Source organism: Mycobacterium sp. 2YAF39 (genome assembly GCF_052114565.1).
GTDB lineage: Bacteria > Actinomycetota > Actinomycetes > Mycobacteriales > Mycobacteriaceae > Mycobacterium.
The window spans coordinates 228,060-336,622 of the sequence record NZ_JBFREZ010000001.1 but is presented as its reverse complement, the minus strand read 5'-3'; the positions used below and the strand labels follow the sequence as shown (position 1 = coordinate 336,622).

Sequence of the window (108,563 nt, the reverse complement as noted above, 5' to 3'; positions counted from 1 at the left end):
TGTGAGACGTCTGCGCCAGCACGCCGAGAACCGGGGTGAACTCGCCGGTGATCTTGACCAGCCGGTCGGCGTGGTTGTTCAACGCGGTGTCCGTGGTGCCCAGCGTGTGGACGCCGCCGGAGATGAGCGCGTCGAGCTGGGCACTCTGCTCGACGAGAGTCTGCATCGGTGCCACGGCCTGATGCAGCGAGTCGAGAAGCTCGGGTGCTGTCGCCTGCAAGCCACGCGTCGCGTCGATGAGCGCGGATACCGTCGTCGCATCGGGTTGGGTGGCCACTATCGAATTGAGCTGATCGATCAGGCGGTTCAATTGCCCACCCGCGTTGAGCAATTCGGCCCGCTTGCCCTCCGTCGCGGCGTTCACCGCCGCGAGGATGCCCACCGTTTTGTCCTCACGGCCACGCCCGGTCGCGGCGAGTACGTCGCGCAGCTTGCTGATGGTGGTCTGGAACAGCACCGTGGGCAACTGGTCATCCTCGGGGATGTGTGCGCCCGCGCGGATCGCCGCCCCAGGTCCGCGGTCGACGAGCTGAACCGAGGACACCGCGAACACATTGCTCGGCACCACCCGTGCGGTGACCCCGGCCGGAATCGATCGTGCGTACTCGGGTCTGAGATCGATGTGCACGAAGTTGGGATTGCCGTCGGCGGCCGGAGTGACGCTGTCCACCACGCCGACGAGTACGCCGTGATATTTGACGTCGGACCGTTGCGGCAGGCCGTCGCCGACGTTGACGAGGTCGGCTACCACACGGACGTACGGGTCGAGCCGGCCCGTCGACTTGACCAGCAGCGTCCCAGTGGCGATGGCCACGACAACGAGCACAGCCACGCCGCAGCCGAGTAACTGACGATTGGAGGGCCCGCGCCCGTCCGGCTCAAGGGAATTCGTCAATGTGCGCCCTATCCCCCGAACCTCGCGCCGGAGTCGACGGACCACAGCGCCATCGTCAGCAGCATGTTGACCATGATCACGACGGTGATGCTGGCCCTCATCGCATGTCCGGCAGCCACTCCCACGCCCTCGGGCCCGCCGCTGGCGTAGAAGCCGTAATAGCACTGCACGGTCGAGGAGATCCACACGAAGATGACGGTCTTGATCAGTGAGTAGACGATGTCCTGACCGGACAGCATCAACGAGAAGTAGTGCAGGTACGAGCCCGACGATCCGCCGCTGATGATGTAGACGACGACCTGCGTCGTCACGTAGCTGACGGCAAGGCATGCGACGTACAGCGGAATCACCGCGACCACCGAGGCCATCAATCTCGTCGTCACCAGATACGGGATGGGGCGAATCGCCAACGAATCCAGGGCGTCGATCTCTTCGGCGATGCGCATCGATCCCAGCTGCGCGGTGAACCGGCAGCCGGCCTGAGTGGCGAATGCCAGCGACGCGGCGATCGGTGCCAGCTCGCGGGTGTTCACCAACGACGAGATGATTCCCGTCGCGGGGCCCAGCCCCAGAAGGTCCAGAAAGTTGTACCCCTCGATGCCGACGAGGGCGCCGACTGTCATGCCGAGGACGACCGCGACGCCCGCGGTGCCACCGCCGACCACCAAAGAACCTTTTCCCCAAGCGATATCGGAGAGCAATCGGACGAACTCCGTGCGGTAGTGGCGCAGCGCGATCGGCACGCCCGTCACGGCCCGGACGAAGAACACCAGCATGTGACCGAGCCGGATCACCGGAGTGCTGAGTCTGCGGTAGAGCCTGATCACCGGTACGAGAACCGCCGGCCGGTACGGAGCCACACTCATGTCACAGACCCACCCGCGGGAACATCATGATGTAGAGCTGGCTGATGGCGACGTTGACGATCATCAACACGAGGATCGATTCGACGACCGCGGCGTTGACCGAGTTCGCCACTCCGGTCGGACCGCCGACCGTGGACAGCCCTTTCTGGCACGACACCACGGCCACGATGGCGCCGAAGATCACCGCCTTGACCAACGCGATGACCAAGTCTCCGGTCGTCGCAAACGACGCGAAGGTCGCGACGAAGCTGCCCGGTGCGCCGTTCTGGAAGTAGACGTTGAACAGGTAGCTCGCGAGGAACCCGACGAAACAGACGACACCGGTGAGCGCGACGCCGACCATGATGGCGGCAGCGAAGCGCGGCACCACCAGGCGCCGGATCACCGAGACGCCCATCACTTCCATCGCGTCGGTTTCTTCCCGCATCTTCCGCGATCCGAGATCCGCGGTGATGGCCGAACCGACGGCGGCCGCCATCAGGATCGCGGCCGTCAGCGACGCGGCCTGCCGGATGACCGCGAGCCCGCTGGCGGCCCCGGCCAGCGAGGTGGCGCCGACCTGGCCGGCCAGCAATGCGAACTGAATCGACAGGGTGACACCGATGGGCAACGCCACCAGCACCGTCGGCAGTACGGCCGTCCCGGCCATGAACGCGCCCTGACGGACGAATTCCCGCCACTGGAAGCGACCGGTGAAGAGATCGATGAAGAAGTACTGGAGTGTGCGGGTGCCCAGGACGAACTGCTCGCCGACCGTTGCCAGCGAGGCCAACGGGTGGCGTTGGACGTATCCGACGCTCCAGTCGGAAATGACTCCGAGGCCGTCGCCGGATTCGCCGGCTCGCGACCGGCCGGTAGGCGGCGCGGTCACCAGCCTCCCCCTTGCGGCAAGGCGATCAGCCGCCGAGTCGCATGTGCTTGCGCCCAGTCAACCTGAACCCCCCGGATTCGAATAACCGACCCGGCAATCCGGCGTCGGACGATTCGGTAGCACCCTCACTACCGCTCGACACGCTATGGCTGGCTACCCGCCAACGTCAAGATCTTGGCGAATAGTCGTTAACATAATGACACGCTCACTTAGCGTAATATGAGGTTTTGGTGCACGAATGACCGGCTTTGGGCACACCCAACGGTCCTCATAGATATTTACTTCGCTTACCCCGAGTGGAACTGGCGAAACGACGTCCGGGATTCACAGTCAGATGCTGACACGAGCAGACGCTCGCATTCAATTCGCGTTCTGTCAGGTCAGAAGCAGTCTTCCGGCGGAGTCGGCCAGGGCCGCAGATAACTCAGCGCCATAACGGTGATCTCGTCGATGAACTCGTCGCGACTGATCGGAGGCTGGTCGAGGATGTAGCGCACACACAGGTGCTCCACCATGCGGACCAGCATCCAAGCGGCAGTGTCATGCGAACCGACAGGGCGCAGCTGTCTCTGATTGATGGTCAGATAGGCCTTGGTGAGTTCGCCGATACGCTGCTCGAAAGCGATGAGCTTGCTACTCGCACCGAGTCGCGGCGTCTGCTCCATCACCGCTCGCAGAAACTCGGGGTGCACATCGAGGGCATCAAGCAGTGCGGCAATGGATTCGCGAACGTAGTCGGGTGCGGGCTGACTGAGCCGCTCGGACACCCGCGCTGCGACGCGCGCGGACAGTTCGTCGCTGTACCGGTCGATCACGGCAGCCGCGATCGCATCTTTGTTGGGAAAGTACTGGTACAGCGAGCCGGGACTGATTCCTGCGGCCGCCGCGATGCGATTGGTCGAGGCGCCGTCATAGCCGTGGGCGATCAGCATCTCCTGACCCGCGTCCAGGATGCGATCGACCATCAAACGGGATCGCTCCTGTCGCGGCGTCCTGCGCAGGGCGGGATCGACCTTGGCTGCCATCAGAAGACGAATTGAATGCGAGTGATTGCTCGTGTCATCATCCGACCATGGTTGCACAGACGACGCTGCCGTCGCACCCCCGTCGCTTCATGGAAGCGCCGCAGCGCAATCGCCGCCTGGGGCGTCCACTTGCGCTGCTCACCAGGACGGTCCGGCCCGACGACCACCTGATCGAGCTGATCGGCCGACGGTTGATGCAGCGTGACGAGCTCGGAGCAGCCCTGGTCGCGGCTATGCGGATCTCCGATCCAGACGATCCCGACCGGGTGACGATGGGCCAATTCAAGACTGCCCTCGAAAACGGTGCCGATGCAGTGCCCGACTGCCCGCACGCCCTACGTGAGTTCTTCACCGAGGTGGAGCGGGTCCCGCACTGGGTTGACATGGATCTGATCAACGAGGGTGCGGCGGCCTACCGACGCCTGGGCACCAATGCCGCCGATGTGATGCTGCAGTTGTCGTTGATCGGCGGCTACCGATTCGGTGGGCCGGCCGACCTTTTGGTGGAAACCGGCGGCCTGACCGGGCGCAAGACCGTACGACGGCTGGCCGAAACCCAGAAGTGGGCCGTAGCCGTATCGCAGCCCGACGCCATGCGTCGAGAGGGCGAAGGCTTCAGGCTCACCGTCCACGTCCGGTTGATGCATGCGCTCGTGAACCATCAGTTCGAAACCAACGGCCGCTGGGATATCGACCAGTGGGGTTTACCAATCAACCAGACCGACCAGGCCGCCACCTTGGGGCTGTTCAACGGCGCATTGCTGTTGGGTGTCCGCCTTCTCGGCGTTCGAGTCACGAAGTCCGAATCGCGGGCGATCATGCACATGTGGAAATACGTCGGCTGGTTGATGGGTGTCGACGAGGACTGGTTGTGCGACAACGAAGCTCAGCAACACCGGCTCAACTACCACTTCCTCATCACTCAATCCACCGTGAGCGCGGCGGGTCCCCCGCTGGCGCGATCGATCGTTGAGGCACAGAAGTTCCTGCACTATCCAAACAGGTCCCGGCTGCGCGGCACCTACAACCGCGCGCGTCTGCTGAGCATGCTGAGCTACTTCCTTCGAGCCGAGGGCATGCGCGATCTCGGACTGCCCCGGTCGATCCCTTGGGCGGTGATCCCGACGCTTGCCACGAACAGCGTTCGCTACCAGATACTTTCGCGCACCCGCAAGGGTCGATCGTATCTAGAGCGGTGGGGTGAGCGGTCGAGCGAAGAATTGCTGGCGAAGTACTTCGGGGAGCAGAACCATGACGTCGGTCAACTCACCGTCTGACGGGTCGCGGATCGAGCTGGGACCGGGGTCGCTGCTCTGGCGGTGGGCGGGTGACATGCGTATCGCCTTCGAAGGTGGCACCGCGGGGTTGTTGCAGACCATGCACCCTGCCATCGGACAGGGGCTCATCGACCATTCCGATTTCTTCGATGACCCTGTCGACCGCGTATTTCGCTCGCTGCCAGGGATACTCGGGACGGTCTATGCCGGGCAAGAGGCCGAAGCAACCGGACTTCGCGTTCGCGACTTCCACCGCGAGATCAAAGGCACGCTGTCAACGGGCGATCGCTACCACGCTCTACAACCTGAAACCTTCTGGTTCGCGCATGCCACTTTCCAGCGCATGGTCGACCGGCTCGCGTTGCATTGGGACCGTCATCGCTTGACCGACAGCGAATGGGAGCACCTGTATTCGGAAGGTTGCGAGTGGTACCGGCGCTACGGCATGTCAGGCAGCGTGGTGCCGCCGAACAGAGCAGCATTCGAACGGGAATTCAACCGCTACTGCCATGACGTTCTCGAACCGAACGAGGCATCGGATTATCTGATCGAGTTCATCAACCGCCGCTCGATTCCCGATATGAGCGCATCGCCGGACTATCCGTCGCATCCGCGGCTACGGCCCCTGACCAACGCGTTGCTACCCACCCTGCCGGTGCGGACGGCGCTGGCGCCGCCGATGCGACTGGTCATCTTCGGTGGGTTGCCAGCATTCGTCCGGGATCGCTTCGGCATTGCGTGGAGTCGTGGCGATGAACGGCGTTATCGAGCCATCCGCGCCAGCGTCCGTGCGGGTTGGGCCTACGTCCCTGCGTCTCTCAAGTGGTACCCGGCTGCACGCAAAGGCTGGCTTCGCGAACTCGGGGACGTGCCCCGGCGATTCTGACTGCACATCCGAAAAATTCGATGAAAAAAGTTCGTCAGCCGTGTCGATTTCAGTGGATGGCCGTTCGACGTGTCAGTGAGGGCACGATGGACGGGCCCCTTCCCCACTAGAAGGAGACAACAATGTCGCGCTACATGCTGATCATGCGGTCCAGCGAAGAGGCCGAGGCCGCGTTCGAGGAGTCGGGCATCAGTTTCGACCAGGTCATCGAGGAGATGGGCCGGTTCAACGAGGAACTCATCAAGGCCGGCGTGCTGCTCGCCGGTGAGGGCCTGACGGGACCCGAGGAGGGCTTCGTCGTCGATTTCAACTCCGACCCGCCTGTGGTCACCGACGGCCCGTACACCGAGGCCAAGGAGCTGTTCAACGGGTTCTGGATCCTCGACGTGTCGTCCAAGGAAGAGGCCAAGCAGTGGGCGCAGAAGGTGCCACTCGGCAAGGGCGTCAAGCTCGAGGTGCGGCGGGTGCACGACACCGAGGAGTTTCCTGCGGACAACCCCTGGGTGCAAAAGGAAATCCAGTGGAAGGCCGACCTGGCCGAGAAGATCGCCGCCCAGGCCCGGGCGGACGCCGACAAGGTCGCCAATCGCTGAGTTCGCCTATCTGGCGCGGATCCTGATGGGTCCGCGCCAGGTCGCGTCCGGGTCCAGGACCTTTCCCTTCTGAGTGATCTCGACGTCGCCGCGCCTCGCGAGTTCCCTCGCGATGTCGCGCGCGTCGCCCATGAGATCGCGCCAGTTGTCACCGCCGACGGCCCGCGCGGCGTCGGACGGGCAGATGGTCTTCGACGGGCCACGCTCACGGGCGAGTGCCAGCATCGTGTCCCGCAGCCTTCCGATGGAGCCCACTGAGTCCAGGTACCCGAATCGAACGGCGCTTGCCACCGAATCTGTAACACGTTCTAATCTGAAGCCATGACCGACGATCTGTTGCGCCATCCCCTCCATTCCGGCCACCTCACGGTGGGCGCGCTGAAGCGGAACAAAGACAAGCCGGTCTTGTTCCTCGGCGACACGACGCTGACCGGCGGCCAGTTGGCGGAGCGCATCAGCCAGTACATCCAGGCGTTCGAGGCCTTGGGCGCAGGCACGGGCGTGACGACCGGTCTGCTGGCGCTGAACCGGCCGGAGGTCCTGATGATCCTGGGCGCCGGGCAGACGCAGGGCTACCGCCGTCTGGCACTGCACCCTCTGGGCTCTCTCGACGACCACGCCTACGTCCTCAACGATGCCGGGGTCACGTCGTTGATCGTCGATCCAAACCCGATGTTCGTCGAGCGGGTGCAGGGGCTGTTGGAAAAGGTGCCCGGGCTCAAACAGGTCCTGACGATCGGCCCGGTGCACGACGCGCTGGCCGAAAGCGACATCACGGCTGTCGACCTGACCGCCGAGGCGGCCAAGTACACGCCCCAGCCTCTGGTCGCCGCGAGCCTCGCGCCCGACCACATCGGCGGCATGGCCTACACCGGCGGCACGACCGGCAAGCCCAAGGGTGTGATCGGCACGGCACAGTCCATCACCGCGATGACGACGATCCAGCTCGCCGAGTGGGAATGGCCGGAGAACCCCCGATTCCTGATGTGCACACCGCTGTCCCACGCCGGTGCGGCGTTCTTCGTACCGACGATCATCAAGGGCGGCCAGCTGATCGTGCTGACCAAGTTCGATCCCGCCGAGGTGCTGAAGACCATCGAGGAGCAGAAGATCACGGCGACCATGCTGGTGCCCTCGATGATCTATGCGCTGATGGACCATCCGGATTCGCACACCCGCGATCTCTCGTCACTCGAGACCGTCTACTACGGCGCTTCGGCGATGAACCCCGTGCGACTGGCCGAAGCGATCCGCCGGTTCGGCCCGATCTTCGCGCAGTACTACGGCCAGTCCGAGGCGCCGATGGTGATCACCTATCTGCCGAAGGGCGATCACGACGAGAAGCGGCTGACGTCATGCGGGCGCCCCACGGTGTTCGCGCGGACCGCGCTTCTGGACGGCGACGGCAATCAGGTGGCCCAGGGGGACGTCGGCGAGATCTGCGTGTCCGGTCCGCTGGTGTCGGGCGGCTACTGGAACAAGCCGGAGGCGACGGCCGAGACCTTCCGCGACGGGTGGATGCACACCGGCGACCTGGCCCGCGAGGACGAGGACGGCTTCTGGTACATCGTCGACCGCACCAAGGACATGATCGTCACCGGCGGCTTCAACGTGTTCCCGCGTGAAGTGGAAGACGTTGTCGCAGAGCATCCTTCGGTTGCCCAGGTCTGCGTCATCGGCACGCCCGACGAGAAGTGGGGTGAGGCGGTGACGGCGATCGTCGTGCTGCGCCCCGATGCCGCGTCCGACGAGGCGGCGATCGCGACGATGACCGCCGAGATCCAGGCCGCGGTCAAGGAGCGCAAGGGTTCGGTGCAGTCACCCAAGCAGGTGCTCATCGTCGACTCGGTACCGGTGACCGCGTTGGGCAAGCCGGACAAGAAGGCTGTGCGCGCACAGTTCTGGGAGGGCGCCGGCCGCGCCGTCGGCTGAGTTGCCTCACCGATGAACGATGAGGGTTGGGTGCGAGGTGACTACTTCGCCCTCGACATGCCCGCCGATGCCGACGCGCTGCGCAACGGCGGCGCGCAATTCCTCTCCGCGGCGTTCCGGGCCACCGGCGCGCTGCCGTCCGGCAGCGCTGTCACCGCCGTCACCGAACTGACGGAGTTCCGCGGCGGCAGCACCGGCCGCAAGGCACTGCTTTCGGTCGCCTATGACGGCGCCGACCTGCCGACCGACCTCTTCGCCAAGTTCTCCCGCGACTTCGACGACGCCGGCCGCGACCACGGTCGCGAGCAGATGGAGTTCGAAGTCCGCTTCGCGTTGATGTCGCGCACTCCGTCGTTCCCGATCGTGGTGCCCACGTGCCTGTTCGCCGACTACCACGCCCCGTCGGGCACCGGGCTGCTCATCACGGACCGAATTCCCTACGGAGAAAGCGGTATCGAGCCGCACTACGCCAAATGCATGGACTATGCGATGCATGATCCCGTCGGGCATTATGAGGCGCTTCTCGGCACCCTCGGCCGTCTCGCGGGCACGCACAAATCCGGTCATTTGCCCGCCGAGTTGATCAACCAGTTTCCGGTCGACATGAAGCGACTATCGGTGGGTGAACGCGTTCCCTACTCCGTCGCACAGCTACAGCGTCGGGTCGACCGGTTCGCCGAACTCGCGACCGCCCAACCCGGGCTCCTGCCTGCCAACCTCCGCTCCCCCGACTTCATCTCACGGCTGAGGCTGGAGGTGGTGCGATTCGGTGAAGACGAGAACGCCATCTGGGATTGGCTGTCGGCGGATCCCGACTATGTGGCGCTGTGTCACTGGAATGCCAACGTGGACAACGCATGGTTCTGGCGCCGGGACGGTGATCTCGAATGCGGGCTGATGGATTGGGGCTGCGCCGGCCAGATGAATGTGGCGATGGCGATCTGGGGTGCGATGTGCAGCGCCGAGACCGAGCTGTGGGACGACCACCTCGACGGGCTGCTCGACGTGTTCGTCAAGGAGTTCACGGCGGCGGGCGGGCCCGCACTGACGTCGGCGGTGGTGAAACAGCACCTGATGCTGTACGCGGCGATCATGGGACTGGCCTGGTTGCTCGACGTTCCGTCCTACCTGCTGCGGCTACTGCCCGACCGCGTCGAGGACCGCTTCGATCCGCAGATCGCCGACAACGAACAGGCCCGCAGTCGCCTTCTGATGATGACGAACTTCCTCAACCTCTGGGAGACATCGGATTTCGTCGGTGCTCTCGACGCGGTGACGCGCTAGACGACGAAATCCGCCGTGTGCCGGACGCGTTCGATCCGCTCGGCGTTGCGGTCGTCGACATCGCGCACCCAGGCCTGCGCCTGCTCGAGTGACTTACCGAATTCGATGTGGCGTGCGACGAGCCGTCGTCGCCGCTCCTCGGGCGCACAGTCGACGAACCACACCTCGTCCAGCGCGCGTCGCACCCGCGGCCACGGCTCGTCGTCCTCCAACAGATAGTTGCCCTCGGTGACGATGAGCCGCGCATCCGGCGCGACGGGAATGCTGCCCGCCACGGGCTGCTCGATATCGCGGTCGAACGCCGGTGCGTAGACGGTCTCGGTGTCCTGGCTCCTGATGCGTTGCAGCAGTGCGAGATACCCGTCGCCGTCGAATGTGTCGATCGCACCCTTCCGGTCGATCCGTCCGAGCCGCTGCAGCTCCACGTCCGCGAGGTGATACCCGTCCATGGGCAGGTGAACAGCGTCGTCGAATGATGTCGTGATCAGAGTGGCCATCGCCGTCTTGCCCGCGCCGGGCGGTCCGGTGATGCCGAGGATGACGCGGCGCTGCCGAGCGAGCAGACCCTCGAGACGGCTAGCCCAGGAGTTCATCGATCTCGGCGGCCAGCCGAGCGATGCGCTCTTCTTCGCTGGGGATGCCGCGGCTGTCGTCGGCGGCCCGCTGCCATCCCAGCCTCCACATCCGCGCCACCGCGCGATCGCCGATGCCCGCGTACGGGTTCACGACCGTCGCCGGGAAAGCCTTGCGGCCTTCCCGGTACGCCGTAACGAGTCGGTGCGTCATCACTGTCAAGGGTCTGTCCGAGCAGGCACAAAAGGCACCATTTCCGCGGCGTGTCGGGGACTTTTGCGAGCGCTCGGCACAATGGGCGGGTGACCGATATCCAGCAGACCGTCGACGCGGTGTGGCGGATGGAGGCCGCGAAGATCGTGGCGACGCTGACGCGGGCGGTCGGCGATGTCGGCTTCGCCGAGGATCTGGCGCAAGAGGCCCTTGTCGACGCGCTCACCCAGTGGCCCGATACCGGTGTGCCACGCAACGCCGGTGCGTGGTTGACCGCCGTGGCCAAGCGCAAAGCGATCGACCAGTGGCGTCGCCAGGACAACCTGGACTCCAAGTACGCCGTGCTCGCTCACGAACTGGAAACGCAGGTCGAGCACTCGTGGGATCCCGACCGCATCGACGACGACGTGCTGCGCCTGGTCTTCATCTCGGCACACCCGGTGCTGTCGCGCGAAGGCCAGATCGCGCTGACGCTGCGTGTCGTCGGCGGCCTGACGACCGACGAGATCGCCCGCGCGTTCCTGACGTCCAAGGCGACGATCGCCGCGCGGATCACCCGCGCGAAGAAGGCGCTCTCCGACGCGCGCATCCCGTTCGAAGTGCCGGACCGCTCGGAGTATCCGCAGCGGTTGTCCGCTGTCCTCTCGGTGATCTACCTGGTGTACAACGAAGGGTATTCCGCGTCATTCGGCCGGAACTGGATACGCGACGAACTATGCAGCGAGGCACTGCGATTGGGCCGCATACTCGCCGCACTGGTCCCCGATGAACCGGAAGTGCACGGTCTGGTGTCGCTCATGGAGTTCCAGTCGTCGCGATTCGCCGCCCGCACCGACAGTAACGGCAAGCCGATCCTGCTGGAAGCCCAGAACCGGATCAAGTGGGACCGGGCGCAGATCCAGCGCGGGGTGGCGGCTCTCGGGCGCTCAGCGGAAGCGTTGCAGCGCCGAGGTGTTGGGTGGGGACCGTATGCGCTGCAGGCCGCCATCGCCGAATGCCACGCCACCGCACCCACCGCTGCCGACACCGACTGGCAGCACATCGTGATGCTGTACGACGGGCTGGTGCAGGTGTCGCCGTCGCCGATCGTCGCGCTCAACCGGGCGGTCGCGGTCGCCATGTCCGGTGAGTCCGCAGAAGCCCTGGCCATTGTCGACGGGCTCGCCGGCCTCGACGACTCCTATCTGCTTCCCAGCGTGCGGGGCGAGTTGCTGGTGCGGCTGGGGCGCAACGCCGAGGCTGCCGACGAATTCGACCGCGCCGCGGCGATGACGGACAACGAACGCGAGCGAGAAGTGCTGGCCGACAAGGCCGTCCAGGCTCGCAGTTAGGCTCCCGGCACTCCCGTTCGCGCGGCGACAGACGTCGGCGACGAAGTATCGAAGACCTCGATGATCACGTCTGCATCGCGGTATCCACCCAGGTGGTGCAGTCCCGACGTCGCGGCGATGATGTCGGTCGCGTAGCCGCCGGTCATCGGGTACTCGGCGACCGGGTGCCGCCAGTGCGCGGCGACGACCGTCGTCCCCGGCTTCAGCAGCGGTATCTCGCGGTCCAGGGTGTCACGCAGGACTTCGGGGTGAAGGTAGTAGCAGAGCTCGGACAGCACGACCAGATCGAAACCCGCCTGCGGCCATGGGTCGTCGACCGACTTCTGAAGCAGCGTCACATTGCGTCGCCTGCCGGCCTCGACCAGGCGCCGATGCGTCGCATCCAGGGCCGCGCTCGCGATGTCGGTGCTGGTGACATGGTCACACCGCGTGGTCAGCTGTTCGGTGAGCACACCAATCGAACAACCGGGCTCGAATGCGTGACGGTAGCGCCGATAGGGCAACAGCGCCAACGTGATTGCGTACTTGCGCTGCTCGTACCATCGGTCCCCGAGCTGCCAAGGGTCGTCCGACTCGGAGTAGATCCTGTCGAAATAGCCGGTTGAGAGCCGAGTGGGCATCAGAACACCACCTCCCTGACGGCGAGTAGTCGCCGTACGACGAATGGCGGCAGCAACGGCGCCTGATCGCCGTCGGCCACCTGGATTTGCGAGCGGTAGCACTGCGCCGCCGCCACCTTCAGGTCGAGGGCATGCGGGGCGTTCGGCACAGTGCGCAGCCGTTCCCACGGAACGGCGCTGTCGCCGGGTGTCGCCCAGTGCCACATCCAGATCGGATACTCCAGCAGCTCCGCATCGCAGCGCTGCGCGGCGGCCGCAGCTGCACGACCGACCGCCTCGTGATCGGGATGCCCGTCGCCGCGCCAGGTCGCCGCGATCCACGGTGTGCCCGGTCGATCCGCGAGTATTTCGGTGAGGCGATCCGCAAGCCGTTCCTCGTGGGCGCACAAGTCCCCGTCCGGCATCTCCAGGCAGATGGGCGCGGGAACTCCGAGAGTCCGCATCGCATCGTGTAATTCCGCACGGCGGGCGCTTTCCAGATGGCGCCGGTCGAGACCGGGATGCGAGGCACCGCCATCACTGGCGGCCACCACCTGAACACGCACACCACGTTCGACCAGTGTCGCCAGGGCGGCACCGAAGCCGAACGTCTCGTCGTCGGGATGCGCTGCCACGACAACGATGTCGCTGCATTCCGCCATGTCCAGTTCGGGGGCGTATGCGAGCGCATCCAGCCAGTCCTGCGTCGCGGTTCCGGCGACGGTCAGAGGCCGGGCGGCGAATCGCGCACCGTTACCCACCTGTGCGAGCGTCATCGCGCCGCCCCCGCCAACACTCCGAGCCGCTCGAGATCTCGCTCGGCATGGCTCTGTCGCACGTACATCGTCAGATCGGCGACCCGCTTCGCATGCTGGGCGTCCTGACACAGCGGCGCCGGGCCCAGAGCGCGGCCGGTCCGGGTGATCGTTTCGTCGACGGCGGTTTCGACCACCGTGCGGGCGCGTCGCGCAATCAACTCAGCCGTGCCCTTGCGGTTCAACGGATCGTCGTCGACCGCACTCGCCGCCCACAAGAGCATCGCCTCGCCCGCGGCCAACGCGGCGTCGACGGCTCCCAGATGCGCCAGCGTGTGCGGATCCGCTGAAGCCTCGGCGGCGCGCGCATACAGCGGTTCGGCCACGGCCCGAGCTCCGCCGAGCCAGCACGCCGCGACGCCGATCGCCCCATGCCAGAAGCCGGGCCGCGACAGGTACTCGCCCGGTGCGCCGACGGGTATGGCAGGAGCGCCGCTGAATTGCACGGAACGAGTGTCTGATTCGGCCATCCCCGCATTGCGCCACCCGCTCGGTAGCGGTTGCACTCCGGCGTGTCCCAGGTCGACGGCGAACAGCGCGCGCTGCCCGGAGTCGAGCTGAGCCGTCACGAGCGCATGTGTGCAGATACCCGCGCCCGAGCACCACACCTTGGTACCGTCCAGCGTCGTCGTATCCCCGTCAACGTTCGCGTTGAGCACCGCATCGCGGGACTCGGCAGCCCAAACTCCCCACAGCCGACCAGGTTTCGATTCGGACGCATCGAGTTCGGCCATGATCGCGACCGCGTCGGTGTGCGCTTCGGCCAGACGCGCCGCGACGATGTCGACCTTGGCGAGGGCGGCCAGGAGGCGCCAACGTCGCGCCGTATCCCCACCGCCGGGAAGCGGAAGGTCGAATGCGCCGGCGTCAAGCCACCGGCCGATCAAGCCGGCAGTCATGTCTCCACGACCTTGCGGCTGCGGGGTGATCGAGCGAGTCCGCGCAGATGGTCGGCGAATCCACGGGGTGCGCGCCCCTCTTGGCGAGCCGAGGTTGCCACCGAAAGCTTGGCGTCACGGCAGATACTCATGTGCGCAGACTCGAATCGTGCGACGAGGTCGACGTCCTCACCGGTGGCCAGCGGGCGGAAGCCGCCGACAGCCCAGTAGGCGTCTGCCCGAAACCCCATGTTGGCGCCGTGGACGTGATCGTGTCCGGGTCCGGTCGATCGGTAGGCGGCCATATAGCGGCGGGAAACCTCCGCGGGTAACCGCCACAGCGGTATCCGCACCGTGCCGAGCACCATATCGGCGTCGGCCTTCACCATCCGCGACAACCACCGACTGCCGACGACAGTGTCGGCGTCCGTAGTGGCGAACCAGGTGCGCGCAGGGTCGATGCCGGTGCAGACAGACCGCGCGTACTCGAATCCGGCCGCGCGGGCGGCGCCGACATTGCCCGCATCGGTCGAGGTGAACTGCACATTCGGGCCGAACCGCTCGGCGAGACTCTCGCTGCCGTCGTCGCAGGCATCCAGCACCACGACGATCAGGACCCGCATCGACGTGTGCATGGCCGCGGCGACCAACGCGGACAGGGTGCGGGGCAAATGCTCGATCTCGTTGTGCGCAGGTACCACCACGACTGCCTGCTCGAGCTGATGCATGCCTGTTAACTAGCCCGTTTCGTCCTCCTTCACACCTGGCAGCATGGGGCGGGTGAACGTTCAAGCGGTCCTCTTCGACTACTCCGGCACACTTTTCCGTCTGGAAGAGGACGACAGCTGGTTCCACGGCATCGAGGTCGACGAACGCCAGATCGACGGCCACGTGCAGGCCGAGCTGATGCGCAGGATGACCGCGCCGACCGGGATTTTTGAGGAAATGACCACAAAAACCGATGTCGCCGCCGAAGCGGCTCAGGCGGCGCACCACGCCTGGGTCAATCGCGATCTTGAGCCGCACCTGCACCGGGAGGCCTACCTGCACGTCCTGCGCGAGTCGGGGGTGGCCGACCACCATGCTGAAACGCTGTACCGCCTCATGACCGACCCATTGAACTGGACGCCGTACCCCGACACCGCCGGCGTCCTGGAGGGCCTGCACCGGCAGGGCATCAAGACCGCGGTGGTGTCCAACATCGCGTTCGACGTGCGGCCCGCGTTCGCATCGATCGGCGCGGTCGGATTCGTCGACGAGTTCGTCTTGTCCTTCGAGGTGGGCGCCATCAAGCCCGACCCGGCGATCTTCGAGACCGCGTTGAGCCGGCTCGGGGCGGATCCCGCTCACGCGGTCATGGTCGGCGACAGCGACGAGGCCGACGGCGGTGCCCGAGCCCTCGGCTGCGGATTCGTCCTGGTCGATCCGCTGCCGACGACGCAACGTCGCGACGGTCTGCGCAATGGGCTTGCCGATTACGGTGTGCACCTATGACGGGCCCCGAACCCATCCGCCCGCCGCGGTGGCTCAAGCATGCGAACAAGGTTTTCGTGGTGCTGTTGCGGCTCGGCGTGCCGGTCTCGCGGCACGAGTCGCCGGTGGTGCTGACGGTGCCGGGCCGCAAGACGGGCAAGCTGCGCTCGACGCCCGTCACACCGATGCGTATCGATGGGAAACGCTATGTCGTCAACGGCTATCCGGGTGCCGAGTGGGTCCACAACGTCCGCGCCGCCGAGCGTGTGACGATCACGCAGGGCAGGCGCTCCGAACCGGTCCGGATGGTCGAACTGAGCGCCGAGGAGGCCCGACCCGTCCTGCGGGAGTTCCCCGTTCAGGTGTCCACCGGTGTCGACATCATGAAGCGCGCCGGTGTGCTGAAGACGGGTACGGCCGACGAGTTGGAGGGGCTGGCCGGGCGACTGCCGGTGTTTCGCATCGATCCTGTCGCGTAGCGTTCCAGCCATGTCCGACAGCGCGCGTATCCGGCCGCCGTGGTGGCTGAAGTACGTCAACAAAGTCATGATCGGTATGCAGAAACTCGGCGTTCCGATGGGCGAAAAGGGCCCGGCGATCCTGGTCGTGCCGGGCCGTAAGAGCGGCAAGCTGCGTTCGACACCGATCACCCCGATGGTCGTCGAGGGCAAGCGGTACGTGCTTGGCGGATTGCCAGGCAGCGACTGGGCGGCCAATCTGCGGTCGGCTGGCGCGGCCGAACTCAAGCGGGGCAAGAGCACCGTACGGGTCAGCGTCGTCGAGTTGCCGCCCGATGAGGCCAGGCCGCTGCTGCGACTGTTTCCTGTGGAGGTGCCGACGGGCGTGGGCTTCCTGAAGAAGGCAGGCCTCGTGACCGGTCCCAACCCCGACGAGTACGAGGCACTGGCCGGCCGTTGCCCCGTCTTCCGTTTCGATGCGGTAAACGCATGAGCCTCAACGATTCTCTTCGCGCAAGCGGCTCATCGGCCGACCCTTTTGACTCTTCGCTGTGGCAGCCGGTCGCCGGTTTCGACCTGACCGACATCACGTATCACCGTCATGTCGTCGACGGAAAGCCACAGCCGACGGTGCGGGTGGCGTTCGACCGGCCCGAGGTGCGCAACGCGTTTCGCCCGCACAGCGTCGACGAGCTCTACCGCGTGCTCGATCATGCCCGGATGTGGCCCGAGATCGGCGTCATCCTGCTCACCGGCAACGGACCCAGCCCCAAGGACGGCGGCTGGGCGTTCTGCTCGGGCGGCGATCAGCGCATCCGCGGCCGCAGCGGCTACCAGTACGCATCGGGCGACACCGCAGAGTCGGTCGACCCGGCGCGCGCCGGGCGGCTGCACATCCTCGAGGTGCAACGGCTGATCCGGTTCATGCCGAAGGTCGTCATCTGCCTGGTCAACGGCTGGGCGGCCGGCGGCGGCCACAGCCTGCACGTCACATGTGATCTGACGCTGGCCAGCCGGGAGCACGCCCGCTTCAAGCAGACCGACGCCGATGTCGGCAGCTTCGACGGCGGCTACGGCAGCGCATATCTGGCGAAGCAGGTGGGCCAGAAGTTCGCCCGCGAGATCTTCTTCCTCGGCAGGCCGTACACCGCCGAGCAGATGCACGCGATGGGCGCGGTCAACGAGGTGGTGGACCACGCCTCGCTGGAGACCGTGGGACTCGAATGGGCGGCGGCCATCAATGGCAAGTCACCGCAGGCGATCCGCATGCTCAAGTACGCGTTCAACCTGACCGACGACGGGTTGATGGGCCAACAGTTGTTCGCCGGTGAGGCAACGCGATTGGCGTACATGACCGATGAGGCCGTCGAGGGCCGCGACGCGTTCCTCGAGAAGCGTGACCCGGACTGGAGTCAATTCCCCCGCTACTTCTAGTGGTTGAGTGCCACCTAGACTCGCCGATTGTGAGTAAGAATCCGCTGCGCCGGCTCGCCGACCAGGTCGTGTTGGCGAGCATGCGACCGCCTCTGGTCCCGCAGTTGTTGGTACGACGCCCCGCCCGCGATGACACTGACCTCGACGGCAAGCGGATCCTGCTGACCGGGGCATCGTCGGGTATCGGCGAGGCGGCTGCGGAGAAGTTCGCACGGCTTGGCGCCACGGTGGTGGTCGCCGCGCGCAGGCAGGAACTGCTGGACGATCTGGTCGAGAGGATCACCGCGGCGGGCGGATCCGCTCGGGCCCACGCGTGCGACCTGTCCGATCTGGACGCCGTCGACGACCTGGTTGCCACGCTCGAGCGCGACCTCGGCGGCATCGACATCCTGATCAACAACGCGGGGCGCTCGATCCGCAGGCCGCTGGCCGAGTCCCTCGACCGCTGGCACGACGTCGAGCGCACCATGGCGCTGAACTACTACTCGCCGATGCGACTGATCCGCGGGCTCGCGCCGGGCATGCGTGAGCGCGGCGACGGCCACATCATCAACGTGTCGACATGGGGTGTGCTCACCGAATCGACTCCCCTGTTCGGCGTCTACAACGCGTCGAAGGCCGCGCTCACCTCCGTCAGCCGGATCATCGAGACCGAGTGGGGCTCTGGCGGAGTGCACTCGACGACACTCTTCTACCCGCTGGTCATCACCCCGATGATCGCGCCGACGCGAGCCTACGACGGCCTGCCAGGGTTGAGTGCCGACGAGGCCGCCGACTGGATGATCACCGCCGCCCGGGTGCGGCCGGTGCGTATCGCGCCGCGCATGGCCGTCACCGCCCAGGCCGTGAACACCATATTCCCCGAGGCCGTCAACGCGATGATGAAACGTCAACGGCTGCAGCCGAACAGCTGACGATGCCCATTCCCGAGATCGCTAGCATCGCCGACATCGTGCGCGTCCACGCACGGCGCAGGCCCGATGCCGACGCGCTCATCGTGGGTGATCGGACCATCAGCTTCGCCGAGCTCGACGCGCGGTCCAGCCAGGCCGCGCAGGCGTTCCGCGCAGCGGGCGTCGGCTTCGGCGACCGCGTCGCCTACGTCGAGAAGAACGGCGCGGAATTCTTCGAGGTCGTCTGCGGGCTCGCCAAGCTGGGTGCGATTGGCGTGCCGGTGAATTGGCGACTCGCGCCACCGGAGATGCTGCACGTCATCAACGATGCCCAGGCGTGCGTCGTGGTCGTCGGATCCGAGTTCTTCGGCCATGTCGAGGCCGTCGAGGACCGACTGACGACGGTGAGCACCATCGTGGGGATCGGAGCGCACGACCGTTGGCAGGGCTTCGAGGACTGGCTGGCCGCTCACCCCGACGAAGACCCCAGCGTCACAACGGGTCCCGACGACATCGCCTTCCTGATGTACACGTCGGGCACGACCGGACTGCCCAAGGGCGTCATGCTGACCAACGGCAACTACCTCTGCAAGGCGACCGGAATCGCCCACCAGTGGCGGTTCACCGCCGACAGCGTCAGCCTCGCCGTGATGCCGATGTTCCACATGGCCGGTTCGGGATGGGTGCTGGTCGGGCTATACGAAGGCGCCACCACCGTGGTGCTCCGCGACGTCGACCCCGCAGCGATTCTGAATTCCATCGTCCAACACCGGATCACAAACCTGCTACTTGTGCCCGCGGTGATTCAGATGATGCTGGGCGCACCGAGTGTCGAGGACGCGGACTTCTCCAGCGTGCGCGCCATCGTCTACGGCGCTTCACCCATCACCGACGACGTCCTGACCAGAGGCCTCGAACGCTTCAAGTGCGAGTTCCTCCAGGTGTACGGGTTGACCGAAACCACCGGCTCGGTAACGCAACTCGACGAACACGACCCGACCGGTCGCCCGGAACTGTTGCGGTCCTGCGGGAAACCCTATCCGTGGGTCGAAATGCGCATCGTCGACGACGAGGGCCGCGAAGTACCGTTCGGGACGGTCGGCGAGGTGTGGACGCGGTCGGCGCAGAACATGCTCGGCTACTGGAACAACCCCGGCGCCACGGCCGCAACGGTCACCGACGACGGCTGGCTGAGGACCGGCGACGCCGGCTACGTCGACAGCGACGGCTACTACTACCTCCACGACCGCAAGAAGGACATGATCGTCTCCGGCGGAGAGAACGTGTACCCCATCGAGATCGAGAATGTCCTCATGACGCATCCGACCGTCGACGACGTCGCCATCATCGGGGTGCCCGACGAAAAGTGGGGTGAGGCGGTGAAGGCGATCGTCGTACCTGCCGCAGGCACCGCACCGACCGAAGCCGAACTCATCGCGTATGCGCGCGAACGCCTCGCCGGTTTCAAGCTGCCCAAGTCCGTCGACTTCGCCGAGGTGCTGCCCCGAAACCCGAGCGGCAAGCTGCTGAAGCGAGTGCTTCGGGAGCCGCACTGGGAGGGCGTCGATCGCCGAATCGGCTAAAGGCCCGTGATAGACACATCGTATGGAGATCCTGGCCAGCCGCATGCTCATCCGGCCGGCGGACTATCAACGCTCGCTGACGTTCTACCGCGATGAGATCGGATTGGCGATCGCCCGGGACTACGGCGCGGGCACGGTGTTCTACGCCGGGCAGTCACTGATCGAACTCGCCGGCCACGGCACGCCCACGGCGGGCGGAACGATGTGGCTTCAGGTCCGCGATGTGTATGCCACCGAGAAGGAACTGACCGGCCGCGGCGTGCCCATCACCCGTGAGGCGCGCCAGGAGCCGTGGGGTCTGCACGAGTTGCACGTCACCGATCCCGACGGCGTGCTACTGATCTTCGTGCAGGTCCCCGAGACCCATCCGCTGCGGCGAGACAACCGCCAATAGCGTCAGCGGGCGTTCGCCAGCGGCCAGCCCACTGAGGCCAGCCGCGAGGCGACCTGATGGATCTCCTCGGGGTTGGGCTCCGCCTCGGTGATCGCGTGGATCGCCGCCCGGATCTCCTGCTCGCTCACCGTGTCGGAGTCGATGCCCTTGAGCACGGTCTGCGCGGCCCTGACGACCTCTTCCTCAGACAGCGACCGCTTCAACAGGGCGAGCAGTGCGAAATAATCCTTCGGCGGCACACCCTCCGGATAGCCCTGGTGCAGCCAAGCGAGCACGTTGTCCAAAACAGTCTGATTCTCGGCCATGTGATCTGCGCTCATTTCTTCGGCATGAAGGGGAAGAGGTCGATACCGGTGTGGTGGATGATCGTCGCCCGCGTGATCCAGAGAACCGCGGTGAGGATCACCCAGCCGACGAACAGGAACAGCGCGATACCCGCGTACTTCACCACCGGGTTGGGGGCAACGGTGGTGCCGTCGGCATGTGTACCCCCGGCCCCGTTGGAGTAGGCCACCAGGCCGGCCGCGAACACCGCGGGCAGGCCTGCGCCGAGGAGCAGTCCGATAACGAGCACCTTGAGGATGCTTTCGAGAAATGCCATCAACGTTTCCTTGTCTTTCGGGTGCGCTGTCGGCGCCGTGGCTAGACGGACGCCGTGGGCTTGGAATCCTTGACGGCATCACGCACGTCCGCAGGCACGACGGAGTTCGTGGAGCTGTCCCAATCAGCGTTGACGTTGCTGCTGTCCACCTTCTGCTGCTGGGCGCGCCACCACATGAAGAAGGACAGGCCCACGAGGATGAGGAAGATCAGGCCGTCACCGGCCAACGCCGAGTTGGTCAGCGACTTGACGGCATCGGACAGCCAATAGGACAGCGCCCCAACGAGACCGGCGGCGGGCAGGGTGATCAGCCACGCGACGGCCATCCGACCCGCCACTGCCCAGCGCACCTGAGCGCCGGGCTTGCCGACACCGCTGCCAAGGATCGATCCCGTGGCGACGTGGGTGGTGGACAGCGCCATGCCTGCGGCGCTCGAGCTCAAAATGATTGCGGCCGAGGATGCTTCGGCAGCGAAGCCCTGCGGCGACTCGATCTCGACGAGTCCCTTGCCCAGCGTGCGGATGACCCGCCAGCCGCCGAGGTAGGTGCCGAGGCCGATGGCGACCGCGCAGCTGAAGATGATCCAGAACGGCAGGCCCTGTTCCTTGACATCGCCCGTCAGGTGGCCGGTCGTGATGAGCGCGAGCGCGATGACGCCCATCGTCTTCTGCGCGTCGTTGGTTCCGTGCGACAACGCGACCAGCGAGGCGGTCGCGATCTGACCCCAGCGGAAGCCTTCGCGACGTCGGCTCTCGAGGACGTTGCGGGTGAGCCGGTGCACCAACCATGTGCCACATGCGGCGACCAGACACGCGATGACCGGTGCGGCCACCGCCGGGATGAGCACCTTGCCGGTGACGCCGGACCAGTTGACGCCCGCCAGGCCGAGCGCGGCGAGGCCCGCACCGATCAGACCGCCGAAGAGCGCGTGCGACGAGCTGGACGGGATGCCGAACAGCCAAGTAAGCAGGTTCCAGAGGATGCCGCCGATGAGGCCGGCGAAGATGATCGTGAGACCCGTAGACGCATCGATACCCGGTAGCAGGTCGCCGGACTTGCTGTCCTGGACCTTCAGCACCGACGTGGTGACGGTGACCGCGACCTCGACCGACAGGAAGGCGCCGACGAGGTTCAGGACACCGGCCAGCAGCACTGCGGTCTTGGGCTTCAGCGCGCCGGTGGCGATCGACGTCGCCATCGCGTTGCCGGTGTCGTGGAAGCCGTTGGTGAAGTCGAACGCCAGTGCCGTCACGATCAACAACACCAGGATGATCATCTCTGTGCTCACGGCGACAATTCTGAGGCTCGATGCCACCATTTGCCTAACTAAAGCCACCCACCAAAGGGCGTGTCGAGCAGGCACTTCATCTGACCAGGGAAGGTGTTCATCTTCTGTTCATCCTGCGGGCGGAAAACGTTTGCCTGCCACGTCGATCGCACGGTGTCCGGGGCGGGATTAGCATCGAACTCTCGTAAGCCATCGACCACACACGCGACGTTTCGGAGGGAAGGGGAGGCAACCGTGACCTTTCTGGCCAAGATCGTCGCGTGGATCACCTCGGGCTACCCCGAGGGCGTTCCCGGCCCCGACCGGGTGCCCCTCTTCGCACTTTTGAAGCCGCGGCTCACCGACGACGAGGTCAAGTCGGTCGTCATGGCGTTGAAGGACCTCGGCGAGTTCGACGACACCGACATCGGCGTGCTGATCACCCAGATGACCGACGAACTACCCGCTCCACTGGATGTCGAGCGGGTGCGACAACGGCTGGCCGCGAAAGGCTGGCCCCTCGACGATCCGCGTGATCCGGAGGAGAACGCATAGCCGTCCTTCGCCCCGCCGCCGTGCCTGCCGGAGCCTCGGCGCTGTCGGTGCTGCCCGTGGTGGAGGACGTCCTCGCCGGGCGTGCGACGGTATTGCCTGTACCGATGGGCGACGAACGCGAAACCTCGCTGATCGCAACATCATTGCGTGCCGGCTCCGAAATCGACGACGACGTGGCGGTCGTGTTGTCGACGTCCGGAACGACAGGCACGCCGAAGGGCGCACTACTGACGGTGTCGGCGTTGATTGCCAGCGCGTCGGCGACGCATGACCGCCTCGGTGGTGCAGGGCAGTGGCTGCTCGCGCTGCCCGCCCATCATGTGGCCGGCTTCCAGGTGCTGGTGCGTAGCGTGCTCGCGGGCACTACTCCGGTGGCGGTCTCTGCGAGTTTCTCAGAGGCGGAGCTGGTTTCAGCCGTCGACTCCCTGAGTTCCGGGCGGCGGTATATCTCGTTGGTGGCTGCGCAGCTCGACAAGTCATTGGGCGATCCAGCCGCCTCTGCCGCGTTGGCGTCGATGGATGCCGTGCTGATCGGCGGCGGGCCGATGCCGGCCGGAGTCGCCGACAGGGCTTTGACCGCAGGCATTCCCGTGGTCCGGACCTACGGGATGAGCGAGACGGCGGGCGGCTGCGTGTATGACGGGCGACCGCTGGACGGAGTGCTTGTGCGCATCGACGACGGGCGGGTGGTGCTCGGCGGAGCGACGCTGGCCAAGGGGTACCGCAATCGCGTCGACCCCGATCCTTTTGCCGAGCCCGGCTGGTTTCGCACCGATGATGTTGGCACCGTTGACGACTCAGGGGTGTTGTCGGTCCTCGGGCGGGTGGACGACGCGATCAGCACGGGCGGTCTGACCGTGTTGCCGCAACTCGTGGAGACAGCGGTGGCCTCGCACGATGCGGTGTCCGAGTGTGTGGTGTTCGGCGTCGACGACGCACGGCTGGGTCAGCGGGTCGTCGCAGTCGTCGTGGTGACAGCGGGACGTGCCGCTCCGACGCTGGCCGACCTACGCGCCCACGTCACAACGACTCTCGATGCCACCGCGGCACCAAGGGAGATCCACGTCGTCGACGAGATTCCACGCCGCGGCATCGGCAAGGTGGACCGGCGGGCGCTTGCGGCCCGGTTCGGTGCTTCGTAGCTCAGCTTTCCGCGAATTACGGTCCGCGTTCTGGGTTTTCGTCCGATTCATCTGGTGGGCGTAGGAGCCTTTCGGGGCGGTGGTGGTAGTTGATGCGGGTTTGGCCCGTGTCGAGGTCCGGTGGTGGGGCCCATTCGACGTCACCGTTCGCGTTGATGGTGGTGGTCCAGCCGCCGTTGTTGGTGACGAGGCGGTTGTCGGGGCCGCAGGCCAGCGCGAGTTCGTTCACGTTGGTCTCGCCGCCATCGGCCCAGTCACGTAGGGCGTGATGCACCTGGGCGCCGTAGGCGGGGACCGCGCAGCTGGGTTTGGTGCAACCGCCATCGCGCGCGATGAGCATGATCCGCTGGGCCGGGGAGGCGGTGCGTCGAGCCCTGAACAGGTCCAGTGCCTGCCCTGTGGATTTGTCGAACACCGCCAACCAATGATTGGCGTGGCCGGCCAGGCGGATCACGTCGCTGATGGGCATCATTGCGCCGCCGCCGGTGGTACCGACCCCGGCGCGGCTTTCGAGGTCTTGCAGCGTGGTGCGGATGATGATCGAGGTCGGCAAGCCATTGTGCTGACCCAACTGCCCGGATTCCAGGGCGTTGCGCCCGACCGCGAGCAGCGCATCATGCTGACGTTGCGCGAGGGTGCGATGGTCGTTGTCGATCTGGATTTGTGACGGCTTGCCACTGACGCAGGGAACCGCGTCGTCGGGGTTACACATGCCTGGTCCGGCCCACTTCGCGAGGATGGGTTCGAAGACCGCCCACGCTTCGGGGGTGAAATTGCCTTTGAAGGGGACGGTGCCGTCACGCTGTTGGGGGCCGACCTGCAGACCCCTCTTGCGGTTGCGTTCGGTGTCATCAGGTTCGGGGCCGTCCTGATCGAGCAGGAACAGCATCGTGTCGGCGGCCTTCTTCAGCTCGGTCGGCCCCACCCCGGCGGCGATGCGGACCAGATCGGTTTCGATCTCCTCGCGGGTCGCGGCATCGACGAACCCGGGGATGCGGTCCATGGCATCGCGGATCTTGTCGACATGCTCGCTGTTGATGTCTCCGGCGGCTTGAGCGGCGGCGGTGGCGGCAAGCACCGGTGCCAACGGTTCGCCGATCAACGTCTGCCGCGGCCCCAGGTCGGCCGCTTCAGCGAGGCGGCGGTTGGCGTCGGTGGCAGAGATGCGCCACCGGATGCGCAGGACGTCTTTCCAGGATTTGGCGCCCAACTTTTTGGGCGTGGTCTCAGCCTGCAGCCGGGCCAGGGCGCGGTGCCATTGCGCGGGCAGCTGACACGACAGCGACTCGAGTTCGTCGAGCAGGGTGAGTAGTTCGCGGTGAGTGAGCATGTCGAGTTCGCAGGCGGCCACCGACTCATGCGCAGCGCGCAGTGCGACCATCGCTACCTGAACCGGAGTCGCCAACATGCTTCGAACATATATTCGACCACCGACAAGCCGGCCGCGGATGTGACAACTGAAACCACAGTGGCACAACGGATTCAAGTGAAAGCCGGATATGCGGCGTCCGTACTGAGCGTGTCGACCTGCTGTTGGACAGCATCTGACGCTGATTCCGCGCTAGACCCGCACGCTCACCGGTCCGACATTCCAGATGTCGTCGCAGTACTCGGCGATGGAGCGGTCGGATGAGAACTTTCCACTGCGCGCGGTGTTCAGGATCGACATCCGCGTCCATGCGGGGACGTCGCGCCACGCAGCGCTCACGCGCCCCTGGGCTTCGACGTAGGACGCGTAGTCGGCGAGCACGAGGAACGGATCGTCGTAGCGCAGGTTGTCGACAAGCGGACGGAACACCTCGGCGTCGCCCCGCGAGAACCTGCCGCCCGCGATCAGGTCGAGCACCGCCGCCAACTCGGGGTTGGAGTCGATGTAGTCCGCAGGACGGTAGCCGTCGCGCTTGGTGCGCTCGACCTCTTCGACATCGAGGCCGAACAGGAAGAAGTTCTCGGCACCGGCCTCGTCGCGCATCTCGACGTTGGCGCCGTCGAGGGTGCCGATGGTCAGCGCACCGTTCATCATGAACTTCATGTTGCCGGTGCCCGACGCCTCTTTACCGGCCGTCGAGATCTGTTCGGACAGATCGGCCGCCGGGTAGATCAGTTCGGCGTTCTTCACGCTGAAGTTCGGGACGAACGCGACCCTGATGAACCGGTTGACGTCCGGATCGTTGTTCACCGTCTCCCCAACCGCGTTGATCAACTTGATGATTCGCTTGGCCATGAAGTAGCCGGGTGCCGCCTTACCGCCGAAGATGAAGGCCCGCGACGGGACCTCGAGCCCGGGATTCTGCTTCAGCCGGAGGTAGAGCGCGACGATGTGCAACACGTTGAGGTGCTGGCGCTTGTATTCGTGGATGCGCTTGACCTGGATGTCGAACAACCAGCTTGGATCGAGCTCGACACCCGTTGTCGATGACACAAGCTCGGCAAGGCGCGCCTTGTTCGCAAGTTTGACCTCGCGCCACTTGCGCTGGAAGCCGGCGTCGTCCGCGTACGCCTCCAGCCCGCGCAACCTGTCGAGGTCGTTCAGCCACCCCTGCCCTATCGTGTCGTCGAGAAGCGCCCGCAGTCCAGGGTTGGCGACCGCGAGGAAACGCCTCGGCGTTACGCCATTCGTCTTGTTGGAGAAGCGCTCCGGCCACAGCTCGTAAAAGTCTTTGAGCACACTCTCCTTGAGCAGTTCGGAGTGCAGTGCGGCGACGCCGTTGATCGCGTGGCTGCCGACGGTGGCCAGGTGCGCCATCCGCACGCTCTTGCCGCCGTCCTCACCGATCAGCGACACCCTCCGCAGCCGGTCGTCGTCGCCGGGGAACTTCGCACGCACCTCGTCGAGGAAGCGGCGGTTGATCTCGTAGATGATCTCGAGGTGACGCGGCAGCGACTCGGAGAAAATCGAAAGCGGCCACGTCTCCAGCGCTTCGGGCAGCAGCGTGTGGTTGGTGTAGCCGAACGTCGCGACGGTGATGTCCCAGGCCTCGTCCCAGCTCAGCCTGCGCTCGTCGACCAGCAACCGCATGAGCTCTGCGACGCCGATAGACGGGTGGGTGTCGTTGAGCTGCAGGGCGAATCGCTCCGGTAGGTCTTCTACGGATGCATCGGCCAGGTCGTCCATGATGTGTAGGACGTGTTGCAGGGAGCACGACACGAAGAAGTACTGCTGCAAAAGGCGCAGTCGCTTGCCGACGTCGGGCTCGTCGTTCGGGTACAGCACCTTGGTCACGGTTTCGGAGGTGACCTCGTCCTCGACTGCCTTGTAGTAGTCACCGGCGTTGAAGGCGTCCAGCGCAAACGTCTGCACCGCCCGCGCGCTCCACAGCGTCAACACATTGCAGGTGTGCACGCCATATCCCTGGATGGGTGTGTCGTAGGCGACGCCCTTGATGACACGACCCGGTATCCAGCGCACGCGGTCGTCGCCGGCATCGTCGGTGTAGTGCTCGACGTGGCCGCCCCAGTTCACCGGATAGTTCAGGTCGGGCTTCGGAATCTCCCACGGGTTCCCGTTGTCGAGCCAGTTGTCGGTCTTCTCGACCTGCCAGCCGTCGTGAATCTCCTGATCGAAGATGCCGAACTCGTAGCGGATGCCGAATCCGATGGCCGGACGCTCGAGAGTGGCCAGCGAATCGAGATAGCAGGCAGCCAGCCGGCCGAGACCGCCATTGCCCAGGCCCGGTTCCTCCTCACAGGCCAGGACTTCCTCGAAGCCGACACCCAGTCCTTCCAGAGCGGCGCGCGCCTCCTCCTCGATTCCGAGGTTCAGCAGGTTGCTGCCGAGCTGCGGGCCCATCAGGAATTCGGCCGAGAGGTAGCAGGTGACTTTCCGGCCGAGGTCTAGGGACGTCTGCACCGAAACCACGCCGTTGTCCTGCATGCGGTCACGCACCGCCAGCGCCGTCGCCCGGTAGAAGTGCTCGGGTGTCAGCGTGGCCGCCGGCCGGCCGATCGAGTAACGCAGATGCTCGATGATGCCCTCCCGCAACGCCTCGGCAGACATGCCCTTTCGGTTGCGTTCACGTGTTGCGGCAGGGGCTTCGACGTCGGTCACCGGCGCAGTGTCGCATTTAATGGCGTCGCAGAAATGAACTTCGGGCGAGCATGATGTAGCCATGCACCGGGAAGTCACCACCGTCGACGAGCTCCGCGCGATCGTCGGGGAGCCCCAGGAGGCCGTCGCGAAGAAGGTCAAGGACCGACTGTCGCCTGTCCAGCGGGACTGGCTGGCGCACTCACCGCTCGCCTTCGTCGCGACCACCGATGCGCAGGGCCGCGTCGACGTGTCGCCTAAGGGCGATCCGCCTGGCTTCGTCCACGTCATCGACGACACCACCATCGCGATCCCGGAGCGGCCGGGCAACAAGCGCGTCGACGGTTACCTCAACGTGTTGCAGCGCAAGCAGGTCGGCACGCTGTTTCTCATTCCCGGCCGTGGCGACACGCTCCGCATCAACGGATCGGCCCGGATCCTCTCCGACGCTGAGTATTTCGACCACATGGTCGTCAAGGGCAAGCGGCCCATCCTGGCGCTGGAGATCGATATCGAGGAAGTGTTCTTCCACTGCGCCAAGGCGTTCATGCGCTCGGACACCTGGGATCCGTCGACCTGGGATCCGACGGCCATCCCGAGCGTCGCGGAGCTCGCCAAGGCCATTCGTACCGACTGGACGGCGGCCCAGCTCGAGGAGTACTACAGCGAGGACAACTACCGAAAGATGCTCTACTAGCCTCCGCGAACTGGGCCATCCGGTCAGAACTGGTTGATGCCCCCGTCGACGGGGATGTCGGCGCCGGTGGTGAAACTGCTCAGGTCCGACGCCAGGAACAACACCGCGTTGGCCACCTCGTCGGAGGTGCCGTAGCGCGCCATCGGAACACTGCTGATCTGGTACTCCTCGAACTTCGCTGCCGCATCCGGCCCGGGGAAGAGCTTTTGGGCCAGGTTCTCGATCCCAGGTGTCTCGGTCGCACCCGGGCTGACGACGTTGACGCGAATCTTGCGGTCGCGCAACTCACTTGACCACGTACGGGCGAACGACCGCAGCGCGGCCTTGATCGCGGCGTACACGCCGATGCCGTCGGACGCCTTCGCGTTGGTGTTCGACGAGTTGAGGATGACCGAGCCACCGTCGTTCAACAACGGCAGCGCCTTCTGCACGGTGAACACGACGCCCTTGAAGTCGACGTCGAGTTGGTAGTCGAGGTGTTCTTCGGTGATCTCTCCCAGCGGGGCCACATCGATGACCGCGGCGTTGGCGAAAACGACGTCGATGCGCCGGCCGCTGTCGGCCACCGCACCGTAGAGCCGGTCGAGATCTGCTGCGTTGCTGACGTCACCCTGTACCCCGGCGGCGTTGTCGCCGAGTTCCTTGACGGCCAGCTCGAGCTCCGCCTGCCTGCGCCCGGTGATGAAGACGTAGGCGCCTTCCTCAACGAACCGCTTGGCGGTTGCGAACCCGATGCCGGTCGAACCGCCGGTGATGACCGCTGTCTTGCCCTCGAGTAGTGCCATTGTCACGCCTTCCGATAGTTATGGACCATTCAGTCAATAACTAGAGACGTACAACGCCGCGGAGTTATTCCGCGCTGCGTCAGGGGGTGGGAATGAGGTCGATCATCGACGCGGCCGCGGCCTTGAGCTGCGCCGGTTTCACACCGCCTTCGTGCAGCGCCTCCACCCCGCGCATGAATGACAGCAGGGTTCCGGCCAGCGCCTGCGGGTCGACTGCGGAAACGATGTCTCCGTCTCGCTGCGCTTCGGCGATGGTGTCGGCGAGTTCGGCACGCCATATCGACAAAGCGCGCTCGATCTTGTTCTCGACGTCGTCGTCGGTCGAACCGAGTTCGGCGGCCGTCCTGGCCATCATGCAGCCCCGCCTGGTCTCGTCGGTGGCGGCGGCGCTCGCCTGCCGGCGGATGTGGCGGACCAGCCGCTCGTAGGCGCGGTGCCCGGCGTCGTGCAACTGCGTATGGACGGTGTCGAGCGACAAGGTGATGTAGTCGTCGAGCGCTCTGATGAACAGCCCGTGCTTATCGCCGAACGCGCCGTACAGACTGCCCTTGCCAAGGCCGGTTGCCGCGGTTAGATCGTCGACGGAGGTCGCGCCGTAACCGCGTGTCCAGAACTCCTCGCGGGCTGCCGCAATCACGTCGGCTTCGTCGAATTTGCGAGGGCGGGGCACACTTCACAATACGCCCGTTATGGAACGATTATTCCGTAAAGGTTGCTCCGAAGTTGGTTAGGGCTTGATGGCCGCGCGCAGCTTGCCGTCCAGAGCGGGGGTGAGCGCCGACGCGATGGCGTCAAGACCGACGGGGTCGGCGACCATGGTCCGCCACGGATACGCCTCGAGCGTGCGCTCGAGGAACTTCACTGCGCGAGTGAGGTGGCGGGGTTCGTAGTTGTGGACGCCGGTGATGGTGAGCCATTGCCGAACCATCGTCTCCGGGCTGATCTCGATCCGCCTGCCCGGTATCACCGACCCCGCGAGCACCAGCACCCCTCCGGTGCCCAGGCGGGCGAACGCCGAATCGATCGCGTCCGAGGAGCCGGAGAAGTCGATCGCCGAGTCCACCGACCCGCCGCCGTCTGGCGTGCCACCGAACCGGCTGACCATCTCCAGCCGCTCCGGGTCGACGTCGGTGACCCGAACCCGCGCGCCCGCTTCGGCGAGTGCGGCCGCCGCTGTCAGCCCGAGCATGCCGGCCCCAATGACCAGAACTCGGCGCCCGGCGACATTACCCACGGCTTCCAGTGTTGCCATCACCGTCGCGGTCGCACACGCCGCAGGCGCGGCCACCTCGTCGGGCATCGCGTCGGGCACCTTCGCCATCGCCGTACCTTGTGGCAGCACAACGTGTTCCGCGTAGGCGCCGGACAGCGGCCAGTCGCCGTCGAAACGTTCATGGCCGACCTTGCGCACCGACGAACACTTCGCGGTGAACCCCGAACGGCAGCGTGCGCACTTGCCGCACGACACGGTGACCGACCACACCACACGGTCCCCCACCGCGATCGATCTGGTGCCGCCTGCGACGACGGTGCCGACGGCCTCGTGCCCCAGCACCGACGGGCACGGTGCACGACGGCGGCGCGTCACGGTATGCAGATCGCTTCCACACACCGTGGCAAGCTGCACCCGGACAAGGGTCTCGCCGTGGCCGAGTTCGGGCAGGTCGACGTTCAGCACGTCGACGCCGCTGCCCGTCCACACCGCGACACGCGTCACACCGATTGCCACACCCTCAGCGGTGGTGCAGACCACTGGGTTCCGACCGGAGAAACGGCAGATGAACAGCTGCTTTCCAGTTGGTCTCAACCGCACTGGGTATGGTCGGATCATTGTGCCGAACAGACGCAAAGACTCCCCTTCGCCGGCCTGTCGGGGCACATTTCTGTCTGCTCACGGAAAAAGTCTCATTGCGGTAGCCGCCGCGGTGGTGCTCGTCGTCGCGGCGTTCGTCGTACCGCATCTCCACCTCAGCGTGGTCACACCCCTGCTCAACGCGACCCCCGACCGCTTCTGGACCTTCGCCGCCACCTCGCCCGTCTTCGGCTGGTGGAATGCACACGTCGGATGGGGCACCATTCCCGCGATCGCCATCGGCGCCGCGGCGGTGGTGTGGGGACGGTCGGTGGCTGCGCGGCTGCCATGGCGCTGGGTGCCGTGGGTCACCTGGGCAACAGCATGCGCATGGGCGTTCTCCCTGGCGATGGTCGACGGCTGGGAGCGCGGCTTCGCGGGCCGGCTGACCGCTCGCCACGAGTACCTGCGCCAAGTGCCGACCATCACGGACATCCCGGAAACACTGCACACGTTCTCCAGGAGAATCCTCGACTACCAACCGGATTCGTGGATCACCCACGTGTCCGGTCATCCGCCGGGTGCGCTGCTGTCCTTCGTCTGGCTGGACCGCATCGGGCTCGGTGGGGGCGCATGGGCTGGGCTGCTGTGCCTGCTCGTCGGTTCCAGCGCGGCGGCCGCGATCGTCGTGGCGACACGCTCGTTGGCCGACGAGAACGTCGCGCGGATGGCGGCGCCCTTCGTTGCCGTTGCGCCGACGGCGATCTGGATCGCGGTGTCCGCGGACGGTTACTTCGCCGGGGTCGCTGCGTGGGGTATCGCAATGCTGGCGTTGGCGGTTCGGCGCACTACCCGATGGCCGCTGCCGGCGGCCGTCGTCGCCGGGCTGCTGTTGGGCTGGGGCATCTTCCTGAACTACGGCCTGGCGCTGATGGCGATTCCCGCGCTGGCTGTGCTGCTCAGCGCGGCGGGCTGGCGCGCGGCGTTGCGGGCGTTCGTCCCCGCGGCGATCGCGGCGCTGGCTGTCGTCGCGGTGTTCGTCGCGGCGGGCTTCTGGTGGTTCGACGGCTACACGCTTGTGCAGGAACGCTATTGGCAGGGCATCGCCAGTGAACGTCCTTTCCAGTACTGGTCGTGGGCCAACTTCGCGTCGGTGGTGTGTGCCGTCGGGTTCGGAAGCGTGGCAGGCATCGCCCACATCTTCGACCGGGCCGCGATCAGAGTCCGATCGGGTCTGCACCTGGTCGTGTTGGGCGCACTGGTCGCGATCGTTTTCGCGGATCTCTCCATGCTCAGCAAGGCTGAAACGGAACGGATCTGGCTGCCGTTCACGATCTGGCTCACCGCTGCCGGGGCGCTACTACCCCCGCGCTCACAGAAATGGTGGCTCGCCGTCAACGTCGTCGGAGCGCTGCTGTTGAACCACGTGATTCTGACGAACTGGTAACGCTTGGGGCCTAAGGCCACACCACCACTCGTGACCAGTGGATCCTGTATCTAGTGCGCGAGAAGGAGACCTCCGACGACCGGGAGCCGACCGAAGCAGACGGTTATGGCTTTCCGGCACCGTTGTGGCGCGCACTGGACCGGTACGCACCTCCCGGCGTGAAGTCGCAGCGCTGGCGTAGCCCGCTGCGCGGTCTGTGGCTGACATCCGTGCTGGGCTCGGTGCTGCTGATCGCGTTGCCGATCGTCACCGTCACGGGATTGCTGTCCTACATCGCGTACGGGCCGCAGTTCGGCCAGGCGATTCCGGGCGACGTCGGCTGGCTCAAGTTACCGACATTCGATTGGCCTGCCGAACCCTCCTGGCTGTACCGGCTCAACCAGGGCCTGCACGTCGGGCTGGGCCTGGTGCTGATCCCGATCGTGCTGGCCAAACTGTGGTCGGTGATTCCACGTCTGTTCGCATGGCCACCATCACGGTCGATCGCGCAAGTGCTGGAACGTGTTTCGCTGCTGATGCTGGTCGGTGGGATTCTGTTCGAGATCGTCACCGGCGTGCTGAACATCCAGTACGACTACATCTTCGGGTTCAGCTTCTACACCGCGCACTACTACGGGGCATGGGTCTTCATCGCGGGCTTCGTCGTGCACATCGCGATCAAGATTCCGCGGATGTGGACCGGTCTGCGGTCGATGTCGCTGAGGCAGGTGTTGCGCACGCCCCGCGCGCAAACTCGTCCCGAACCCTACGAACCGGATGGCCTCGTCGCGGCCGACCCCACACCGCCGACGATGAGCCGCCGCGGTGCGCTCGCACTCGTCGGCGGCGGCGCAGCGTTCGTGGCGGCGATCACCGCGGGCCAGACCATCGGCGGCTGGACGCGTCATGCCGCGCTGCTGTTGCCGCGGGGGCGCACTCACGACAGCGGGCCCAACGACTTCCAGGTCAATCGCACGGCGGCCGCCGCGCGGATCACACCCGAGCTGACCGGTGACCGCTGGCGGCTCACGCTGACCGGCGGACCAGCGCCGGTGGTGCTCGACCGTGCCGCCCTGACCGCGATGACACAGCACACGGCCCGCCTGCCGATCGCGTGCGTCGAGGGTTGGTCGACCACCGAGACATGGACCGGAGTACCGCTGCGCGACCTGGCGCGGCTGGCGGGGGTGGACGAGCCGACGTCGGCGTTCGTGCAGTCTGTGGAGCGCCGCAGCGGGTTCAACCGCGCCACGCTGCAGGCGAACCAGGTGATGCATGCGGATTCGCTTCTGGCGCTGCGGGTCAACGACGCAGACCTGTCGCCCGACCACGGGTTCCCGGCCCGGATAATCGTCCCGGCGCTGCCCGGCGTGCACAACACCAAGTGGGTCGCGTCCATCGACTTCAGGGCCGGCTGACATGCCAAACACACTGGCCCGCTTCCGCGACGTCTACGGTTCGCATCCGCTGCACCTCTTGACGCTGGTCGCCGGATTCGCGTTGTTCGGCTATGTGCTGGCGACGGTCAAGCCAACGACGCTGTGGAACACACACACCTGGTGGCAGTCGATCGTGGTGTGGTTCGCCGTCGCGATCATCGCCCACGACCTCCTGCTGTTCCCGGTGTATGCACTCTTCGACCGGATGTTGTCGTCGGCCGACGGTATTCGGAAGCGCCCGATGGCCGTGCCGTTCGTCAACTACCTACGGCTGCCGCTGATGGGATCCGCGCTTACCTTCCTGATGTTTTTGCCGGGAATCATCGAGCAGGGCGCTCCGGCCTATCTGGCGGCGACCGGCCAGACCCAGGAGCCGTTCCTGGGACGGTGGCTGCTCCTCACCGCGGCGATGTTCGCAGCCAGCGCGGTTGCCTTCGCGATCCGGCTGCTGATCGCCCGGGTGAAATCTGTTGGCGCGCAGGAAGGGACGACGGCAGTTGCCGAATCGACGGGCTGAGGCGATGGCGTTGATCGCCGTGGCCGTGATCGTGGCGGGCTGCGGCGGCACCGGGACACCGGAACAGACCTCCGCGTCGTCGTCGACGCCGGTGCCTCCCGCCGAGCCGGCGCCGGCCGGCACACCGACGGTGGCGCCGACCGGCAACGTTATGCCGATCACCAGCGGGCCCGAGGGCATCGTCATAGGCACCTCGGGAATCGCGGCGATCGCCGTGCGCAATCCCGCGGGCGTCGTGCTGGTAGACAGCCGAACCGGTGTCGTCCGCCAGACCATCCGGATGGACGGAGCTGCACGGCATTTGAGCCTTGCCGGTCTCGACGGGCCGGTGTTGGTCCCGCTGGAGTCCTCCAACGAGCTGGTCGAGATGAGCCTTGCCGACGGCACGGTGCTGTCGACCACCACCGGCGTCGGGCGCCAGCCTCACGATGCGGTGCGCACCTCCGACGGAACCATCGTCGTCACCAACGAGAGGGGCGGTGGCGTGGTCTTCGTGCGGGACGGGGCCGTCGTCGGGTCAGTGCCCGCAGGTCCGCCACAACCGGGTGGCGCCGCGGCCGTCGGAAAGTACGCGGCCGTGGCCGATGTCCAGGGCAACGGCGTGTGGGTCTACGACGGATCGAGCCGGGAGCAGGTGGCGCAGCGACAGGTCGGGACCAAGCTGACACACGCCGTGGCGTTGTCCGACGATCTCGCGGCGTTCGCCGACACCGATGGCGGCGCAGTGCTCATTGAACGCATTGACCCGCAGATCACCGAGGTCGCGAAGGTCGACTCACCGGGTAAGCCGTACGGCCTCGCGTATGACCCCGCCCGTCGACGGCTCTTCGTCACCCTGACCGCCACCAATCAGTTGCAGGTGATCGATATGGCCGATCCGGCGAGGCCCCGGATCGCCGGTCTCGTGCCGACCGTGCAGCAGCCTAATTCGGTTGCAGTGGAACCTCGTTCGGGATCAGTGCTTGTCACCGGCACCCGACAGGACGGATCCCTGCAGATCATCGCGCCGGAGCAGATACCCCGCTGATCCGCACTAGGGCAGGGCCAGCGTCGCCACCACCCGCCTGCCGATCGTGTGCATGCCCGTCATCACCAGACCCGCGTCCTTGGCGAGTGAGGCCGCCGAGTCGATGCCGACCAGGGCCCACCGGAACCAGGGCCCGACCGTTCGGGGCGACTCGAGTCTCACCCAACTGGTGCGGATACCCGTTGCCACCGGTTCGAATTCGGCGATGCACCGCCCGCCTCGGTTCAACAGCTCAGCCGATCGCCGAAGCACCCGCAGCGGGTCGCCGCCCAAGCCCACGTTGCCGTCGGCCAGCAGGACGGTGTGCCACCGCCCGGTCGCGGGGAGGGTGTCGAACACGTCGCGCCGAATGGCCGGCGCGCCGCTGCGGCGGGCCAGTCCGACGGCGGTCGCGGACTGGTCGACACCGAGCGCGGGTACGCCGCGACGAACAAGTTCGGTGACCAATCGACCGGGGCCACAGCCCAAATCGATGGTCGGCCCACTGCACATCCCGACCACGGCGGTGTCGAACTGGCTGTCGGCGTCGCGCCCGCCGAGCCAGCGCCGCACCGGAAGATTGCTCACCTCGCCGTTGTCCCGCCTGATCCAACACCGTTCGCCGTCGAGTGCGCAGTCGTAGAGGTTGCCAAGCATGTCAGTTGCTCACCGTCCGCACGGCGCGGGCGAACCGGCTGTCGGTGGCGCACACCTGTCGCACCGGCTCGATGTCGTCAATCGTGTCGACGTCCGCAAGTTCGGCCACCAGGCGGACGCGAAATCCCTTCGCCTGCAACGCCGCCAGGGTGAGCGCACCGGTGTCGGGCCGCGACATGGGCACCTCCCTGATGCAGTCGGCCATCGACGCTTCCGAAACGCCCAAAACCCACCATCCTCCGTCGGCGGCCAGTCCCAGCACCGCATCGGTTTCCGACAATTCCTGTGCGCATTCGGTGAGCATCTCGGCAGAGACCTGCGGTGTGTCCATCCCGATCTGGAGCACTGTCCGAAGGCCCGCCGCGGCTGCCGCGTCGAGGTGGGCGTTGGCGAGCCGGTCGGCGAAATCGTCTCCGCGCTGCGGCACCACCGTAAACGCCTCGAGACGACCGCGGATCTCCTGCGACGCACAGGCGGCATCGAGATCTCCGGTCATCGCCACCACCCGCTGCTGAACGGGTGCGGCGGCGACCGCGTCGAGCGTGTCCAGAAGCGCGGCCGCGGCGATGTCGGCGGCCGCCCGGTCACCGATCGCAGCGGCCAACCGTGTCTTGGCCAGTCCGGGCACGGGCGCCTTGGCGACCACCAGCGCCGCCACCGGGATCACGAAATCACCCGCCAGAAGTCCACTGCCGCGATCACACTGCCGCGCAGGGAACCGCTGACCTTGGATCGTCCGCCTGTGCGCGGACCGTAGTCGACATCGCGTTCGACGATCTGCCAGCCCGCGGCGGCGGCCCGCACCAGCAGCTCCAGCGGATATCCGGACCTGCGATCCTGCACGCCGAGTCCCAACAACGCGTCTCGGTGCACGACCCGCATCGGCGCGATGTCGTGCACGGGCAGGCCGTGTTTGCTTCGCAGCCGCCAACACACGGCGGCGTTGCCGGCACGCGCATGCCACGGCCACTTCAGTCCGCTGACGGCACGCCGCCGTCCGACCGCCATATCCGCGCCGCGTTCCAGATCGTCAACCAGTTCCGGCAGGTCACGCGGGTCCAGGGAGCCGTCGCCGTCGATGACCGCGACGATGGGCGTCGACGCCGCAACCACCCCGGCGTGCACCGCCGAACCGTAGCCAGGGCGGGCTTCGGTGACCACGACCGCGCCGTGCCGGCGCGCGACATCGGCGGTGTCGTCGGTGCTGTTGTTGTCCACCACAAGCGGTCGGTAGCCCGCAGGCATCGCGGCCAGCACGCCCGGCAGCGACGCCGCCTCGTTCAGACACGGAAGCACCACCGTGACGGAACAAGGCATGACCTGAGGCTAACCAGTCCCGCAAGTGCTCAACCGGGTGATTCGTGACGAATCAATGACGTCGACGCAGGTCGTAGGCCATACCGGGCTAACCTCGGAGTGTGACGCGGGTGCTTATCGCTGACGACGACACCGTCGTGCGCGATGTCGTGCGCCGGTATCTGGAGCGCGACGGCCTCGACGTGTCCATCGCGCACGACGGAAAAGAGGCGCTGCGCCTGCTCGGCTCGCAGCGGATCGACGTCGCGGTGCTCGACGTGATGATGCCCGGTCCGGACGGTCTGACGCTGTGCCGAACCCTGCGGCAGCGCGGCGACTACACGATTCCGGTGATCCTGCTGACCGCTCTCGGTGAGGAGGACGACCGCATCGCAGGGCTGGAGGCGGGCGCCGACGACTATCTGACCAAGCCGTTCAGCCCCCGCGAACTGGCGCTGCGGGTGCGCTCGGTGCTGCGCCGCGCACCTACGCCGACGGGCCCCATGGCACTCGACATCACCGTCGGCGATCTCGTCGTGTCGACGGCGTCGCGGGCTGTGACGGTCGCCGGACATCCGGTGTCGCTGACCAACCGCGAATTCGACCTGTTGGTCTTCTTCCTGACCCACACCGACACGGTCTTCTCCCGCGAGGAACTGCTGAAACAGGTGTGGCGCTGGGACTTCGGCGATCTGTCCACGGTGACCGTCCATGTGAAACGGCTGCGGTCCAAGCTCGGAGCCGAGCATCGGGTCCAGACCGTCTGGGGCCGTGGGTACCTGTGGAGCAGCGACGGGCGTCCGCACGAAGAGCTCAAGACTCGTGCCGAATAACTTATGGGAGATCGCCTGGTGGGCGCTCGCCTGTTCGGCACCGGTGGTGCTTGCCGGCGCGATCATCATCCGGTTGGCTCGGTCGTGGTCGTTGGCGGTCAGCATGGTGGCCCTGGTCCTCATCCCTGTGCTGGCGACGTTCAGCGGGGTGCTCGGCGCCAGCGGATTCATGCTCACCGAGACGTTCGAGCAGACGGCCGTCGTGCTGGTGATCGTCTCGGTGGTGACGATCCCTGCGGCGGTGATGCTGGCGCGCTACCAGGCCCGACGCACCGTGTGGGAGCAGGAGATCCGCGACTCCGAACGGGCTGCCGAACAATCGCGCAGGCGCCTGGTGGCGTTCGTGAGCCACGATCTGCGCACGCCGCTTGCGGGCATCCGGGCGGTGTCCGAGGCGATCGCCGACGGCGTGGTTCCCGAGGCCGAGGTCCAGGTGCACGCCAAAACGATTGAGCAGGAATCGATTCGGCTCGCCGAGATGGTCGACGACCTGTTCGAGATGTCGAAGATCAACGCGGGTGCGGTGCAACCCGCGTTCGACAGGGTGGCACTGGACGAAGTCGTCGACGACGTCGTTGCCGCGCACCGGATAGCCGCCGAACGCGCCGGTGTGCACCTGGTTGCCGAGTTGCCCTCGAGGCCGGTGCGGGTGGTCGGAAGCGACCGGGCACTGGTGCGGGTGCTGTCGAACCTGGTGGCCAACGCGATCGCGCACACACCAGAAGGTGGCCGGGTCTCGCTGGCGCTCGGCGCCGATGAGAACGGTGCATGGGCCCGCGTCGACGACACCGGCGTCGGGATTTCCGAGGCGGACCTGCCCCGGGTGTTCGACGTCGCATATCGCGGCTCCAATGACCGTGTGCCGCGAGCGGATTCGTCGCTGCCCAGCGGGTCGGGGCTGGGTCTGGCCATTGCGGCCGGTCTGGTGCAGGCCCACCGCGGCACGCTGTCGGCACACAACCTCGGCACCGGTGCACGCTTCGAGGTGCGGTTGCCGCTGGCGGCTGCCGACTAGTCCACAGCGGTAGGGACAGCCCTACCGTCGATCGGGCGGCACGCCGGATGGGTCGGAACCCCACACTTGCTTAGTGTGAACGACATGACCGCCACCCTCACGATGGCCGGACCCGCGACACCCGAACACTACGGACGAATCCGGCGGCTTGCCGGCGACACCGGCTACCTGCTCGGCGCATTCCCGTTGGCGGTCGCGGGCTTCAGCGTCATCGTGACGGGGCTGTCGGCCGGAGTCGGGCTATTGATCGTCGTCGTCGGTGTGCCCGTCCTCGCCGTCACCGTGCTGGCCGCCCGCCTGTTCGCCGACATCGAGCGGCTGCGTATCCCCGCGGTGCTGCACCGGCCGCGCGCCCGGCCGACCTACCGGATATCCGAAGCGGGCGAAGGTATTTGGAGACGCATCACCTCGCCGCTGGCGCAGAGTCAGGGTTGGCTCGACGTCGCGCATGCGCTGCTGTTCTTCCCGATAGCGACGGCTACCTTCTGCGTCGTCGTCTCATGGTGGACGGCGGCGATCGGCGGTACCTTGACCGTCGCGTGGGACTGGAGCATTCCGCGGGGCCCGGAGAACCACTCCCTCGCCGAGTTGATCGGGCTCGGCGACAGCACCTTCGCCAGAATCGGCTTCCAAACGGTGGTCGGGTTGGTGTGTCTGGTGACGCTTCCGGCGGTGGTTCGGTTCTGTGCACTCGCGCAGGCCGGATTCAGCCGCATCCTGTTGACCGGGGTGGCCGAGATGCGTCAGACGATCACGGTGCTGACGGATCAGAAGGCCGCGGCGGTGTCGGCGGAGGCGACGGCGCTGCGAAAGCTGGAGCGGGACATGCACGACGGTCCGCAGCAGCGGCTCGTGCGGCTGGCGATCGACCTGAGCCGTGCCCAGAAACAGCTCGACACCGACCCGGAGGCGCTGCGGGAAACCTTGGCCGATGCAATCACTCAGACCCGGGAGACGCTGGACGAACTGCGCGCGCTGTCCCGCGGGATCGCGCCACCGGTGCTCGCCGACCGCGGCCTGCCCAGCGCTCTGGCCGCCGTCGCCGGCCGGTGCACGGTCCCTGTCGAATTGGTGGTCGACGAGGATCTCGGTCTGCCGAAGGGCCGGCTCGATCCGGCCGTCGAGAACACCGCGTACTTCACCGTGTCCGAAGCGCTGACCAATGTCGCCAAGCACAGCGGGGCCGCGAACTGCTGGGTGACGGTCGCCAACGGCCCCGGCCGGCTGGCGGTGCAGATCGTCGACGATGGCGTCGGCGGAGCGCATGTCGCCAAGGGACACGGGCTGAGCGGGCTGGCCGACCGTGTCCACTCCACCGGCGGTGAGTTCAGGGTCACCAGCCCGGCGGGTGGTCCGACCGAGATCAGGGCGGAGTTGCCGTGTTGAGAGTCGTGGTGGCTGACGACTCGGTCCTGCTGCGAGAGGGTCTTGTCCGGCTGTTGACGGAAAACGGCCACGACGTGGTCGCGGCGGTCTCCGACGGACCCTCACTGGTGACCGCCGTGGAGCAGCACGCCCCTGACGTCTCGGTCGTGGACGTGCGGATGCCGCCGTCGCACACCGATGAGGGCCTGCGGGCCGCGGTCGAGGCCCGTCACCGCGTCCCCGGATCGCCGGTGTTGGTGCTGTCCCAATACGTCGAGCTGTCCTACGCCGACGACCTGCTGGCCGACCGTGGCGGCGGTGTCGGCTACCTGCTGAAGGACCGCGTCGCGGCTGTCGCCGAGTTCCTCGACGCACTGGACCGCGTCGCGTCCGGCGGGATGGTGCTCGACCCCGAGGTCGTCGGCCAGCTGTTGGTGCGCCGTCGCCGCGACGATCCGCTGAAGGAGCTGACCCCACGCGAGCGCGAAGTACTGGCACTGATGGCCGAGGGTCGGTCCAACATCAACATCGGCCGCACCCTGGTGCTCGCAGACAGCTCGGTCGAAAAGCATGTGCGCAACATCTTCACCAAGCTGACGCTGCCGCCCGACCTGGAACAGAACCGCCGGGTGTTGGCGGTCCTGGCCTACCTGAGCGCCTGATCTTGTATTTGAGTGATCACTCAACTATGGTGACTGACCATGGCCACCAAGAGCGCGGACAAGGCACGGCGCAAGTTCAAGTTCGAGCGGAGCATGGGTCGCATCCTGATGAATCCCGTGGTCGCTGCGCTCGACCGCGTCGGCATCCGGCCATCCCTGGTGGTCGAACTCGAGACCGTCGGCCGCAAGTCGGGAGAACCCCGCCGGGTGCCGTTGGCAGGCCGCCTCGATGGCAACGACCTCTGGGTCATCTCCCAGCACGGGCAGCGCGCAGGCTGGGCCTACAACATCGCCGCCAACCCGAACGTACGTGTCCGGGTGAACAACCAATGGCGCACCGGCACAGCAACTTTCGAGGTCAATGACGACGTACGAGCCCGCGCCCGCAGCTTCGGCGGCAACGGCAGGGTCAGCCGGTCAGCGACGGCGTTGACGATGCGCGCCATGGAGAGCGACCCGATTTCGGTGCGTATCACCTTCGAGTAGGTCTGTTGCCTCTGAGTTTCGAGCCGATGGGGGTGGGTAGTCCCAACCGGTCGGGAGGAAACAGGAGGAACTGTGAACAAGCAGGTGAAAACGGCAGTCGCCATGTTCGGCGGCGCGACCGCGATGGTGTTGATGGTGGGCTGTGGCGGTGGCGATGAAGGTGGATCGTCCAGCACCAGCAGCACGACGAAGACGACTTCGTCGACGACAACGACGACGGCTCCCGCCACGACGACCGCGCCTGGTGGCACTGGCACGGTTCCTGGCGGCCCCACCGGCGGTGGCGGCGCAGACGGTGGCGGCGGAGCCGTACCGGGCGGACCAACCGGCAGCGGCGGTCCCGGTGGCGGGGGCGGCACGATTCCCGGTGGACCCTCCGGTGGCGGCGGTCCCGGCGGAGGCAGCGGCAGCATCCCCGGCGGCCCCTCAGGCGGCGGCGGTCCGGGCGGCGGGGGCGGTTGTGTTCCCGGCGTGGGCTGCATCGAAGTCCCCTAGCCCGTACTGACCGACACCGAGTGTCGGGTTATGTCACGCGATCACCCGGTCACTGTGTACAAACCCGACACTCGGTATTCGGTGACGGACGACTGAGGCGCCTGTCCCCCGATCGGGGTACCGCAGGTTCCTCCGTCTGCCCCGCTCATCAGCGGACATACAACGATCTCGTCGCACCGAATAGTCGTTGTATGACCATCCAACGACCCCCCGAGGTCGGCCCGCGAATTACGGCAGACCGCCGCATCGTGGCCATTCTGCTGCTGGTTATTCCGCTGAGTCAGATCGGGCTCGACGTCTACGCGCCTGCGCTTCCGCGGATGGCGATCGAATTCGCGGCATCGAATGCGATCGTGCAGAACACCGTGACCGCCTACATCCTCGGGATGAGTTTGGCGTTCATCCCGATCGGGTTGATCGCTGATGCGGTGGGGCGTAAGCGAGTACTGCTCGCCGGTGCCGGACTGTTGTGCCTGACAAGCATCGGATGCGCGCTCGCGAACAGTCTCACCGTGCTTCTCGGTGTGCGATTCATACAGGGTGTCGGTGCGAGTGCGTGCCTCCTCATGGCTGCTGCGATCGCCGCCGACTGCTTCAGCGGTGCCAAGCTGGTTTCGGTGATGGGCGTGTTGGGGGCGGCGTGGGGGGCGGCGCCCGTAATGGCGCCGGCCGTAGGCGGATTCGTCGTTCAGCACGGCTCATGGCGCCTGGTGTTTGCGCTCTTCGCCGTGGCCGTGGCGGCGGTGGCAGTGCTCGTCGCGAAGGCACTGCCCGAGACGCTCGACGAGAATCACCGCTCACCCGTCGATCCGCGGGCGGCGATACGGGTGCTCGGTGAGGCATTACGACACCGCGTTTTTCTCGGTTTCGTCGTGATGTTCGGATTGATAGGCGCAGCACAAATGGTGTTCGGCGTCGTCGGCCCATTCCTCTACGAGGGTCGTCTCGGGTTCTCGCCTGCCGCATACGGTTTGGTTGCGTTGGTGATCGGGGCCGCAAATCTGGCCGGTGAATTGGCCTGCGGCGGTCTGGCGCAACGCACCACGACCCGCCGGCTGGCACTGGGCGCCTCGAGCGTGATGATGCTCGGCGCGGTGACGCTCGTCGTGTCGGCCGAGACCGTCGGCGTGCACGCGTGGATCATCACGGTCGGCGCGGCATTGGTGCTGTGCGGGATCGGGGTACTGGATCCCCAGAGCAAGGGTCTGGCGATGGGCGTCTTCAATCGCAACATCGGGTTGATCGGCGGCCTGGTCAACACCTGCTGCTACCTGATCGTGAGCATGGCCATGGGATTGATGGCCTACCTTCCTGAGACAACCCAAGCCCCGCTCGGTTGGTATTACGTCGCCGCAGGGGTGGCCTTCGTCTTGATCCTGCTTGTCACCGTGCGAACAGACGCCGGCTCGTCTGCGGCGATGATGGTGGCATGCACATCCGCATCGACGGCACCGACCTTCCCGGCCGCGACTGCCCGCCCGGGCACAACTTCCCCGGCTACTCGGGCATTCACGTTGGGATGCAGACAAAGCGCCGACCCCCGGAGCTGCTCGATGTGCAGCCCGCGGACGCGGCGCATGTCACGTGGACGATCGAATGTCAGGTCGACAGCGCCGACATCCGCGGTCCCTACGTCCAGGGGCGGCCCGGCGATCGATTCCTCTACCTCAACTGGGGCGGTGCCGATGGAAGCGGCCAGGTGCAGATGTTCCGGCGCGCGAAGCTGATGCTGTCCGACGTGCCCGCGGACGTATTGAAGGCCGCCGTGAAGTCCGGGCTGCTCGTCGGACGGCTCGGCCTGACCGATGCCAAGGGGCAGCCCACATGCGCGAGCGTGCGGCCTCCCGACATCCGTTGGAGCGCTGAGTGACCGTCGTCGAGCATTCAGTCGGGCAATGAGTTGCTCAACCGCTCCGTCGCCGCGAGGTAGTCCTCGATGAACTCGCGCACCACTTCGCGCGCGGGCTTCACCTTGTTCATCAGCCCGACGCCCTGGCCCACGAAGTAGGTGGCCAGCGCCTGCGCGCCAGGATGGCCCTGCGCCGCGAGCACGTCGACGCGGCGGATGACCGGCTCGGCGAGCATCGACTGCAGCGGCAGGGGCAGTGTCTTGTGACCGCCCTCGTGCGGCTGCCATGCATCGGTCCAGTCGGACACCAGCTGCCGCGCGGGCTTTCCGGTCCGGCCGGTGGAGCGAATGGTGTCGCGCGAGGACGCCGCGAGGAACTTCTGCACTGTGTGCGGCGCTGTCTCGGCCTCCTCTGTCGTCAGCCACACCGAACCCGTCCACGCCCCGGCGGCGCCCATCGCGACCGACGCCGCCATCTGCCTTCCGGTGACGATGCCGCCAGCGGCCAGTACCGGGACGGCACCCTCGATGGCCTCGATCACCTCGGGGATGAGCACCATCGTCGTCACCTCGCCGCAATGACCGCCGGCCTCGGTGCCCTGCGCGACGATCAGGTCGACGCCCGCGGCGACCTGCTTGACCGCGTGCTGCTTCGCGCCGACCAGGGCGGCGACCGGGACGCCGTGCTCCTTACCGGCGTCGATCATGTAGTCCGGGGGCACGCCCAACGCGTTGGCGATCAACTTGATCGGGTGGCTCATCGCCACGTCGAGCAGCTCCTTGCCGGTGTTGCCGGACAACGCCGAACCCCCGACGTGCGGCTTGGTGTCGACCTCGATGTCGTGCGCGGCGAGCAGTTCGGAGACGTAGCCCCGGTAGCTGTCGGGGATCCGGCCTGCGAGGTCTGACGACGACAGCTTCTCGCCCTTGCCTTCGTAGGTGGCGGGCACGATCAGGTCGACGCCGTACGACTTCCCGCCGACGTTCTCGTCGATCCAGGACAGCTCCTGATCCAGCTGCTGCGGTGTGAATGCGGTACCGCCGAGAACGCCGAACCCGCCTGCGTTGCTCACCGCGGCGACGACGTCACGGCAGTGACTGAACGCGAAGAGCGGGAAATCGATACCGAACTGCTCACAAATGGCTGGCTTCACGCCACCAGTATTACTAGGTCACACCTGTCGACGACAGGAACCCTTGAATCTCGTCGAGCATCCGGTTGCCGTTGACGAACTCCCGGTCGTTGTGGCCCGCGCCGGGCACCATGACGAATCGCTTCGGTTCGTTCGCCGCGTCGTACAACCGCCTGCTCATTTCCTCAGGCACTGTGTCGTCACGGTCCCCGGCGATCACCATGACCGGTACGTGCACCTTGCCGATGCGATCGATCGACGGATACCGGTCGGCCAGCAGTCCGCCCACCACCGGATAGTGCACCGAAGCCACCTCGTGCAGCGAGGTGAACGGCGAACGCAGAATCAATGCCGCGGGTGGCTTCTCGACCGCGAGACCCAGAGCGACTGCGGCGCCAAGAGATTCACCGAAGTACACGATCTTGTCGACGCCCGGTTGTTTCGCCAGCCACGCCTGTGCCGCGCGCTCATCGGCGGCCGTACCGTCTTCGCTTGGCCGGCCCGGATTGCCTGCGAAGCCGCGGTAGTCGAACATCAGCACCGAATGGCCTCTGCTGTTCAAAGCCTCGGCCAGATCAGCCAGCCCCGCCCGATCGCCGCCGTTGCCATGGCTGACCAGGAACGCTGGCCCCCCGCCGGGCACCGGGAAATACCAAGCACCCAAACGAATTCCGTCATCGGTTTCGAGGGTGACATCCTGCCCGTTGGGTAACACGGTGGCGGCCGACGGCATTGCCCCCGTCGCCGGGTAGTAGACCAACCGCCACTGCTGCCACCACACCACCGCGACGGCGCCCGCTAACACCATCACGACCACAGTGCCTATCACGACGAGGCGACGCATCATGCCCTCAGCGGCGCGAAGGCGAACTCGCGCAGGCCGTCGCGGGGGTCGATGGCGGCGCGAAAGCCGAGGACGTCGGCGGCACGGGCAGGGTCGGCAACGATGTGGCGAACGTCGCCGCTGCGGTATTGCCCGGTGACGACGGGTGCCGCATCGCCGCGGGCGTCGCACAACTCGGTCGCCACCTCCATGATCGAGATGGGCCGCCCGGAGCAGACGTTGAAAGCCTCGAACCCGTCGCGCGCAGATTCGACGGCCGCCACATTCGCAGCCGCGATGTCGTCGACGTGCACGAAGTCGCGCATCTGGCCGCCGTCTTCGAAAACTCTTGGGACATCGCCCGATTCGAGCTCGGAACGGAAGATCGCCGCGACTCCGGAGTACGGGGTGTCGCGCGGCATGCGCGGCCCGTAGACGTTGTGGTACCGCAGCGCTGTCACGGAGCTTCCGACCGCATCTGTCCACGCCAACGCGTAATGCTCCTGCGCGGTCTTGCTCGCTGCGTACAGGCTGCGCGGTCGCAACGGCGCATCCTCGCCCACCAGGCGCCAGGAGACAGTCGCGCTGCAGATCGGGCAGCGGTGCTCGAACACACCGGCGTCGAGGTCGGCGCGGGATCGGGGCAGCGGGTCGACCGGTCCGTGCTCGGCGCAGTCGTATCCACCCTGCCCGTAGACCACCATCGACGATGCGAGCACCATGCGCCTGCAGTCCGCGGCGAACATCTCGGCGAGCAGAACGGCTGTCCCGTAATCGTTGTGGCTTCCGTACGACGGGGCGTCGGCGGTGTTCACCCCGGCACCCACCACCGCGGCCTGATGGCACACCACATCGACGCCGTCCATCAACGGCGCCAGTGCGGAGCCGTCACGGATATCGAGCACCAGGCAGTCCGGTGGCGGCTGCGCACCCGGGCCGTGCGCGGCGGGAAGCATCACGTCGACGGCGATGACATCGTGCCCGGCGTCGCGTAGCGCCGCATCGACCCGCGACCCGATGAAGCCGGCCGCCCCGGTCAGCAGCACCCTCACGGTAAGTCGAACGGCAGTTGGACACCTTCGTGCGGCTGGCAGTGGGTGCAGGAGTTTTCCACGGCTGTGCTGTCGATGGCCTCGTGCACGAGCTGCTTGAACGGCACCAGGTTGCGTTCGAACTCGGCGAAGACATCGACAGCGCGGACCGCGCCCCCGCTGTCCACACCCGCATCCAGATCGGTCACCAAAGCGATGGCGGCGTAACATATTTCGAGCTCGCGAGCCAGTACGGCCTCCGGGTATCCGGTCATGTTGACCAAGCTGAAACCCTGATTCGCGAACCATCGGCTTTCGGCGCGGGTGGAGAACCGAGGCCCCTGGATCACGACCATCGCTCCGCCGTCGACCACGCCGGGCAGGCCGGCAGCGGCGGAGCGCAGCGTCGGGCAGTACGGGTCGGCGAACGAGATATGGATGCCGTCCGAATCGAAATACGTGTCGGCACGGCCGGTGGTCCGGTCGACCAGCTGATCGGGCACCACCATCGCGCCGGGCCCGAGGTCAGGGGTCAGGCTGCCGACCGCGCACGGACCGAAGATCCGGCGGACGCCGAGCGCACGCATCGCCCACATGTTGGCGCGGTACGGCACGGTGTGCGGCGAGAATTCGTGATTGACGCCGTGGCGCGGTAGGAACGCGACCTCGTGGGCGCCGACGGTGCCGATGGTGATCTGGGCACTCGGCGCGCCGTAGGGGGTGTCCAGGCTGATGCTGCGGGCGTCGGTACCGAAGAAGGTATAGAAGCCGCTGCCGCCGATAACTCCGAGCAAGGGCCGCTACTCGTCCGGGGCTTCGTCCTCGACCGACTGCGAGGCGCGCTTGGCCCCGTCGCGGATCTCGAACACGTCGGTCGCGAAACCGCCGATGGCGTTCGCGACGTCCTTGACAGCGGTGGTGATGATCGAGGCCACGTCGCCGACGGTCGACGCGCCGGACTCGACGATCTCCTGTACGGCGTCCTTGCGAATCTCCGTCTTACTGAGTCGGTCCTCCATGTGCTCAGTCTGCCATGGCTACCGGTGGCCGACGCCAAGGAGCAATCCGGCCACCGTGCAAGACTTGCGCTCGTGGCCAGTTTCGCGCAGTGGGTGGAGGGCGCCAGGCCCAGGACGCTGCCCAACGCGATCGCACCGGTCATCGCCGGCACCGGCGCCGCAGCCTGGCTGAACGCTTTGTGCTGGTGGAAGGCCCTGCTCGCGATGGTCGTCGCGGTCGCGATGATCATCGGGGTGAACTACGCCAACGACTACTCCGACGGCATCCGCGGTACCGACGATGTGCGCGCGGGACCGCTGAGGCTGGTGGGGTCGAAGGTGGCCACCCCGCGGTCGGTTTTGACGGCCGCGGTCATCAGCCTGGCAATCGCGGCCGTGGCCGGGCTGACGCTGGCGTGGTTCAGCGCGCCGTGGCTGATCCTCGTCGGCGTGGTCTGCATCGCGGGCGCCTGGCTGTACACGGGCGGCTCGAAGCCGTACGGCTACCTGGGTCTGGGCGAGGTCGCGGTGTTCGTGTTCTTCGGACTGGTCGCCGTGCTCGGTACCCAGTACACGCAGGCACTGCGGATCGACTGGGTCGGCGCCGCGATGGCCGTCGCCATGGGATGCATGTCGAGCGCGGTGCTGGTGGCCAACAATCTCCGGGACATCCCGACCGATAAGGAATCCGGCAAGATCACGCTGGCCGTGCGACTCGGCGATCCCCGCACCCGGCTGCTGTACCAGGGTCTTCTGGCGGCCGCGTTCGCGCTGACGCTTGCGCTGATGCTCGCGACGCCGTGGGCCGCCGTCGGGCTGGTCGCCCTGCCGCTGGCCGTACGGGCCGCGAGTCCGGTGCGAAAAGGGCTGGGCGGCAAGGACCTGATCCCGGTGCTGCGCGATACCGGGCTGACGATGCTCGTGTGGTCTTCAGCGATTTCGGCGTGCCTGGTCACGCTCAGCGTGACTCAGCACGCCGAAATCACGAGATAGCGGTCGGGGCGTCGGAGACTTTGACGAGCGCAACCTCCGGCCGAGCCGGGACCTCGTCGGCGAGGAACCAGCGGAACGCGAGATTGCCGCGCGGATAGTCAAGCGTGGTCATCGAATTCGGATGCTCGGTCATACCGCGTGAGATGACGACGGTCACCGAGCCGTCCGCGTTGGGCACCGCCGAATATCCGTTGATCGAACTGCGCGCATCGGCGACCCCTGGCGTCGCCATGAACTGATTCCACACTACGAGGTTCCAGAATCTGCACGACGGTGGACGGTGGGTGACGACGAGCGCCTCGTCCTCCTCGAGTACGAAGCTGCCGTAGGCGTAGCAGGCGTCGCGTGCCGACCAACCGAAGTTGGCGTCCGGCACCTGATACGGATCGGCGAATTGATTTGCCGCCGAGGAAACTTCGTGGCCGAGCGTATGGGCATCCTCGCTGCGCACACCCACCGCGAGCGGCAGGATCGCGAACATCGTTCGCAACCACGCGGCACTGGAGCGCAGGGCGGTGGCCGTCTCCGCGTCGCCGTGCCGGAACGGATCGGGTTCGTCGAGCGCCTCGATCTGCCACTTCACCGGACGTCCGGTCTGCGGGTCGCCCTGGTAGTCGCGCGTCATCAGCACGGCCGCGTCCGGTGTGGGCCCGAAATCGAAGGAGAAGTTGCCGTCGGCATCAATGGCGCCTGAGTTGTCGAGATCGTCGTCGCGGACGATGGCCACGATCCGGTCGGACCACGCACCCGGCGACGGCTCGTTGTAGGCGGTCACCGAGAAGTAGACGCTGTCGCCCTTGTTGCCGCTGATCCGGTAGCGCCGGTTCGGATCGACGGGGCACATGAAGTAGTAGGCGTCGGTGTTGTCGCCACCCCACCGGCGATCGGGGCGCACCGGCGAGTTGACCTCCACCCACAACGGCCGGCTGGGGTCGGCGAACAGGTAGGTGTCGAGCGCGACGCCGAGCGTGGTCGCCAGCATGCGGTAGCCGTCGGCGATGTGCCGGTCATCGGTGACGGCGCGGTCGCCCTCGAGAAAGGTGCGATCGAGAGCGCCCAGCGTGGCGAGCAGTTCGCGCCAGGCCGCGGTCGACTCGTGGTCGGTCACGCGCTGATGCCTCTCGTGATGAATCCGGCGGTGCGGTCGATCCACGCCGCGTCCAATGTCTCCGCGTGGGTGATGAGCGCCAGGAAGGTGATACCCGCGAGCGCATCGACGATGTCGGCGGGCATCACCTCGGGCCGAACCTCACCGCCGTCGCGTGCCGCCTCCAGCCATTCGTCAAGACCGTCGGACAGGATGTGCACGAAGCGCTCGAGCAGCGCGGTGTGCAAGGTGGGGTCCGCGGCCAGCTCGCCGACCAGGCCCGGCAGCGCCGCCAGCGCGGCGGGGCTGGTCAGGATGCCGACCGCTCGGCGCATCATCTCGCCGACGTCGCCGAGCACACTCCCGGTCGCGGGCAGCTCCGTGTATTCGGTGACCGGGAAGACGGCCTCGTGTACGAGGTGCGCCTTGCTGGGCCAGCGACGGTAGATCGCGGGCTTGCTCGTGCCCGCACGCCGGGCGATCGCGTCGACCGAAAGCGAGTGGTAATCGGTCTCCCCGAGCAGCTCGACGGTGGCATCCAGAACCGCGCCGTCGATGCGGGGATCACGAGGGCGACCAATTTCGACCATCATTATGAAACTGACAGTAACATAAGTTGCCGTGACCAACGCCGCAGCCGACTCCGTGCCCGTCGTCCGACTGGACGATCTCGCCGAGCCCCGCTTCTCCCCCGAGGCCGAACCCATCCGCGAGATGATGGGCGCGATGGCGGCGGACTGCCCGCTCGACGCCGACGTGATGCACGCCAAGGCCCGCACTGAGACCGGCCTCGACGATTTCGGCGACGACGACTACCGCGAACGCCTCGACGTGTATCTTGCTGCGCTGCAGGATATCCCCGGACTCAACAACGCCGGCATCGTCAACTTCCACGCTCAGATCGTGCAATGGCTGAAGAACAGACTGCTGCTCAGCGACTTGTTGACCCGGAATCCCGAGATTCACGACATCGAGCTGGAACCGCCAGTGGTGATCGCCGGGCTGCCCCGCACCGGCACCACGCATCTGCACAATCTGCTCGCCGCCGCGCCGACATTCCGCACGATCCCGTACTGGGAAAGCAACGAGCCTTTCCCTTTGCCGTCGGAATCCGGGATGGTCCCGGATCCGCGCCGGACCCGGATGGACGTCGCAGTGGAAGTCATGAACCTCGTCATGCCGCACTTCCCGTTGATGCACGAGATGACCACCGACCACGTGCACGAGGAAATCCAGCTCCTGGCCAACGACTTCTCGACGATGCTGCTGGAAACCCTGGGACACGTGCCGCAGTGGCGCGACTACTACCTGTCCCACGATCAGACTCCGCATTACGAGCACCTCGCCACCCAGCTCAAGGCGCTGCAGTTCCTGCGAGGCGGGCGGCGCTGGCTGCTCAAGTCACCTCAGCACCTGGAGCAACTCCCCGTGTTGAACGCGGTCTTCCCCGGCGTGGTCGTCATTTGCACACACCGCGATCCGGTGCCGGTCGCGCTCTCGATGCTCGCGATGCTCACCTACAGCGCACGCATGCACTGTTACCCCGTGCCGGTTCAGGAGATCGCCGCGACCTGGATCGACCGTCTCGAGCTGATGCTCAACGCCTTGGTGCGCGATCGGGACATACTGTCGCCGGAGCGCTCGATCGATGTCCGGTTCGACGACTTCATGGCCGACGAAATGGGCGTTGCCTCAAGCGTTTACGACCTCGCCGGTGAACCGCTGACCGACGAGGCGCGTATTCCGATCGAGGGCTACCTCGCAGGACACCAGCGCGGCAGGCTCGGCCGCATCGCGACCTCCGCTGAAATGTTCGGCCTCGACGAAAACGACATGCGGGCCCGCTTCAGCCCGTACACCGAACGGTTCCTGGCGTGAGCAATCTCAGCCTTCGGTGATGCCCGTCCAGTACTCCACGAACCGGCCGTCGGCGAACCTGAAAATGTCATTGCCGGTGAATCGCTTCGGACCGTCCGGCATCGCCCAGGTACCGATCCAGCGGACCGCCAGAAAGTTCCCGTCGCCGAACGGCTCGACCTCGACCATGAATCTCATGTCGCTGAGTATCGTCAGCATCTTGCCGACCAATGCGTTCAACTCGTCCGGCCCATGGACGTCGAGGTCCGGCCAGTGCCCGACGAAATCGTCGGATACGAGTTCGTTTGCCACCGGTTCACCGGCCCATAACTCGTCGATCCACCGCGCGTAGAGAGCTTTTGCGGAGGTCAAACCCTCTTTTACAGAGGTCATGCGCATGAGATTACCCAGTCGACGCCGGCGGTAAGCCGATTTGCTGTAATCATGCAAATCGGAGTATTGCGCCTCCTCGCCGCACCGTTCGCCTGGAGACTCAGTTGGTTCATGATCTGCTACCTTGGCCCTCCGCGGGCCCCGTGTCGCCATGGCTGACGGCCAACAATGATTCCCGGCCAGCCCAACCCCTCAATGCCTGCTAGCTGCATTGTCGACATCCTGCCGACGCGGTGTGCTGTCAGTGGTGTCGGTACAAGAATCCCGGATGGCCGGGCCTCGGGTGATCATCGCCGACGACGACGTGCTGTTGCGCGAAGGGTTGGCCAGTCTTTTGGATCGGTCGGATTTCCAGGTGGTCGGTCAGGCCGGCAACGGTACGGATCTGCTCGACCTGGTGGTGCAACACCGACCCGATCTTGTGATCGTCGACATCCGTATGCCACCGACCCACAGCAGCGAAGGGCTCGACGCAGCCAAAGCGATCCGCGCCGAGTCACCGGACACCGGCATCCTCGTGCTCTCCGCCCACGTCGAGGTGGAGCATGCGATGGAGCTTCTCAATGGCGATCGCGCGATCGGTTACCTGCTCAAGAGCCGCGTCACCGATGTCGGCGACTTCCTGGACATGCTTACGCGCATCGCCAAGGGAGCATCCGTGGTGGACCCCGCCGTGGTTGCCGAACTCCTGTCGACGCGTCGGCTCAATGAGCCACTGGCCGTGCTGAGTTCGCGCGAGCTGGAGGTGTTGGCGTTGATGGCCGAGGGCCGTTCCAACGCGGGCATCGCGCGCCGGATATGGGTCACCGAAGGCACCGTCGAAAAGCATGTCCGCAGCATCCTGGCCAAATTGGACCTACCCGAAACCGGCGACGACCACCGCCGGGTACGTGCGGTCATCACCTTCCTGGAGGCTCGCTGACCGACTGGTCCCGATTGCTATGAGCCTTCACCAATTCGACGATGCCGCTGGGCGACAGCCCGATCTTCGACAGAAACCCCGCCGCGGGGCTGTCGGCGATCATCTCTGCCAAGTCCTGTTCCGAATGGGCCGAGATCAAAATCACCGGCAAGGGTTGCGGCAGAGAGCTTTCGCAGAGTTGCTCGACGAGGTCGAATCCGCTCTCCTCACCCAGGTCGACGTCGACGAGAGTGACATCCGGCTGCAGGTCCAGGTAACACCGCAGGCCGTCGGCACTGTTGGACGCGACACCGACAACGGCGAACCCTGCGCGTTCGAGCATGCCGCACGCAGCGCGGCGAAAGCACTGACTATCGTCGACGATCAGGCAGCGCATATCCGAACCCACAGCAACATTCCTTCAACTTGCCTAACAATCCGCGACATCCGCATTGCGGATACCTGGAATTCCGCCGGTGAAGCCTGCAGGTCAACTGTGAGGGCGCGATGAAGCGCACCGCCGAGATGCCGCCATCGGCGCGGTCCTGGCCGCTGGGGGCACTGCTCGAGACCGTGGTGCGGCCCACAACCCCACCACTGGGCCTCGGAATCATGGTGGCGTTCATATTCATTGGCGGCGAAACGCTACTGGTGCATCGCCTCGAGCAGGTCGGCCCGGAGTCATACGGCGCGATATTTCTGCTCGGCGTTCTCGTCGTCTCCGCGGTCTGGGGATTCCGGCTCGCGATCGCGACGTCGCTTGCCAGCGCGGTCGTCTACTTCTACTTCCATATGGAAGAATCCCTCCTCATTCCGGATCGGCCGGAGGCCTTCGTCGCGCTCCTGGTGTTTCTGCCGATCGCACTGGCGGCCAACGTATTAGGCAGACAAGCCAGAGTCCGGGCGGTCGAATCGGAACAACGCAGGCGCGAGGCCGACGTCGCGGCGCGGCTCGCGGGCGCGTTGGCCGAACAGCAGGCTGCCCTGCGGCGCGTTGCGACGCTGGTTGCGCGCGGAGTGTCGCCGTCGGAGATCTATCCGGAAGCGGTGGTGGAACTGTCCCGCGGCCTGGCCGTGCAGAACGTCACCCTGCTGCGTTACGCCCCCGAAGGGGCCTACGTCGTCGTCAACGCCCGCGACGAGAGCGGTGAGCCGATCATGCCCAACGGGCAGTACCTCTCGCTGGAGGGCGACAACATCGCCGCGCTGATCCACCGCGATGGCAGGCCGGCACGAATGGACACCTACGACGGTGCGAAAGGCCCTACCGCGGAACACATCCGCAGCCTCGGGATGAAGTCCGCGGTTGGCGTGCCGATCGTCGTCGACACTCGCCTTTGGGGTGCATTGATCGTCGGCTCCGCACAATTCGATGCACTGGCTCCCGAGACCGAACAGCGGATCGGCGACTTCGCCTACCTGGTCGCCACCGCGATCGCCAATGCCGAGACCCGCGCGGAGCTCACAGCATCGCGCGCACGCATCGTCACCGCCGCCGACCAGGCACGTCGACGCTTCGAGCGGGATCTGCACGACGGCGCGCAACAGCGTGTCGTCTCACTGGGGCTCGAACTCCGCGGCATCGAGTCGTTCGTCCCACCGGACCAGCCGGTCCTACGCGAACAATTGACCGGTATCTCCGCCGGCCTCAAGGAGATAGCCGCCGACCTGCAGGAGATCTCGCGCGGCATTCATCCCGCCATCCTGTCCAGGGGCGGTCTCGGCGCAGGCATCAAGGGGCTCGCCCGCCGGTCGGCCGTACCGGTCCAGCTCGACGTCGACATCGACTGCAGGCTTCCCGAGCACGTCGAGGTGGCGGCGTATTACGTTGTGGCCGAGGCACTGACGAATACCGCCAAACACGCGCACGCATCGCAGATCGACGTGCGCGCAACCATCGACACGGGTGAGCTCTACCTCGACATCAGCGACGACGGAGTCGGCGGCGCCGCCATCGGCAGCGGGTCCGGGCTCATCGGGCTCAAGGACCGCGTCGAGGCGCTCGCTGGCCGGCTCGACATCATCGATCCGCCCGAAGGCGGCACAAGGATGATCGCCACGATCCCGCTCAGCGAAGCACCACCGCAGCCGGACTAGGCGCGCAGCGCGTCAAGCAACCGGTCGAGGTCGTTCTCGTTGTTGTACAGATGAAAACCGACCCGGATCGCGCCTGCTCGCACCGAGGCACGGATGCCTGCTCGCTGAAGTTTCTCACCGGCACCCTCGATCGGTAGTGAAACGATGGCCGAATCCTGCTGCGGCAGATCCAGTTCGGCCCGCAGTCGGTTGGCAAGCCCCAGGCAGTGCGCCTGAACGGCACCGCCGTCCAACGACGCCAGCCACGGAAGCGCGAGCCCGGCGCCGAGAGCACTGAACCACGTGGGTGAGACGTCGAAGCGGCGGGCACTGTCCGCGAGCCGCAGGGGCAGACCGTAGATCGTCTCCCATGGCGACTCGCCGGCGTACCAGTTGGCCGCGTGAGGCGTCATGGCTCCACTCAGTCTGTCGCTCAACGACATCCACGCGGTGCCGCGCGGGGACAACAGCCACTTGTAGACCGCCGACACGGTGACGTCGACCCAGTCGAGCTCGACGCGCTTCCACCCGAGTGCCTGCGTGACGTCGATCACCGTCAACGTCTCGGTGCCCTCGACGTGTCGGCGCAGGGTGTCGATGTCGAGCACCGCACCGCTGGCGGACTGCACCAAGCTGACGGCGATGACGTCGAAATCACCGGCGGCCGTGACCAGTTCGTCTGCGGGCAGTTCGGTGACGGTGACCCCGCGATGCGCTTGAGCGGCGAACGGGAAGGTGGTGCTGGTGAACTCACCAGGCAGCGTGACGACCCGAGCGCCATCGGCGACGGCTGCGGCCACCAGCGCAAGCGCAGACGACACGGTGCCGGCCATCACCACCGAGTCGACGGCACGTCCGGTCAATGCGGCATAACCGGCTCGGCCGGCGTTCACATGTTCGTCGAACGACGGGACGTCCATGGTCCCGTTCTGCCACGTGCTTATGCAGTCCAGCAGAGCGTCGACCAGAAACTGCGGGGGCAGGCCGTAGGTGGGCGAATTGAGAAATCCATCGGCCCCGGGGAATTCAGCGCCGAACGCTTCCCTGGTCATGTCGTCGGAGGCTCTTCGCCACGAAGTCTGGCCTGCAGTTGTTCACGGTCCGTGCGCCGCCGTTCGTCGAGGACGGCGATGCTGGCCGTCGCACGACGGCGCAGCGGGGCGAAAATCCAGATGCCGAGCGGCAACGCGATCACCATCGCGAACAGCAGAGCCACCACGAGCGGAAAGTCCCGCACCCCGATCAGGTGGCCCGCGCCGTAGATCACCGCGGTCAGCACGGCGACGAGGAGTAACCGGGCCAGGATGTAGGTGACCAGATCTCCGACGAGCCGAGATCCGGGCCGACTATCAGACACGAACCGAGCCTACCGACGGCGCGTATATTCGAAACAAGGAGGTTTCGGAGTGGCTTACCTGTTCGCGATTCTCGTCTTGGCCGGCCTGGTCTATGTGGGCTTGCGGCTGATGCGCGCGAACGCGACCCGTACGCGGACCCGCACGATCGGCCCGGACGACGATCCCGATTTCCTGCGCAGGCTCGGCCCGGAGAACAAACCGCGGTAATTCGCCTCAGATAGAGCCCGATGTCGCCGGCCTTCCCCCTACGGGTCGCGCCGCGTGCCGGGAAAGCCCGCCGCGACCACGGCGGCCAGCTCGATCAGCGCTTCCTGCGTCTTCGGATTCAGTCGTTCGAGGCTGATCTCGGCCCCCTCTTCGAGGTGCGGATCGAACGGCACCTGCAACACGGCCCGGCACCGCCGAGTGAAATGGTCGACGACCTTCGTCATATCGACCTTGCCGGATCGCGGCCGAACCGCATTGATGACGGCGATCGAGTTGCGCACCATCTCCTGGTGCCCGTGGGCATCCAGCCAGTCCAGCGTCGCCGATGCGCTGCGGGCGCCGTCGACCGAACCCGAGCTGACCACGATCAGCGCGTCCGCCTTGTCGAGTACCGCCGCCATCGCCGAGTGCATCAGGCCGGTGCCGCAGTCGGTGAGAACCAGGCTGTAGAACCTCTCGAGGACCTCCAGCGTGCGGGTGTAGTCGTCGGAACTGAACGCCTCCGACACCGCGGGGTCGCTTTCCGATGCGAGCACCTCCAGCCGGCTGCCGCCCTGCGAGGTGTACGCGCGGACGTCGCTGTAGGCCTCGATGCCCTCGGCGTCGCGCAGGAGATGACGCACCGTCGCGGGGGTCTCCAGCGGGATCTTCTGGCTCAGCGTGCCGCGGTCGGGGTTGGCGTCGACGGCGATGACGCGGTCCCCGCGCACCGACGCCAGTGTCGCGCCCAAGGTCGCCGTGACGGTCGTCTTTCCGACACCGCCCTTCAACGACAGCACCGCGATGCGGTGGCAGCTCCGCAGTGGCCGCTGCGCCTCGGCGATCAAGGCGTCACGCTTGATGACCTTCGGGCTTTCGCCGACGTTGAGCAGTTTGAACGAGCCCAGATACAGCCACTTGCGCCAGCCCTGCGAGGGCGCCCGCTTGCGCTGGCCGAGCAGAGCCACGGTGGACAGGTCCAGATACGGCCGCGGATCGTCGGTGGTCACCGTCGGCGTGACCTCTTGTGCAGGTGGTGTGGGTTGTGGGGGCGTCAGCGGCAGTCCGTTCGGTGGCGTCGGCGCAGTCCAGTCCGGCGGCACGTCCACGGCCGGGTCGCTGAAGCGATTCTGGCCACGGAATCCTGTTGGGCCAGAAGCGCTTTTCGGTGCCACAACATCTGTCACGCCGGTAACCAAGTCCTTGCCGAGACGATCCGCAGCGCGACGCGCCGGATTCTCAGACACCCTGAATGACTCCCTTTGGTTGCTTGGCTTACCCGCAGAATTTTACCGAAGGGACGCAGCACCCCGCAGTGCGCCGTTCTAGCCGACCCCGGCGTACGAATGCAATCCGACGGTAACCAGGTTGATGAAGAACAGGTTGAAAACCATCGCGACGAAGCCCACGACGTTGATCCACGCGGCCTTGCGGTCACGCCACCCGGCCGTCGAACGGGCATGCAGGTAGGCGGCGTAGATCACCCACGCGATGAACGCGACGGTCTCCTTGGGATCCCAGCCCCAGTACCGGCCCCACGCCTCCTCGGCCCAGATCGCGCCGAAGATCACCCCGAAGCCGAACACCGGGAACGCGAAGATCGTGGTGCGGTAGGCAATGCGGTCCAGGGTCTGCGCATCGGGCAGTCGCGCGATGATGCGGGCGACGACGCCCTCGCGGCCGGGCTCGGCCAACGGCGACATCTTCAGCAGAAACAGGATGCTGGCGACGCCGGCGACGAGGAAAACCCCCGAGCCGAGACTGACCACCGACACATGGATCGGCAGCCAGTAGGACTGCAGCGCGGGCATCACCGGCGCGGCATTGGTGTACAGCCACCGGCCCGAAACCGTCAGCAGGATCAGCACCGGAACCAGTACAAAGACCCACAGCGCACGGACCTGCGGACGGCGCAAAACGATGGCGGCGGCCACCAGGCCCGAGAAGCACGTCAGGTTGATGAACTCGTACATGTTGCCCCACGGCACCCGGGAGGTGGCCAGGCCGCGCAGCACGATGCAGACCAGCAGCAGGGCGATACCGAGATAGGTCAGCGCGAGCCCGGCGCCGCCGATCCGCTCGTCGACGGTTCGCCGGGGCGGCTCGGCCACGATGCCCGGCCCGCCGGCACCAGGACCGACACCAGCGCCCACCGCCTCACGCTCGACGGCCTTGCGGCTGCGGTTGTACGCCAATTCCACCGCGAGCAGGAGCAACGCCCCGACGAGCAGCACCACCGACGTGGTGAAGGCCCAGTCCGAGTACCTGGCCAGTCCGATGTCGATGTGGTCGTTCATGCGCGATCCGCAGTCTTTCGCTTGTCCATATCGCGTTCCTCTCGCTGCGCGTCGTCGGCCCCGGCTAACAGGCGCTCGGTCAACCGCTCGAACTCGTCGCCCCAGCCAGAGTTGTCGGTACGGGCCAGCCCGCCCAGCTCGACGTTCACGCTACCCGGGCCCGTGGGGCTGATCCGAACCCAGATCCGTCGCCGCCGGATCACCAGCGATACGAGGAGTCCGCCCATCATCGTCATCGCGAACACCAGCACCCATATCTGGGCGGGGTCGTGCGATACCTGCACGTTGATGAACGGCACCGCGCCGTCGAAGGCCACGATCGTGCCGTCGTCAAGACGGGTCGACTCGCCTGCGCCGAGGTTGACGCGGGCCATCTTGGTCAGCCTGCCCTGCTCGATGAGGCGCGGATCGAGGGTGAACAACGACTGCGGCCTGCCGGAGTCCAGACCGCTGTCGCCCTTGTAGATGTCGATGGCAACGGCCGGATCGTTGGGCGCAGGGAAGCTCGACGACAGCAGCGTGCCGTGGAGCTGCTCGGTGGGCGCGAACAGACCCTGCAGGGCGATCTGGTTCTTGCGGCGCTCACCGGCGTCGGGATAGGTGCCTGCGGGTGGGTCGAAACGCATCGCGCCCGAAGACAGCATGGTGATCTGGTCATCGGGCCGCCACTGCAGCGTCTGCGTGCGGGTCTGGCCATCGGGGAAGGTGACGGTGAAAGTCGGGGCATAACCATGGCCCTGCAGATAGATGCGGTCGCCGCCAATCCGCAGCGGGTGGTTCACCTCCAGCTCGTACGGCCGCCACGTGCCCGAGCTCAAGTCCTCACCGGCCTGGTATTCGACGTCCGCGGCGAACGACTTCGCCTGTCCAGTCGGTAGATAGTCGGCCTGGAAGTCGTTGACCCGCAGACAGATCGGACTCAGTGAGGTGCCGTCGACGGTGTTGCCCGCCCGGAAGGAGTCGAATGCCGCTGGCGACGCCGAGCAGAAGCCGGGCCCACCGTCTGCGACGACGATGACGTTCCCCTCGTAGCCGAACAGCTTCCCGGCGGCCACCGCGACGAGCAGCCCGAGAAGTGAGAAGTGAAAGACGATGTTGCCGAACTCGCGTAGATAACCCTTTTCCGCGGATACCTCGGTGATTCCGTCGTCACGGACCCGGGTGACCGTGCGCCAGCCCCGCAGTCGACCCTTCACCGCGGTGGCCAGTGCCTGCGGATCGCCGGTCATCTCGGCGGTGCGGTACTTGGGCAGCCGGCCGAAGTTTCGCGGCGCGGGCACGGGAACCGCGCGCATGCTGCGGACATGCTCGAGCATCCGAGGGGTCAGGCAGCCCACCAGTGAAATGAACAGCAGCGCATAGATGGCGGTGAACCAGAAGCTGGAGAACACGTCGAACGCCTGCACGCGATCCAGCCACGGGCCGATCGTCGGGTGATCGGCGATGTACTGCGCGACCTTCCCCTCGTTGAGGCTGCGTTGCGGCAACAGCGCACCCGGTATGGCGCCCAGCGCCAGCAGGAACAACAGCACCAGCGCGGTGCCCATCGAGGTCAACGTGCGCCAGGTGTTGCGTATCAGCGCGAAAAGGCTTCTCATATCGGCAACGTCACGTCGCTGACGAATGCGTCGCGGACCCAGGACACGAAGTCGTTCCACACCCCGGTGACCAACGCGGTGCCGACGACGATCAGCAGCACGCCACCGAAGATCTGGATGGCCCGCGCGTGCGTGCGCAGCCAGGCCAGTCCCTGGACCGCGCGGGCCGAACCGAATGCCAACAGCACGAACGGAATTCCCAGACCGAGGCAGTACGCGATGACGAGCGCAACCCCGCGCGCGACGTTGGTGCCGTCGGTCGCCGAGGCCACGGCTATCACCCCGGTCAGTGTGGGACCGAGGCACGGTGTCCAGCCGAGCGCGAACACCGCCCCGAGCAGCGGCGCACCCGCGAGCGTGGAGAGCTGACGCGGCGCGAACCGCGCGTCGCGTTGCAGCGCGGGGATGAATCCGACGAACACCAGGCCCATCACGATGGTGACCACGCCGCCGATTCGTTGCAGCAGAAGCTGATTGGTGATCAGCGCCGTCGTCATTCCCAGCACGGCGACGGTGCCGAGCACGAACACCGCCGTGAATCCCGTGACGAACAGCGATGCGGCCCCCGCGACGCGCAGACGCGCAGTGCGGACAGCGACGCCCTTTTCGCCTGTCGGAGAACCCGGCTGGTCCTCCACGCCGACGACGGCGGCAAGGTACGAGAGGTAACCCGGGACCAGCGGCACGACGCACGGAGACGCGAACGACACCAGCCCGGCGAGAATACTGACGAAGAACGCCAATCCGACCGGACCGTTGGCCATCAGCTGGTCAACGTGGTCGATGCTCACGTGCCACCCTTGTTCGGCGCACCGGATTCACTGGCCAGGCGTTCCACGACCGGCTGCAGGTCGTCGGCGAGCAGCTCCCGCAGGAAGACCGCGGCGACGCGGTGTTCGCGATCCAGGACCACCGTGGACGGGATGACGGTGGTGGGATACCGGCCGCCGAACGCGATCATGGTTCGCATGGACGGGTCGTAGATCGACGGGAAGGTGATCTTGCGATCGGTGATGAAATCCGTTGCGGCCTCGCGGTTGTTGTCGCGGACATCGATGCCGAGAAACGCGACGCCTTTCGCGCGGGTCGCCTCGTACACCTTCTGCAGCTGGGTGATCTCGGTGCGACAGGGCCCACACCACTGTCCCCAGACGTTGATCACCACGACGTCGCCGTCGAAGTCGTCGAGCGAGATCGTCTTGGCGGGATCCATCAGGTCGGGTCCGGTCAACGGGCCGGGGCGCCCGCGGCTTTGGGACGGGTCGTAGAAGATGTCGGTCTTGCCGCCGGGGGCGACGAACTCGAAGGTGCCGCCCTGGGCGACGGCGTCGGTACCGGTAGAGCAGCCGGCGAGCGCGACGCACACCGCACTCGTCAGCAAGGCCACCAACGCCTTCACTGCCCGGCCAGCTCCGCGTATCCCCAGCCGACGTAGCGGTCGTCGTGGAAATAGAAGGACGTGACAGACGCCAGGTTACACAGCCGCCTGGTCGGAAAGTGGTGCAGATTCTGCTTCGTCATCGCCCGCCGCAGCGTCTCTACGGGCAGCTGATGGCTGACGCACACCGCCTCGTGCCCGGCCGCCCTGATCCTCGCCCGGTCCAGCGCTGCCGTCATCCGCCCGGCGATTTCCTTATAGGGCTCGCCCCACGACGGTTGCCGCGGATTCCGCAGGTGCCACCAGTTGCTTGGATTACGGAGTGCGCCGTCACCTGGCGACACCCGTTGCCCCTGAAAAATATTCGTCGACTCGATCAGATCGTGGTCAGTGTCGACCGGCAGGTCGCGCAGCGCCGCGATGGGCGCCGCCGTCTCCTGTGCGCGCTCGAGCGGTGATGCGACGACATAGGTGATGTCGCGCTCCGCCAGCCATTCGGCAACCGCCCGTGCCTGGGCTTGACCGCGCTCCGACAAGTGGTAGTCCGGCAGCCGGCCGTAAAGGATCTTCTCCGGGTTGAACACCTCGCCGTGACGCATCACGTTCACGATCGTCTTCTCGGTCATGTCGGTGGTGTCGCTTCCGCTGCGGCACGCGCGGCACCCGGCAGGGCTGCGGCGATGCGATCGAATGCATCGTCATCCAAAGCCGCGGAGACGAACCAGGTTTCGAATGCGCTGGGCGGCGGGTAGACCCCAGCGTCGAGCAGTCCGTGGAAGAAGGCCGGGAAACGCCACGTCTCGGTGTCCCGCGCCGACGCGAAATCCGCCACCGGCTGATCGGTGAAGAACACGCTCAGCATGTTTCCCGCCCGCTGAACACGATGGGCCACACCGGCTTCCGTCAACGCGGCGGACAGCAAGCCGTCGAGGCGGTCGGCATTGGCGTCAAGCGTCGCGTAGACGGCGTCGTCGGCAGCGCGAAGCGTGGCCAGCCCCGCGGCCATCGCGACCGGATTCCCGGACAGTGTGCCTGCCTGGTAGACCGGCCCGAGTGGGGCCAGTCGCTCCATCACCTCGGTGCCGCCGCCGAAGGCCGCGGCGGGCAGACCACCGCTCATCACCTTGCCGAAGGTGAACAGGTCCGCGTCGACGGGATCTTTTCCGTACCAACCCGATCGGCTGACCCGGAACCCGGTCATCACCTCATCGGAGATCAGCAGCGCGCCATGCTCGGAGGTGACGCGACGCAGGGCGGCGTTGTAACCGGACAGCGGCGGGACGGTGCCCATGTTCCCCGGGCTGGCCTCGGTGATGACACATGCGATCTCGTCGCCGAACCGAGCGAAGATCTCGTCGATCGCCTCGACGTTGTTGTACGGCAGCACGATCGTGTCGGCTGCGGCGGCACCGGTGACGCCGGGCGACGAAGGCAGGCCAAGCGTCGCGACACCGGAGCCGGCATCGGCCAGCAGCGCGTCGCTGTGCCCGTGGTAGCAGCCGGAGAACTTCACGATCTTGGCGCGGCCCGTATAGCCGCGGGCCAGCCTGATCGCGCTCATGGTGGCCTCGGTGCCGGAGTTCACCAGGCGGATGCGCTCGACCGGAGCGACGCGGCCGACGATCTCGGAGGCCAACTCGGTCTCCGACGGCGTCGGCGCCCCGAAGGACAGGCCGTCGGTCGCGGCGCGCTGCACGGCGTCGACGACGGCGGGATGCGCATGCCCGAGAATCATCGGCCCCCACGAACACACCAGGTCGACATATTTGTTGCCGTCGGCGTCGGTGAGCCAGTAGCCGTTGGCGGACGTGATGAACCGCGGCGTTCCCCCGACCGAGTTGAAGGCCCGGACCGGCGAGTTCACCCCGCCGGGGATGACGGAGCACGCGTCGGCGAACAGGGCGGCCGAGGCCGCCGTCGTCGCTGAGGTGCTGCGCATGGCCACCAGTCTCCCAGCCGGGGCCCGCGCGTCAACTACAGGGTGTAGTGGTCAGCCCTTCGGGGTCAGCGCGAACACCGGGTGATCGGCATCGGCGGGGAGCTGACGCCAGTAGCCTTCGACGGCCTTGCCCGCCAGGGGGCGGTACACGGCGATGACAGGTCCCCGCTGCGCCACCGGCAGCTCGCTGGCGACGTATTGCTCGTCCCCGACCATGACGTCGGGGATGGCGCGCACGTTCTTCACCCACTCGGTCTCACCGCGCGTCGACACCAGGTACTTCACCCCGTCCACCACGGGCACGACCACGGGGATCTTCTGCGGCTGCCTGCTCAGGCGTTTGGTCACGGTCAGCGTTTCGCTGCCGCCGACGCCGGTCGCCATCGCGATCTTGTTGAATACCGTCCGGGTGAACCAGGGCGGCTTGAGGTACGCCATACCGTCCGAGTTTGATGGTTGGCATGCAAATGCCGCAATGGCTGGCGCGGGTCAATCGCCGCGTCGTCAACCCGATCCAGCGACTGTGGGCCGGCTGGGCGCCGATGTACGCCATTCTCGACCACGTCGGCCGGAAGTCGGGCAAGCCGTACCGGACCCCGCTGATGGTCTTCTCCACCAGGGACGGGGTGGCCATCATGCTGACCTACGGTCCGAACCGCGACTGGCTGAAGAACCTCACCGCCGCTGGTGGCGGCCGAATGAAGCGCTACGGCAAAACGTTCGAGGTGCGTGATCCGGCGGTCATGCCGAAGGCTCAAGCCGCGCGGTCGGTGACGCCGCGGTGGCAGCCGCTCTTCGCGCGACTGCCGTTCGAGCAGGCGGTGCTGCTCACCAGAGTCTAGCCGTCGGTCACCGCTTCTCGACGCAAGCGCGGATGGGCCCCTTGGCAACCGTGGTGAACGGCACCTCGCATGCGAAGTCCTCGTCCAGTGCGCGCACCCTCATGGCCCGAATCGTCGTCGCCAGCGCCAGCGTGGTCTCCAGCCGCGCGAAGTGCTCGCCGATACAGGGCCGTCCGCCGCCGAGGAACGGGAGAAACTGCCAGCGATTGCGGGCCTTGACGTTCTGCGGGCTGAAACGGTCGGGGTCGAACTCCATCGGATTGGGCCACAACGTCGGATCATGGTGCAGCGCATAGAGTCCCACGGCCACGAGACTGCCCGCCTCGACGCGGTATCCGTCGACGGCGATGTCGCGCGTCGCCAACCGCGCCACACCCGCGGCGGGCGGGCACAGGCGCAGCGCCTCGTGCAGCACCTGAACGGTGTATCCGAGCGCGGGGACGTCGTCGGGTGTCAGCTCCCGGTCACCGATGGCGGCCGCCTCAGCGGCCACGCGATCCTGGACCTCGGGGTGGTGTCCGAGGACCCACAGCGAGTACGTGAGCGCCGTTGCCGTGGTGTCGTGGCCGGCGAGCATGAATATCAGCAGGTCATTGGAGATGTCAGCATCCGAGATCGGCAGACCGGTCTGCGGGTCGCTGGCCGCCAGCAGGGCCTGCACCAGCGGCGCGTCCCGGGTCGGGTCCGCCCGGCTGGCCCGCACCATGTCGTCGGTGACCGTGCGCATCGCGGCGACGGAGGCACGGGCACGGCGGCGCGCCGGTGTCGGCATCCATCGCGGTGCACGCACAGGCCGGAGGGCGCGGTCCGCAGTGTATGACGACGCGACGTGCATGCAGCCGGCGATCGTGTCCGCGCGTTCGTTGAGATCGATTCCCAGCACCGAACGGCCGAGCGACTGCATGGCGATGCGGCGGCACTCGACGTCGAGGTCCACCTCTCCTCCGCCCGGCCACCGATCAACGAATTGCTGTGCTGCCCTGGACATGTGGCCGCCGAAGTTGCGGACATTGTGCTTGGTGAAAACCGGTTGCAGAGCCCTCTTGCGTGGGCGCCACTGCTCGTTGGGCAGGACGAACAGACTGTCGCCCGCCATGTTGCGCACCTCGTCGTGGATGACACATCGGTCAGACGATGCGTCGCTGCGCCCCAACACATCACGAATGGCGTCCGGTGACATCACCGCCACGATCGGCGGAATCAGCTGCTTGGGCCCGAATTGAATCCGGGTGATGGGCCCTCCGGCATCGCGGATGACTTCCTGACCGGTGTCCAACCTGCGCACCAGCTTCACCAGCTGCCTGATCGGCAGCGGGTTCTTCGGCACCAACGGCAATGCGCTGACGTCGACGGCCGCAGTCATGTCATTGATCATCACTCAATCACGCGCTCCAGGTTAGGGGTGCGCCTTCGCCTTTCGTCATGACCGTCCCGGCCATGACCCGCAGCCGATAGGGAGTCAGCCGCAACGCGGCGAAATCGTCGGACGACGGTCCGTCGACCCATTGCGGAATGATTCGCGGGTCATAGCCAACCGGCTCGGGGCCGTTGGCGAACTTCTCCCAGACCGCACTGCGCGTTTCGTCGTCCAGATACCACTCGACGAGGCAGTCGGCGTTGCACGTGTCGTGGCTAGGGGCCCAGTAGTTCAGCGACATCTGCGGGTGAACGGCGAGGTGCGCCCTTTTCACCGGGCTCGGCACCGTCGCGATCCACCCGAACAAGTCGGTGCCGTCCCACTCCCAGATCGGGTGCAGAACGCGGCTGCGGGGATGGCCGTTGGCGTCGACGGTGGCCGCGGACGCCCACACGATCGAGTGAGCCATCTCGACGAAGGCAGGCGCGATCTTCTCGAGAGACGTCACGCCGGAACTCTACGCGGAATTACTCGCTGTCTTCCTTCTTGCTGTCTTCCTTCTTGCTGTCTTCGCTGAACTTCGGATTGCCGTCGTCGTCGACCCAGTCGTTGACCGCGGTACCCGATACCGCGCCATCGGTGCCCGGCATCGAGATGGTCGGACGGTCGTCGTCGTTGTTCCCGGCCATTTCCTTGGCTTTTTGTTTGTGCTCATCGGTGACTTCCGGCTTTTCGGTGGGTTCCGGCCGATCGGGTGCATCGGTGACATTGTGGTGCTCGTCGGTCTCTGGTTCGGCCTTGCGCCGCTCTTCGGTGCTCTTTAGCTCGTCGGTGCCCTGTTTTTCGTCGGTGCTCATGCCCTAGGGACTGCCCCGTGGTGTGACCCATCAAACAGAGCCTGGCTAACCTGCAGGTACGGCACGTAGTGCGGCGGGCAAACTGGGCAGGAAGTGCCGGGTGGCGAAGGCCCGGATGTCATCGGGAGTCTTCAGCGGCTGCGCGCTGGGCAGCAGAAGCACCATCGCCGCATAGCGCAGGATGGTGTCGGCGAACTCGTTGACGGCCTGCTCGCCGATTCGCTCGGCGAAGCCGGCGGGGAAGATGACCCGCAGGGCTTCGGCCATCCGGATGATTGCCGCCCCGTAGTGGCGGCCGGCGAGTTCCAGGACGAGCGCCGGCTCGTCTCTGATCATCCGGTCCAGTACGCGATGCCTTCGGAATTTCAGGATTGCCTGGGTGAACGCTTCGACATAGTAGTTCGATTGCGGCCCAGCTTGTTTCAGCTCGCTGGCGATATCGGCGAACAGCGTCACGTTCTCACGTTCGATGACAGCGGCGATCAGCTCGTCCTTATTGCCGAAGCGCCGGTAGATCGTCGTGCGGCTGATCTTGGCCCGCCGCGCGACATCTTCGAGCGCGACCCGGCGAAACCCATGTTGCTCGAACTCGACGACGGCGGCGTCGAGGATGGCCTGAATGGTGGAGTCAGCCCCTGGCATAACCGGTCTGGGCGAAATCGTTGTACCGCAGGCGCATTGGCAGATGGTCCCACAGCCAGTTCACCGGCCGCGAGCGGCACAGCGAGGCGAAGCGCTGGTATCGACGTTCTTGGCGCGCGCTCCACGGCAGGCCGAGCAAGGCCCTGGTCCGTGGCGGCATGCCCCCGGTGGTGAGGAACGCAGCCGCAGGATTGAAGACCGGCGCGATCACCCGCCACAGCGCGGGCGATAACCCCTTGGGGCGCGGAAAGCCTTTGGTGACATAGCCGACGCCGTACTTGGCGGTCGGATGCGCCACGACGATCTCGTCGATCATCCGGTTCCAGTACGCCTCGAATCCGTCGTAGTCGGCGGGCATCGGGCGGTCGCTGACGCCGTAGCGGCGATACCAGGTCTTGGACTCGAGATAGATCTGTTCCTTCTCCTCGCGGGTCAGCCTCTTGACGAACGTGTCCGCGAAGTAGAGCACCTGATCGACGAAGGTCGCGTGCGCCCAGAAATACGTGTCCGGGTCCAGCGCGTGGTAGCGGGCACCGTCCGGCATCTCGCCCTTGATGTCGGTGTGAAAGTCGCGGACCCGGGTGCCCTCGTTGTCGTCGTCGGCGCCGTACACCGTCATGAAGATGGGCGGCAGCGACCGCTTGACCCTGGCGGCGGTGTCGTCGAAGAACACCGAATGGTCCAGGACGCCCTGCCCGAGTTCGGCGAGCATGTTCTGCAGCACTGCAGGCCGGGGTCCGATCAGATACATCCGGTTCTCGCCGAAATACCGCCAGACCAGGGAGTTCGGGCCCAACGGCAGGGCATCGACCGTCTGCTCGGCATTCTCGGCCAAATCAGTCATGTGAAACAGTGTTACAAATTTCGAACTTTGTACCAATAGTTACCGGTGTGATGCCCATCGCACCTGGATCGCGTCGCAGGCATATCCTCGACAGCCTCAGCTTTCGAAAGCACAAGGAGCGCCGGTGAAGCGTCTAGGCCCGCAGGACATGCTCTTCTTGTACGGCGAAACCCCCAGCTCGATGATGCACGTCGCGGCGCTGATGCCGTTCACGCCGCCTGCCGATGCACCGCCCAGCTATCTACGCCAGATGTTCGAGGACACCCGCGGCCTGGAAGTGGTCTCGCCGTGGAACCTCAAGCTGTCCCATCCGCGGATGTTGCGTCGGCCCGACCAGTCGTGGGTTGTCGACGACAAGTTCGACATCGACTACCACGTCCGGCGGTCGGCACTTGCCAGCCCGGGCGACGAACGCGAGCTCGGCATCCTGGTCTCCCGGCTGCACAGCCAAAATATCGACTTCACCCGGCCGCCGTGGGAACTGCACTTCATCGAAGGCCTCGAGGATGGGCGATTCGCGATCTATATGAAGATCCACCACTCGCTGGTGGACGGCTACACCGGCAACAAGATCCTCGAGCGCAGCATGTCGACCGACCCGTCGCTGCGGGATCAGCCGTTGTTCTTCAACGTCGGTCCGCCTTCGAGGTCGCGCCCCGAGACGCCGAAGCCGTCGCGCAATCCGATAATGAGTGTCGTCGGCGGCGCCGTTGGAGGGGCACAATCACTCCTCAACGTTGGAAAGGCGTTGTACAACACACAAATTCGCAGCGACGATGAATACGGGCATATCGCGAACTCCTTCCAGGCCCCGCATTCGATCCTGAACAAGCACATCAGCCGCAATCGACGGTTCGCCACGCAGGTCTACCCGTTCGAGCGCCTCAAGACCATCGGCACCAAGCAGGGCGCCACCGTCAACGACGTCGCGCTCGCCATCATCGGCGGCGGCCTGCGCGCCTTTCTCTCAGAGCTCGGAGAACTGCCCGAAAAGCCCTTGATCGCATTCCTGCCCGTCAACATCCGCCCGAAGGACGATGCCGGCGGAGGCAACGCGGTGGGAACGATATTGGCGACGATGGGCACCGACATCGAAGACCCAGTTGAACGACTGCAGGCCATCACCGCGTCGACGAGGGCGGCCAAGGGGCAGCTGCAGAACATGTCACAGACCGAAGTGCTCGCCTACACCGCGGGCTTGATGGCGCCGACGGCTTTCCAACTCGCCAGCGCGATGACCGGTGTCAGGGGTCCGTTGCCGTTCACGTTCAACTTGTGTGTGAGCAACGTTCCCGGGCCGCGAGAGACGTTGTATCTCAACGGAAGCCGCCTCGAAGCTACGTACCCGGTCTCCATCCCCATGCATGGCATGGCGCTCAACGTCACACTGGAGAGCTACGCCGACACGATGAACTTCGGGTTCATCGGTTGCCGCGACGCCCTGCCACATCTGCAGCGTCTCGCGGTGTACACCGGCGACGCGCTCGACGAGCTGGACAAGATGGCCTGATTGCATGCCGCTCGTCACGCGGACGCTCGACCTGTCGACGCGGTACTTCTGGCGTGTGGTCGGTCGGCCGGTCGACATCGCGGGCGTCGAGGGTTGGCTCGACTCGCCCACCAATGCCATCGAGGCGCGCGGCGACGACTGGCTCGATGTCCTCGACGAGGCGGGCCGGGTGCGCGCATCGAATCCCAATGACGGTCTGCTGCCGGCGTTCTCGGCTCTCGAGGGCCCCGACTTCTCGCCTGGTCGCAGTGGAACACGCTTTTCGCGCCCGGCGGTGAGCTGATCGCACGTGTCTGGGGCCGACGTGTCGAGCAACTGGCCCTGCCCGTCGAGCCGTTGTCGGTCAGCCGCGGCATGGCGAGCACGGTGCGCATCGTCGATGACGACACCGGCAACCGCTCCGGTGCCGCCTGGTTGCGCACCCTGAAGTCCGACAATTCGAAGGTGTACAGCGGTTTCTACCGCGTCGGCCACCTGCCCGGTGACGATCAACCGCACGTGCATGTCTCGTTTCCTCTCGAGAGCGGCAGCGTCCAGGTGTTCCTGACTCCGCGCAACGACGTCGACGGATCGTTCTGGTTGCATTCCCGCTCAACATCTTTCGGCGCCGACGGCGCTTATACGGTCGTGCGGTTCGGCGACGACTGGTATGCCGCACAGCCCCCGCTCCGGGAGACCTTCCACGTGTTCACCGACGAGGACGGCGTGCTACGTACGGACCACTGGCTCAAACTCGGCCGGTGGCAGGCACTTCAACTGCACTACCGACTCGAACGCGATTAGCACGGCGCAGCCGCGCCACACCGAGCACGACGAGCACGCCCGCCGCGGTCGCCAGCAACAGAGCGAGCGTCAAGAGCGGCGGACTGTAGACCGACGACGTGGTCATCGGCTCCCCGTCGATGATCGGGGGCACATCCACCGTCTCGACCGAAGCGAGCCAGCTCACCACCGATCCGGCCGCTGCGGCGAGGGCCAGCACCAATTCGACGATTGCGCGGATACGCGCCTTCACGACGCCGGCTCCGGCGGGATGCGCTCCTCGACCAGCCGTGTCAGCTCGGCCCGTAGCCGCTGGTGCTTGCGCGCCCATGCCTGCGCGCCACGGTCATTGGTCATCTTGAGGCCGATGCCCTTGCGCCCGCGCGGCACGCCGGTGAGTTCGCCGAGCGCGCGAGACGATTGCCATTTCTCCGCTTCGGCACTGGCGGCCGGGGGATAGATCTTCACGATGTCGTCGATGCTTATGCGTTCTTCGCCCTGCCGCAGGCGGTCCGGCGTCAGTTCCACCGAGGTGTGGATCCGGGCCGCCTTGACCTGGATCCACAGGAACCCCGTCACGAGAACGAAGAAAATTCCGGGCACCAGCCACTGGATGCCGTAGCCGGCCGAGAGCTGGATCAACGCCATCGCAGTACCCGCCGCAGGACCCGCCAGGAGCCACCACCAGCTGGCGCCCTGCTCGTAGAACAGAACCGGGGGCTGCGCGCTGCTGTCCGTCACTCCGCTCCCTTTTGTTCTTGTTCTTGTTCGAACCACTCCTGGGCGGGCGGTCGCATCATCAGGACGGCGCCGACCATGGTCAGAATCATCATGAGCAGCCAGATCGGCCCACGGCTGTACAACGCGAAGATCGCCAGGATCACGACGATCGCCAGCGAGAGCGCGATGGCCGCGCGCCGAAAGCGTGCGTCGCCGAGGCGTGCCCGCCCAGCCAGAAAGCCCAGCCCCAGACCCGTCGCGGCGAACAGCACTCCCATGCCGCGGAGCAATGTCGGCAGGGCGTCCGGGGACAACGCCAGCAAGAGCCCGAACGCCACCAGCAACACCGAGGCCGCCGCCCAGCACCAGAATCCAGCGGTGACGACTCGCGGTCGTGACTGTGGAGCTGTCATGGTCGGGTCAGCCTAGCGCTTCACCGCGTGAAGAACGCGTGGGCGTCCTTGCGGTGCAACAGGAACACCCCACCGGCGATCAGAACCGCTCCGAGGATGCCGCTGACCGCGTAGATCACCGCTGCGGCGGTGGGCCGGTCCACCGTGAAGAGGTTGGTCGCGATGTACACGATCGTCGCAACGCCGCCGCCGGTCAGCAATGTGCGCGCCCAGCGATAGCCGTGTCGCATCAGGATCTGGAAGGTCAGCACGACCGCCGCGAGGATCACCACGAAAAGCACCGATATCGCGACCACCGCTGTGGGGAGCCGCTCGTTGGCGTTGCCGAGCAGGTCGATGACGTGGCCGATGACCAGCAGCGGCAGCGAGGCCACCCACAGCCAGAAACCGGTGTCCACGTCCACCGGCCGGCCGGAAGGCTCGACCGGTGGGGTCACGCCAGCCAGCCGGCGACGTCGGCCGCCCAATAGGTCAGCACGATGTCGGCGCCGGCCCTGCGGATGCCGGTCAGCGTCTCGAGCGCCACCGTCTGCAGATCGACCCAGCCGTTGGCGGCCGCGGCGCAGATCATCGAGTACTCACCGGAGACCTGATAGGCGGCCACCGGCACCGGCGAGATGTCGGCAGCTGCACGCACCAGGTCCAGATAGGCCATCGCGGGTTTGACCATCACGATGTCGGCGCCCTCGTCGATGTCGAGTTCCACCTCGTGCAGCGCTTCGCGCGCGTTGCCCGGATCCTGCTGATAGGTCCGTCGGTCGCCGCGCAGGCTGGACGACACCGCCTCACGGAACGGGCCGTAGAAACCCGAGGCGAATTTGGCGGCGTAGGCCAGGATCACCGTGTCGGTGTGCCCGGCCGCGTCGAGTCCGTCTCGGATCGCCGCGACCTGGCCGTCCATCATGCCGCTGGGCGCGACGACGTGGGCACCCGAATCAGCCTGTGCGACAGCAAGTTCGGTGTACCGAATGTTGGTGGCGTCGTTATCCACCCTGCCGGTCGCGTCAAGTACGCCGCAGTGGCCGTGGTCGGTGAACTCGTCGAGACAGGTGTCGGCCATCAGCACCGTGTCCTCGCCGAGGTCCTTGGCGAGATCGCGCAACGCCACGTTGAGGATGCCGTCCTCGGACAGGCCGATCGACCCGCTCGCGTCTTTGTCGGCGTCGCGCGGCACGCCGAACAGCATCAGACCGCCAACCCCAGCGGTAACCGCATCGGCGGCAGCCCGTCGCAGCGAGTCACGCGTGTGCTGCACGACTCCGGGCATGGAGGAGATGGGCCGCGATTCCGAAATGCCGTCGGCCACGAACATCGGCAGCACCAGATGCCTTGGCTCCAGCGAGGTTTGCGCCACCAAACGACGCAACGCAGGTGTCGACCGGAGCCTCCGGGGACGGTGACGTGGAAAAGGCATGCAAGGCCACCTTCTTCCGCGGCTAGCGGCGACGACTCTTCTTACGCGGTGGCGGCAGCGCACCCTCGGCGCGCAACCGAGCCGCGTGCTCGGCAAGTGCCTCGACCAGCGGGCCCACGGCGGCGACCTCCGGCTGCACGTCGACACGCAGGCCGAATTCCGCTGCGGTCTCGGCGGTCTTGGGCCCGATGCACGCGACGATCGTGCGCGCATGCGGCTTACCCGCGATACCGACGAGATTGCGCACCGTCGAACTCGAGGTGAAGCACACCGCGTCGAAACCGCCGGTCTTGATCATCTCGCGCGTCTGTGCCGGAGGCGGTGCCGCGCGCACCGTGCGGTACGCGGTGACATCCTCGATCTCCCAGCCACGTTCGCGCAGGCCCTCGGCCAAAGTCTCGGTCGCGATGTCGGCGCGCGGTAGCAGGACCCGGTTCACCGGATCGAAAACGTCGTCGTACGGCGGGAACTCGTCGAGCAGGCCCAACGACGACTGCTCGCCCGCCGGCACCAGTTCGGGATTGATACCGAAGGCACGCACCCGATCCGCGGTCGCCTGACCGACGCAGGCGATCTTCACCCCGGAGAACGCGCGGGCGTCCAGGCCGAACTCGTTGAACTTCTCCCACACCGCACGCACCGCGTTGGTGGAGGTGAACACCACCCACTGGAACCGGCCGTCGACGAGGCCCTTGACCGCACGCTCCATCTGCGCAGGGCTGCGCGGCGGCTCGACGGCGATGGTCGGTACCTCGATCGGCAGTGCGCCGTGGGACACCAGCTTTTCGCTCATCTCGCCGGCCTGGTCCTTGGTGCGGGGCACCAGCACGGTCCAGCCGTACAGCGCGCGGCTCTCCCACCAGTTCAGCTTGGCGCGGTTGGCCACCGTCTTGCCGATCGTGACCACCAGCGGACCAGACAACGGGCCGGCGGGCTCGGTGCCCGCCAGGGTCGCCTTGTCGAGCAGGCCGGCGAGGGTGGTTTGCACCGAACGCTGCTGGCACGTCGTGCCGTTTGCGGTCACCACCGTCGGAGTGGCGTCCGCCAGCCCGTGCTCGATCAGCGTGCGCGCCGCGTCAGGCAGATGAGACGCGGTGGCGTGCAGGATCAGTGGGCCGGGCGCCGCGGCCAACGACTCCCAGTCGACGTCACCGCGGACATCGGCGACGGTATGCGCCGACCCCAGCGGGAGGCCCGCGTATGTGGGTACCGCCGTCGTATCGGGCAGGCCCGGCACGATCTCGAAATCCAGGTGCGTCTTGGCCAGCGCCGTCACCTCGGTGATCACCGCATCCACCGACAGCGGATCGCCTGCGACCAGTCGCACGACGTCGACACCGGTCTTGGCCTCCGTCGCCAGCGTCTTGGCGACCTCGACCGGATCACCGAGCGCGGGCCGGATGTCGGTGCCACCTGGGATTGCCGGCGAAACCGGGGCGGCATCGGCATTGCCGTCGCCGTCCTGGGCTTGTGGGGGCTCGGCTGGTTCAGGTCCCGACTGCGGCGGCAACTCGGAACCCGCAAGGGCGAGCACCGCTTCGGGCACATCGGGGTCGGTGAACACCAGGGCGGCGTTGGCTAGCACCGTGCGGGCCCGCGTCGTCAGCAGACCGGGATCTCCCGGCCCCGCACCGACGAACATGATGCGGCCCGGCTTCGGCTTGCGCCCCCGCCCGCTCCCTTGGGCTGTCATCTATCACTCACCTCAATGCTCTTCGCGCGCTCATCGCAGCCCTAGCTGCGCCCTGTCTCCGCCATGAGCTCGCGCGCCCCCAGTTCGAACAACTCCTCGGCCACCGAGAGCCCCAGCTCCCGTGCCCGATCGGTCGTCCCGACCCCGGACGCACGGATCACGTCGGATCCGTCCAGCGTCGCCACGCAGCCGCGCAGCGACACCTCTTCGAAGACACGGCCGTCCTCGTCGATGGACTCGACCACCTCGGCGATCGCACCCACCGGAGCAGAACAACCCGCCTCCAGTGCGGCGAGCAGGGCCCGTTCAGCGGTGACCGCTGCGCGGGTGTCGGCGTCGTCCAACTCCGACAGCAGCGCGGCGAGCCCGGTGTCGCCCGCGCGGCACTCGACCGCGAGCGCACCCTGAGCCGGCGCTGGCAACATCTGCACCGGATCAAGCGTCTCGGTGACATCGGCCAGTCGTCCGATGCGGGCCAGACCCGCACGGGCGACGACGATGCCATCGAGATCACCGTTGCTAACCCTGTTCAACCTGGTATCTAGGTTGCCTCTTAGGGGGCGGATTTCCAAACCGAGACCCAGTGCTCTAAGCTGCGCGGTCCGTCGCGGGCTCGATGTCCCGATCACTGAACCCGCAGGCAACTCCCCCAGCACCAGTCCATCACGGGCCACCAGGGCGTCGCGGGCGTCTTCGCGTGGGGGTATCGCGGCAATCGTGAACCGCGGGTCGGGTGCCGTCGGCAAATCCTTGTAGGAATGCACGGCCATGTCGACGTCACCGCGGTCGATGGCCTCACGAAGCGCCGCGGTGAACACTCCGACACCGATATCTGCGACCGGTTCATCGGAGCGGTCGCCGTCGGTCGAGATGATCACCAGTTCGGCAGCGTGCCCTCTGGCTTCCAACGCGTCTTTGATCACACCGGCCTGTGTCGTGGCCAACAGACTTCCGCGGGTGCCTATCCGGATTGGCTCAGTCAAGCTCTACTCGGTCTTGTCGAGATCGGTTGCCATCAAAGGCAATTCGCCCGCTGCCACGGCGTCGACGGCCTGCTGGTCGAGCTCGAAGAGCTCACGCAGCGCCTCGGCGTAGCTGTCGCCTCCCGGCGCACTGGCCAGCTGCTTGACCCTCACGGTCGGCGCATGCAGCAGTTTGTCGACCACCCGCCGAACGGTCTTGGCGACTTCGTCGCGGTGTGCCGCCTCGAGCCCGGGCAGCCGGTTGTCCAGGCGTAACAGCTCGGCCTCGACCACATCGGCGGCACGCTGGCGCAGCGCGGTGACGGTGGGTGTGACCTCCGCCATCCGCTGTCCGGACAGGTAGTTGGCCACTTCGGCGGCGACGATGGCGCGGGCGGCCTCGGTGTCCGACGCCGCGGCGCGCGCCGACGGCTCACGCTGGATCCTGTCCATGTCGACGACGTAGACATCGGGAAGCCCGGCGACGGCGGGGTCGACGTTGCGGGGCATGCCGAGGTCGCAGATCACCAGCTGTTTGGGCGTCTGGCCGTGCGCAAGCCCCCGGTGGACGTCGGCCAGCGACACCACCGGCCGTACGGCCCCGGTGCAGCTCACGACCACGTCGGCATCGGTCAGCGTCGGAGTCAGATGGTCGAACGGGAACGCCTCGGAAACGACACCGAGCTCGCGAACCTTCTCGGCGAGCCGCTTGGCGCGCGGCAGCGACCTGTTCACGATGTGGATGCGCTCGACACCCGCCTTGACCAGGTACCTGGCCGAAAGCGAGCCCATCGCGCCAGCTCCGATGACGACCGCGCTGCGGCCTGCCAGCGAGCCCAGCTTGGCGTCGGCCATATCCAGCGCCACCGAGACCACGGAGGCGCCTGCGGAGTCGATACCCGTCTCGGCGTGCACGCGCTTGCCGACCGAAAGAGCGCGCTGCGCCAGTTCATGCAGTGTGCGGCCGACGGTGTGGTTCGTCTCGGCGGTCGCGTATGCACGTCGCACCTGCCCGAGCACCTGCTGTTCGCCGACCACTGCGGAGTCCAGGCCGCTGGCCACCGCGAACAGATGCTCGACGGCCGCCTCGGCGTATCGGACGTAGGCGTATTTCGTGAGGTCACCCAGGCCCATACCGGATTGCTCCGAGAGCACCTGCCCGATGACCGAAAGCCCGCCGTGGAAGGCCTCGACGACGGCGTAGACCTCGACGCGGTTGCAGGTCGACAGCACCATGGCCTCGGTCACCAACGACGACTGAAGGACTTTCTCGACGATCTTGGCCTGTTCGGCCTCGTCGGTGCTCAACCGTTCCAGCACCGACACCGGCGCGCTGCGGTGCGAAACCCCGAAAAGCAGCACGCTCACGGCATCATCACCACGCAGTCCAAGGTAGTCGCTGACCTGCTGGGCCACCAAATTATCGACGTTGCCGAGATGGGACTTTCGACACGTGAGACGGCCGGGATCCGTACCGGAACCTTATTTCGGCGAGGGGTTACCGAGGTCGGCCCGCAACCGGGGCTCATCGATCTCCCAGTAGCTGTGCTCAGCGCCGTCGAGCAGCACCACCGGCAGCCGGTCGCCGAATTCCGCCCGCAACGCAGAATCGCCCGCGGCGGCGGCCGCGTCGACGTCGGTGACCGTCAGCGCGAAGCCCAGCTCGTCGGCGAGCTCCGCAAGCCGTGTCGCGGCCACGGTGCAGATCGAGCAGCCTGCGCGTGTGAGCAACTCAACCCGCCTATGCATCACGTCAGTATCGCCGCACCGTGACTTAGGCTGAAAACGTGTCCGACTCCGACGTCATCGAGCCTGACGCCGATGAACAGCAACTCGCGGGCGAGGCCAGCGCGGGTGCGGCAGTCACCGACCTGGGCGATGCCGGCACACCACCGGCCCCGCCGCCCGATCTGACCGCGGCGGCGTTCTTCGACGTCGACAACACGCTCGTGCACGGGTCGTCCCTTGTGCACTTCGCGCGCGGCCTGGCCGCCCGCAAGTACTTCACCTACGGCGATCTCGGCCGATTCGCCTACGCGCAGGCCAAGTTTCAACTGCTCGGCCGCGAGAACAGCGACGACGTGGCCGAGGGTAAGCGCAAGGCGCTCGCGTTCATCGAGGGCCGGTCGACAGCGGAATTGATGGACCTGGGCGAGGAGATCTACGACCAGATCATCGCCGACAAGATCTGGCCGGGTACCCGCGCGCTGACGCAGATGCACCTCGATGCGGGTCAACAGGTGTGGCTGGTCACCGCGACGCCGTACGAGCTGGCGGCCACGATCGCCAAGCGCCTCGGGCTGACCGGCGCGCTGGGCACCGTTGCCGAATCCGTCGACGGCGTGTTCACCGGCCGGTTGGTCGGCGACATCCTGCACGGCGCGGGCAAGGCGCACGCGGTGCGGTCGCTGGCCATCCGCGAGGGCCTGAACCTGCGGCGCTGCACGGCGTATTCCGACAGCTTCAACGACGTACCGATGCTGTCGCTGGTGGGCACGGCGGTGGCGATCAATCCGGACGCCGACCTACGTGACCTAGCCCGCGAGCGCGGATGGGAGATCCGCGACTTCCGCACGGCGCGCAAGGCGGCGCGGATCGGGGTGCCGTCGGCCCTGGCCCTGGGCGCCGCAGGCGGCGCGCTGGCGGCGATCGTCTCGCGGCGCCAGGACGGTGGCTGACCACGTCACCCCACCGGGTGCCGAATCTGCGCTGATAGGCTCGCGCCGCCGGTACGAGACGAAGAGAACGCTATGGCTATCGCTGAAGAGATCATCGGAACCCACTACCGCTACCCCGACTACTTCGAGGTCAACAGGGAGAAGATCCGCGAGTTCGCGCGCGCGGTCAAGGACGAGCATCCCGCGCACTACGACGAGGATGCCGCCAAGGAGTGCGGGCACGACGCGCTCGTCGCTTCCCTGACGTTCCTGGCGGTGGCAGGGCGGCGTGTGCAGATGGAGATCTTCAATCAGTTCAAGGTGCCGATCAACATGGAGCGGGTGCTGCACCGCGACCAGAAGCTGGTCTTCCACCGGCCCATCCTGGCCGGGGACAAGCTCTACTTCGATTCCTACCTGGACTCGGTGATGGAGTCGCACGGTGCGATCCTCACCGAGATCCGCGGCGAGGTGACCGACGCCGAGGGCAAGCCGGTGATCACCAGCGTCGTAACGGTGATGGGCGAGGCCGAGAACCACGAGGCCGGCGAGATCAGCGCACAGATCGCCGCCGCGCGCGACGAGGCGATCGCGAAGATGGTTGCTAAGCAAAGCTCCAAGGGGAGCTAACCGAAACCGCTATCCGAGGAACGCGTTTCGCCGGTTGGCCAACAACTGGTACAGCGTCTGCTGGATGGTTTCGCGCACATTGTCGGTCAGCTCGAACGTCACCATTGGATCGTCGGCGGCAGACTCGTCGTAGTCCGCCGTGTAGATCGGTTCGCCGAACTGGATGTGCCACTTCGATGGCAGCGGCACCAAGCCCAGCGGTCCGGCCGCCGGGAACAGCGGGGTGACGGGGAAATACGGGAGCCCGAGCAGGCGGGCCAGCAGCTTGATGTCGGCGATCATGGGGTAGATCTCTTCGGAGCCGACGATCGAGCACGGCACGATCGGCGCCTTGGTCCGTAGCGCGGCCGCCACGAACCCGCCCCGACCGAACCGCTGCAGCTTGTAGCGGTCCTTGAATTGCTTGCCCAGACCCTTGTAGCCCTCGGGGAAAACTGCGGTCAGCTCCCCTGCGGCCAGCAGCCGGTGCGCGTCGGACGTGCAGGCCATGGTGTGGCCGGCCTTGCGCGCGGCCTGGCCCACCATCGGCATGTTGAAGACCATGTCGGCTGCCAGCAGGCGCAGGTCGCGGTTGGTCGGGTGGTTGTCGTGGACCGCCACCGACGTCATCAGCCCGTCGAAGGGCAACACCCCGGCATGGTTGGCGACGATCAGTCCCGCGCCGGACTCCGGCAGATTCTCGATGCCGCTCACCTCGACGCGGAACCACGACTTGAAAAACACTCGCAGCAAAGGCAGGAAGATTGCGTCGTTGAGATGGGCATCGAAGCCGAACTCGTCGACGGTGTAGTCGCCCATCATCCGCTTGCGGATGAACTCCGCCCCAGCGGCGATTCGTTTGGCCAGTTCAGTGGGAGGCGCGTCGGCGCTCACTGTGCCTGAAGCAGCGCCACGGACCTGGTCGATTTCATGAACCACCGCGGCGATCTGTTCGGCAGAAGCGTGCGCTCCGCCGTCCGACAGCAGGGACGGATGTCGGCGCGAGCTGTCCGCGCGCGCTGCGGCGGCCCGCCGCTGGGCCGACGAGCGGCCCGAATTTGAGTGCAGCGGAATGACTTTGGCTTTCGACTCGCCAGCCACGTTGTTACCTTCTCCCCCACCCGATACTGATTGTTGCTGCTATCTTCCCCACCGCTGCGCCGCTGCCACGGCTCGACTCTCCATTGAGCGTACCCACTTAGGGTCGATGATCGGGGTCAACCCGCGACCTCGGACATAGTCGTCAAAGGCTTCCACGGTTGTCCACTTCGGGCTGTAGCCAAGGTCATTGCGCATACGCGCGGTGTCCATGACGCGGCCATAGCTCAAGTAGTCAATCTGCTCTCGATCGAGTTCAGTGTAGCGAGTCGCGCGCGATAGCGAATCCACAGCGGAGAGCGCGGGTCGCGGCACCGGCAGCGCTAGCCGGCCGGCACGTCGGATGGCCTGACTCATCATCATGATTCCCGAGGCACCGATGTTGAACGTGCCCGATTTGCCCGCCATCGTGGCGCGCTCCAGTGCGCCGAGCGCGTCCTGCTCGTGCAGCAGTTGCAGTCGCGCGTCGTGCCCGATGACCGTCGGTACCACCGGTCCTGCGAGATAGCGCGAGAGCGCGGTGTCCATGGCGGGGCCGATCATGTTGGCCAGCCGCAGGACGGTGACGGTGATGTCGGGCCTGCGCCTGCCCACACCGCGCGCGTAGCCCTCGATGTCGATGCTGTCGCGGGCGAACCCCTCGCCCGGTGGCCGCCGCGCGCTGCTGGCCTCGGTGAACAGCACGGGGTCGTGGGCGTGCGAGCCGTAGACCTCCGACGTGGACTTCACGATCACGCGTCGCACGGTCTCAGCCTTTTGGCAGGCGGCGAACAACTGGATCGCGCCCATGACGTTGAGTTCCTTGAGCGCTGCCCGCCCACCGGCGCGCGGTGCGTACGACGCCGCGGCGGCATGCACGACGGTATCGACGTCACCGTTGCGGATGACCTTGGCGATGAACGGGTTACGGATGTCGGCGCGAACGAATTCGGCGCGGCCCATCCGGCGCAGCATGTCCTTGCTCGGCGCGACCGCGTCGACCGCGATCACGTGATTGATCAACGGGTTCTGGGCCAGCCGAGCCGTCAGGTACCCACCGAGGAAGCGGCAGGCACCCGTGACCAGCACAACCTTGGGGTAGCCGACGGTGTCGTCCGGAGAACGACCCTCAGAATCCATCCGGTCAGCCTAGCGACCCGACGAGTGAACTACTTGCCGAGTTTTCTGCGCTGAACCCTGGTGCGACGAAGCAGCTTGCGATGCTTCTTCTTCGACATACGCTTACGCCGCTTCTTGATGACTGAACCCATGAACTCCGCTACCTAGATATTTCTATGCACGTCCGTGCACCACGACTCGAGCAGCTACCTTACCTGGGCGGCCCGGGTAAGCGAAAAACGCGTGACGGAGCCGGACGGCCGGCCCAAACGATCAGCCTGCGTCGAAGTACGAGCTTTCGAGCATGTCGTGCACGGCCTTGGCATGCACGCGGAACGAACGGCCGACACGCACCGCGGGCAGCTCTCCGTTGTGCACCAATCGATATACCGTCATCTTGCTGACCCGCATCAGACTGGCCACTTCCGCGACGGTGAGAAATTGAGCACGTGGCGGCTGGCCGTCGGAAGCGCCAGTGTCTCGCTTGCCGCTCGCCGAATCGCGCCCCGATGGCCCGTTCATAGACGTCATCGCAACCCATTCGTTCAGGCACGAGCAGTTCCAGCAGCTTCCCCACCGCTGGCTCCGACCCGTGCTTACACGAGGAGAATAGCGTGGCGGATGGGGTTACTGCGACGGGTGTGGGCTAATCAATTTGAAAACTTTGAACTACTAGGATGTAATTCCTAGCTGCTCAGACCGCATTTTTGCGGCTTCCACCGCAGATGCGACTGCCGCTCGCAAACCGCCTCTTTCAAGTTCCCGCAGACCAGCGGCGGTGGTACCCCCGGGCGAGGTAACTGTCGCCCGCAGCTGCGCGGCCGTGGTGTCGATGGCCGTTCCGAGCGCCACATCGCCCGCCGGCTGCGCCTCATCGAGACGTTCCAGCAACATCGCGGCCGAGCCCGCCATTGTTTGCACGACAAGATCGGTCGAAACCGACCGCGGCAGACCGGCCGCGACACCCGCGTCGACCAACGCTTCGACCATCAAAAAGAAGTAGGCCGGGCCCGACCCCGACACGGCGGTGACGGCGTCGAGCTGCGACTCGGGAACGGTGAGCACACCGCCGACGGCGTCGAAGATCGCCGACACCTCCGTGAGGTGCTCAGGGGTTGCGAAGCGGCCGGGCGCAAGGGCGCTCACCCCGCCGCCGACGACGACGGGGGCGTTGGGCATCACCCGGATGACGGGCGACCCTGCGGGCAGCTTGTTCTCGTAGAACGCCGCCGTGACGCCTGCCGCGACGGTCACGAAAACCTTTTCGGCAGTGTCGGTTTCCGCTCGCGCGGCGGCCTCGGCGATCTCGGCCACCAGACCCTCGACGTCGAAGGGCTTGACCGCGACGATGACGTACGTCGCGGTGTCGACCGCATCGCCGACCGTCGTGACCAGCACCGAGTACGTCCCGGACAGGTACTTCGCGCGGCCGGGGTCCTTCTCGGCGACCACCAGGTCCTTGACCTGCCGTCCGGCGCGCAACATGCCGGACAGCAGAGCCTCACCGATACTTCCGCCGCCGATGATCGCGATTCTGGCCATGCGGGCAAGCATTGCAGACGCCACTACAGCCCGTGATGGGCAGCCGTCACGATCCCTGCGGCACCATCGCCAGCTGGCGGCTCTGCACGATGATGCGGCCCTCGCAGTCGACGACGACGTGGTCTTCGTCGAACCAGTCCTGGCCGATCTGCACCGTCGTGCAGAGCACCCGTAGCCAGCCGTCCGCGGGCAGTGCCCTCAGGTAAGCGGTGAGTTGGACGGTGGGCGCCCAGCCGAACCGGTTGACGCCGAACGTCACCGGAGCCGACACATCGCCGCACAGCAGCGCGAAAAGCACGTCCGGGGCCACCCCCTTGGGCCGCACCCAGTACTCGATCACCGGCGGCCCGCCGTCCGACCTCGGCTGCATCGTGGTCAGCGAGGGACGGATATCGCAGCCGTGCGCCAGATGGACGATGTCGGCCATCCGGTGGCCCGGCCCGATCGGCTCGAGCCCGGGCGGTGGGTCGGGCTGCATCAACGGGATGACGGGATTGACCGAAAGCAGCGGTGGTACATCGTGCTCGGGCTCACCGAGCGTGACCGAGGCGCGCACGGCGGTGCGGTCCCCCTGCGTCAGTTCGACATCGACCAGGCCGACGCGGCGCCCGCGCTTGCGCACAATGGTGCTCACTCGCATCGGGCCCGGATCCGGCGCCCACAGGAAGTTTCCGGAAACCGCGATCGGCTCCCCCTCGCTCCCCTGCCCCCTGGAATACTCCGTCCGCGCGGCGTTCGCGCACAGCGCCAGCATCGCCCCGCCGTGCACCTTCTCGCCGATGGTCCAATGCTCGTTCAGCTCACCGTCATACGCGCCGTCGCCGGCACTCGACAGCACCATGGCATCGGTGAACAGGGTCGAGCTCGACATGTGGGTCCCAATCTCCGTCAGCGCAGCAGGTTGGCGCGGGCGAACTGCAGCGACTCGGCCAGCAGCGCCTCACGCTCACCCGCCGACCGCGCCCCCGACGTGGTCACCTCGAGGATCACATGGCCGGAGAAATTACTCGCGGCCAGCATCTCGCAGACCTCGACGGTCGGTTGGGTGCCGCGGCCAGGGACCAGATGTTCGTCGGCCGATGCACCGCTGCCGTCGCACAGATGCAGGTGCACAAGGCCCTCGCCCATTCTTTGCGCCATGTCCAGGGCATCGGTGCCCGCGGTCGCGGTGTGCGACAGATCGAGTGTGTAGTGGGCGTGGTTGCCGTCCAGCGGGTCGTAGGACGGCGCAAACGCCGAGATGCCCGGTCCTGGCTTGCCGCCGCGCTTGCGCATGCGCTCGATGGACGTCTGGCCGGCACCGAAGAACCGATCGGCGCGGAACGGGAACATGTTCTCCACCGCCACCATCACGTTGCTGGATGCCTCGAGTTCGGCGACCTGTTCGGTGAACCCGTCGGCATATCGCCGTTGCCACCGGAACGGGGGATGCACCACCACCGTGTCCGCGCCCAGCTGTTCGGCGGCGCGCACGCTGCGCTCCAGTTTCGGGATCGGATTGGCGCCCCACACCCGCTGCGAGATCAGCAGGCACGGTGCGTGCACCGACAGCACCGGCATCTCGTAGCGCTCGGAGAGCTCGGCGATCGCATCGATGTCCTGCGACACGGTCTCGGCCCACACCATCAGCTCGACACCGTCGTAGCCGAGGTCCGCGGCGTACTCGAAGGCCGCCTCGGTCCTCAGCGGGTAGACCGAGGCCGTCGACAGACCGACCTTGATTGCGGGGCGCACGTGTCTATTCGGCGGCAGCCATCAACCGGACTGCAGCAGGGCCAGCGGTCCCAACGTGACCAGCGCCCCCACAGCCACCGCGATCAGCGTGCTGCCGATGTCCTCGGTCTTGCGCACCACCCGCACGCCGACCACCAGACCGAGAATCACCAGCACGGACAGCACCAGCGCGACGATGTTGTTCCACTTCCACAGCTGGTCGAAAGCGACGAACAATCCAGCGCCGAACGCCACCGCCAGCACGGATTGCCCCACGATCCACACGCCGTGCATGAACGACGACATGGTCTTCGGCGCGGCCGGTTCGGCATCGCGGTCGGCACCGTGGTCGACATCGATGTCCTCGACAGCGGTCAGCGGGCCGCCCCGGGCGATGTCGTCGGCGACCGTCTGGCCGCCGAACAACGGGCCCGCGGCCGTTCGCAGGTACGACGGCGAGCTGTCGGAATCCTTGACGTCCTGCTGGACGGCGGCGACCGTGTCGACAGCGTCGGCGTCGTCGTCGACCTCGGTGGATCCGCTCGCCGAATCCGACCAGTCGACGGCGGGGTCCTCGTCGACAGGGTCCGGGTCGGGGCTCATCTCCTCGGCGTCCACCCCGAGTGCGTTGAATCGGCGCGCCGCATAGCTCGAGCGGCGTGGTGGCGCGAAGAAGTCCAGGTCGACGTCGGTGTCGCGCTGCTGGATGTGGGCCGTGTAGTCGGAGACCGCGCCGGCGTAGTCGTCGTCGTTCTCGTCGGCCGATTCGGCTTCGGGCTCGTCGACGGTTTCGGCTTCGGTTTCGGTCTCGGTGTCGTCTTCGGTTTCGGTTTCGACGTCCTGATGGTCGACGGCACCATTGGTGGCCGCCTGGTTGCTCAGCTCGTCGTTGACAGCCTCGACAGGCTCAACGGTCTCGACGGGTTCCTCGGAGGGCTCCTCGACGACCTCCTCGGCGGGTTCCTCGGCGACCTCCTCGGCGACCTCTTCGGCGACGGGCTCCTCGACCACGGGCTGACCCGCGACCTCCTGAGCTGCCGCTTCCCGTTCGGCGATGGTGTGATCAGTGACGATCGGGATCTCGCCGGTCAACTCGGCTACCGAGATCGAATCGGTGTCGCCGCGACGGCGCCTACGGCGCCCACCAGCAGGCGGGGCGCCGATTGTGCCGTTGCGCGCCAGCAGCTCGGCGACCGAGATCGGTCGCGTGCTCTGGCTGTCTTCTGGTCCTGTCATCGTCTCTCGCCTCTGGGCCGTCAGGCCTTCCTGGATTTCGGTGCCGCGTGAGCCTCCGGTCTGCCGGTCACGGATGTCTCCACCAAGGCCGTTCCATCGGCCTCGCTGTCGAGTTTCCGCAGAATAAGCCCTTCTCGCAATGCCCATGGGCAGATATCCACGCTTTCGACGTCCAGCGCCTTCATGCTCGCCTCGGCTACCAAGGCCCCGGCCACGATCTGCGGGGCCCGCTCGGTACTCACCCCTTCCAATTCCGCACGGTCAGCCGCGGTCATCCTAGAGATGAATGCTATGAGCTGCCGAAGGCCGGTCGCGGTGAGCGTCCGCTTGACCCGCGGACCTGCCCCGGACGGGGCGGCGCCGGTGAGCCGGGCCAGCGAGCGGAACGTCTTGGAGGTCGCAACCGCCAGGTCCGGGTTGCCGGCCTTGAGCATCTCAGCGCCTGCGTCGGCGAGTTCGGTCTCCAGCCAGTCACGCAGCATGTTGACGCGACGGCGGCCGGGCGGATCGTCGGGCAGCCATTCGCGGGTCAGCCTGCCCGCGCCGAACGGCAGTGAGAGCGCCACTTCCGGTTCCTCGTCGACACCGTTCGACAACTCCAGGGAACCGCCACCGATGTCGATGTTGATGATGCGCCCGGCGCTCCAGCCGTACCACCGCCGCACGGCGAGGAACGTCAGCCTGGACTCGTCGACACCGGTCAGCACCTGCAGCGCCACCCCGGTCTCGGCGTGCACCCTGGCGAGCAGTTCTTCGGAGTTCTTGGCGTCGCGCACGGCGGAGGTGGCGAATGCCATCAACTCGGCGCAGCCCGAACTCGCCGCGATCTTGGAGAATTCATCGAGGGTGCCGATCAGCTTGTCGGCGCCCTTGCGGGTGAGCTTGCCGTGGCTGTCGATCGACTCTGCGAGGCGCAGCGAGGCCTTGGTGGAACTCATGGGCGTCGGATGGCCGCCCCGACGAGCGTCGACCACCAAGAGATGGACGGTATTGCTGCCGACATCCAGCACGCCTAATCGCACTCTTTCAACTTAATGGGTTTACCGTTGAAAACCGTGAGCGCATCGCATCCCGGTGAGGTTGAACTCGACTTTGCCCGTGAGTGGGTCGAGTTTTACGACCCCGACAACCCTGAGCATCTGATCGCAGCGGACATGACCTGGCTGCTGTCGCGGTGGACGTGCGTGTTCGGCACGCCCGCCTGTAAGGGCACTGTGGAGGGCAGACCCGACGACGGATGCTGCTCGCACGGCGCGTTCATGTCGGACAAGAACGACATCGCCCATCTGGACGAGGCGGTCAAGCTGCTGACCGATGAGGATTGGCAGTACCGCGACAAGGGGCTCGGTAAAAAGGGCTACCTCGAGATGGACGAGTACGACGACAAGCCCAACATGCGCACCCGAAAATACAAGGGCGCGTGCATCTTTCTGAACCGTCCCGGCTTCCCCGGGGGCATCGGGTGCGCTCTGCACAGCAAGGCGCTCAAGATCGGCGTCGAACCGCTGACCATGAAGCCCGAGGTCTGCTGGCAGTTGCCGATCCGTCGCACCCAGGAATGGGTGGAACTCGCGGACGGCACCGAGATCCTCAAGACGTGGATCACCGAGTACGACCGCCGCGGCTGGGGCGAGGGCGGTGAGGACCTGCACTGGTACTGCACGGGCGATCCCAACGCGCATGTCGGGAAGAAGCAGGTGTGGCAGTCCTACGCGCCGGAGCTCACCGAACTGCTCGGCGAGAAGGCCTACGCGGAGCTGGCCGCAATGTGTAAGCGGCGCAGCGCGTTAGGGCTGATCGCGGTGCACCCGGCGACCCGCGCGGCCGAATGACTGATCCACTCGGCTCTTCGCGCGAGCGCTCATCACTGTTCTTCTTCCGTCTGACACCCCCGCGCGCGGATTTCGCGCAGACCATGACGCCCGACGAACAACAGGCGATGGCCGCCCACCAGGAGTACTGGCAACGACTGCTGGCCGACGGCCGCGTCGTGGTCTACGGTCCCGTCGCAGACCCCGAGGGCGTATGGGGACTGGGTGTGCTGCGCGCCGCCGACCGCGCCGAGGTGCTGGCCATCGCCGAGAGCGATCCGTCAGTCACCGCGGGCGTCAACACTTTCGAGGTGTTCGAGATCCTCGGCGGCGTCACCGGCTAGCCCTCCAGCTTGTAGCCCAGTCCGCGGACCGTGACGAGGTGTACCGGGTTGGCCGGGTCCGCCTCGATCTTTGACCGCAGCCGCTTCACATGGACGTCAAGGGTTTTCGTATCGCCGACATAGTCGGCACCCCACACCCGGTCGATGAGCTGACCGCGGGTGAGCACCCGGCCGCTGTTGCGCATCAGGTACTCGAGGAGGTCGAACTCCTTGAGGGGCAACGTGATCGCATCGCCATTGACCGACACCACGTGCCGCTCCACATCCATGCGCACCGGCCCGGCCTCGAGCACCCCGTCGCCGATCCCGGCGTCGTCGGCGTCGTTGCCGCGACGCAGTACCGCCCGGATGCGGGCGATCAGCTCGCGTGCCGAGTACGGCTTCGTGACGTAGTCGTCGGCCCCGAGTTCGAGCCCGACCACCTTGTCGATCTCGCTGTCGCGCGCCGTCACCATGATGACGGGAACGCTTGAGCGCGAACGCAATTGCTTGCACACATCAGTCCCGCTCATGCCAGGGAGCATGAGGTCCAGCAGGACGATGTCGGCACCGGCCCGCTCGAACTCGGCCAGGGCCGACGGCCCGTCAGCCACCACGGTGGCCTCGAAGCCCTCCTTGCGCAGGAGAAAGGCCAGGGGATCGGCCAAGGACTCCTCGTCCTCCACGATCAGCACGCTGGTCATCTGCTAGCTAGTCCTCTCGTCGACGTGCACTTCTAGGTCATCGTCACCCTGGGGGTACGCCGGAATCGACAGGGTGAACGTCGATCCCGTCCCCGGCTGACTCCACAGCCGGATGGATCCGTTGTGATTGGCGGCGACGTGTTTGACGATCGCCAATCCGAGCCCCGTGCCGCCGGTGGCCCGGGACCGCGCCTTGTCGACGCGGAAGAACCGTTCGAACACCCGCTCCTGATCGGCGCGCGCGATGCCGATACCGCGGTCGGTGATGGCGATCTCGATGTTGTCGCCGCGACGGCGCCTGCTGATCGACACCGACGAACCGTGGGGTGAGTATGCGATCGCGTTGGACACCAGGTTGGCGATCGCGGTGACCAGCAGGGTCTGGTCCCCCAGCACGCGGTATCCGGTCGGCGCATCCGTGGTGATGGCGATGTCGGCGTTGTCGGCGGCCACCTTGTACCGGGACAGCGCCTCGGCCACCACGGTGTCGACGTCGACGGATTCGAGGTCGGGCAGCGGTTCGGCGCCCTGCAGCCGCGACAGCTCGATGAGCTCGCCGACCATGTTGCCCAGCCGGTTGGACTCGACCAGCATCTTCTCGGCGAACCTGCGCACGGTGTCGGGGTCGTCAGCCGAGGCCAGTACCGCCTCGGCGAGCACTCCCGTCGCCCCGACCGGCGTCTTGAGTTCGTGGCTGACGTTGGCGACGAAGTCGCGGCGGGTGGCTTCCATTCGCGCGTGCTCCGACTGGTCGTCGACGTAAACCACGGCGAATCGACGATCCTGCTCGGTCAGCAGACGCACGTGGCCGCGCACGGACAGACCCGAACGGCCGGGGTGGGCGCGCTTGCGCGGCGAGAGATCGACCTCACCGTCATCGCCTGTGGCCAGCGTGCGTTCCGCGGCGAGCCAGGCACGGTCGTCGAGCAGGCGGTCGCGGACCAGGCCCAGTTCGCGGGCCCGATCGTTGTGATAGACCACGTCACGGTAGGTATCGACCACGACGATCCCTACCGGCGACTGCGACACGATGTGGGCGAGCATCTGCGAAACGGTGATGCCGGATTGCGCGACGGCCCGTCGCTGCTTGCGCTCGATCAGGCGGGGAGCCAGCCTCGCCCCGAGCGCCGCACCGATCCCCAGGGTGAGCAGTGCGACGAGCCCCACCAGAAGCACCGTCGATACCACACTCACGCGAAAATCGTACGCACCCGGTGAACGTCATCCCAGCAGCGTGCGGCCAAATAGGGACAAGTCACAAAAGGAATCTCCGAAATTCGGGCCCTGGCTTTCCCCTGTTAACCAACTGTTTGCCGGACAGCACTGTTCAGCGGCTTATTTGGCACCTTGCGCAGCAACTGCGGCAGCGCCGGCCTCCGCCGCTTCGGGATCCAGGTAGGTGCCCCCGGCGACCTTCGGCTTGAGGTCGGAGTCCAGGTCGTAGCGAAGAGGGATGCCCGTGGGGATGTTGAGGCCGACCACGTCGTCGTCCGACATTCCGTCCAGGTACTTCACCAGGGCCCGCAGCGAGTTGCCGTGGGCGGCGATGAGCACGGTCTTGCCGGCCCGCAGATCCGGCGCGATCGTCTCCTCGAAGTACGGGACGAACCGTTCGACGACGTCTTTGAGGCATTCGGTCAGCGGCCCACCGTCGATGTCGGCGTAGCGCGGATCACTGTCCTGGCTATAGGTGCTGCCGGGCTCGATCGCCGGCGGCGGGGTGTCGTAACTGCGGCGCCACTTCATGAACTGCTCTTCGCCGTATTTTTCCTTGGTCTCGGCCTTGTCCAGGCCCTGCAGGGCGCCGTAGTGCCGCTCGTTCAGCCGCCAGTCGCGGTGCACCGGGATCCAGTGCCGATCGGCCTTGTCCAGCGCCAGGTTCGCGGTGGTGATCGCGCGCCGCAGCAGCGATGTGTACAGGACGTCGGGCTGGCGATCGAGTGCCTTGATCAGCTCGCCCGCGCGCACCGCTTCGGTCCTACCCTTTTCGGTGAGGTCGACGTCGACCCATCCGGTGAACAGGTTCTTCGCGTTCCATTCGCTCTCACCGTGGCGGAGCAGGATGAGCGTGGAGTCTCCCATGGCACAGAGCCTAGTCGGAGGTGTCCTCATCGTCGTCGTCGATCAGGTGGGCGAAGGCCTCGAGGTTTTTCAGCGATTCGCCGCGGGACACCCGCCACTCCCACTCTTTCTGGATCGACGACCGAAAACCCAACTCCAGCAACGTATTGAAGTCCGCGTCGACGGCCTCGAGCACCTGACCGAGAACCCGGTCGATCTCGTCGGCGCTGACCGAGGCCAACGCCATCCGGCCGACCAAGTAGATGTCACCGACGTTGTCGAGCGTGTACGAGACGCCGTAGAGACGGCGATTGCGTTTGAGCAGGAAGCGGTAGACACCCTCGTGGTTCTCGTCGGGCTTGCGGCAGACGAACGCCTCGATGCGGACCGAGTGCTCGCCGATGGACAGGATCGTGTTGGTCTTCAGACGGCGCTCGCCGGGAAGTTCGACGATGATGCCGGGCAGTCCGCCCCGCGCGCCCTCGTGGCGGCTGCAGTCGAGCCCGTTTTCCTTGCAGGCCTGTTCGATGACGTCCTGCGCGTCACTCATGGCTCGACTCACGCGCGGACCCCACGGCGAATGGTGAAGCGACGGACGCTGCGCCTGGACGTCACGTCCGCCCGCTGGCGTGCGCGGTAGTCGCCGATTGCGCGTCCGTAGCTGGTGAGCAGCGCGTCGACGGTGCGTGCCCACGAGAACGTGGCGGCGTGCTCGACGGCGGCCGCGCTCATCGTCTGGGGTCCGCGGTCCAGTAGCGCACCGATGGCCTGCGCCCAGTCATCGACGTCGTGGCCGTCGACCAGCGTGCCGGTGACCCCGTCGCGCACCGCGACCGGAAGTCCGCCGACGGCGGCCGCCACCACGGGGGTGCCGCAGGCCTGGGCCTCGATGGCGACGAGCCCGAACGATTCCGAATAGCTGGGAATGGCAACCAGATCGGCGGCCCGGTACACGTCGACGAGTTGATCGCGCGACTGCGGAGGAAGGAACGTCACGTGTGCGGTGATACCCAATTCTTCGGCCAACTGAATCAGCGCCTCGGGGGCGGCCAGCCCGCTGCCGGACGGTCCGCCCGCGACCAGCACGCGCAGCGCACTGAAACGTCCCGTCAGCCGGGCCGCGGCGCGCAACAACACGTCGGGTGCCTTCAGCGGTTGGATCCGCCCCACGAACGCCAGCACCTGCTCGTCGGCCGCAATGCCGAGTGCGGCGCGGGCCGCGGCACGGTCGCCGGGTGTGAACATTTCAAGGTCGACGCCGGGGTGGACGATGTCGATGCGCGATCGGTCGGCGTGATGCAGCGAAACAAGTTGCTGCGCTTCGGTTTCGGTGTTGACGATCAACCGGTCGGCCTCATCGACCACCTGCTGCTCACCGACCGCACGCAGCGGCGGCTCAGGTGCGTCGCCGTCGGCGAGCGCCGCGTTCTTCACGGCGGCCAGGGTGTGCGCGGTGTGCACGAGCGGCACCGCCCATCGGTCCCGCGCCAACCAGCCCACCTGGCCCGACAGCCAGTAATGCGAGTGCACGACGTCGTAGTACCCGGGCTCGTGCGTCGCCTCGGCCCGCAGAACACCCGCGGTGAACGCGCACAGCTGGGTGGGCAGGTCGTATTTGTCCAGGCCTTCAAATGGGCCTGCGACGACGTTGCGGACGAGCACCCCCGGCGCGACCTGCACGACGGGTGCGTCGGCCGACGACGTGGCTCTGGTGAAGATCTCCACCTCGACCCCGCGCCTGGCCATCTGCAGCGCAGACTGCAGGACGTAGACATTCATCCCGCCCGCGTCCCCGGTACCGGGCTGTGCCAGCGGCGACGTGTGCACCGACAACACGGCTACTCGTCGCGGAACCGCAAGACCGGCGGCATTGGATCGGCTCAGATCCGTGACTGGACGCACACAGACATGTCTACACCGTGGCGCGACGTCGTCGGGTTACGCACTCACCTCGGGTCGCCGGTTCAGCGCCCGCTTCATCGCCCCGATCGGGTCGGCGTAGAGCCCGACGAGGGACACCACACCTGCGCCTGCCTCCTGGACCCGGTTGCCGAACGCCGTCACGCGGATCTGACGCCCCGGCATCACCGAACGTTCGGCGTATGCCCTCTCGACCAGCTCCATGCCCTCCGGATACTCGGTGAAGGCCTGACCACCCACGACGAGGTCGTCGGGGTTGAGCATGTCGCGCAGCAGGGCGACGGCCTGCCCCAGCACCTTGGCCCGCTCGCCGAGAAGCGCCTGCGCCTGCTCGTTGCCCTGCCGAGCCGCCCGAAGCACCGCAGGCATCGTCGCCGCAGGCCCGTCGCCATTGATGATGCGGGCCTTGCGGGCGGCGATCAGCACGGCTTCGTCGCTGACGGTGGACTCCAGCTGACCGGTGCCGCCGAGGAGTTCGGAGTGGGCGGGCAGCGCCGCGATGGTGCCCGGTCCGCTGGCGGGTGAGTGCACCCGGCCGCCGATGGACAGTGCGTAACCGACGGTCTCGCGGGCGTACACGTAGAGGCTTGTCGACGTGGGAGTCGGTGCCGCACCGGCGATCTCGGACACCGGCAGCCGTCGGACGCCGAGCAGAAGTTCCGCGCCGGCCATCGCGTCGACGTGCGAGGCGACCGATACCGGCAGGCCCAGCGCTTCGGCGAGCACCGGGCCGACGGGAGCGTCCGACCACCCCAGTCGCGGATGGTCGAGGTAACCCGTCGCGCTGTCGACGACGCCGCCCGCGGCCACGCCGACCCACAGCGCGCGGCGACGGTGCCAACGGCTCAGATATCGGCGGGCGCTGGCCGCCAACGACGCCAGCGCCGCGGCCTGCGGACCCCGGGGTGTGGGTGTCTCGACGACATCGAGCGTGCGGCCGAACAGATCGGTGGCGACGATGCTCGTGGTGCGGGCGCCGATGTGAACGCCCAGCGTGAGGTAGGGCTCGTGGTTGACCTCGACCGGCACGCGCGGCCTGCCGATGGCGCCGGAGACGGCCAGATCGGCCCGCTCCCGCAGCACACCTGCGTCGAGCAGGGCCGTGACCTGGCGGTTGACCGTCGCGATGCTGAGCTGGGAGACCTGGGCAATGACGTCACGCGCGATTGGGCCGCGCAGTCGTGCGGCGCCGAACACGGATCCCGCCGCGGCCTCGGCCACCCGCAGCGAGGGCGCCACCACATGGTGGCGGGCCAGGAGTGCGCGCTTGGTGTGAGCGGCGGAGGCGGGGGTATGGAGCGTGGTGGTGGCTGTGCGCACGGGATTGTCCTTTTGTGAAGTCGGCCGGTGGGTTTCTGCCACACCCGGCGACTGTCATCAGGACAGCGGAATCAGGAGCGGCGAAGTGCGCAACAACAACAGTGCCGCGTGATGCGGGCAGCCTGGCTCCTGGACATAAATGTGAACTTAGCACGCCAACTAAAGTTGGGCCTATGACGACACTAGAGACCGATAAGCGGGTCGCAGTAGTCACCGGCGCCAGCGCCGGCATCGGTGCCGCAACTGCGAAAACCCTTGCAGCCCTTGGCTTTCATGTGGTGTGCGCAGCGCGGCGTGTCGAGCCGATCGAGGCCCTGGCAGACGAGATCGGTGGCACCGCGATTGTGACGGACGTCACTGACCTGGAGTCGGTTAACGCCCTGGCGCAGTGCCTGAGCAGGGTCGACGTGCTGGTGAACAACGCCGGCGGCGCGCGTGGACTGGAACCGGTGGCCGAGGCCGACATCGACAACTGGCGATGGATGTGGGAGTCCAATGTGCTCGGCACGCTGCACGTCACCCGCGCGCTGCTGCCCAAGCTGATCGACTCCGGCGACGGGCTGATCATCACGATCACCTCGATCGCGGCCGTTGAGATCTACGACAACGGCGGCGGGTATACCGCTGCCAAACATGCCCAGGGCGTGCTGCACCGCACGCTGCGCAGCGAGCTACTCGGAAAACCGGTGCGGCTCACCGAAGTCGCGCCGGGCATGGTGAAGACCGACTTCTCGCTGCGCCGCTTCGACGGCGACGAGGAGCGCGCCGCGAAGGTCTACGAGGGCGTGACTCCCCTGGTGGCCGAGGACATCGCCGAGGTGGTCGGGTTCGTCGCCAGCCGCCCGTCCCACGTCGACCTGGATCTAATCGTGGTCAGGCCGCGCGACCAGGTGACAGGCGCCAGCGGATCGCGTTTCAACCGCCAGACTTAAAGGGATTTGTGTGCGTTTTGGCGCGCTCACCGCGCGCGAACGCACACAAATCGCAAGGGGCCTAGCCGCCGGGACGTCCGGTGCCACCGACTGGTTCGGGTGCTCCCGACGGTGTGGCGGGCGCGGTGCTGGGGATCCCCGCCGGTGAGGCCTCGTCGGTCAAGGCCGACATCGATTTCCACTCGTCCCAGGGCATGGCCCAGTCCCAGATGTCTCCGTCGGCGTAGGACAGCTCGATCCGTGTCCCGGTGACCTCGACCGGATCGCCGTACATCGCGGTGTTGAAGTACTGCTGGGCGTCCTCGGTGGACAGGTTGATGCAGCCGTTGGTGACATTGGTGTTGCCCTGTGCGCCCGAACTGGCGGGGTTGGCGTGAATGAACTCGCCGTTGTTGGAGATCCGCACGGCGAACCGCTCGTGGGCGTTCGTGTAGCCGCCCGCCGGATTCGTCATATAGAAGTCTTCGTACTTCTCGGTGACCACGTGGATGCCACTGCGGGTGACGTTGCGATCCACGTCCCCCTCGCCGTAACTGCACGGGAAGTCCATGATCACGCCGCCCTGCCCGTCGAGCACCTGAATGCGGTGCGAGGACGCTTCGGCGATGACCACCTGGCGACGGCCGATCTCGAAGCTCAGCGTCGAATCCTGCGCGCCGAACGCGCCGTCGCCGAACGGGATGCCGTAGAGCTTCGCCTCGACGTTCACCTTGGTGCCTGTCGGGTAGTAGTCGCGGGTACGCCAGTGCATGCGCGAACCGCCGACCTCGTCGGGTAGCCACGCCCAGCTGCCCTCCACCGGCGGCTCGGTAGTGACCTTGACGGCTTTCTCGACGGACGCCTTGTCGCTGATCGACGCGTCGAACTGGATGATGATCGGCGCCGCGACGCCGACGACCTGGCCGTCGGAAAGCTGGAACTGACCGTTGACCTGAGTGCTCGGGCTGACGGTCGAGAAGTTGCCCTTGACCGGAACCGCCTTGCCGTCGCGGCCGACCACCGAACCGCCCCAGGTGTACTCCACGCCGTAGCCGAGCGGTTCAGTGACGTCGAAGGCCGTGCGATCGCGGTTGAGCGCACCCGCGACGGCCCTGCCTTCGGGATTGGTCAGCGTGACGCGTTGGAACCAGCCGTCGCTCACCTTGACGCCGATGGACGCGGTCGGCGCCACGTCGGCGGTGGCGTTGGTCGGCTCGTAGGTCATCGACGGAGCGGGCGGCGCACTCGGCGCGCTGGGGGTGGGAATCGAGGCCTTCGAACAGGCCGCCAGGGCGCCCGGCGCGACAACCCCGACCGCGAGTGCGGTCAAGGCGCGCCGACGACTTATCGACGGCTGTGGATCGGCTGGGCTCACGTGGACCCAGGGTACCTAGAGAACGGCCCCGATCAGAATCGGCTCGGGTGTGAGTTCGATCCCGAATGTCTCTCGGACGCCCTCGCGTACCGCTCTGGCCAGCGCAATCACGTCGGCCGAGGTCGCACCACCCCGATTGGTCACAGCCAGCGCGTGCTTGGTCGAAAGCCGCGCGGGGGCGTCCTCGCCCGGGTAGCCCTTGGCGAAGCCCGCACGCTCCACCAGCCAGCCCGCGGCCAGCTTGACGCCGTCGGGCGCCGGGTAATGGGGCACGTCCCCATCGACGCGGCTTCGCAGCTGCTCGAACACCGCGGGGGCGACGACAGGGTTGGTGAAGAACGACCCGACGCTCCAGGTGTCGTGGTCGGGATCGTCGAGCACCATCCCCTTGCGGGCCCGCAGCGCCAGCACCGCCTCCCGCACACGGCCCGGATCGACCCGCGAGTCCGGTTCTGCGCCAAGCGCGTTGGCCAGCTCGCCATAGCGAAGCGGCGCGCTGCGCCCTTCGGGGTCCAAGTCGAACTCCACCTCGAGCACGATCGCCGCCGTCGAGTGCTTGAGAACGCTGGTGCGGTAGCCGAACTGCAACGCCGACGGTTCAACCCACCGATCTTCGCCGGTCCGCCGGTCGAGCAGTCGCACCCGCCGGATGGTGTCGGCGACCTCGGCGCCGTACGCGCCGACGTTCTGCACCGGTGTCGCACCGGCGGAACCCGGGATGCCCGAAAGGCATTCCAACCCACCCAGCCCGTACGCCAGCGAGGTCACGACCACGTCGTCCCACATCGCGCCCGCCTCCGCGCGCACGACGCTGCCCTCCACGGTGATCTCGGTGTTGGCGAGCAGCACGACGTCGAGGTTCCTCAACTCGTCGGACAACACGACGTTGGATCCGCCCGCCAATACCAGGGCGTCGCTTTCCGGACCGAGGGTGCGCGCCACGTCGATGACCTTCTGGGTGGTGTCGCAGGTGATCACGCGTCGCGCAACGGGTCCCACGCGCAGAGTGGTCAGCGGTGCCAGCGGCACCGACTCAGAAACGGACGCGCCCCCAATGAGCGAACTGACCACGGGCGGTAACGGTAGCGTGGCCAGCTATGCCGCGTTCATTCGACATGGCCACCGAATACGAGGGCAGCGTCGAACAGGTCCACCGCGCATTCCGCGAGGAGCGGTACTGGCTGGCCCGCTTGACCGAGTCCGGCGCCGACGCGTACTCGCTGGACAGGCTGGTGCTCGGCGACGACGGCGGCGTGGACATCGTTACGACCCAGACGGTGCTCGCCAGCCGGTTACCGGGCGTGGTGCAGCAGTTCCACCGCGGCGACCTGATACTGACCCGCGAAGAAGTGTGGTCGCCCGTCCACGACGGCCGGGCCGACGCGACGATCAAACTCACGATCAAGGCTGCACCCGCGAATCTGAGCGGCAGCGCCGTTCTGGTGCCCGCGAATCCCGGCACCGGCTCGCGACTCGATTTCACAGCCACCGTCCAGGTCGACATCCCGCTTGTCGGCGGCAAGGTCGAGACCTTCATCGGCAGCCAACTCGTCGACCTGCTGATCGCAGAGCAGCGCTTCACGACGCTCTGGATCAAGGAGAACGCTTAGGCGGCGTGGTGCAGGCCGTATGCCCCAGGTCAACCTAAAATCGCACTATGGGTGCCCCCATCGGCCAGCTCACCCGGGGCACCACGGGCTACAACCGACTCCGACGCAGCGACCGCTGGCTGGTGCATTCCCGACGGGTGCGCGCCGCACTGCTGTCCGCCGCCGATCCGTTGGTGATCGACCTCGGCTACGGCGCCCTGCCCGTCACGACCCTGGAGCTTGCCGAGCGGATGCGGGCGGTGCGTGGCGACGTCCGCGTCATCGGCCTGGAGATCCATCCGGACCGGGTCGCAGCGGCACGGGCCGCGGGCGGCGACTCGGTCGAATTCGCTCTCGGCGGTTTCGAACTGGCCGGCCGGAACCCGGTTCTGGTGCGTGCGTTCAACGTGCTGCGCCAATATCCCGTCGAGGCGGTGGCCGAGTCGTGGGCCACGATGCAGCGCCAATTGGCCCCCGGCGGTCTGATCGTCGACGGCACATGCGACGAACTCGGCAGGCTGTGCTGCTGGGTGCTCCTCGACGCGGACGGTCCGCTGAGCCTCACACTGGCCTGCGACCCGTTCGCCATCGAGCGTCCGTCCGATCTCGCCGAACGGCTACCCAAGGTGCTGATCCATCACAACGTCGAAGGCCAGCCGATCCACACGCTGCTGGCCGCGGCCGATCTGGCGTGGGCCGGCGCCGCGGGACACGGTGTTTTCGGCCCACGGATCCGTTGGCGCGCAATGCTGGATTCACTGCGCGCCAACGGATTTCCCGTGGAGCCACCGCGACGGCGGATGCGGGACGGTGTGCTTACGGTGCCGTGGGCGCAAGTGGCTCCGCGCTGACCAGGTCCGGCTCGGATGTGTCTGCCTCGGCGAGTGCGTCGTCGACGTCCTCGGCCACTCTGATGTCCAGACCCCGGATCGGCGCGGCGGGCGTCAGCAGCGCGATGACCACATAGGTGACCAACGACGTCGCGAACGCGATGAACGTCGGCCAGCCGTCGAACGACGCATCGACCAGCCCGTTGGGGATGTACAGGATCGTGTTGTCGAGTCCGTACATCGTCGGCGTCATCACGAACAGCACGAGGCGCACCGAGAGGCCGACCACGATCGACACCATGGCCGCGACGGAAGTGCCTTTGCGCCAGAACAATCCGAGGATGAACGGCACCACCAGACAAGCCAGCAAGAGATCGAACGCGAGGGTCAGCAGGATTCCGGTCTGCTTGACGTAGATCGCGATGAGGATCGAGATGAGCGTCATCGGAACCATCGCGATACGCGTCGCACGCAACAACGGGTCACGCTGGCCCGGAACATGCACGCGCCGAACGCCTCCCAGATTGCGCACCGAGACATTCGATATCGCCAGGATCGCGCCGTTGGCGGTGCTCATGGATGCCCCGACCAAGCCACACAACACGATGATGGTCAAGAACAGCGGCGCGTACTGATCGAGCAGGACGAACAGGATCGGCCCGTCGAGTTCGGCCGGCATGAACGCCTTCGCCGAGAGCACGACGATGCCGAACGGCACACAGATCGCCACCACCCCGGTGGCCGCACTGAAGCAGGCGCGGCGGGCCGTCTCCGGGGACTTGGCCGCGAAGACCCGCTGCATGAAGTCGATCGCGACGATATCCCCGATGCCGAGGGCGATCAGCGTCGCCCAGTTGATGACCGCGCCCTGCGCGGGATCGGTCATCTGACCCATATCCAATGGTCCTGTGCCCGCGGCGATCTCGATGCCGTGGGTCGTCGCCATCCAGATCAGCAGGCCGATAGCACCGACCAAGACCAGGGTCATCTGGATGATCGCCGTGTACGCATCGGCGATCAGCCCGCCCGTACCCGTGTACGCGACCGCGAGGGCCGCGATGACGACGGTGCCCAGCCAGTAGGGCATGCCGAGGAAGTAGTTGAACAGGAAGCCGCCCGCCACCAGGTTTCCGGCCACCAGGATGCAGAACCCCACGATCAGCATCAGCGATGCGACCGCCTCCACCCGACGCCCGAAGCGCAGTCGGTAATAGTCGGGGAAGGACGTCAGGCCCATCCGGTTCATCGGTTTTGCGAAGAACAGGCCGGTGAGGAACAGGCACAACGCGAGACCCAGTGGCAGGCAGGCACCCGCCCAGAAGCCGAATTCCGATGCCAGATCGGTGTTGCCGAGCGTGGCGTTGGTGTCGACGGCCGAACCCATCAAGGCGCCGCCGACCAAGACCAGAGGCAGCATGCGGCCACCGACCAGGAAGTTGGCGCTGTCGCCCGCGATTCTCTTGGAAACCAGGAATCCGACGAGGACGACGACGGCGATGGAAATCCCTACGCCGAGAAGAATCATGGGAGCCTCCTTTTACGAGGTGGAGCCTCCCGGGCTTTTGTCCCGCCGTGGAACGGCCCGCGTCGCTGCACAGCCGCTTGCATCTCTCGGACCAGACCCGGCGAGCCGGCGGAACCCTAGATGCGCCTCACATAGGCGAATGTGAGTCGTCCATCAGACAAACTCCGCACCGTTACGGCGGTTCGCGCATCGTGTTAACGCCGCGTTGCAATTACCCCCTGCCGGGCGGGGGGATCGCTGCCAAGATGAGGACCAGGAGCCCGCACGTGCTCCCCGGACGAGGCGCGTCGTACCCGGACAGCGACAAGACGACGCTCGAGGAGTCACGATGTCCGACCAACCAGAACCTCTCAATGCCGAGGGCGCATGGGCCCAGCAGGCCGAGGCCCGCCTGCCCGATCGCCGCGAGCGCGAGGAGATCGAACGCGGCCTGACCTACGGGCTCGAGGCGGCGCCGACGATCAACGACCGCCGGATCTCCACGTTCGTCCGCGGCGAGTTGCCGCACTTCGCCGGTGAACGCGGAACCTTCCTGAAATGTCCGTTCGTGGAGGACGTGAACCAGGTCGACGACGCCGAGGTCGCGATCTTCGGCGTGCCGCTGGACGCCGGGGCCACATACCGGCCGGGAACGCGCTTCGGCCCACAGGGAATAAGGCGCTCCACCAACCTTTTCGGCACCTACAACTACGAGTCGGGCGTGGATCTGCGCGAGCAGCTCAACATGGTCGACATCGGTGACGTGTTCACCATCCCGGGCAACCTGGAGAAGTCCTTCGATCAGATCAGCCAGGCGATGGCGCACGTCGTGTCCAAGGGTGTGATGCCGGTGGTGCTCGGCGGCGATCACTCCATCGGCTTCCCGACGATCCGCGGCATGACGCCCTACCTGGACGGCAACGTCGGCATCATCCACTTCGACCGTCATGTCGACACCCAGGAGTCCGACCTCGACGAGCGCATGCACACCACTCCGTGGTTCCACGCCACCAACATCAAGAACGCGCCCGCCACCAACCTGGTGCAGATCGGGATCGGTGGCTGGCAGGCACCGCGGGCGGGCGTCAAGGTCGGGCGGGAACGCCAGTCGACGGTCATCACGGTCGGCGACGTCGAGCGGGTCGGCGTCGAGAAGATCGCCGAGATGGCGCTGGAGATCGCATGGAAGGGCGCCAAGGCGGTGTACCTGTCCTTCGACATCGATGTGATCGACGCCGGCTTCGTTCCCGGCACCGGCTGGCCCGAGCCCGGCGGGCTGCTGCCCCGCGAGGCGCTGAACCTGGTCAAGATGGTGTCGGAACCGGGCTTGGCCGGTCTCGAGGTCGTCGAATGCTCACCGCCGTACGACTGGGCCGAGCAGACGGCGCTGTTGAGCTCGCGCGTGATCCTCGACAGCCTGGCTGCTCAGGTGCGGTCCGGGAAGCTCGGCAACAAGGCGGCCGCGCAGGACCGCGTCGCCTGGGGTCCGTAGGTACGTAGGCTCTGTTCTATGCGCGTGGCCCTGGCACAGATCCGCAGCGGCACCGACCCGTCGGCCAACCTCGCCCTGGTCGAGGACTACACGCGGCGCGCCGCCGACGCCGGCGCGCGGCTGGTGCTGTTCCCGGAGGCGACGATGTGCCGGCTCGGCATCCCGTTGGCCGGGATCGCCGAGCCACTGGACGGCGCGTGGGCGGCGGGGGTGCGACAGATCGCCGAGCGTTCAGGCATCGTCGTCGTCGCGGGCATGTTCACCCCCGCGGAAGACGGCAGGGTGAGCAACACCCTGATCGCCGCGGGGCCGGGAGTCGACGCACATTACGACAAGATCCACCTCTACGACGCGTTCGGCTTCACCGAGTCGAGCACTGTCGCGCCGGGCCACGAGCCCGTGGTGATCACGGTCGACGATGACTCCGGACCCGTCACCGTCGGCCTCACGTTGTGCTACGACGTTCGCTTCCCCGAGCTCTACGTCGAACTGGCGCGCCGCGGAGCGCAACTGATCACGGTCCACGCGTCGTGGGGCACCGGCCCGGGCAAGCTCGACCAGTGGACCCTGCTGGCCAGGGCCCGCGCCATCGACACCACGGGCTTCGTCGCCGCGGTCGATCAGGCATATCCGGGTGACGAGATCGCCGCTCTCGGGCCCACTGGAGTTGGCGGCAGCGTGGTCGCATCGCCCGTCGGAGAAATCATCGCGTCAGCAGGTGATGACCCGTCATTGCTCGTCACCGACATCGATCTCGACGCCGCCCGCAAAGTGCGCGAAACCATCGCGGTGATGAACAACCGCACGGACCATGCATGGGGTAAGGCAGAATCGCGGGGGTGACCGACCCCTGGGACCGCCGGAATCAACCACAGCGCCCGCCGCCGCAGCCGCAGTACCCGCAGGGCCCGCCGCAGTACGGGCAACGCCCTCCCCAGCAACCTCAGCGTCCGCCCCAGGGGCCGCCGCCGGCCTATGCCGCGCCGCCGCCCTCCGGACCACCTCAAGCTCCGGCGCCGCAGGCCCAGGAGCCCTCGCCACCCAAGAAGCGGAAGAGATCGCTGCGCGACCCGCTGTCGATCGTGCTGGTGCTCGTCATCGTCATCGCGGTCCTCGCGGCGGCGCTGATCGGCATCGAGTTGTACGCCCGAAACGAGGGCGAGACCAGAGTGGCCGCTGCCGTCGAGTGCCTCGTCGAGGATAAGGCCGATGTGTCGTTCGGATTCATGCCACCGTTCCTGATGCAGCATTTCTCCCGCCACTACACGAGCATCCACGTCGAAACCGCGGGCAATCAGATCCGCGATCTGTCGGGCATGAAAGCCGACGTGACGATCGAGGACGTGAACCTCAATGCCGACGCCGGCTCGGGCAGCGGCGGCACGATCGGCTCCCTCGTCGCGAACATCGACTGGACGGCCGCCGGGATGTCACAGTCCATTCAGAACGCCATTCCACTCGTCGGCTCGCTGATCTCCGGCGTGACGACGAACCCGTCCGACGGCACGGTCGAGTTGGAGGCAGCGCTCGGCAACATCATCACCAAGCCACAGGTGAAGGACGGCGCTCTCACCTTGGAGGTGACGGAGTTGACCGGACTGGGTTTCACCTTGCCGCGTGAGACGATCCAGCCGGCGCTCGACTCGCTCACCAGCCAGCTGACGAATGAGTTGCCGATGAACATCAAGGCCGACTCCGTGAAGGTCACCGACAACGGTGTCGAGACCCGGTTCTCGACGAAGAACGCGACGATCCCCAACAGCGAAGAAGATTCCTGCTTCTCGAATATCTGACGATCAACTCGCCGGCTCGCGCCAGCGAAAGCTGTTGACGTACTTGCCCATGTCCATGGCGAGTTGAAGATTGGCTCCGGACGGGTGTCCGGGCCCGAACTCCCGGGTGAACTCGTGGTACGGCCCGATCGCCGCGGCGAGCAACGCATAGTCGTACTTGACCGAGGCCATCACGAGGAGTCGCGTTCGGGCGAATGCGCTCCTGGCGTCGTTGGGGTACACGTCGACGACGACGCCGTACCCGGGCTCGTAACCGACCATGGCGTTGGGGATCTCGTAGGCCGTGGTGGCGTCGGGGAACTTCTGATCGATCAGGTAGTCCACGATCTCCTTCGCCGTCTTGCCGTCGGCGGGCGTCCCGAACAGTTCCATGGTGCCGGTGTCGCCGCCGTTGAATTTGAGGGCGACGCCGTCCGGTTCCATGGTCGCCTCGTAAGCCGTTCCGGGCCCGGGGTATTGGACCGAGAACCTCCCATCCTTCGAAACGTACCGCGGATACGACTCGATCGGTTCGGCGAACGGAGGACGCCCGCAGTCGGGCGGACATTGGTACGGGGTCACGGCGGGGGCGGCCACCGTAGCGGCGACGACGCCTCCCGCTGCCGTCACAACTGCGCCGACACTCAGCACCAGGAGCAGACGAGAATAGGACGTCCGGTGTATCAGTCCCGTCGTGTCATCCGGTGCGAAACGCCGCCCCGCACGCGAGCTTCGAGACGCGGCGCGGGCGGCGACTCCACAGTTCGGGCAGAACGCCATCTCCGCGACGGCCTGATCGCAGTATGGACAGATCAACCGTTCGGTCGGATCCTCCAGATCGAGCTCTTCGGACATCAGGGCGGTCTGAATGCCGATCCGCAGCGCGATCAGGGCAAGCGCCGTGATCAGCAGGTACAGCACCAACTGGAGCAGAAGCGGGGCCCCGTAGGCATCCATCAGCCCCATCGCGGCGTAAAGGCCAAGCGTCACAAGCACACTGGCTGCCATGGAGATCCGGCGGGTGAACCACAGCGTCACACCGACCAGGCCGCCCAGCGCCGCCGAGGTCAGCGGCACGGCGATGACCTGAATTCCCGCCTGGATGAGAAACGCGTCCATCGACCGGTCACCGGCAGTGACACCCGTTGAAAACTGCGGCGCCAACTGGGTCAGGGTCGCCGCCGCGGTGAAACTGATGGCACCGAGCGCCCCAATGACGAAGCCGTCCAACGATTCCCGGATTCCCGGTCGCACCAGCCGGATGACCACCGCAGGAATCAGCATCAACACCGCGAAACTGACGGGGAAAGCCAGCACGAACAACGTGTCGCCCAGGGTCTGCGTGTCGTCGAAGCTGCCGCCGGAGAGCGCCAGGGCGTAGGCGTCGACCACGAGCGAGTCCGTCTCGAACGCCCAGGCGACACCGAGGGCGATCCCCATCAGTGCGGCAAGCACCAACGTGCTGCGCGGCTGATCGTCGTCGATCTCGGACTCGCGCAGATACATCAGGAACAGGATCGGCAAGCCGAGCGCGCCGACCGTGATCAGCGGCGCCTGCCAGCGCGCCAGCGTGAATGCGGCCAACGCGACGAACAGCAGTATCAGCCCTATCCGAAACGGGGTTCGGGACCGGCGTGGCAACTGCGGAAAGAGCGAGCTCGCGATGGATGGCAGCAGGGTGTGTTCATGGGGCGCCGCCGCGTAGGCGCGCAATCGTAGGCGCCCGCGGCCACCATCTCGTGGCGCACCGCAGCGTCCGCAGAACGGCGCGTCGGGTACCTCGGTTTCGCACGCCCTGCAGACCATGGTGGACATTCCACCACTCACCGAGGCGCGACACCCCTCTGGAGCGCGAGGATGTTCTGGGCGAGGTTGGAGACGTTCGGGCTCCCAAGTCCGGTCACGACGTCGTAGCCGGGCTGTGAATAGTCGACGGCGTTGCCGCCGGGGCCGATCTCGCGGAATCCCGGGATGTAGGAACCGCTCGCGACCCGGTACAGCAGCGGGTTGGCGTTGCCCAGCGGATCGCCTCCATTGGCGTCGAGGTACTGGTTGATCAGCACGGCGAGTGCGGCCCAGATCGGCGCCGCCTGCGAGGTGCCGCCGCCGATCACCTCGGTCTGCTTGTAGATGAACCTCACCCCGGTGAACGGATCCGCGACCGCGGCGACGTCGGGCGAAAGGCGGCGGCGCTCGGTATCCCGTTCGACGCTGAGATCACGCTGCCACCCCGGCCGGTCGAACAACGTCGACACTCCGCCGCTCGACCCCTGTGACAGCGGAGAATCGATCCATGGGCGTTCGCCGACCCACTGGCCGCGGGGGCTCGTCGACAAAGTGGTACCGCCCACCGCGGTGATCGCCGGTATCGAGGAGACCGCGTCAAGGCCGATGTCGTCGGGTCCCGGTGGGGCCGACCAGCTTTCGCCGGCTTTACACTCCAGTCCCGCGGTGTCTCCGGTCGCATCGAAGACCGTGGTGCCGTGCCTCTGCGCCGCCGCCACCGCCGCCGCGACCGGCGCCAGGTCCGCGGCGGTGACCAGCTTCTCGCAACCCCAGCCGATCGACATGCTCCACACCGCTCCGGGGAACTGACGATCGGCATCGGTGAACATCTTCCCGATCTTCTCGTAGGCGCCGTCGCCCTCCACTGTGGGCCGGGCATTGACGACGACGAGGCGCGCATCCGGCGCAATCGCGTGTGCCACTTGCAGATCCATCGCCGTTTCGCCGTGCTGCTCGTCCGGCTTCCCACCGACGATCTCAGGGGTGAAGCGGGGCAGGCCCGACGTGTCGGAGAAGGTGTCCAGGTCGTCCTGACTGGCGCTATCGAAGGCGAAGAACACAATCGTCTCGCCCTTGCCGGTAAAGCCTTGTTCGACAAGGGGATCGGCGTTGTAGGCGTCCAGGAGACCGTCAGGTGTCAGTCCGCCCCATTGCACGTCGAGCGGCAGGAACCCCGGACTCGCCATGCGGTGCGGTGTGAAGCCGTTGATCCGGCCCACTTCTGACACGACTCCGCGCAGCGGTGCCGGTACCGACGGCTGTTGTGTGGACGCGTAGAACACCTGGCCCTGCATGCCCCGGTAATCGTGAATAGGCACACCGAAGGCCCGCGCAACGTCCGGTGCGGCGCCCTCGACAACCGCCCAGCCGTCGCCGGGCTGCCCGCGCACCCACAGGCCTTGCCCGCCGGCCCACTGGGTCAGCTCCTGAGACTGTGCCGGGTCAGCGAAAGTGACGGTCAGTTGCGCGTCGCCCGAATGCGACGGCCCCAGATCCGTCGAACTCGCCAGCAGCGACGCATAGGGACCCGTGATCGCGGCGGGAGATTGCCGCGCGCATCCGGCGCTGATGCCAGCTGTGGCGATCAGCGCCGCTGCTCCGAGCGCCGAGATCCGGCGCACCGTCTCAGTGATGACCCGGCAGGCTGTGATGCCCCGGAGCTTGCGTGCCTGCGGGCGGCGCAATGACGGTCGGCGAGAACGGGTTCGGTTGGCCCGGCTCGAGGCGAGGGGCGTTCTCCGTCGGCTGGACCGTGGACGACGGCGTGGTCGTGGTGGTCGTGGTGGTGGTCGTCGAGGTCTCCGGGGCCTTTTCCTCTTCTTTCGCGCACGATGCGGTGAAGAACCCCATCGCGGCGATCGCTGAGATTCCCGCAACCGTGGAAACCCGACGAAGCAAATTTTTCTGCGTGGTCATGCGGTACATCCTATCCGTGTCACCTGCGAAATAGCTAAGGAAAATACACGTTCGAACAGTTTTGGCACACTTACCAAAGGTCATCAGCAACAAATTTTAGTTTGCGTCAATTGTCGCCCCGACCGCCTCCAATCCGTCGAGGACCGACCGGGTTCCCGACAGACCCAGCCGGGTCGCTCCCGCGTCGAGCATCGCCACCGCATCGGCGGCCGTGCGGATGCCGCCACTGGCCTTGACCTCGATGTGAGGGCCCACGGTGGCACCCATCAGTTCCACGGCCTGTACCGACGCGCCGCCCGCCGGATGGAACCCCGTGGAGGTCTTGACGAAGTCCGCGCCGGCGTCCGCAGCGGCCCTGCACGCATCGACAAGTGCCTGCTCACCCACGATGCTGAGCAACGCCGCCGACTCCACGATCACCTTCAGGACGACATCCGCGCCAATAGCCGCTCGGACCGCCGCGACGTCCGCTTGTACGGCTGCGAAGTCGCCGGACACCGCGGACCCCACGTCGATCACCATGTCGATCTCGGCGGCCCCCGCCTCCACCGCCAAGCGCGCCTCCCCGGCCTTGACGGCCGAAAGATGCTTACCCGAGGGGAATCCGACGACTGCGGCGATGGGCAGCCGTTGTGCGCCTGCCCGCTTCGCGACGGCGACCATGGACGGTGACACGCAGACCGCGTACACCCCGAGTTGGGTGGCCTCCTCGACGAGGCGTACGACGTCGCTTTCGGTGGCTTCGGGCTTGAGCAGAGTGTGGTCGACGAGCGCGGCCACGTCGTCGCGGCGATAGCCGTTCGACGGCACCATCTAGAACGGTTCCTCGGTGCCGCCGGGGTTGCAGCGCGTCGACGCCAGCGTGTCCATGCCGACCTGCGGCCGCCACGGCTCCAGATTCCAGCTGGTCTTGCCGGGCTGGCTCAGTTCGGCGAATTCCCAGTGACACATGAACTGGTCCAACATGCCGGGCATCGCGGCGTCCGGCGAGAGAGTCAGCACCTCGGCCCACGCCTCATCCATCGCCGTCGTCGTCGCGACGCCTG

General features: G+C 66.5%; 124 protein-coding genes, 1 pseudogene and 2 riboswitches (2 of these 127 cut by a window edge). Of the genes and pseudogenes, 47 read left to right on the top strand and 78 right to left on the bottom strand.

All coding sequences use genetic code 11. From position 1 onward, the window contains the following. The 4 genes from AB4Z42_RS01710 to AB4Z42_RS01695 form a co-directional block, all read right to left on the bottom strand. Window positions 1–895, bottom strand: partial view of an MCE family protein gene (locus AB4Z42_RS01710; RefSeq protein ID WP_442007388.1) — the 5' portion only. 701 nt of this gene lie to the left of the window's left edge; 895 of the gene's 1,596 nt are visible here — the first part of the coding sequence; the start codon lies at window positions 893–895; its stop codon lies beyond the left edge, outside the window. A gap of 8 nt (window positions 896–903) precedes the next feature. Further along, complete coding sequence (locus tag AB4Z42_RS01705; protein WP_442007387.1) at window positions 904–1,761, bottom strand: MlaE family ABC transporter permease; 858 nt, start codon at window positions 1,759–1,761, stop codon at window positions 904–906. A 1-nt stretch (window position 1,762) separates the two neighbouring features. Then, window positions 1,763–2,572, bottom strand: a complete 810-nt coding sequence (locus tag AB4Z42_RS01700; RefSeq protein ID WP_442008083.1) for an MlaE family ABC transporter permease — start codon at window positions 2,570–2,572, stop codon at window positions 1,763–1,765. A 440-nt stretch (window positions 2,573–3,012) separates the two neighbouring features. Further along, window positions 3,013–3,657: a TetR/AcrR family transcriptional regulator gene (locus tag AB4Z42_RS01695; protein ID WP_442007386.1), complete on the bottom strand. Its 645-nt coding sequence runs from the start codon at window positions 3,655–3,657 to the stop codon at window positions 3,013–3,015. Between the two features lie 47 nt (window positions 3,658–3,704). On the opposite strand from AB4Z42_RS01695, the gene AB4Z42_RS01690 reads away from it, so the two are divergent. The 3 genes from AB4Z42_RS01690 (at window position 3,705) to AB4Z42_RS01680 (ending at window position 6,413) form a co-directional block, all read left to right on the top strand. Continuing rightward, a complete protein-coding gene (locus tag AB4Z42_RS01690) occupies window positions 3,705–4,934 on the top strand; it encodes an oxygenase MpaB family protein (protein ID WP_442007385.1) in 1,230 nt (409 codons plus the stop codon). After that, on the top strand, window positions 4,909–5,820 hold the full coding sequence (locus AB4Z42_RS01685; protein WP_442007384.1) for an oxygenase MpaB family protein: 912 nt from the start codon (window positions 4,909–4,911) through the stop codon (window positions 5,818–5,820). The genes AB4Z42_RS01690 and AB4Z42_RS01685 overlap by 26 nt, the downstream gene beginning before the upstream one ends. A 122-nt stretch (window positions 5,821–5,942) precedes the next feature. Further along, window positions 5,943–6,413, top strand: coding sequence for a YciI family protein (locus tag AB4Z42_RS01680; RefSeq protein WP_442007383.1), 471 nt, complete (start codon window positions 5,943–5,945; stop codon window positions 6,411–6,413). A 6-nt stretch (window positions 6,414–6,419) separates the two neighbouring features. Here the strand turns inward: AB4Z42_RS01680 and AB4Z42_RS01675 are convergent, their stop codons facing one another. Next, entirely contained in the window at window positions 6,420–6,659 is a 240-nt protein-coding gene (locus AB4Z42_RS01675) for a DUF3253 domain-containing protein (protein ID WP_442008082.1), read from the bottom strand. Between the two features lie 75 nt (window positions 6,660–6,734). Here AB4Z42_RS01675 and fadD8 point away from each other — a divergent pair, with 75 nt between their 5' ends. Both fadD8 and AB4Z42_RS01665 read left to right on the top strand, forming a co-directional pair. After that, window positions 6,735–8,345, top strand: a complete 1,611-nt coding sequence (fadD8, locus tag AB4Z42_RS01670; RefSeq protein WP_442007382.1) for a fatty-acid--CoA ligase FadD8 — start codon at window positions 6,735–6,737, stop codon at window positions 8,343–8,345. A gap of 12 nt (window positions 8,346–8,357) precedes the next feature. Continuing rightward, window positions 8,358–9,629: a hypothetical protein gene (locus AB4Z42_RS01665; protein ID WP_442007381.1), complete on the top strand. Its 1,272-nt coding sequence runs from the start codon at window positions 8,358–8,360 to the stop codon at window positions 9,627–9,629. Here AB4Z42_RS01665 and AB4Z42_RS01660 read toward each other — a convergent pair. Both AB4Z42_RS01660 and AB4Z42_RS01655 read right to left on the bottom strand, forming a co-directional pair. Further along, window positions 9,626–10,222 (bottom strand): nucleoside/nucleotide kinase family protein, encoded by a 597-nt coding sequence (locus tag AB4Z42_RS01660; protein WP_442007380.1) that lies wholly within the window; start codon window positions 10,220–10,222, stop codon window positions 9,626–9,628. The two genes, AB4Z42_RS01665 and AB4Z42_RS01660, sit on opposite strands and share 4 nt — an antisense overlap. Then, complete coding sequence (locus AB4Z42_RS01655; RefSeq protein ID WP_442007379.1) at window positions 10,206–10,415, bottom strand: ribosome modulation factor; 210 nt, start codon at window positions 10,413–10,415, stop codon at window positions 10,206–10,208. The genes AB4Z42_RS01660 and AB4Z42_RS01655 overlap by 17 nt, the downstream gene beginning before the upstream one ends. 128 nt (window positions 10,416–10,543) lie before the next feature. Between AB4Z42_RS01655 and AB4Z42_RS01650 the strand changes: the two genes are divergently transcribed. Then, entirely contained in the window at window positions 10,544–11,746 is a 1,203-nt protein-coding gene (locus AB4Z42_RS01650; RefSeq protein WP_442008081.1) for an RNA polymerase sigma factor, read from the top strand. Here the strand turns inward: AB4Z42_RS01650 and AB4Z42_RS01645 are convergent. Genes AB4Z42_RS01645 through AB4Z42_RS01630 form a run of 4 tightly spaced genes read right to left on the bottom strand, consistent with a single transcriptional unit; the run spans window position 11,743 to window position 14,766 of the window. Continuing rightward, a complete protein-coding gene (locus AB4Z42_RS01645; protein WP_442007378.1) occupies window positions 11,743–12,366 on the bottom strand; it encodes an SAM-dependent methyltransferase in 624 nt (207 codons plus the stop codon). The genes AB4Z42_RS01650 and AB4Z42_RS01645 overlap by 4 nt on opposite strands. Further along, window positions 12,366–13,121, bottom strand: a complete 756-nt coding sequence (locus tag AB4Z42_RS01640; RefSeq protein WP_442007377.1) for a PIG-L deacetylase family protein — start codon at window positions 13,119–13,121, stop codon at window positions 12,366–12,368. The genes AB4Z42_RS01645 and AB4Z42_RS01640 overlap by 1 nt, the downstream gene beginning before the upstream one ends. Beyond that, window positions 13,118–14,059, bottom strand: coding sequence for an acyl-CoA dehydrogenase (locus AB4Z42_RS01635; RefSeq protein WP_442007376.1), 942 nt, complete (start codon window positions 14,057–14,059; stop codon window positions 13,118–13,120). The genes AB4Z42_RS01640 and AB4Z42_RS01635 overlap by 4 nt, the downstream gene beginning before the upstream one ends. Continuing rightward, window positions 14,056–14,766, bottom strand: a complete 711-nt coding sequence (locus AB4Z42_RS01630) for a glycosyltransferase (RefSeq protein ID WP_442007375.1) — start codon at window positions 14,764–14,766, stop codon at window positions 14,056–14,058. Before AB4Z42_RS01630 ends, AB4Z42_RS01635 begins: the two co-directional genes overlap by 4 nt. Window positions 14,767–14,809: 43 nt before the next feature. Here AB4Z42_RS01630 and AB4Z42_RS01625 point away from each other — a divergent pair, with 43 nt between their 5' ends. Genes AB4Z42_RS01625 through AB4Z42_RS01595 form a run of 7 tightly spaced genes read left to right on the top strand, consistent with a single transcriptional unit; the run spans window position 14,810 to window position 20,273 of the window. Then, entirely contained in the window at window positions 14,810–15,532 is a 723-nt protein-coding gene (locus AB4Z42_RS01625) for an HAD family hydrolase (protein WP_442007374.1), read from the top strand. Next, window positions 15,529–15,990, top strand: a complete 462-nt coding sequence (locus AB4Z42_RS01620; RefSeq protein ID WP_442007373.1) for a nitroreductase family deazaflavin-dependent oxidoreductase — start codon at window positions 15,529–15,531, stop codon at window positions 15,988–15,990. Before AB4Z42_RS01625 ends, AB4Z42_RS01620 begins: the two co-directional genes overlap by 4 nt. Window positions 15,991–16,000: 10 nt before the next feature. Further along, window positions 16,001–16,462 (top strand): nitroreductase/quinone reductase family protein, encoded by a 462-nt coding sequence (locus AB4Z42_RS01615; protein WP_442007372.1) that lies wholly within the window; start codon window positions 16,001–16,003, stop codon window positions 16,460–16,462. Continuing rightward, window positions 16,459–17,403: a 1,4-dihydroxy-2-naphthoyl-CoA synthase gene (locus AB4Z42_RS01610; protein WP_442007371.1), complete on the top strand. Its 945-nt coding sequence runs from the start codon at window positions 16,459–16,461 to the stop codon at window positions 17,401–17,403. The genes AB4Z42_RS01615 and AB4Z42_RS01610 overlap by 4 nt, the downstream gene beginning before the upstream one ends. Window positions 17,404–17,432: 29 nt before the next feature. Then, window positions 17,433–18,317, top strand: a complete 885-nt coding sequence (locus tag AB4Z42_RS01605) for an SDR family oxidoreductase (RefSeq protein WP_442007370.1) — start codon at window positions 17,433–17,435, stop codon at window positions 18,315–18,317. A 2-nt stretch (window positions 18,318–18,319) separates the two neighbouring features. Beyond that, complete coding sequence (locus AB4Z42_RS01600; protein WP_442007369.1) at window positions 18,320–19,879, top strand: fatty acid--CoA ligase; 1,560 nt, start codon at window positions 18,320–18,322, stop codon at window positions 19,877–19,879. A 22-nt stretch (window positions 19,880–19,901) separates the two neighbouring features. Further along, on the top strand, window positions 19,902–20,273 hold the full coding sequence (locus AB4Z42_RS01595) for a VOC family protein (protein WP_442007368.1): 372 nt from the start codon (window positions 19,902–19,904) through the stop codon (window positions 20,271–20,273). Between the two features lie 2 nt (window positions 20,274–20,275). Here the strand turns inward: AB4Z42_RS01595 and AB4Z42_RS01590 are convergent, their stop codons facing one another. Genes AB4Z42_RS01590 through AB4Z42_RS01580 form a run of 3 tightly spaced genes read right to left on the bottom strand, consistent with a single transcriptional unit; the run spans window position 20,276 to window position 22,151 of the window. After that, window positions 20,276–20,578, bottom strand: a complete 303-nt coding sequence (locus AB4Z42_RS01590; RefSeq protein WP_442007367.1) for a DUF3349 domain-containing protein — start codon at window positions 20,576–20,578, stop codon at window positions 20,276–20,278. An 11-nt stretch (window positions 20,579–20,589) separates the two neighbouring features. Further along, window positions 20,590–20,874, bottom strand: coding sequence for a hypothetical protein (locus AB4Z42_RS01585; RefSeq protein ID WP_442007366.1), 285 nt, complete (start codon window positions 20,872–20,874; stop codon window positions 20,590–20,592). 41 nt (window positions 20,875–20,915) lie between these two features. Continuing rightward, window positions 20,916–22,151 carry an anion permease gene (locus tag AB4Z42_RS01580; protein ID WP_442008080.1) on the bottom strand — a complete coding sequence of 412 codons (1,236 nt, stop codon included), beginning with the start codon at window positions 22,149–22,151 and terminating at the stop codon, window positions 20,916–20,918. A 246-nt stretch (window positions 22,152–22,397) separates the two neighbouring features. Here AB4Z42_RS01580 and AB4Z42_RS01575 point away from each other — a divergent pair, with 246 nt between their 5' ends. Together AB4Z42_RS01575 and menE are read left to right on the top strand one after the other, a co-directional pair. Next, window positions 22,398–22,697, top strand: coding sequence for a DUF3349 domain-containing protein (locus tag AB4Z42_RS01575; protein WP_442007365.1), 300 nt, complete (start codon window positions 22,398–22,400; stop codon window positions 22,695–22,697). A 20-nt stretch (window positions 22,698–22,717) separates the two neighbouring features. Continuing rightward, on the top strand, window positions 22,718–23,839 hold the full coding sequence (gene menE / locus AB4Z42_RS01570; RefSeq protein WP_442007364.1) for an o-succinylbenzoate--CoA ligase: 1,122 nt from the start codon (window positions 22,718–22,720) through the stop codon (window positions 23,837–23,839). A 16-nt stretch (window positions 23,840–23,855) separates the two neighbouring features. Here the strand turns inward: menE and AB4Z42_RS01565 are convergent, their stop codons facing one another. Then, window positions 23,856–25,262 (bottom strand): DUF222 domain-containing protein, encoded by a 1,407-nt coding sequence (locus AB4Z42_RS01565; RefSeq protein WP_442008079.1) that lies wholly within the window; start codon window positions 25,260–25,262, stop codon window positions 23,856–23,858. Window positions 25,263–25,400: 138 nt separating this feature from the next. After that, the gene (locus tag AB4Z42_RS01560; protein ID WP_442008078.1) at window positions 25,401–27,836 is read right to left on the bottom strand and encodes a glycogen/starch/alpha-glucan phosphorylase; all 2,436 of its coding nucleotides are present in this window, start codon (window positions 27,834–27,836) and stop codon (window positions 25,401–25,403) included. 112 nt (window positions 27,837–27,948) lie between these two features. On the opposite strand from AB4Z42_RS01560, the gene AB4Z42_RS01555 reads away from it, so the two are divergent. After that, window positions 27,949–28,563: a pyridoxamine 5'-phosphate oxidase family protein gene (locus tag AB4Z42_RS01555; RefSeq protein WP_442007363.1), complete on the top strand. Its 615-nt coding sequence runs from the start codon at window positions 27,949–27,951 to the stop codon at window positions 28,561–28,563. Window positions 28,564–28,586: 23 nt separating this feature from the next. On the opposite strand, the gene AB4Z42_RS01550 is transcribed toward AB4Z42_RS01555, so the two are convergent. From AB4Z42_RS01550 to AB4Z42_RS01540, 3 genes are all read right to left on the bottom strand, one after another. Then, the gene (locus AB4Z42_RS01550; protein WP_442007362.1) at window positions 28,587–29,348 is read right to left on the bottom strand and encodes an SDR family NAD(P)-dependent oxidoreductase; all 762 of its coding nucleotides are present in this window, start codon (window positions 29,346–29,348) and stop codon (window positions 28,587–28,589) included. A gap of 79 nt (window positions 29,349–29,427) precedes the next feature. Next, window positions 29,428–29,985, bottom strand: coding sequence for a TetR/AcrR family transcriptional regulator (locus tag AB4Z42_RS01545; protein ID WP_442007361.1), 558 nt, complete (start codon window positions 29,983–29,985; stop codon window positions 29,428–29,430). A 90-nt stretch (window positions 29,986–30,075) separates the two neighbouring features. Further along, window positions 30,076–31,065, bottom strand: coding sequence for a zinc-binding dehydrogenase (locus tag AB4Z42_RS01540; RefSeq protein ID WP_442007360.1), 990 nt, complete (start codon window positions 31,063–31,065; stop codon window positions 30,076–30,078). A gap of 166 nt (window positions 31,066–31,231) precedes the next feature. Between AB4Z42_RS01540 and AB4Z42_RS01535 the strand changes: the two genes are divergently transcribed. From AB4Z42_RS01535 to AB4Z42_RS01520, 4 genes are all read left to right on the top strand, one after another. Further along, on the top strand, window positions 31,232–32,587 hold the full coding sequence (locus tag AB4Z42_RS01535; RefSeq protein WP_442008077.1) for a hypothetical protein: 1,356 nt from the start codon (window positions 31,232–31,234) through the stop codon (window positions 32,585–32,587). A gap of 122 nt (window positions 32,588–32,709) precedes the next feature. Continuing rightward, window positions 32,710–33,984: a molybdopterin-dependent oxidoreductase gene (locus AB4Z42_RS01530; protein ID WP_442008076.1), complete on the top strand. Its 1,275-nt coding sequence runs from the start codon at window positions 32,710–32,712 to the stop codon at window positions 33,982–33,984. A 1-nt stretch (window position 33,985) separates the two neighbouring features. Then, complete coding sequence (locus AB4Z42_RS01525) at window positions 33,986–34,522, top strand: hypothetical protein (protein ID WP_442007359.1); 537 nt, start codon at window positions 33,986–33,988, stop codon at window positions 34,520–34,522. 4 nt (window positions 34,523–34,526) lie between these two features. Further along, window positions 34,527–35,549: a hypothetical protein gene (locus tag AB4Z42_RS01520; protein WP_442007358.1), complete on the top strand. Its 1,023-nt coding sequence runs from the start codon at window positions 34,527–34,529 to the stop codon at window positions 35,547–35,549. 6 nt (window positions 35,550–35,555) lie between these two features. On the opposite strand, the gene AB4Z42_RS01515 is transcribed toward AB4Z42_RS01520, so the two are convergent. The 3 genes from AB4Z42_RS01515 to AB4Z42_RS01505 are packed head-to-tail and all read right to left on the bottom strand — an operon-like array spanning window position 35,556 to window position 37,502. Next, window positions 35,556–36,185: a methyltransferase domain-containing protein gene (locus AB4Z42_RS01515; protein WP_442007357.1), complete on the bottom strand. Its 630-nt coding sequence runs from the start codon at window positions 36,183–36,185 to the stop codon at window positions 35,556–35,558. 1 nt (window position 36,186) lies between these two features. Next, the gene (locus AB4Z42_RS01510) at window positions 36,187–36,852 is read right to left on the bottom strand and encodes a TIGR04282 family arsenosugar biosynthesis glycosyltransferase (protein ID WP_442007356.1); all 666 of its coding nucleotides are present in this window, start codon (window positions 36,850–36,852) and stop codon (window positions 36,187–36,189) included. After that, window positions 36,849–37,502: a glycosyltransferase family 2 protein gene (locus AB4Z42_RS01505; protein ID WP_442007355.1), complete on the bottom strand. Its 654-nt coding sequence runs from the start codon at window positions 37,500–37,502 to the stop codon at window positions 36,849–36,851. The genes AB4Z42_RS01510 and AB4Z42_RS01505 overlap by 4 nt, the downstream gene beginning before the upstream one ends. Window positions 37,503–37,603: 101 nt before the next feature. Here AB4Z42_RS01505 and AB4Z42_RS01500 point away from each other — a divergent pair, with 101 nt between their 5' ends. The 8 genes and pseudogenes from AB4Z42_RS01500 to AB4Z42_RS01465 all read left to right on the top strand — a co-directional run bounded on the left by AB4Z42_RS01500 (window position 37,604) and on the right by AB4Z42_RS01465 (window position 44,207). Further along, window positions 37,604–38,314 (top strand): response regulator transcription factor, encoded by a 711-nt coding sequence (locus tag AB4Z42_RS01500; protein ID WP_442007354.1) that lies wholly within the window; start codon window positions 37,604–37,606, stop codon window positions 38,312–38,314. Continuing rightward, window positions 38,304–39,329 carry a sensor histidine kinase gene (locus AB4Z42_RS01495; protein ID WP_442007353.1) on the top strand — a complete coding sequence of 342 codons (1,026 nt, stop codon included), beginning with the start codon at window positions 38,304–38,306 and terminating at the stop codon, window positions 39,327–39,329. The genes AB4Z42_RS01500 and AB4Z42_RS01495 overlap by 11 nt, the downstream gene beginning before the upstream one ends. 84 nt (window positions 39,330–39,413) lie before the next feature. Continuing rightward, window positions 39,414–40,715, top strand: a complete 1,302-nt coding sequence (locus tag AB4Z42_RS01490; RefSeq protein WP_442007352.1) for a sensor histidine kinase — start codon at window positions 39,414–39,416, stop codon at window positions 40,713–40,715. Continuing rightward, window positions 40,712–41,356 carry a response regulator transcription factor gene (locus tag AB4Z42_RS01485; protein ID WP_442008075.1) on the top strand — a complete coding sequence of 215 codons (645 nt, stop codon included), beginning with the start codon at window positions 40,712–40,714 and terminating at the stop codon, window positions 41,354–41,356. The genes AB4Z42_RS01490 and AB4Z42_RS01485 overlap by 4 nt, the downstream gene beginning before the upstream one ends. Window positions 41,357–41,395: 39 nt before the next feature. Then, entirely contained in the window at window positions 41,396–41,842 is a 447-nt protein-coding gene (locus AB4Z42_RS01480; RefSeq protein ID WP_442007351.1) for a nitroreductase/quinone reductase family protein, read from the top strand. A 72-nt stretch (window positions 41,843–41,914) separates the two neighbouring features. After that, window positions 41,915–42,337 carry a hypothetical protein gene (locus tag AB4Z42_RS01475; RefSeq protein WP_442007350.1) on the top strand — a complete coding sequence of 141 codons (423 nt, stop codon included), beginning with the start codon at window positions 41,915–41,917 and terminating at the stop codon, window positions 42,335–42,337. Window positions 42,338–42,528: 191 nt separating this feature from the next. Beyond that, window positions 42,529–43,659: pseudogene (locus AB4Z42_RS01470) on the top strand (Bcr/CflA family efflux MFS transporter); the annotation flags it as partial. Between the two features lie 107 nt (window positions 43,660–43,766). Then, window positions 43,767–44,207 (top strand): DUF5990 family protein, encoded by a 441-nt coding sequence (locus AB4Z42_RS01465; RefSeq protein ID WP_442007349.1) that lies wholly within the window; start codon window positions 43,767–43,769, stop codon window positions 44,205–44,207. Window positions 44,208–44,221: 14 nt separating this feature from the next. Here the strand turns inward: AB4Z42_RS01465 and AB4Z42_RS01460 are convergent, their stop codons facing one another. From AB4Z42_RS01460 to AB4Z42_RS01440, 5 genes are read right to left on the bottom strand one after another with little or no spacing between them, the layout of a single operon-like run. Beyond that, window positions 44,222–45,340, bottom strand: coding sequence for an NAD(P)H-dependent flavin oxidoreductase (locus AB4Z42_RS01460; protein ID WP_442007348.1), 1,119 nt, complete (start codon window positions 45,338–45,340; stop codon window positions 44,222–44,224). Window positions 45,341–45,353: 13 nt separating this feature from the next. Continuing rightward, complete coding sequence (locus tag AB4Z42_RS01455) at window positions 45,354–46,127, bottom strand: alpha/beta hydrolase (RefSeq protein WP_442007347.1); 774 nt, start codon at window positions 46,125–46,127, stop codon at window positions 45,354–45,356. A 35-nt stretch (window positions 46,128–46,162) separates the two neighbouring features. Continuing rightward, window positions 46,163–47,194, bottom strand: a complete 1,032-nt coding sequence (locus AB4Z42_RS01450; RefSeq protein WP_442007346.1) for an NAD-dependent epimerase/dehydratase family protein — start codon at window positions 47,192–47,194, stop codon at window positions 46,163–46,165. After that, window positions 47,191–47,967 carry an S-methyl-5'-thioadenosine phosphorylase gene (locus AB4Z42_RS01445; protein ID WP_442007345.1) on the bottom strand — a complete coding sequence of 259 codons (777 nt, stop codon included), beginning with the start codon at window positions 47,965–47,967 and terminating at the stop codon, window positions 47,191–47,193. The genes AB4Z42_RS01450 and AB4Z42_RS01445 overlap by 4 nt, the downstream gene beginning before the upstream one ends. Window positions 47,968–47,973: 6 nt before the next feature. After that, complete coding sequence (locus AB4Z42_RS01440) at window positions 47,974–48,192, bottom strand: hypothetical protein (protein WP_442007344.1); 219 nt, start codon at window positions 48,190–48,192, stop codon at window positions 47,974–47,976. A 72-nt stretch (window positions 48,193–48,264) separates the two neighbouring features. On the opposite strand from AB4Z42_RS01440, the gene AB4Z42_RS01435 reads away from it, so the two are divergent. Then, a complete protein-coding gene (locus AB4Z42_RS01435) occupies window positions 48,265–49,164 on the top strand; it encodes a 1,4-dihydroxy-2-naphthoate polyprenyltransferase (protein ID WP_442007343.1) in 900 nt (299 codons plus the stop codon). Here AB4Z42_RS01435 and AB4Z42_RS01430 read toward each other — a convergent pair. Together AB4Z42_RS01430 and AB4Z42_RS01425 are read right to left on the bottom strand one after the other, a co-directional pair. Continuing rightward, the gene (locus AB4Z42_RS01430) at window positions 49,154–50,272 is read right to left on the bottom strand and encodes a DUF1214 domain-containing protein (RefSeq protein ID WP_442007342.1); all 1,119 of its coding nucleotides are present in this window, start codon (window positions 50,270–50,272) and stop codon (window positions 49,154–49,156) included. The two genes, AB4Z42_RS01435 and AB4Z42_RS01430, sit on opposite strands and share 11 nt — an antisense overlap. After that, window positions 50,269–50,844, bottom strand: coding sequence for a TetR/AcrR family transcriptional regulator (locus AB4Z42_RS01425; protein ID WP_442007341.1), 576 nt, complete (start codon window positions 50,842–50,844; stop codon window positions 50,269–50,271). The genes AB4Z42_RS01430 and AB4Z42_RS01425 overlap by 4 nt, the downstream gene beginning before the upstream one ends. A gap of 121 nt (window positions 50,845–50,965) precedes the next feature. Between AB4Z42_RS01425 and AB4Z42_RS01420 the strand changes: the two genes are divergently transcribed. Further along, entirely contained in the window at window positions 50,966–52,129 is a 1,164-nt protein-coding gene (locus AB4Z42_RS01420) for a sulfotransferase family protein (RefSeq protein WP_442008074.1), read from the top strand. Between the two features lie 6 nt (window positions 52,130–52,135). On the opposite strand, the gene AB4Z42_RS01415 is transcribed toward AB4Z42_RS01420, so the two are convergent. Then, window positions 52,136–52,501 (bottom strand): ester cyclase, encoded by a 366-nt coding sequence (locus AB4Z42_RS01415; RefSeq protein WP_442007340.1) that lies wholly within the window; start codon window positions 52,499–52,501, stop codon window positions 52,136–52,138. Window positions 52,502–52,769: 268 nt separating this feature from the next. Here AB4Z42_RS01415 and AB4Z42_RS01410 point away from each other — a divergent pair, with 268 nt between their 5' ends. Continuing rightward, entirely contained in the window at window positions 52,770–53,423 is a 654-nt protein-coding gene (locus AB4Z42_RS01410; RefSeq protein ID WP_442007339.1) for a response regulator, read from the top strand. On the opposite strand, the gene AB4Z42_RS01405 is transcribed toward AB4Z42_RS01410, so the two are convergent. Then, entirely contained in the window at window positions 53,401–53,799 is a 399-nt protein-coding gene (locus AB4Z42_RS01405; RefSeq protein WP_442008073.1) for a response regulator, read from the bottom strand. The two genes, AB4Z42_RS01410 and AB4Z42_RS01405, sit on opposite strands and share 23 nt — an antisense overlap. Before the next feature lie 110 nt (window positions 53,800–53,909). On the opposite strand from AB4Z42_RS01405, the gene AB4Z42_RS01400 reads away from it, so the two are divergent. After that, a complete protein-coding gene (locus AB4Z42_RS01400) occupies window positions 53,910–55,499 on the top strand; it encodes a sensor histidine kinase (protein WP_442007338.1) in 1,590 nt (529 codons plus the stop codon). On the opposite strand, the gene AB4Z42_RS01395 is transcribed toward AB4Z42_RS01400, so the two are convergent. Both AB4Z42_RS01395 and AB4Z42_RS01390 read right to left on the bottom strand, forming a co-directional pair. Then, window positions 55,496–56,530, bottom strand: coding sequence for an aminotransferase class V-fold PLP-dependent enzyme (locus AB4Z42_RS01395; protein WP_442007337.1), 1,035 nt, complete (start codon window positions 56,528–56,530; stop codon window positions 55,496–55,498). The two genes, AB4Z42_RS01400 and AB4Z42_RS01395, sit on opposite strands and share 4 nt — an antisense overlap. Then, window positions 56,527–56,835 carry a DUF4229 domain-containing protein gene (locus tag AB4Z42_RS01390; protein WP_442007336.1) on the bottom strand — a complete coding sequence of 103 codons (309 nt, stop codon included), beginning with the start codon at window positions 56,833–56,835 and terminating at the stop codon, window positions 56,527–56,529. Before AB4Z42_RS01390 ends, AB4Z42_RS01395 begins: the two co-directional genes overlap by 4 nt. A gap of 49 nt (window positions 56,836–56,884) precedes the next feature. Between AB4Z42_RS01390 and AB4Z42_RS01385 the strand changes: the two genes are divergently transcribed. After that, window positions 56,885–57,043: a hypothetical protein gene (locus tag AB4Z42_RS01385; RefSeq protein WP_442007335.1), complete on the top strand. Its 159-nt coding sequence runs from the start codon at window positions 56,885–56,887 to the stop codon at window positions 57,041–57,043. 38 nt (window positions 57,044–57,081) lie between these two features. Here the strand turns inward: AB4Z42_RS01385 and AB4Z42_RS01380 are convergent, their stop codons facing one another. The 8 genes from AB4Z42_RS01380 to AB4Z42_RS01345 all read right to left on the bottom strand — a co-directional run bounded on the left by AB4Z42_RS01380 (window position 57,082) and on the right by AB4Z42_RS01345 (window position 64,672). Continuing rightward, the gene (locus AB4Z42_RS01380; RefSeq protein WP_442007334.1) at window positions 57,082–58,209 is read right to left on the bottom strand and encodes a MinD/ParA family ATP-binding protein; all 1,128 of its coding nucleotides are present in this window, start codon (window positions 58,207–58,209) and stop codon (window positions 57,082–57,084) included. 138 nt (window positions 58,210–58,347) lie between these two features. Next, window positions 58,348–59,319 carry a c-type cytochrome biogenesis protein CcsB gene (gene ccsB, locus AB4Z42_RS01375; RefSeq protein ID WP_442007333.1) on the bottom strand — a complete coding sequence of 324 codons (972 nt, stop codon included), beginning with the start codon at window positions 59,317–59,319 and terminating at the stop codon, window positions 58,348–58,350. Continuing rightward, window positions 59,316–60,917, bottom strand: a complete 1,602-nt coding sequence (resB, locus tag AB4Z42_RS01370; protein WP_442007332.1) for a cytochrome c biogenesis protein ResB — start codon at window positions 60,915–60,917, stop codon at window positions 59,316–59,318. Before resB ends, ccsB begins: the two co-directional genes overlap by 4 nt. Continuing rightward, window positions 60,914–61,681 carry a cytochrome c biogenesis CcdA family protein gene (locus AB4Z42_RS01365; protein ID WP_442008072.1) on the bottom strand — a complete coding sequence of 256 codons (768 nt, stop codon included), beginning with the start codon at window positions 61,679–61,681 and terminating at the stop codon, window positions 60,914–60,916. The genes resB and AB4Z42_RS01365 overlap by 4 nt, the downstream gene beginning before the upstream one ends. Window positions 61,682–61,704: 23 nt before the next feature. Next, complete coding sequence (locus tag AB4Z42_RS01360) at window positions 61,705–62,316, bottom strand: TlpA disulfide reductase family protein (protein ID WP_442007331.1); 612 nt, start codon at window positions 62,314–62,316, stop codon at window positions 61,705–61,707. Beyond that, window positions 62,313–62,921, bottom strand: a complete 609-nt coding sequence (locus AB4Z42_RS01355; protein ID WP_442007330.1) for a histidine phosphatase family protein — start codon at window positions 62,919–62,921, stop codon at window positions 62,313–62,315. The genes AB4Z42_RS01360 and AB4Z42_RS01355 overlap by 4 nt, the downstream gene beginning before the upstream one ends. Beyond that, window positions 62,918–64,234 carry a glutamate-1-semialdehyde 2,1-aminomutase gene (gene hemL, locus AB4Z42_RS01350; protein ID WP_442007329.1) on the bottom strand — a complete coding sequence of 439 codons (1,317 nt, stop codon included), beginning with the start codon at window positions 64,232–64,234 and terminating at the stop codon, window positions 62,918–62,920. The genes AB4Z42_RS01355 and hemL overlap by 4 nt, the downstream gene beginning before the upstream one ends. 51 nt (window positions 64,235–64,285) lie before the next feature. Further along, the gene (locus AB4Z42_RS01345; RefSeq protein ID WP_442007328.1) at window positions 64,286–64,672 is read right to left on the bottom strand and encodes a nitroreductase family deazaflavin-dependent oxidoreductase; all 387 of its coding nucleotides are present in this window, start codon (window positions 64,670–64,672) and stop codon (window positions 64,286–64,288) included. 23 nt (window positions 64,673–64,695) lie between these two features. Here AB4Z42_RS01345 and AB4Z42_RS01340 point away from each other — a divergent pair, with 23 nt between their 5' ends. Beyond that, a complete protein-coding gene (locus tag AB4Z42_RS01340) occupies window positions 64,696–65,076 on the top strand; it encodes a nitroreductase family deazaflavin-dependent oxidoreductase (protein WP_442008071.1) in 381 nt (126 codons plus the stop codon). A 7-nt stretch (window positions 65,077–65,083) separates the two neighbouring features. Here AB4Z42_RS01340 and AB4Z42_RS01335 read toward each other — a convergent pair whose 3' ends face one another. From AB4Z42_RS01335 to AB4Z42_RS01315, 5 genes are read right to left on the bottom strand one after another with little or no spacing between them, the layout of a single operon-like run. After that, window positions 65,084–66,439, bottom strand: a complete 1,356-nt coding sequence (locus AB4Z42_RS01335) for a cytochrome P450 (protein WP_442007327.1) — start codon at window positions 66,437–66,439, stop codon at window positions 65,084–65,086. Between the two features lie 19 nt (window positions 66,440–66,458). Then, a complete protein-coding gene (locus tag AB4Z42_RS01330) occupies window positions 66,459–66,941 on the bottom strand; it encodes a pyridoxamine 5'-phosphate oxidase family protein (RefSeq protein WP_442007326.1) in 483 nt (160 codons plus the stop codon). 19 nt (window positions 66,942–66,960) lie between these two features. Continuing rightward, window positions 66,961–67,290, bottom strand: coding sequence for a hypothetical protein (locus tag AB4Z42_RS01325; protein ID WP_442007325.1), 330 nt, complete (start codon window positions 67,288–67,290; stop codon window positions 66,961–66,963). A gap of 45 nt (window positions 67,291–67,335) precedes the next feature. Next, window positions 67,336–67,932 carry a TetR/AcrR family transcriptional regulator gene (locus AB4Z42_RS01320; RefSeq protein ID WP_442007324.1) on the bottom strand — a complete coding sequence of 199 codons (597 nt, stop codon included), beginning with the start codon at window positions 67,930–67,932 and terminating at the stop codon, window positions 67,336–67,338. Continuing rightward, window positions 67,919–68,776, bottom strand: coding sequence for an oxygenase MpaB family protein (locus AB4Z42_RS01315; protein ID WP_442007323.1), 858 nt, complete (start codon window positions 68,774–68,776; stop codon window positions 67,919–67,921). Before AB4Z42_RS01315 ends, AB4Z42_RS01320 begins: the two co-directional genes overlap by 14 nt. Window positions 68,777–68,924: 148 nt before the next feature. On the opposite strand from AB4Z42_RS01315, the gene AB4Z42_RS01310 reads away from it, so the two are divergent. From AB4Z42_RS01310 to AB4Z42_RS01300, 3 genes are all read left to right on the top strand, one after another. Then, entirely contained in the window at window positions 68,925–70,286 is a 1,362-nt protein-coding gene (locus tag AB4Z42_RS01310; protein ID WP_442008070.1) for a WS/DGAT/MGAT family O-acyltransferase, read from the top strand. 4 nt (window positions 70,287–70,290) lie between these two features. Next, complete coding sequence (locus AB4Z42_RS01305) at window positions 70,291–70,569, top strand: hypothetical protein (RefSeq protein ID WP_442007322.1); 279 nt, start codon at window positions 70,291–70,293, stop codon at window positions 70,567–70,569. A 71-nt stretch (window positions 70,570–70,640) separates the two neighbouring features. Continuing rightward, on the top strand, window positions 70,641–71,069 hold the full coding sequence (locus AB4Z42_RS01300; RefSeq protein WP_442007321.1) for a hypothetical protein: 429 nt from the start codon (window positions 70,641–70,643) through the stop codon (window positions 71,067–71,069). On the opposite strand, the gene AB4Z42_RS01295 is transcribed toward AB4Z42_RS01300, so the two are convergent. The 9 genes from AB4Z42_RS01295 to AB4Z42_RS01255 all read right to left on the bottom strand — a co-directional run bounded on the left by AB4Z42_RS01295 (window position 71,014) and on the right by AB4Z42_RS01255 (window position 77,999). After that, window positions 71,014–71,289 (bottom strand): hypothetical protein, encoded by a 276-nt coding sequence (locus tag AB4Z42_RS01295; RefSeq protein WP_442008069.1) that lies wholly within the window; start codon window positions 71,287–71,289, stop codon window positions 71,014–71,016. The two genes, AB4Z42_RS01300 and AB4Z42_RS01295, sit on opposite strands and share 56 nt — an antisense overlap. An 8-nt stretch (window positions 71,290–71,297) precedes the next feature. Further along, window positions 71,298–71,789, bottom strand: coding sequence for a DUF3093 domain-containing protein (locus AB4Z42_RS01290; RefSeq protein WP_442007320.1), 492 nt, complete (start codon window positions 71,787–71,789; stop codon window positions 71,298–71,300). Next, on the bottom strand, window positions 71,786–72,181 hold the full coding sequence (locus tag AB4Z42_RS01285) for a hypothetical protein (protein WP_442007319.1): 396 nt from the start codon (window positions 72,179–72,181) through the stop codon (window positions 71,786–71,788). The genes AB4Z42_RS01290 and AB4Z42_RS01285 overlap by 4 nt, the downstream gene beginning before the upstream one ends. Before the next feature lie 20 nt (window positions 72,182–72,201). After that, complete coding sequence (locus AB4Z42_RS01280) at window positions 72,202–72,618, bottom strand: hypothetical protein (RefSeq protein WP_442007318.1); 417 nt, start codon at window positions 72,616–72,618, stop codon at window positions 72,202–72,204. Then, window positions 72,615–73,595, bottom strand: a complete 981-nt coding sequence (gene hemB / locus AB4Z42_RS01275) for a porphobilinogen synthase (RefSeq protein WP_442007317.1) — start codon at window positions 73,593–73,595, stop codon at window positions 72,615–72,617. Before hemB ends, AB4Z42_RS01280 begins: the two co-directional genes overlap by 4 nt. 22 nt (window positions 73,596–73,617) lie before the next feature. Further along, window positions 73,618–75,288 (bottom strand): uroporphyrinogen-III synthase, encoded by a 1,671-nt coding sequence (locus AB4Z42_RS01270; RefSeq protein WP_442007316.1) that lies wholly within the window; start codon window positions 75,286–75,288, stop codon window positions 73,618–73,620. Between the two features lie 41 nt (window positions 75,289–75,329). Continuing rightward, window positions 75,330–76,259, bottom strand: coding sequence for a hydroxymethylbilane synthase (hemC, locus tag AB4Z42_RS01265; RefSeq protein ID WP_442008068.1), 930 nt, complete (start codon window positions 76,257–76,259; stop codon window positions 75,330–75,332). A gap of 15 nt (window positions 76,260–76,274) precedes the next feature. Further along, window positions 76,275–77,618: a glutamyl-tRNA reductase gene (locus AB4Z42_RS01260; RefSeq protein ID WP_442007315.1), complete on the bottom strand. Its 1,344-nt coding sequence runs from the start codon at window positions 77,616–77,618 to the stop codon at window positions 76,275–76,277. A gap of 114 nt (window positions 77,619–77,732) precedes the next feature. Continuing rightward, a complete protein-coding gene (locus AB4Z42_RS01255; RefSeq protein ID WP_442007314.1) occupies window positions 77,733–77,999 on the bottom strand; it encodes a glutaredoxin family protein in 267 nt (88 codons plus the stop codon). Between the two features lie 38 nt (window positions 78,000–78,037). Here AB4Z42_RS01255 and AB4Z42_RS01250 point away from each other — a divergent pair, with 38 nt between their 5' ends. Both AB4Z42_RS01250 and AB4Z42_RS01245 read left to right on the top strand, forming a co-directional pair. Continuing rightward, the gene (locus AB4Z42_RS01250; RefSeq protein WP_442007313.1) at window positions 78,038–78,928 is read left to right on the top strand and encodes an HAD family hydrolase; all 891 of its coding nucleotides are present in this window, start codon (window positions 78,038–78,040) and stop codon (window positions 78,926–78,928) included. 72 nt (window positions 78,929–79,000) lie between these two features. Beyond that, entirely contained in the window at window positions 79,001–79,537 is a 537-nt protein-coding gene (locus AB4Z42_RS01245; RefSeq protein ID WP_442007312.1) for an FAS1-like dehydratase domain-containing protein, read from the top strand. A gap of 9 nt (window positions 79,538–79,546) precedes the next feature. Here AB4Z42_RS01245 and AB4Z42_RS01240 read toward each other — a convergent pair whose 3' ends face one another. The 9 genes from AB4Z42_RS01240 to AB4Z42_RS01200 all read right to left on the bottom strand — a co-directional run bounded on the left by AB4Z42_RS01240 (window position 79,547) and on the right by AB4Z42_RS01200 (window position 87,225). Next, window positions 79,547–80,617, bottom strand: coding sequence for a lysophospholipid acyltransferase family protein (locus AB4Z42_RS01240; RefSeq protein WP_442007311.1), 1,071 nt, complete (start codon window positions 80,615–80,617; stop codon window positions 79,547–79,549). Between the two features lie 39 nt (window positions 80,618–80,656). Then, a complete protein-coding gene (locus AB4Z42_RS01235) occupies window positions 80,657–81,733 on the bottom strand; it encodes an SDR family oxidoreductase (RefSeq protein WP_442007310.1) in 1,077 nt (358 codons plus the stop codon). 29 nt (window positions 81,734–81,762) lie between these two features. Then, window positions 81,763–81,864, bottom strand: coding sequence for a 30S ribosomal protein bS22 (locus tag AB4Z42_RS01230; RefSeq protein WP_003402602.1), 102 nt, complete (start codon window positions 81,862–81,864; stop codon window positions 81,763–81,765). Between the two features lie 121 nt (window positions 81,865–81,985). Next, window positions 81,986–82,243 carry a helix-turn-helix domain-containing protein gene (locus AB4Z42_RS01225; protein ID WP_442007309.1) on the bottom strand — a complete coding sequence of 86 codons (258 nt, stop codon included), beginning with the start codon at window positions 82,241–82,243 and terminating at the stop codon, window positions 81,986–81,988. 141 nt (window positions 82,244–82,384) lie between these two features. Beyond that, window positions 82,385–83,254, bottom strand: a complete 870-nt coding sequence (proC, locus tag AB4Z42_RS01220; protein ID WP_442007308.1) for a pyrroline-5-carboxylate reductase — start codon at window positions 83,252–83,254, stop codon at window positions 82,385–82,387. A 46-nt stretch (window positions 83,255–83,300) separates the two neighbouring features. Beyond that, window positions 83,301–84,125, bottom strand: coding sequence for a thioesterase family protein (locus AB4Z42_RS01215; protein WP_442007307.1), 825 nt, complete (start codon window positions 84,123–84,125; stop codon window positions 83,301–83,303). A gap of 17 nt (window positions 84,126–84,142) precedes the next feature. Next, a complete protein-coding gene (locus AB4Z42_RS01210) occupies window positions 84,143–84,988 on the bottom strand; it encodes a sugar phosphate isomerase/epimerase family protein (protein ID WP_442007306.1) in 846 nt (281 codons plus the stop codon). 21 nt (window positions 84,989–85,009) lie between these two features. After that, window positions 85,010–86,203, bottom strand: coding sequence for a hypothetical protein (locus AB4Z42_RS01205; protein WP_442007305.1), 1,194 nt, complete (start codon window positions 86,201–86,203; stop codon window positions 85,010–85,012). A 20-nt stretch (window positions 86,204–86,223) separates the two neighbouring features. After that, complete coding sequence (locus tag AB4Z42_RS01200) at window positions 86,224–87,225, bottom strand: Ppx/GppA phosphatase family protein (protein WP_442007304.1); 1,002 nt, start codon at window positions 87,223–87,225, stop codon at window positions 86,224–86,226. Window positions 87,226–87,237: 12 nt separating this feature from the next. Between AB4Z42_RS01200 and AB4Z42_RS01195 the strand changes: the two genes are divergently transcribed. Continuing rightward, on the top strand, window positions 87,238–88,035 hold the full coding sequence (locus AB4Z42_RS01195) for a hypothetical protein (RefSeq protein ID WP_442007303.1): 798 nt from the start codon (window positions 87,238–87,240) through the stop codon (window positions 88,033–88,035). After that, a complete protein-coding gene (locus tag AB4Z42_RS01190) occupies window positions 88,032–88,358 on the top strand; it encodes a YciI family protein (protein ID WP_442007302.1) in 327 nt (108 codons plus the stop codon). The genes AB4Z42_RS01195 and AB4Z42_RS01190 overlap by 4 nt, the downstream gene beginning before the upstream one ends. Here the strand turns inward: AB4Z42_RS01190 and regX are convergent. The 6 genes from regX to AB4Z42_RS01160 form a co-directional block, all read right to left on the bottom strand. After that, on the bottom strand, window positions 88,355–89,041 hold the full coding sequence (gene regX / locus AB4Z42_RS01185) for a two-component sensory transduction protein RegX (RefSeq protein ID WP_442007301.1): 687 nt from the start codon (window positions 89,039–89,041) through the stop codon (window positions 88,355–88,357). The genes AB4Z42_RS01190 and regX overlap by 4 nt on opposite strands. Window positions 89,042–89,044: 3 nt before the next feature. Next, entirely contained in the window at window positions 89,045–90,235 is a 1,191-nt protein-coding gene (locus AB4Z42_RS01180) for a sensor histidine kinase (RefSeq protein ID WP_442007300.1), read from the bottom strand. A 141-nt stretch (window positions 90,236–90,376) separates the two neighbouring features. Continuing rightward, window positions 90,377–91,123, bottom strand: a complete 747-nt coding sequence (locus AB4Z42_RS01175; RefSeq protein WP_442007299.1) for a phosphoglyceromutase — start codon at window positions 91,121–91,123, stop codon at window positions 90,377–90,379. A gap of 10 nt (window positions 91,124–91,133) precedes the next feature. Further along, window positions 91,134–91,652 (bottom strand): YbjN domain-containing protein, encoded by a 519-nt coding sequence (locus tag AB4Z42_RS01170; RefSeq protein ID WP_442007298.1) that lies wholly within the window; start codon window positions 91,650–91,652, stop codon window positions 91,134–91,136. Window positions 91,653–91,660: 8 nt separating this feature from the next. Further along, complete coding sequence (mshA, locus tag AB4Z42_RS01165) at window positions 91,661–93,004, bottom strand: D-inositol-3-phosphate glycosyltransferase (RefSeq protein WP_442007297.1); 1,344 nt, start codon at window positions 93,002–93,004, stop codon at window positions 91,661–91,663. 36 nt (window positions 93,005–93,040) lie between these two features. Next, window positions 93,041–94,342 (bottom strand): ROK family protein, encoded by a 1,302-nt coding sequence (locus tag AB4Z42_RS01160; RefSeq protein WP_442007296.1) that lies wholly within the window; start codon window positions 94,340–94,342, stop codon window positions 93,041–93,043. A 173-nt stretch (window positions 94,343–94,515) separates the two neighbouring features. On the opposite strand from AB4Z42_RS01160, the gene AB4Z42_RS01155 reads away from it, so the two are divergent. Further along, entirely contained in the window at window positions 94,516–95,274 is a 759-nt protein-coding gene (locus tag AB4Z42_RS01155; RefSeq protein ID WP_442007295.1) for an SDR family oxidoreductase, read from the top strand. Between the two features lie 61 nt (window positions 95,275–95,335). Here the strand turns inward: AB4Z42_RS01155 and AB4Z42_RS01150 are convergent, their stop codons facing one another. Further along, window positions 95,336–96,628, bottom strand: coding sequence for a L,D-transpeptidase (locus AB4Z42_RS01150; protein ID WP_442007294.1), 1,293 nt, complete (start codon window positions 96,626–96,628; stop codon window positions 95,336–95,338). Window positions 96,629–96,643: 15 nt separating this feature from the next. Next, window positions 96,644–97,699 (bottom strand): UDP-N-acetylmuramate dehydrogenase, encoded by a 1,056-nt coding sequence (locus AB4Z42_RS01145; protein WP_442007293.1) that lies wholly within the window; start codon window positions 97,697–97,699, stop codon window positions 96,644–96,646. Between the two features lie 26 nt (window positions 97,700–97,725). Here AB4Z42_RS01145 and AB4Z42_RS01140 point away from each other — a divergent pair, with 26 nt between their 5' ends. Next, window positions 97,726–98,238: a DUF2505 domain-containing protein gene (locus AB4Z42_RS01140; protein ID WP_442007292.1), complete on the top strand. Its 513-nt coding sequence runs from the start codon at window positions 97,726–97,728 to the stop codon at window positions 98,236–98,238. Between the two features lie 47 nt (window positions 98,239–98,285). Beyond that, entirely contained in the window at window positions 98,286–99,068 is a 783-nt protein-coding gene (locus tag AB4Z42_RS01135; RefSeq protein ID WP_442007291.1) for a class I SAM-dependent methyltransferase, read from the top strand. Here AB4Z42_RS01135 and AB4Z42_RS01130 read toward each other — a convergent pair. Further along, on the bottom strand, window positions 99,034–100,572 hold the full coding sequence (locus AB4Z42_RS01130; RefSeq protein ID WP_442007290.1) for a sodium:solute symporter family protein: 1,539 nt from the start codon (window positions 100,570–100,572) through the stop codon (window positions 99,034–99,036). The genes AB4Z42_RS01135 and AB4Z42_RS01130 overlap by 35 nt on opposite strands. Before the next feature lie 24 nt (window positions 100,573–100,596). Continuing rightward, window positions 100,597–100,703, bottom strand: a riboswitch (guanidine-I (ykkC/yxkD leader). A gap of 121 nt (window positions 100,704–100,824) precedes the next feature. After that, window positions 100,825–100,890: riboswitch (guanidine-III (ykkC-III) riboswitch) on the top strand. Window positions 100,891–100,900: 10 nt separating this feature from the next. Here AB4Z42_RS01130 and AB4Z42_RS01125 point away from each other — a divergent pair. Genes AB4Z42_RS01125 through AB4Z42_RS01115 form a run of 3 tightly spaced genes read left to right on the top strand, consistent with a single transcriptional unit; the run spans window position 100,901 to window position 103,836 of the window. Next, the gene (locus tag AB4Z42_RS01125) at window positions 100,901–102,043 is read left to right on the top strand and encodes an agmatinase family protein (protein ID WP_442007289.1); all 1,143 of its coding nucleotides are present in this window, start codon (window positions 100,901–100,903) and stop codon (window positions 102,041–102,043) included. A gap of 18 nt (window positions 102,044–102,061) precedes the next feature. After that, the gene (locus AB4Z42_RS01120; protein WP_442007288.1) at window positions 102,062–102,886 is read left to right on the top strand and encodes a carbon-nitrogen hydrolase family protein; all 825 of its coding nucleotides are present in this window, start codon (window positions 102,062–102,064) and stop codon (window positions 102,884–102,886) included. Then, window positions 102,883–103,836, top strand: coding sequence for an LmeA family phospholipid-binding protein (locus AB4Z42_RS01115; RefSeq protein WP_442007287.1), 954 nt, complete (start codon window positions 102,883–102,885; stop codon window positions 103,834–103,836). Before AB4Z42_RS01120 ends, AB4Z42_RS01115 begins: the two co-directional genes overlap by 4 nt. A gap of 3 nt (window positions 103,837–103,839) precedes the next feature. On the opposite strand, the gene AB4Z42_RS01110 is transcribed toward AB4Z42_RS01115, so the two are convergent. The 5 genes from AB4Z42_RS01110 to AB4Z42_RS01090 all read right to left on the bottom strand — a co-directional run. Next, complete coding sequence (locus AB4Z42_RS01110; RefSeq protein WP_442007286.1) at window positions 103,840–105,630, bottom strand: zinc ribbon domain-containing protein; 1,791 nt, start codon at window positions 105,628–105,630, stop codon at window positions 103,840–103,842. 8 nt (window positions 105,631–105,638) lie between these two features. Continuing rightward, window positions 105,639–107,222, bottom strand: a complete 1,584-nt coding sequence (locus tag AB4Z42_RS01105) for a S53 family peptidase (RefSeq protein WP_442007285.1) — start codon at window positions 107,220–107,222, stop codon at window positions 105,639–105,641. Between the two features lie 4 nt (window positions 107,223–107,226). Continuing rightward, on the bottom strand, window positions 107,227–107,517 hold the full coding sequence (locus AB4Z42_RS01100) for a hypothetical protein (RefSeq protein WP_442007284.1): 291 nt from the start codon (window positions 107,515–107,517) through the stop codon (window positions 107,227–107,229). A gap of 96 nt (window positions 107,518–107,613) precedes the next feature. Then, window positions 107,614–108,330, bottom strand: a complete 717-nt coding sequence (gene deoC, locus AB4Z42_RS01095; RefSeq protein WP_442007283.1) for a deoxyribose-phosphate aldolase — start codon at window positions 108,328–108,330, stop codon at window positions 107,614–107,616. Beyond that, window positions 108,331–108,563: the 3' portion of a DUF2599 domain-containing protein gene (locus AB4Z42_RS01090; protein ID WP_442008067.1), read on the bottom strand. It continues 178 nt past the right edge of the window; 233 of the gene's 411 nt are visible here — the last part of the coding sequence; the start codon falls outside the window, past its right edge — the gene reads right to left on this strand; the stop codon is at window positions 108,331–108,333.

What these genes read in the sequence shown, in the direction of transcription:
- AB4Z42_RS01625 (WP_442007374.1), top strand. Translation starts at nt 14,810, where the DNA reads ATGGGGCGGGTGAACGTTCAAGCGGTCCTCTTCGACTACTCCGGCACA.
- AB4Z42_RS01365 (WP_442008072.1), bottom strand. Translation starts at nt 61,681, where the DNA reads ATGGCCAACGGTCCGGTCGGATTGGCGTTCTTCGTCAGTATTCTCGCC.
- AB4Z42_RS01560 (WP_442008078.1), bottom strand. Translation starts at nt 27,836, where the DNA reads ATGTCTGCCGAGGCGTTGCGGGAGGGCATCATCGAGCATCTGCGTTAC.
- AB4Z42_RS01665 (WP_442007381.1), top strand. Translation starts at nt 8,358, where the DNA reads ATGAACGATGAGGGTTGGGTGCGAGGTGACTACTTCGCCCTCGACATG.
- AB4Z42_RS01140 (WP_442007292.1), top strand. Translation starts at nt 97,726, where the DNA reads ATGCCGCGTTCATTCGACATGGCCACCGAATACGAGGGCAGCGTCGAA.
- AB4Z42_RS01190 (WP_442007302.1), top strand. Translation starts at nt 88,032, where the DNA reads ATGACTGATCCACTCGGCTCTTCGCGCGAGCGCTCATCACTGTTCTTC.
- AB4Z42_RS01705 (WP_442007387.1), bottom strand. Translation starts at nt 1,761, where the DNA reads ATGAGTGTGGCTCCGTACCGGCCGGCGGTTCTCGTACCGGTGATCAGG.
- AB4Z42_RS01660 (WP_442007380.1), bottom strand. Translation starts at nt 10,222, where the DNA reads ATGAACTCCTGGGCTAGCCGTCTCGAGGGTCTGCTCGCTCGGCAGCGC.
- AB4Z42_RS01490 (WP_442007352.1), top strand. Translation starts at nt 39,414, where the DNA reads ATGACCGCCACCCTCACGATGGCCGGACCCGCGACACCCGAACACTAC.
- AB4Z42_RS01635 (WP_442007376.1), bottom strand. Translation starts at nt 14,059, where the DNA reads ATGACTGCCGGCTTGATCGGCCGGTGGCTTGACGCCGGCGCATTCGAC.
- AB4Z42_RS01170 (WP_442007298.1), bottom strand. Translation starts at nt 91,652, where the DNA reads ATGAGTGACGCGCAGGACGTCATCGAACAGGCCTGCAAGGAAAACGGG.
- AB4Z42_RS01285 (WP_442007319.1), bottom strand. Translation starts at nt 72,181, where the DNA reads ATGACAGCTCCACAGTCACGACCGCGAGTCGTCACCGCTGGATTCTGG.
- AB4Z42_RS01595 (WP_442007368.1), top strand. Translation starts at nt 19,902, where the DNA reads ATGGAGATCCTGGCCAGCCGCATGCTCATCCGGCCGGCGGACTATCAA.
- AB4Z42_RS01645 (WP_442007378.1), bottom strand. Translation starts at nt 12,366, where the DNA reads ATGCCCACTCGGCTCTCAACCGGCTATTTCGACAGGATCTACTCCGAG.
- AB4Z42_RS01110 (WP_442007286.1), bottom strand. Translation starts at nt 105,630, where the DNA reads ATGTCCACCATGGTCTGCAGGGCGTGCGAAACCGAGGTACCCGACGCG.
- AB4Z42_RS01225 (WP_442007309.1), bottom strand. Translation starts at nt 82,243, where the DNA reads ATGACGTCTATGAACGGGCCATCGGGGCGCGATTCGGCGAGCGGCAAG.
- AB4Z42_RS01440 (WP_442007344.1), bottom strand. Translation starts at nt 48,192, where the DNA reads ATGGAGGACCGACTCAGTAAGACGGAGATTCGCAAGGACGCCGTACAG.
- hemB (WP_442007317.1), bottom strand. Translation starts at nt 73,595, where the DNA reads ATGCCTTTTCCACGTCACCGTCCCCGGAGGCTCCGGTCGACACCTGCG.
- hemL (WP_442007329.1), bottom strand. Translation starts at nt 64,234, where the DNA reads ATGCGCAGCACCTCAGCGACGACGGCGGCCTCGGCCGCCCTGTTCGCC.
- AB4Z42_RS01125 (WP_442007289.1), top strand. Translation starts at nt 100,901, where the DNA reads ATGTCCGACCAACCAGAACCTCTCAATGCCGAGGGCGCATGGGCCCAG.
- ccsB (WP_442007333.1), bottom strand. Translation starts at nt 59,319, where the DNA reads ATGAACGACCACATCGACATCGGACTGGCCAGGTACTCGGACTGGGCC.
- AB4Z42_RS01245 (WP_442007312.1), top strand. Translation starts at nt 79,001, where the DNA reads ATGGCTATCGCTGAAGAGATCATCGGAACCCACTACCGCTACCCCGAC.
- AB4Z42_RS01395 (WP_442007337.1), bottom strand. Translation starts at nt 56,530, where the DNA reads ATGACCAGGGAAGCGTTCGGCGCTGAATTCCCCGGGGCCGATGGATTT.
- AB4Z42_RS01580 (WP_442008080.1), bottom strand. Translation starts at nt 22,151, where the DNA reads ATGATCATCCTGGTGTTGTTGATCGTGACGGCACTGGCGTTCGACTTC.
- AB4Z42_RS01255 (WP_442007314.1), bottom strand. Translation starts at nt 77,999, where the DNA reads ATGCATAGGCGGGTTGAGTTGCTCACACGCGCAGGCTGCTCGATCTGC.
- regX (WP_442007301.1), bottom strand. Translation starts at nt 89,041, where the DNA reads ATGACCAGCGTGCTGATCGTGGAGGACGAGGAGTCCTTGGCCGATCCC.
- AB4Z42_RS01230 (WP_003402602.1), bottom strand. Translation starts at nt 81,864, where the DNA reads ATGGGTTCAGTCATCAAGAAGCGGCGTAAGCGTATGTCGAAGAAGAAG.
- AB4Z42_RS01590 (WP_442007367.1), bottom strand. Translation starts at nt 20,578, where the DNA reads ATGGCCGAGAATCAGACTGTTTTGGACAACGTGCTCGCTTGGCTGCAC.
- AB4Z42_RS01585 (WP_442007366.1), bottom strand. Translation starts at nt 20,874, where the DNA reads ATGGCATTTCTCGAAAGCATCCTCAAGGTGCTCGTTATCGGACTGCTC.
- AB4Z42_RS01655 (WP_442007379.1), bottom strand. Translation starts at nt 10,415, where the DNA reads ATGACGCACCGACTCGTTACGGCGTACCGGGAAGGCCGCAAGGCTTTC.
- AB4Z42_RS01695 (WP_442007386.1), bottom strand. Translation starts at nt 3,657, where the DNA reads ATGGCAGCCAAGGTCGATCCCGCCCTGCGCAGGACGCCGCGACAGGAG.
- AB4Z42_RS01270 (WP_442007316.1), bottom strand. Translation starts at nt 75,288, where the DNA reads ATGACAGCCCAAGGGAGCGGGCGGGGGCGCAAGCCGAAGCCGGGCCGC.
- AB4Z42_RS01515 (WP_442007357.1), bottom strand. Translation starts at nt 36,185, where the DNA reads ATGCTTGGCAACCTCTACGACTGCGCACTCGACGGCGAACGGTGTTGG.
- AB4Z42_RS01155 (WP_442007295.1), top strand. Translation starts at nt 94,516, where the DNA reads ATGACGACACTAGAGACCGATAAGCGGGTCGCAGTAGTCACCGGCGCC.
- AB4Z42_RS01345 (WP_442007328.1), bottom strand. Translation starts at nt 64,672, where the DNA reads ATGGCGTACCTCAAGCCGCCCTGGTTCACCCGGACGGTATTCAACAAG.
- AB4Z42_RS01315 (WP_442007323.1), bottom strand. Translation starts at nt 68,776, where the DNA reads ATGACTGATTTGGCCGAGAATGCCGAGCAGACGGTCGATGCCCTGCCG.
- AB4Z42_RS01320 (WP_442007324.1), bottom strand. Translation starts at nt 67,932, where the DNA reads ATGCCAGGGGCTGACTCCACCATTCAGGCCATCCTCGACGCCGCCGTC.
- AB4Z42_RS01525 (WP_442007359.1), top strand. Translation starts at nt 33,986, where the DNA reads ATGCCAAACACACTGGCCCGCTTCCGCGACGTCTACGGTTCGCATCCG.
- AB4Z42_RS01410 (WP_442007339.1), top strand. Translation starts at nt 52,770, where the DNA reads ATGGCCGGGCCTCGGGTGATCATCGCCGACGACGACGTGCTGTTGCGC.
- AB4Z42_RS01205 (WP_442007305.1), bottom strand. Translation starts at nt 86,203, where the DNA reads ATGACAGGACCAGAAGACAGCCAGAGCACGCGACCGATCTCGGTCGCC.
- AB4Z42_RS01100 (WP_442007284.1), bottom strand. Translation starts at nt 107,517, where the DNA reads ATGACCACGCAGAAAAATTTGCTTCGTCGGGTTTCCACGGTTGCGGGA.
- resB (WP_442007332.1), bottom strand. Translation starts at nt 60,917, where the DNA reads ATGAGAAGCCTTTTCGCGCTGATACGCAACACCTGGCGCACGTTGACC.
- AB4Z42_RS01480 (WP_442007351.1), top strand. Translation starts at nt 41,396, where the DNA reads ATGGCCACCAAGAGCGCGGACAAGGCACGGCGCAAGTTCAAGTTCGAG.
- proC (WP_442007308.1), bottom strand. Translation starts at nt 83,254, where the DNA reads ATGGCCAGAATCGCGATCATCGGCGGCGGAAGTATCGGTGAGGCTCTG.
- AB4Z42_RS01120 (WP_442007288.1), top strand. Translation starts at nt 102,062, where the DNA reads ATGCGCGTGGCCCTGGCACAGATCCGCAGCGGCACCGACCCGTCGGCC.
- fadD8 (WP_442007382.1), top strand. Translation starts at nt 6,735, where the DNA reads ATGACCGACGATCTGTTGCGCCATCCCCTCCATTCCGGCCACCTCACG.
- AB4Z42_RS01520 (WP_442007358.1), top strand. Translation starts at nt 34,527, where the DNA reads ATGGCGTTGATCGCCGTGGCCGTGATCGTGGCGGGCTGCGGCGGCACC.
- AB4Z42_RS01620 (WP_442007373.1), top strand. Translation starts at nt 15,529, where the DNA reads ATGACGGGCCCCGAACCCATCCGCCCGCCGCGGTGGCTCAAGCATGCG.
- AB4Z42_RS01135 (WP_442007291.1), top strand. Translation starts at nt 98,286, where the DNA reads ATGGGTGCCCCCATCGGCCAGCTCACCCGGGGCACCACGGGCTACAAC.
- AB4Z42_RS01400 (WP_442007338.1), top strand. Translation starts at nt 53,910, where the DNA reads ATGAAGCGCACCGCCGAGATGCCGCCATCGGCGCGGTCCTGGCCGCTG.
- AB4Z42_RS01195 (WP_442007303.1), top strand. Translation starts at nt 87,238, where the DNA reads ATGGGTTTACCGTTGAAAACCGTGAGCGCATCGCATCCCGGTGAGGTT.
- AB4Z42_RS01650 (WP_442008081.1), top strand. Translation starts at nt 10,544, where the DNA reads ATGGAGGCCGCGAAGATCGTGGCGACGCTGACGCGGGCGGTCGGCGAT.
- AB4Z42_RS01355 (WP_442007330.1), bottom strand. Translation starts at nt 62,921, where the DNA reads ATGACCGAGAAGACGATCGTGAACGTGATGCGTCACGGCGAGGTGTTC.
- AB4Z42_RS01610 (WP_442007371.1), top strand. Translation starts at nt 16,459, where the DNA reads ATGAGCCTCAACGATTCTCTTCGCGCAAGCGGCTCATCGGCCGACCCT.
- AB4Z42_RS01175 (WP_442007299.1), bottom strand. Translation starts at nt 91,123, where the DNA reads ATGGGAGACTCCACGCTCATCCTGCTCCGCCACGGTGAGAGCGAATGG.
- AB4Z42_RS01455 (WP_442007347.1), bottom strand. Translation starts at nt 46,127, where the DNA reads ATGGTGTTAGCGGGCGCCGTCGCGGTGGTGTGGTGGCAGCAGTGGCGG.
- AB4Z42_RS01340 (WP_442008071.1), top strand. Translation starts at nt 64,696, where the DNA reads ATGCAAATGCCGCAATGGCTGGCGCGGGTCAATCGCCGCGTCGTCAAC.
- AB4Z42_RS01425 (WP_442007341.1), bottom strand. Translation starts at nt 50,844, where the DNA reads ATGATGGTCGAAATTGGTCGCCCTCGTGATCCCCGCATCGACGGCGCG.
- AB4Z42_RS01680 (WP_442007383.1), top strand. Translation starts at nt 5,943, where the DNA reads ATGTCGCGCTACATGCTGATCATGCGGTCCAGCGAAGAGGCCGAGGCC.
- AB4Z42_RS01325 (WP_442007325.1), bottom strand. Translation starts at nt 67,290, where the DNA reads ATGAGCACCGACGAAAAACAGGGCACCGACGAGCTAAAGAGCACCGAA.
- deoC (WP_442007283.1), bottom strand. Translation starts at nt 108,330, where the DNA reads ATGGTGCCGTCGAACGGCTATCGCCGCGACGACGTGGCCGCGCTCGTC.
- AB4Z42_RS01335 (WP_442007327.1), bottom strand. Translation starts at nt 66,439, where the DNA reads ATGACTGCGGCCGTCGACGTCAGCGCATTGCCGTTGGTGCCGAAGAAC.
- AB4Z42_RS01310 (WP_442008070.1), top strand. Translation starts at nt 68,925, where the DNA reads ATGCTCTTCTTGTACGGCGAAACCCCCAGCTCGATGATGCACGTCGCG.
- AB4Z42_RS01235 (WP_442007310.1), bottom strand. Translation starts at nt 81,733, where the DNA reads ATGGATTCTGAGGGTCGTTCTCCGGACGACACCGTCGGCTACCCCAAG.
- AB4Z42_RS01685 (WP_442007384.1), top strand. Translation starts at nt 4,909, where the DNA reads ATGACGTCGGTCAACTCACCGTCTGACGGGTCGCGGATCGAGCTGGGA.
- AB4Z42_RS01130 (WP_442007290.1), bottom strand. Translation starts at nt 100,572, where the DNA reads ATGATTCTTCTCGGCGTAGGGATTTCCATCGCCGTCGTCGTCCTCGTC.
- AB4Z42_RS01690 (WP_442007385.1), top strand. Translation starts at nt 3,705, where the DNA reads ATGGTTGCACAGACGACGCTGCCGTCGCACCCCCGTCGCTTCATGGAA.
- AB4Z42_RS01630 (WP_442007375.1), bottom strand. Translation starts at nt 14,766, where the DNA reads ATGCATCAGCTCGAGCAGGCAGTCGTGGTGGTACCTGCGCACAACGAG.
- AB4Z42_RS01305 (WP_442007322.1), top strand. Translation starts at nt 70,291, where the DNA reads ATGCCGCTCGTCACGCGGACGCTCGACCTGTCGACGCGGTACTTCTGG.
- AB4Z42_RS01555 (WP_442007363.1), top strand. Translation starts at nt 27,949, where the DNA reads ATGCACCGGGAAGTCACCACCGTCGACGAGCTCCGCGCGATCGTCGGG.
- AB4Z42_RS01420 (WP_442008074.1), top strand. Translation starts at nt 50,966, where the DNA reads ATGATGGGCGCGATGGCGGCGGACTGCCCGCTCGACGCCGACGTGATG.
- AB4Z42_RS01405 (WP_442008073.1), bottom strand. Translation starts at nt 53,799, where the DNA reads ATGCGCTGCCTGATCGTCGACGATAGTCAGTGCTTTCGCCGCGCTGCG.
- AB4Z42_RS01505 (WP_442007355.1), bottom strand. Translation starts at nt 37,502, where the DNA reads ATGCCTTGTTCCGTCACGGTGGTGCTTCCGTGTCTGAACGAGGCGGCG.
- AB4Z42_RS01215 (WP_442007307.1), bottom strand. Translation starts at nt 84,125, where the DNA reads ATGTCGAGCTCGACCCTGTTCACCGATGCCATGGTGCTGTCGAGTGCC.
- AB4Z42_RS01415 (WP_442007340.1), bottom strand. Translation starts at nt 52,501, where the DNA reads ATGACCTCTGTAAAAGAGGGTTTGACCTCCGCAAAAGCTCTCTACGCG.
- AB4Z42_RS01465 (WP_442007349.1), top strand. Translation starts at nt 43,767, where the DNA reads ATGCACATCCGCATCGACGGCACCGACCTTCCCGGCCGCGACTGCCCG.
- AB4Z42_RS01615 (WP_442007372.1), top strand. Translation starts at nt 16,001, where the DNA reads ATGTCCGACAGCGCGCGTATCCGGCCGCCGTGGTGGCTGAAGTACGTC.
- AB4Z42_RS01300 (WP_442007321.1), top strand. Translation starts at nt 70,641, where the DNA reads ATGGCGAGCACGGTGCGCATCGTCGATGACGACACCGGCAACCGCTCC.
- AB4Z42_RS01550 (WP_442007362.1), bottom strand. Translation starts at nt 29,348, where the DNA reads ATGGCACTACTCGAGGGCAAGACAGCGGTCATCACCGGCGGTTCGACC.
- AB4Z42_RS01640 (WP_442007377.1), bottom strand. Translation starts at nt 13,121, where the DNA reads ATGACGCTCGCACAGGTGGGTAACGGTGCGCGATTCGCCGCCCGGCCT.
- AB4Z42_RS01600 (WP_442007369.1), top strand. Translation starts at nt 18,320, where the DNA reads ATGCCCATTCCCGAGATCGCTAGCATCGCCGACATCGTGCGCGTCCAC.